The organism is Streptomyces sp. NPDC002623, assembly GCF_053592635.1.
Genome location: NZ_JBSFWB010000003.1, coordinates 1 through 111,811 on the forward strand (window position 1 = coordinate 1; position 111,811 = coordinate 111,811).

Sequence of the window (111,811 nt, forward strand, 5' to 3'; positions counted from 1 at the left end):
GTGGTGTTCTACTCCAAACCCACACAACCCCACAAACTGGGGGGGGGGCCCCCCCCCCGGCCCCCCACCACCGGCACTCTGACGGGTGATCAGCCGACCAGATTGTCGGCGAGGTCCTCGCTGAGGTTGGCCTCCGTGCCCGGGATGCCGAGGTCGGAGGCACGCTTGTCGGCCATCGCCAGCAGCCGGCGGATACGGCCGGCGACCGCGTCCTTCGTCAGCGGCGGGTCGGCGAGCGCGCCGAGCTCCTCCAGAGAGGCCTGCTTGTGATCCATGCGCAGCCGGCCGGCCGCCGCGAGGTGCTCGGGCACCTCCTCGCCGAGGATCTCCAGCGCGCGCTGGACACGGGCTCCCGCGGCGACGGCGGCGCGTGCCGAGCGGCGCAGGTTGGCGTCGTCGAAGTTGGCGAGCCGGTTCGCCGTGGCGCGCACCTCGCGGCGCATCCGGCGCTCCTCCCAGGCCAGCACCGACTCATGGGCGCCGAGGCGGGTGAGCAGCGCGCCGATCGCGTCGCCGTCGCGGACGACGACCCGGTCGACGCCGCGCACCTCTCGGGCCTTCGCGGCGATGGAGAGCCGACGGGCCGCGCCGACCAGCGCGAGCGCCGCCTCCGGACCCGGGCAGGTCACCTCCAGGGAGGAGGAGCGGCCGGGCTCGGTGAGCGAGCCGTGCGCCAGGAAAGCCCCTCGCCAGGCCGCCTCCGCGTCGCAGGTCGCGCCGGAGACCACCTGCGGGGGCAGACCCCGGATCGGGCGGCCGCGGCCGTCGACGAGTCCCGTCTGCCGGGCCAGCTGGTCACCGCCCGCGACGACCCGCACGACATAGCGCGAGCCGCGGCGCAGACCGCCCGGGGCCATCACGATCAGCTCCGAGCTGTGGCCGAAGATCTCCAGGATGTCCCGCTTGAGCCGACGGGCCGCCATCGCCGTGTCCAGCTCCGCCTCGATCACAATGCGCCCGCTCACCAGGTGGAGGCCGCCGGCGAACCGCAGAATCGCGGAGACCTCCGCCTTTCTGCAGCAGGTCCGGGTGACGGGGAGCCGGGAAATCTCATCCTTCACCGCTGCCGTCATCGCCATGGGCCGATCCTTCCATGCATCCGAAAAATACGGTCGTACGCGGCGGCCAACAACTCCGGGTCGTGCCTCGGGGTTCCGTCGGGCCGGGCCACCGGCGCCAGCTCGACCACGGCCCCGAACCGCTTGGCGGCGTCGGTCAGCGAGTCGCGGTCGGGCACGGCGGCCTCGTCGGCCAGCACCACGTCCAGGGCGAGTTTAGGGGCGTGTCGTCCCAAAACCTCCAAATGACGCTGCGGGGAGAAGCCGTCGGTTTCTCCCGGCTGCGGGGCGAGGTTCAAGGAGAGCACCAGGCGGGCCTTGGTCTCCATGAGCGCGTCGAGCAGGCCGGGCACCAGCAGGTGCGGCATGACCGAGGAGAACCAGGAGCCGGGCCCGAGCACCACCCAGTCCGCGTCCAGGACGGCGGCGACGGCCTCCGGGACGGCCGGCGGGTCGTTCGGCACCAGGTGCACGGACTGCACCTCGCCGGGCGTGAGCGCCACGGTCGCCTGTCCCCGGACGGTGTCGATGTCGTCCGGCCGCAGCGGATCGTGCCCCTTGACCAGCGCCTGGAGCTCCAGCGGCACGGCGGACATGGGCAGCACCCGGCCCTGCGCGCCGAGCAGCTTGCCGACCAGGTCCAGGGCCTGCACATGGTCGCCGAGCTGCTCCCACAGGGCGACGATCAGCAGATTGCCGACCGCGTGGCCGTTGATCTCGCCCTGCGACTGGAAACGGTGCTGGATGACGCGGGCCCAGGTCTGGCCCCAGTCGTCGTCGCCGCACAGCGCGGCCAGCGCCTTGCGCAGGTCACCGGGCGGCAGCACGCCCAGTTCGTCCCGCAGGCGGCCGCTGGAGCCGCCGTCGTCCGCCACCGTGACGACGCCCGTGAGGTCGCCGGTGATCCGGCGCAGCGCCGTGAGCGAGGCGGACAGACCCATGCCGCCGCCGAGGGCGACGACCTTGGGCTGGGTGCCGCGGCGGCGCGGTTTGCCGCCTCGGGCCTCGACCGGCCGGCCCGCGCGCCCCTCCAGGGCGACCCTGCGCAGCCGGCCGAGCCGTGGAGTACGTCCTGTCATTCCCGTCCCATGTCCCGGTGTACGACCACCGTCTCCACGCCCTCGGCCGCGAGGCGCGCGGCGAGCTTCTCCGACATGGCCACCGAGCGGTGCTTGCCGCCCGTGCAGCCGACCGCGATGGTCACATAGCGCTTGCCCTCCCGGCGGTAGCCCGCGGCGACCAGTTGGAGGAGCTCCGCGTACCGGTCGAGGAACTCCTTCGCGCCGGGCTGGTTGAGGACGTACGCCGAGACCTCCTCGTTGAGGCCGGTGTAGGGGCGCAGCTCCGGGACCCAGTGCGGGTTGGGCAGGAAGCGCATGTCGACGACCAGGTCGGCGTCGACCGGCAGGCCGTACTTGAAGCCGAAGGACATCACGGTGGCCCGCAGCTCGGGCTCCTCGTCGCCCGCGAACTGGGCGTCCATCTTGGCGCGCAGCTCGTGCACGTTGAGGCTGGAGGTGTCGATCACCAGGTCGGCGTCGCCGCGCAGCTCGCGCAGCAGCTCGCGTTCGGCGGCGATGCCGTCGACGATGCGGCCGTCGCCCTGGAGGGGGTGCGGGCGGCGCACGGACTCGAAGCGGCGCACCAGGGCGTCGTCGGAGGACTCCAGGAAGACGATCCGCCGGGTGACGCCCTTGGCCTCGAGGTCGGCGAGGGACTCACGGAGGTTGTCGAAGAAGCGCCGGCCGCGGACGTCGACGACCACCGCGATCCGCGCCACGTTGCCCTGCGAGCGGGCGCCCAGCTCCACCATGGTGGGGATCAGGGCGGGCGGGAGGTTGTCGACGACGAACCAGCCGAGGTCCTCCAGACACTTGGCTGCCGTCGAGCGACCGGCCCCGGACATGCCGGAGATGATCACCAGCTCGGGGATGGCCGCCTCGGGGATCCCGGGCGGCGTGACGTCCGTACTCACCTGTGCTCCGTCTTCGTGGCGTGCTTCTTGCCGGGGGCTGTCGGCGGCCCCGGGGTCCGGGGGCGCCTGTTCTCTCTGGTCTGTGGGGTGTGCATCGTGCTCGGTCATGTCTCCTGCCCCAGTCGTTCTTCCGGGGCGCCCGCCGTCACGGGATCTCCGGGGGAACCCGCCGTCGTATCGGGTTCCTCGTCTTCAATGATCTCTCCGGTCGCCGTGTTCACGGCGGGAGCGGGCGGCGCCGCCTGCGCGAGGGCCACGGCGATGGTCTCGGCCGTCTTGCGGCCTATGCCCGGGACCTCGCAGATCTGGTCGATCGTCGCAGCCCGCAGCCTCTTCACCGACCCGAAGTGCTTGATCAGCGCCTGTTTGCGGGTCTCGCCGAGGCCCGGCACCTCGTCCAGCGGCCCGGCGCGGAAGCGCTTGGCCCGCTTGGTGCGCTGGTAGGTGATCGCGAAGCGGTGGGCCTCGTCGCGGACGCGCTGCAGCAGGTAGAGGCCTTCGCTGCTGCGGGGCAGGACGACCGGGTCGTCGTCGCCGGGCAGCCAGACCTCCTCCAGGCGCTTGGCGAGGCCGCAGACGGCGACGTCGTCGATTCCCAGTTCGTCCAGCGCCCGCTTGGCGGCCGCGACCTGCGGCTGTCCGCCGTCGACGACGACGAGCTGGGGCGGGTAGGCGAACCGTTTGGGACGGCCGTCGTCCTCGGTGAGGGTGCCGGCGAGGACGGTTTCCATGGCGTCGGCATCGGCATCGGCGCCGACGGTGAGCGGGGCGCCGTCCGTGAGCGGGGGCTCGCCGTCGGTCCACTCCCCCGTCTTCCCCTGCTCGGCGATGTAGCGCCGGAAGCGGCGGGTGATCACCTCGTGCATGGAGCGGACGTCGTCCTGACCCTCGAAGCCCTTGATCTGGAAGCGGCGGTACTCGCTCTTGCGCTGCAGACCGTCCTCGAAGACGACCATGGAGGCCACGACGTCGTCGCCCTGGAGGTGCGAGATGTCGTAGCACTCGATCCGGAGCGGGGCGCTGTCCAGGTCGAGGGCCTCGGCGATCTCCTCCAGGGCACGCGAGCGCGTGGTCAGGTCGGAGGCCCGCTTGGTCTTGTGCAGGACGAGCGACTGCTGTGCGTTGCGCTCGACGGTCTCCATCAGGGCCCTCTTGTCGCCCCGCTGCGGGATGCGCAGCGACACGTTGGACCCGCGGCGCTCGGTGAGCCACTCCTGGACGGGCAGCGCGGGCTCGGGCAGGGCGGGGACCAGCACCTCCTTGGGGACGGAGTCGCCGCGCTCCTCGCCGTACAGCTGTTGCAGGGCGTGCTCGACGAGGGCGCCGGTCGTGACGTCCTCGACCTTGTCGGTCACCCAGCCGCGCTGGCCGCGCACGCGCCCGCCGCGGACGTGGAAGATCTGGACGGCCGCCTCCAACTCGTCCTCGGCGACCGCGATCAGGTCGGCGTCGGTCGCGTCCGCGAGCACGACCGCGTTCTTCTCCATGGCCTTCTTCAGGGCCTCGATGTCGTCGCGCAGGCGGGCGGCCCGCTCGTACTCCATCTCCTCGGCCGCCTCCATCATCTGCTTCTCCAGACGGCGGAGGTAGGCTCCGGTGCGGCCGGTCATGAAGTCGCAGAACTCGTCGGCCAGTTCGCTGTGCTCCTCGGGGGTGATCCGGCCGACGCAGGGCGCGGAGCACTTGCCGATGTAGCCGAGCAGACAGGGCCGGCCGGTGCGGGCGGCGTTCTTGAAGACGCCGGCGGAGCAGGTGCGCACGGGGAAGACGCGCAGCAGCAGGTCGACCGTGTCCCGGATCGCCCACGCGTGCGCGTACGGTCCGAAGTACCTGACGCCCTTCTTCTTGTGGCCGCGCATCACCTGCACGCGCGGGAACTCCTCGTTCATCGTGACCGCGAGGTAGGGGTAGCTCTTGTCGTCGCGGTACTTGACGTTGAACCGGGGGTCGTACTCCTTGATCCAGGAGTACTCCAGCTGCAGCGCCTCGACCTCCGTGGACACCACCGTCCACTCCACCGACGCGGCCGTGGTGACCATCGTGCGGGTGCGCGGGTGGAGGCCTGCCACATCCTGGAAGTAGTTCGCCAGGCGTTGGCGCAGGCTCTTCGCCTTTCCGACGTAGATCACCCGGCGGTGCTCGTCGCGGAAGCGGTACACCCCGGGAGAGTCCGGGATCTGTCCCGGCTTGGGGCGGTAGCTGGAGGGGTCGGCCATGTCTCACACCCTACTGGCGCGGAGTGACACTCCGACGGGGCTGTGGACAACGGCAGGGGTGTCCGGCGGGGCTGTGGACGACCGGGCACAGCAGGGACGGGCCCGGGGGCAGCGACTCGGCCACACGCACGTGCCACTCGGGCATCAGGTGTTGTCGGGACTTGGTCAACACGCTTCAATGCGGGGGAACTCGGGGCCCTGAAGGGCGCCTTACGGATGTGAAGGAGCTGCTGCGTCACGGGCAAGACCCCGACCACCCACGCGAACGGTCCGACCAGCCGTCGTGAGCATTCACAGAAAGGCCCCTGCATGCCGCACGCCACACAGCACGCGGACGCCGCCGTCGTCGTCGCCACCACCGCGGAACTGGACACGGCCCTGCGCGGCGGCCCCTTCCACGTGGCGCTGCGTGCCGCGATCGCCGCCCGTGGACTGCCGCTGCAGCGCGTCCAGCATCATCTGTCGCGCTACGGGGTCAAGGTGGGCGTGACAAGCCTGAGCTACTGGCAGCAGGGCGCCCGGCGTCCGCAGCGTCCCGAGTCGTTGCGGGCGGTGCGGGCGCTGGAGGAGATCCTGCACCTGCCGGACGAGTCCCTGATCCGGCTGCTCGCGGACTCCGACGGCGGGAACGGCGGCAACGGCGGCACGACGGCCGGGCAGTCCGCGGGCCGCTCCTACCGCTCGTTCCTGGAGGCCACCGGCGCTCTCGAACAGCTGCTCGTTGAACTGGAGTGCCCCGTCGACGGCGGACTGCACACGCTCGGCCACCATGAGCGGGTCCGCATCGGGGCACGCCGTGAACTCCTGGGGCGCGAGTCGCAGCACATCGTGCGCGCCCACCGCGACGGCGTCGACCGCTTCGTGGCCGTCCACCACGGCGACCCCGGGTGCGCACCGGAGCGGATGGCGGTGCATGCCCTGGAGAACTGCCGGGCCGGTCGCGTCCGCCGCCATCACGACACCGGCGTGCTCGTGGCCGAGTTCCTCTTCGACACCCGCCTGCGGGCCGGCGACACATTCCTCTTCCGTTACGGCGTGGAGGACGGGACCGCCGACGTGTGCCGTGAGTACGTGCGCGGCTTCGGTGCGGCGGGCGGCCAGTACGCCCTCCAGATCCGCTTCGACGAGCACGCCCTGCCCGTGCGCTGCCATCGGTTCACCCAGCACTCGGCGGCGGCCCCGCGCGGCGGCCGCCAGGAACTGCCGATCAGCGGCCGACACCGTTCGGTGCACCTCGTGGAGCCGCGGGTGCGGTCGGGCATGGTGGGCATCGGATGGGACTGGGAGTGAGTTCGGATGACCGTTCGACTGACGTAAACGCTTGCGCAAGCGTTTACGCGGGGCGCTGAATGAGATAGCTTCCCGCCGGAAGGACGGGCACGGGCCCGGACCGCGGGGCCCCGGGGAGGCGAGGCGACCAGATGCCGACCATGGCCGACGTCGCACGGCACGCGGGAGTGTCCGTGGCGACCGTCTCGCACGTGCTGAACGACACCCGCCCGGTGCTCCCCCACACCCGCCAGGCCGTCCTCGACGCCATCGACGAGCTGGGCTACACGCCCAACACCCTCGCCCGCTCCCTGGTGACCTCCCGCACCCGTTCCATCGGGCTCGCGGTGTCGGCGATCAGCAATCCCTACTTCACGGAGATCCTCCAGGGCGTCGAGGCCGGAGCCCTGGAGCAGGGGTACAGCCTCCTGATCGCCGATCCGCACGACGAGCCCGAGCACGAACGCAAGGTCGTCCAGCTCCTGCACGAGCGCCGCGTCGACGGCCTGATCGTCGCCCCGTCCGCGGACCCGCGCGGCCTCCTGTCCTACCTCGGCCGCCACGCCGTGCCGACCGTGCTCCTCGACCGGGTCGTCGAGGCGGCGGCGGACGGCGCTCCCCGCTTCGACCAGGTCTGCGCCGAGAACGCCGCACCGACGGCCCGACTGGTCGCCCACCTCGCCGAACTGGGCCACCGCCGCATCGCCCTGGTCGCCGGCCTGCCCGGCCTGAGCACCACCGGCGAACGGATCTCCGGCTACCGGCACGGCCTCGCCGCCGCCGGACTCCCCTACGACGAGCGCCTCCTGGCCCACGGCGACTCCGCGTCGGCCGGCGCCGAACGGGCCACCGCGGCCCTGCTCTCCCAGGCCGCACCGCCCACCGCCCTCGTCACCGCCAACAACGCGATGACCATCGGCGCCCTGCGTGCCCTGCGCGACCGCGGCCTCTCCGTGCCCGAGGACATCGCGCTGTGCTGTTTCGACGACTTCGCCTGGGCGGACGTGTTCTCCCCCCGGCTCACCGCGATCGCCCAGCCCAGCCGGGACCTGGGCGCCCTGGCCGTCCGGATGCTGCTCGAACGCCTCGCCGCGCCCGACCGCCCGGCCCGGACCGTACGGCTTCCCTGCACCTTCGTCCATCGCACGTCGTGCGGCTGCAAGGACGGAACGAGCACCGTTGGCCCCGACAGCCCCGACAGCCCCGACAGCCCCGAGGAAGGATCCGCCCTGTGATCGTCGTTGCCGGTGAGGCCCTGATCGACCTGGTACCGCAGGGCACGGGCGCCCTCGCGGGGCTGCAGCCGGCACTCGGCGGCGGTCCCTACAACACGGCGGTCGCGCTCGGCCGCCTCGGCTCCCCCACGGCCTTCTGCTCGCGCACCTCCCTGGATGCCTTCGGCGAAGCGCTGCTCGGCAGACTGCGGGAATCGGGCGTGGACGTGTCCGCGGTGCAGCGCGGCACGGAGCCGACCACCCTCGCGGTCGCCACGGTCGACGGGGACGGTTCGGCCGCGTACTCCTTCTACGTCGACGGCACCGCCGACCGGCTGTTCACGGCCCCGGCTGCGCTGCCCGCAGGGACGCGTGCGGTGTCCTTCGGCACCTGCTCGCTCGTCCTGGAGCCGGGCGCGAGCGCGTACGAGGAGCTGATGCGGACCTCCGCCGCGCAGGGCCTGTTCACCGCGCTCGATCCGAACATCCGGCCCGGGCTGATCCCGGACGCCGACGCGTACCGGGCCCGCTTCAAGAGCTGGCTGCCCTCGGTGTCCCTGCTCAAGCTCTCCGAGGAGGACGCCCGGTGGCTGGGCGGCACCCCGCACGAGTGGCTGTCCGCCGGGCCGACGGCGGTGGTGCTCACGCACGGCGGCGCCGGACTGAGCGTCTTCACCCGCGACGGCTCGATCCACCCCGTGCCCGGCGAGGAGGTCGAGGTGGTGGACACCATCGGCGCCGGGGACACCGTGAACGCGGCGCTGCTGCACGGTCTCGCGCTGCGCGACGCCCTGTCCCCGACCGCCGTCGAGTTCCTCGGCGCCGACGACTGGACGCGGTTGCTGCGGTTCGCCGCACGCGCGGCGGCGATCACGTGTTCCCGGGCCGGTGCGGAACCGCCGTACGCCTCCGAGGTGGGCGAGCTGTAGGAGGAACGGACGGCGCCCCGTGGGGAGTTCCCGCGGGGCGCCGTCCTTTCGCGCGTGGTGTCAGGCCTTGGTCGCCCGCGTCGACTTCGTCGTCTTCTTCGCGGGCGTGGCCTTCGTCGTCGCCCCGGCGGCCTTCTTCGTCGCCGTGTCGTTCGCGGCGGCGGACTTGGCCGTGGCGGTCTTCGCGGTCGCCGTCTTGGCGGTCGCGGTCTTCCGTGCCGTCGCCGTCCTGGCCGCGACCGTCTTCTTCGCCGCCGTCTTGCGCGGGGCCTTCACCGGGGCCGCGTCGCTGATGCGCTCGGCGCCCAGGACCTCCCGGAGGAACTTGCCGGTGTGGCTGGTCGACACCGCGGCCACCTCCTCCGGCGTGCCCTCGGCGATGACCAGGCCGCCGCCGGCGCCGCCCTCGGGGCCCATGTCCACGACCCAGTCGGCGGTCTTGATCACGTCGAGGTTGTGCTCGATGACGATGACCGTGTTGCCCTTGTCGACCAGGCCGGCGAGGACCGTCAGGAGCTTGCTGATGTCCTCGAAGTGCAGACCCGTCGTCGGCTCGTCCAGGACATAGACCGTGCGGCCGGTGGAGCGGCGCTGCAGCTCGCTGGCGAGCTTGACGCGCTGGGCCTCACCGCCGGACAGGGTGGTCGCGGACTGGCCGAGCCGGACGTAGCCGAGGCCGACGTCCTTCAGGGTGTTGAGGTGGCGGGCGATCGAGGGGACGGCCTCGAAGAACTCCGTCGCCTCCTCGATCGGCATGTTCAGGACGTCGGCGATGGACTTGCCCTTGTAGTGGACCTCCAGGGTCTCCCGGTTGTACCGGGCGCCGTGGCAGACCTCGCACGGGACATAGACGTCCGGGAGGAAGTTCATCTCGATCTTGATCGTGCCGTCGCCCGCGCAGTTCTCGCAGCGGCCGCCCTTGACGTTGAAGGAGAAGCGGCCGGGCAGATAGCCGCGGACCTTCGCCTCGGTCGTCTCCGCGAACAGCTTGCGGACGTGGTCGAAGACGCCGGTGTACGTGGCCGGGTTGGAGCGCGGGGTGCGGCCGATGGGCGACTGGTCGACGTGTACGACCTTGTCGACGAGGTCGTCGCCGTCCACACGCGTGTGCCGCCCGGGAACGTTCCGTGCGCCGTTCAGCTCGCGGGCCAGGTGCGTGTACAGGATGTCGTTGACCAGCGTCGACTTGCCGGAGCCGGACACACCGGTGACCGCGGTGAACACGCCCAGCGGGAAGGACACGTCGATGTCCTGCAGGTTGTTCTCGCGGGCGCCGTGCACGGTGAGCCTGCGGGACGGGTCCTGCGGGCGCCGGATCTCGGGCAGCGGGATCGCCTTCTTGCCGGACAGGTACTGCCCGGTCTGCGACTCGGCGTTGTCGAGCAGCTCCTTGTAGGAGCCGCTGTGCACGACCTTGCCGCCGTGCTCGCCGGCGCCGGGGCCGATGTCCACGATCCAGTCGGCGACCTTGATGGTGTCCTCGTCGTGCTCGACGACGATGAGCGTGTTGCCCATGTCCCGCAGCCGGACGAGGGTCTCGATCAGCCGGTGGTTGTCGCGCTGGTGCAGACCGATGGACGGCTCGTCGAGGACGTACAGGACGCCGACGAGACCGGAGCCGATCTGGGTGGCCAGGCGGATGCGCTGGGCCTCGCCGCCGGAGAGCGTGCCGGCCGCGCGGTTGAGCGAGAGGTAGTCCAGGCCGACGTCGACCAGGAACCGCAGCCGCTCGTTGACCTCTTTCAGGACCCGCTCGGCGATCTTCTTGTCGCGGGCGTTGAGCTTCAGCTCGCCCAGGAACTCCGCGCAGTCGCTGATGGACATGCCGGAGACCTCGGCGATGGACTTGTCCATGACCGTGACCGCGAGGACGAGCGGCTTCAGACGCGTGCCCTGACAGGTGGGGCAGGGCACCTCGCGCATATAGCCCTCGAAGCGCTCACGGCTGGCGTCGCTCTCGGACTCGCTGTGCCGGCGCTTCACGAACGGGACGGCGCCCTCGAAGGGCGTCGTGTAGACGCGCTCGCGCCCGTACCGGTTGCGGTAGCGGACCTCGATCTGCGTCTTGTGGCCGTGCAGCAGGGCCTTCCTGGCGCGCAGCGGCAGGCCCGCGAAGGGGATGTCGGTGCGGAAGCCGAGCGCTTCGGCGAGAGCGCCGATCAGCCGGCCGAAGTAGTCCTTGGTGTGACCGTGCGACCAGGGGTGGATCGCGCCCTCGTCGAGGGACTTGTCCTCGTCCGGGACGATCAGCTCGGCGTCGACCTCCATGCGCGTGCCGATGCCGGAGCACTCGGGGCAGGCGCCGAAGGGCGAGTTGAAGGAGAAGGAGCGGGGCTCCAGCTCCTCGAAGGACAGGTCGTCGTAGGCGCAGTACAGGTGCTCCGAGTACATGCGCTCGCGCTCGGGATCGTCCTCGGGAAGGTCGACGAAGTCGAGCACGACCATGCCGCCGGCCAGGCCCAGGGCGGTCTCCACCGAGTCGGTGAGACGGCGCTTGGCGGACTCCTTCACCGTGAGGCGGTCGATGACCACCTCGATGGTGTGCTTCTCCTGCTTCTTCAGCGTGGGCGGGGTGGAGAGCTGGATCGTCTCGCCGTCGACCCGCGCGCGGGAGTAGCCCTTGGTCTGGAGTTCGGCGAACAGGTCGACGAACTCTCCCTTGCGCTCGCGCACCAGCGGCGACAGCACCTGGAAGCGGCTGCCCTCCGGCAGCTCCAGCACCTTGTCGACGATGGCCTGCGGGGACTGGCGCGAGATCGGCCGGCCGCACTCGGGGCAGTGCGGCTTGCCGATGCGCGCGAAGAGCAGCCGCAGGTAGTCGTAGACCTCGGTGATGGTGCCGACCGTGGAGCGCGGGTTGCGCGAGGTCGACTTCTGGTCGATGGAGACGGCCGGGGAGAGGCCCTCGATGAAGTCGACGTCCGGCTTGTCCATCTGGCCGAGGAACTGGCGGGCGTAGGAGGAGAGGGACTCGACATAGCGCCGCTGTCCCTCGGCGAAGATGGTGTCGAAGGCCAGCGAGGACTTGCCCGACCCCGACAGGCCCGTGAAGACGATGAGCGAGTCGCGTGGCAGATCGAGCGAGACATTCTTGAGGTTGTGCTCGCGCGCGCCACGGACGATGAGACGGTCGGCCACGCCGGTCCGCACCTTTCTTGAGAGAAGTGACAGGGGCGGGGCCCCCGTCTTTTTCAGACTAGGGGGAGCCACTGACAACGCCGGTCGGGATTCACCGGTTCACAACAATCCCCGGCCTTCCAGCATGCCCGACGCCGCCACCGACCATATAGCACGTGCATTCGATTTGCGGGCCAGAGCGGCCACCTTCACCCGAAGGGGTGGCGGGACTAGGGTCAGCAGCATGATTGATCACGCTCATGACCTGGAGTCTGTACGTGCCGCGACCGAGCGACTGCTCACCGAAGTCGGGGCACTGGACAACGCGTCGGCGGCCGAGCCGTCACGCCTGCCCGGCTGGAGCCGCGGCCATGTGCTCGCCCACATCGCCCGCAACGCCGACGCCCTCGTGAACGTCCTGGAAGGGCGCCCCATGTACGCCGACGCGCACGTGCGCGACGCCGACATCGAGCGGGACGCCCCTCGCCCACTGGACGTGCAGCTCGCGGACCTGCGGGAGAGCGGGGTCCGCTTCCAGGAGGCGGGAGCGGCGCCCGCGGACTGGTCGCGCACGGTGCAACTGCGCAACGGGGTGGTCGACGCGGCGGCCCGCGTGCCCTTCCGACGGTGGGTGGAGGTCGAGCTGCACCACGTGGACCTCGGCATCGGCTACGAGCTGGAGGACCTGCCGGAGGAGTTCACCGGGCGGGAGATCGAGTTCCTCGCGGAGCGGTTCGACGGACATCCCGACGTCCCGCCGACCCGCCTGACGGACACCTCGCGCGCGTGGAGCACGGGCCGCAAGGCCGACGGTCCCGAGGTGACCGTCACCGGCGCCCCCGCCGACCTCCTGGGCTGGCTCGCGGGCCGCCGTGACGGATCCGGACTGACGGTCGACGGCGGCACGCTCCCGGCCCTTCCCCCGCTATAGGCTGCCGCCATGACGTACAGCGGAGAGGTGACGGTCGGCGGCCCTGCCGACGTGCACGAGCTCAAGGACCTCATGATCACCAAGATCGCGGTCGGCCCGATGAACAACAACGCCTATCTGCTGCGCTGTCGGGCCACGGACGAGCAGTTGCTGATCGACGCGGCCAACGACGCGGAGGCCCTGCTCGGCATGATCGGTGACGACGGCATCGCGTCCGTCGTCACCACGCATCAGCACGGCGACCACTGGCAGGCGCTCGCCGAGGTGGTGGCCGGCACGCACGCGCGTACCTACGCCGGCCGGGAGGACGCCGAGGGCATCCCCGTGCCGACCGACGTCCCGGTCGACGACGGCGACGTCATCCGGGTGGGGAACGTGAGCCTCACCGCACGCCATCTGGTCGGGCACACGCCCGGCTCGATCGCCCTGGTCTACGACGACCCGCACGGCCACCCCCACGTCTTCACCGGCGACTGCCTCTTCCCCGGGGGCGTGGGCAACACCCGCAAGGACCCGGAGGCGTTCGCCAGCCTGATCCACGACGTCGAGACGAAGATCTTCGGCGCGCTGCCGGACGAGACCTGGGTCTATCCGGGACACGGCAACGACACCACGCTGGGCGCGGAGCGGCCGCACCTTCCGGAGTGGCACGCGCGCGGGTGGTGAGCTGAGTCGTCCACGCAGGGGCGCGCGTTGCCGAACGCGCGCCCCGTGTGAATCGCGCGCACGCGCCGACCCTCTGCACGCGCTCCCCGCACACGTGGTTGCGCGGTCAACTGGTGGCAGCCCCGCGCGGGATGACGGCTCCGGCGCGGATCGGGCCGCCGGTCCACGATCCCCGCCCTCGACCGGCGGCCCAGGCGCTCAGCGGGCCGGGCGACCAGGCGACCGGGCGCAGTCCTCACAACCTGTTCACGAGACTGCAACACCCGTTCCCACTATGCGAACAACTGATGGTGTGACCTCGACAAACAGGGATTTGGCTGCCACTCTCCCGCCATGTCTCTCGCCCCTCGTGTTCTGCGCCGCGCCGTGGCCGGCGCCACCGTAGCCCTCCTCGCGACCGCCGTCGGCTGCGCTCCGCAACCGGAGGACAAGGCGGCCACCACGCCTTCCGCTTCGAGCACGGACACCTGCGCCAAGGGCAAGCTGGCCACCGAGACCTCCGGCAAGCTGACCATAGGGACCGACGAGCCCGCGTACGAGCCGTGGTTCAAGGACGACAAGCCGGCCAACGGCCAGGGCTTCGAGTCCGCGGTGGCGTACGCCGTCGCGGAGCAGCTCGGCTACGACAAGAGCGCGGTGGTCTGGCAGAGCGTGCCGTTCAACAAGGCCTTCGCGCCGGGCGAGAAGACCTTCGACTTCGACATCAACCAGGTGTCGATCAGCGACGAGCGCAAGAAGGCCGTGGACTTCTCGTCCGGCTACTACGACGTGCGTCAGGCCGTCATCGCCCTCAAGGGCACGAAGGCCGCGAGCGCGACGACCATCGCCGGCCTCAAGGGCCTCAAGCTGGGCGCCCAGGTCGGCACGACCAGCCTCGACTACATCGACGACGTGGTGAAGCCGTCTCAGCAGGCGGCCGTGTACGCCAAGAACGACCAGGCCAAGTCCGCGCTGAAGAACGGTCAGGTCGACGCCATCGTGGTCGACCTGCCGACCGCCTTCTACATCACCGCCGCCGAGGTGACCGACGCCGAGATCGTCGGCCAGTTCGAGAACCAGGGCACCGCGCCGGAGCAGTTCGGGCTCGTACTCGACAAGGGCAGCCCGCTCACGGCCTGCGTGACCGCGGCCGTGGACACGCTCCGCAAGGACGGCAGCCTGGCGAAGATCGAGCAGCAGTGGCTCGCCGACGCCGTCGACGCCCCGGTGCTCAAGTGACGGTCACCAAGGACGAGTCCGGCCGGGAGGGCGCGGACGACGAGGACGACCTGTCCGGGGGCGGTGACGGCGCCGGTGACGGGTACGCCCCGTCGCAGCGGCGGCTGGAGCGTGAACGCTACAGACGCGCGCGTGCCCGCCGCGCCACGGCGATCGCCGCGCTCTCGACCCTGGCCACGGGTGTCGCCCTCTACTTCGTCGTCGTCGGCGCGCCCGGCTGGCCGCGTACCAAGGAGACCTTCTTCAACGGGCAGTACGCGCGCGAGGCGCTGCCCAAGGTCCTCGAAGGGCTGTGGCTGAACGTCCGGCTGCTGCTGGTCTGCGGCGCCGCGGTGCTGGTGCTCGGCATGCTCATCGCCGTGGCCCGCACACTGCGCGGCCCGGTGTTCTTCCCGCTGCGGGTGCTGGCGGCGGCGTACACGGACTTCTTCCGCGGTCTGCCGCTGATCATCAACCTGATGATCGTGGTGCTGGGCGTCCCGGCGCTGAGGCTGCAGGGCGTCACCGTGGACCCCGTGCTGCTGGGCGGTACGGCGCTGACGCTGACGTACTCGGCGTACGTCGCCGAGGTGTTCCGCGCCGGCATCGAGTCCGTGCACCCCTCGCAGCGCGCCGCGGCCCGCTCGCTGGGCCTGTCCAACCGGCAGGCGCTGCGGTACGTGGTGCTCCCGCAGGCGGTGCGCCGGCAGGTGCCGCCGCTGCTGAACGACCTGGTGTCGCTGCAGAAGGACACGGGTCTCGTCTCGATCGGCGGCGCGGTCGACGCCGTGCGTGCGGCGGACATCATCGTGGGCCGGAGCCTGAACTACACGCCGTACATCGTCGCGGGGCTGCTCTTCGTGGCCCTGACCATCCCGATGACCCGCTTCACGGACTGGGTGACGGCCCGGATGGACCGTCAGCGGGCGCAAGGAGGAACGACATGAGCGACGCTCCGGTGCTGCGGATGGAGTCCGTCCGCAAGACCTTCGGCGACTCCGTCGTCCTGCGGGACGTGGACCTGGAGGTCGCCCCGCACACGGTCACCGCGCTGATCGGGGCCTCCGGCTCCGGCAAGTCCACGCTGCTGCGCTGTGCCAACCTGCTCGAGGACGTCGACGACGGCGCGATCTGGCTGGACGGCGAGGAGATCACCGACCCGCGCGTCGACCAGGACGCGGTACGGCGCCGGATCGGCGTGGTCTTCCAGGCGTACAACCTGTTCCCGCACATGACGGTGCTGGAGAACATCACGCTCGCCCCGCGCCGCGTGCACGGCGTCGCCCGCGCGCGGGCCGAGGAGTACGCCAGGGAGCTCCTGGAGCGGCTCGGGCTGGCCGGCAAGGCGGACGAGTACCCCGACCGGCTCAGCGGCGGCCAGCAGCAGCGGGTCGCGATCGTGCGCGCCCTGGCCGTGCGTCCCCGGCTGCTGCTGCTCGACGAGATCACGGCGGCGCTGGACCCGGAGCTGGTGGGCGAGGTCCTCAACGTCGTCCGCGACCTGAAGGGCGACGGCATGACCATGGTGCTGGCCACGCACGAGATGGGCTTCGCGCGCGAGGTGGCCGACCAGGTCTGCTTCCTGGACGGCGGGGTAGTGCTGGAGCGCGGCACCGCCGAGCAGGTCTTCGGCGACCCGCAGCAGGAGCGCACGCAACAGTTCCTGCGGCGGATCGTCGAAGCCGGCCGCCTCTGAGGCGCTGCGAGGCGCCTCCAGGGGCCGCGAAAAGCCGCGGTCGGCCGCGGTAAGCCGCGTAAGGGTAAGGGGCGTGCGCCTGGAGGCCGGTCGTTACGCGTCGGTCTTCCCCGTGCCCGCGAGTGCGGCGACGCGCTCCACGCCGAACACATATCCCTGCACCCCGCAGCCGGCGATGACGCCGTCGGCGCGCAGCGAGACGTAGGAGTGGTGCCGGAAGGCCTCGCGCCGGTGGATGTTGGAGATGTGGACCTCCAGCACCGGCAGGCCGTCGCAGGTATTGAGGGCGTCCAGGATCGCGACCGAGGTGTGCGAGTAGGCCCCCGGGTTGATCACGATGCCGCAGTGGTTGAGCCGCGCCTCGTGGATCCAGTCGACCAGTTCGCCCTCGTGGTTGGACTGGCGGAAGTCCACCGTGCCGCCGTGCGCGGCCGCAGCCTTGACGCACAGCGCCTCGACGTCGGCGAGCGTGTCGGAACCGTAGATCTCCGGCTGACGCTGGCCCAGGAGGTTCAGGTTGGGGCCGTTCAGGATCATGATCGGGGCGTTGGCCAGGGTGCGGGGCACGGTTCCTCCGGTCCGTTCGGGAGCGATCCGTCGGGGACCGCCGCTCAGACCGGTTTATCACGATGAAACCGCAGCGCAGCAGGCCGTACCCTCCCCGACATGACGACGCCCACGTATCCTCCCAAGCCCTCGCCCGGCGACCGCATCGCCGTCATCTCGCCCTCCGCGGGCCTGCCGCAGCTCTTCCCGCGCCCCTTCGAGCTGGGCCTGGAGCGGCTGCGTGAGGAGTTCGGCCTGAAGCCGGTCGAATACCCCACGACGCGCAGGATGGGGACGACGCCGCAGGAGCGCGCCGACGACATCCACGCCGCGTTCGCGGACCCGGACGTCAGGGCGGTCGTCGCGTCGATCGGCGGCGAGGACCAGATCACCGTGCTGCCGTTGCTGGACCGGGAGTTGCTGCGGGCGAACCCGAAGCCGTTCTTCGGGACGAGCGACAACACCAACCTGCTGGCGTTCCTGTACAACGCCGGCGTCGTCGGTTACCACGGTGGGAGCGTGATGTGCGAGTTCGGGCGGCCCGGGGCCCTGCACCCGCGGACCGCCGACTCGCTGCGCGCCGCACTGTTCACTTCGGGCCCCTACGAGCTGCGGCCCGCCGAGCGCTGGAACGACGTCGACCGGGACTGGGCCGACCCGGCGACCTTCGCGTCGGAGCCGGAGAGCCGGCCGGGCGAGGGTTGGAGCTGGGTCAACGCCGATCGCGTGGTGGAGGGCCGCAGTTGGGGCGGCAATCTGGAGATCCTGTCGTGGCTGCTGATGGCCGACCGTGAGATCGCCCGCGACCCGTCGGTGTACGACGGCGGCGTGCTGTTCCTGGAGACCTCGGAGGAGCTGCCGAGCGCCACGGAGGTCTTCCGGATCCTGCGCAACATGGGCGAGCGCGGCCTGCTGCGGCGCTTCCCGGCGCTGCTGACGGCCCGCGCCAAGACATGGTCCTTCGAGCACCCCAACAGCCCTCAGGAGGGCGCCCGTTACGCCGCCGAGCAGCGCGAGGCGGTGCAGCGCGCGCTGAAGGCGTACGCCCCGGACACCCTGGCCGTCTTCGACGTGGACTTCGGGCACACCGATCCCCAGCTCGTCATCCCCTATGGCGGCACGGTCCGCGTCGACGGTCCCGCGCGGCGCATCACCGTCGTCTACTGAGGCTCCCGGAGGCGCGCCGCGCTCCCACGCGCCCCCGTAACCCGTGGTCACCGTGGGTAGTTGACGCGGCATGCACGACGTACACACCGTGAAGACGCCCTCCATGCCACGGCTCGCGGCCGCCTCGCTCGCCGGGACCGCCATCGAGTTCTACGACTTCTTCGTCTACGGGACGGCGGCCGCGCTGGTCCTGGGTCCGTTGTTCTTCCCGACGTTCTCGCCGCTCGCGGGGACGCTGGCCGCGTTCGCGACGTTCGGCGTGGGGTTCGTGGCGCGGCCGCTGGGGTCGGTGCTGTTCGGACATGTCGGGGACCGGCACGGGCGCCGGCCGGTGCTCGTCGTCTCCCTGCTGCTGACCGGCGCCGCTACGGTCGCGGTCGGCTGCGTGCCGACCTACGACACGATCGGTGTGGCCGCTCCCCTGCTGCTGCTCGTCCTGCGTTTTCTGCAGGGGCTGGGGCTCGGCGGGGAGTGGGGCGGCGCGGTGCTGCTGACCGCCGAGCACGCGCCCGCCGAGCGGCGCGCCCTGTGGTCGAGCTTCCCGCAGGTCGGGCCCGCGGTGGGCTTCGTGCTCGCCAACGGGGTCGTGCTGGTCCTGTCGGCGACGCTGACCGAGGCGCAGTTCACACAGTGGGGGTGGCGGGTGCCCTTCTGGGCGGCCGGGGCGCTGGCGGTGCTCGGGCTGTGGCTCAGGTCGTCGTTGCCCGAGAGCCCTCGGTTCCTGGAGATCGACGACCACGCGCGCGTGCCGCTCGTCGAGGTCGTGCGCGACCACTGGCGGCTCGTCCTGCTGACCGCCGGCGCGCTGTCCGTCGGGTACGCGATCTTCTATGCCGTGACGACCTGGTCCCTGGCGTACGCGACGGAGCGGCTCGGGGTGGCCCGTACGGTCATGCTGGCCTGCATCCTGGCCGCCGTGGTGGTGAAGGGGGCGCTGACGCCCGTGATGGCGCTGCTCGGCGACCGCTACGGCCGACGGCCGCTGTGCCTCGCCGGATGCGCGGCTGCCGCGCTGTGGATGTTCCCGATGGTCGCACTGCTCGCGACCGGCGAGCCGCTGCCGATATTCCTCGGCATCCTGGGGGCGCTGATCGCCTTCGTCACGATGTTCTCGGTGATCGCGGCGTATCTGCCGGAGCTGTACGCGCCGCGCGTGCGCTGCACCGGTGCGGCGGTCGGCTACAACCTCGGCGGCGTCCTCGGAGGCGCGCTCACGCCGATCGTGGCGACGGCCCTCGCGGAGCACTCGGGGCGGGTTCCGTGGGGCGTGGGCGCGTATCTGACGGGGGTCGCGCTGCTCAGCCTGGGCTGTTTCGCACTGCTGCCGGAGACCCGGCCGGTGCCGGAGCAGACGGCGGAGCCGGCGGCGGGGCCGGTGGCGGCGGCCGAGGCGGCCGGGACGGCCGGGGCGGCCTCCGGGGAGTGCGCGTAAACGCTTAGGTAAACGCTTGCGCAAACGTCTACGCAAACGCCTGCGTAAGCGTTTACGCAAGCGACTGCGCAAGCGTTTACGCGCCGCTACGGGTTGATCGCCAGTTCCAGGTACGCGGCGAACAGCACGAGATGGACGCCGCCCTGCAACGGCGTGGCCCGGCCCGGGACCACCGTCAGCGAGCTGACCACGATGGTCAGCGCGAGCAGCACCAGGTGGGTGGAGCCGAGGCCGAGGACGAGCGGCCCCGAGAGCCAGACGGAGGCCAGGGCGACCGCGGGGATCGTCAGACCGATGCTGGCCATCGCGGAGCCGAGCGCGAGGTTGAGGCTGGTCTGCACCCGGTCGCGGCGGGCGGAGCGCAGCGCGGCGATGGTCTCGGGGAGCAGCACCAGCAGCGCGATGATCACTCCGACGACCGCTTGGTGGAGACCGGCGGCCTCGACTGCGGACTCGATGGTGGGCGAGACGCCCTTGGCGAGGCCGACGACGCCGATCAGGGCCAGGCCGAGCAGCCCGAGGCTGATCAGGGCGGTCCGGGAGCTCGGGACGCCGGCGTGGTCGTCCACGCTGATGACGTCGCCCTGCCGGGTGACGGGCAGGAAGTAGTCGCGGTGCCGGACGGTCTGCGTCGCCACGAACAGGCCGTACAGGATCAGCGAGGACAGTGCGGCGAAGGTGAGCTGGACGCTGGAGAACTCCGGGCCCGGTTTGCTGGTGGTGAACGTCGGCAGGACCAGGCTGAGCGTGGCCAGGGTCGCGACGGTCGCCAGGGCGGCGCCGGTGCCCTCCGGGTTGAAGATCGCCGTGCCGTGGCGCAGGGAGGCGACCAGGAGGCACAGGCCGACGATGCCGTTGCAGGTGATCATCACGGCCGCGAAGACCGTGTCCCTGGCCAGCGTCGAGCTCTTGTCGCCGCCGTCCGCCATCAGCGTGACGATCAGGGCGACCTCGATGATCGTCACGGCGACCGCGAGGACGAGGGAGCCGAAGGGTTCACCGACCCGGTGGGCGACGACCTCCGCGTGGTGCACGGCCGCCAGTACGGCTCCGGCGAGGACCAGGGTGACCAGTGCGACGACCGCGCCGGCCAGGTCGCGTCCCCAGGTCAGCGCCAGCAGGACGACCGCGAGCGCCGGCACGAGGGACGTCCACCGGGTCGTGACCGGCCTGAGCCGAGCGATCATGCAGCGATCGTCGCAGAGCCGTACGGGCTTCGCATTCCGGCCCGTACGGCCCCTGCGGCTTCTACAACCCCTGCGGCGACCGACGTTGCTTGAACTCGGCCGACCCGAACTTGACTGTCACCTGAACTCGGCCGTCACCTGAACTCGGTCGTCACCTGAATTCGGTGGTGTCCTCGACGTCGCAGTCGGTGAAGGACGGGGGCCTGGTGCACAGTGCGGCCATCCGCTCCGCGAACTTGCCCGTCTCCGGGTCTTCGCTGTTGCGCATGGCCTCGTCGTAGGAGTCGAACTCGATCACCACGAGGTAGCGGTCGGGACGGTTCCTGTCCTTGAGGACGAGGCGGCGGGTCGGGCCGTCGGCCCGTTCGGTGAGGCGTTGCTCCCCTTCCTCGGCCAGGGCTCGCATCTCGTCGATGCTGTCGGTCTCGAACTCGACGATCTGCACGAACCGCTGCGATGTACTCATGGTGCCTCCACCCGTATCCGGCGTCTTCGCACGAAAACGCCCAGCTCCCAACGAAGCACCGGGAGCGGTGCTCGGCAATGCGCCGCGCACCGCTCCCGGGGGTGGTTGTTCCTACGTCGTCCGTGGTCAGGCTTCGATGCTGTCCTTCGGAGCGCCTTCGCCCGCCGTCTGCGCCGCCTCGGCCGCCGCCTGCTTCTTCGAGGCTCGCAGGCTGGTGAGCGTGGTGATGATCAGGACGGAGCAGATGACGCCGAGCGAGACCGGGATGCTGATCTCGGGCACGTGCACCCCAGACTCGTGCAGGGCGTGCAGCACCAGCTTCACGCCGATGAAGCCCAGGATGACCGAGAGGCCGTAACTGAGGTGGACCAGCTTCCTCAGCAGGCCGCCGATGAGGAAGTACAGCTGCCTGAGGCCCATCAGGGCGAAGGCGTTGGCCGTGAAGACGATGTACGGGTCCTGCGTCAGGCCGAAGATCGCCGGGATGGAGTCTAGGGCGAAGAGCACGTCGGTGGAGCCGATCGCGAGCATGACGACCAGCATCGGGGTCATGACCCGCTTGCCGTTCTGCTGGATCCACAGCTTCGTGCCGTGGTAGCGGTCGGCGACGCCGAAGCGCTTCTCCACGGACTTGAGCAGCTTGTTCTCCTCGAACTCCTCTTCCTCCTCGCCGGAGCGGGCCTCCTGGATGAGCTTCCAGGCGGTCCAGATCAGGAAGGCGCCGAAGAGGTAGAACACCCATGCGAAGCTGGCGAGGATCGCGGCGCCTGCGGCGATGAAGATCGCCCGCAGGACCAGGGCTATGAGGACGCCGACGAGCAGGACCCGCTGCTGGTACTGCGACGGGACCGCGAACTTCGCCATGATCAGGACGAAGACGAAGAGGTTGTCGACGCTGAGCGACTTCTCGGTGATGAAGCCCGCGAAGAACTCGCCGGCGGGCTCACCGCCGCCGAAGATCAGCAGACCGAGTCCGAAGAGCCCGGCCAGGGCGATCCAGACGACCGTCCAGATCCCGGCTTCCTTGATGGACACGTCGTGCGGCTTGCGGCCGATGAAGAAATCGACCGCGATGAGGGCGGCAAGGCCCGCGATGGTCAGGACCCATAGGGCCAGGGAAACATCCACTGCGCCTCCGGCAGTACGTAACGGCAGGTAATCAGCGTCGTCGCGCTGCCGGAGGTCTCTTCCACCCGATCCATCAGGAACGGGCCGACGCCCCGGGATCGACTCTGATCCGTATTGACGGGTACGCCGCAGCAGGGAGTACTCCCCTCCGTGAGGAAAACAGTACCCCAACCACCAAGAAAAGGTAAAGCGATTGGCAAAAGAAAGACCAAGTTCCCTGGTCAGGGTCCTTTACGTGTTCTTGGGGCGAGCCATCGCCAGCTGGGCGAGGACCTGCTGGAGCACCCGGCTGCCGGGCGGCACCAGGGCCGGTTCGTACGTCCACGCGTGTCCCACCCACGGGTCCGCGAGGTGATCGTCCGGTACCGGCGTCAGCCGTAGCAACCCGCGCCACAGCGGGTCCAGCAACGGACCGTAACCGTCGGCGTCCTCCCGGTCGGCCACCATCATCAGGTGCACGCCGACCGCCGGGCCCTCGTCCGCCAGATAACGCAGCTGGGTCACGGCACGGTCGTCGAAGCCGTGCGGGAAGTCGTTGACGACCAGGAGCTGCTGGGACGTGTCGAACCCGGGAGGGAGCGAGTCGGCCGCGCCGCCGCGCACCGCCATCTGCACGAGGTCGACGCGCTCGGTGAGCCGGCCGAGGACCGTGGCGACGCCTGCCGCGCCGACCGCGGGCGGACCCGCGAGCACCCCGCTCTGCACCAGCGGTGCGAGTTCCCGGGCGCCCGAACCGGCCGGATCGATGACATGCACGGTGAACTCGCCGGCCGGATGCACGGCCAGCAGCCGGGCCGTGTGCGCCACCGCCGACTCCATGGCGAGGCGGCGCAGTTCGTGGGAGTCGGCGAACGATCCGTCGGACGACGACATGCGCCCGCTGTCGATCCACAGGCCGCGCTCCAGCGGGAGCCGGACCAGCATCGGGACGCGCAGCGGCTCGCTCTCGGGCAGGTGAAGATCACCCAGGCGCAGGGCCATGGGCATCTCCATGGGGACGCGGTAGGCGTGCCAGACGGGGCTGTCCCAGCGCGCGAACGCCGCGGGCAGTGCCGGTTCGACGACCTCGGCCTCGGCGGCGAGCTGGGCGAGATCCCGGTCCAGCGCCTCCCGGGCCTGGTCGACGAGCTGGCCGTACTTCGCCTGCGCGGCCTCGCGGGCGGCGTCGCCCTGGCCGCCGATCCTGCTGCGCGGGTCGGACAGGACCTGGTCGAGCTCCTTCTCCATCCGCGTGTCCGCGAAGTCGACCGCGCTGCGGAAAGCGGCGGCGGCACGCGCCAGGTCCTCGAACATGCCCCAGGCCTGGTTGTAGAGCCGCTCCTCCATGGACCAGCCGGTCGCGTCGCCCGCCACGGGCCGGGCGGGCTGCCCGGGCTGTGCCGGGGGCGCGGTGGGCGGCGGGGGCGGAGCCGCGTTCCGCCGACGGGGGTGGCTGTAGTCGATCGGAGCGCCCGTGGAGGGGGCCGGCGTCGGCTGGGTGGCGGCCGGGTCCGCCGGGCCGCCCGGCGCGGAGCCCGGCGGATAGCCCGCCCCCGAGGGTCCCTGCGGGTTCTGGGCGGCCCCGTACGGACCGGTGCCGCTCTGGGCGCCTTGAGCGCCCTGTGCCCCGTACGGCGAGCCGCTCTGGTCCGGGCCGAGCGCGGACGCGGCCGCCTGCCGGGAGCGGTCGGCGTCGGCCGTACGCGGTGGCGGGGCCGGCACCGAGCGGGCCAGGCCCTGGGCCACGGCATCGTTGATGCCGGCCGCGAGCTGGTGCGCCTGCGACAGGCCCTGGTCGGCGAGGAGTTCGGCGAGACCGCCCGCGTAGCCCTGACCGACGGCGCGCACCTTCCAGGCGCCCTGGCGCCGGTACAGCTCCAGCGCGACGACCGCCGACTCCGCCTCCAGGCCGGTGATGGTGTAGGTGGCGATCTCGGTGCCGTCGAGGCCGGTGACCGCGACGAACGGGGAGGCGAGGGAGCCGAAACTGGCCGGCCCCCCGACCCCCGTGGGCAGCGCGAGCAGGATGTTGACCCGGTGCACGGCCGCCGGCATGGCGTCCAGATCCACCGCGAGCCGGTGGTCGGCGGCCGCCTGCCGGGAGACCTCCAGCCCGGGCAGTGCGGGCACGCCCGGGTGCACCACCCACTCGACGCCGTGGATCTTGCCGGTCTCGTCGCCGAGTGTGGCCACCGCCGCGACGGGCTTGCCGGCCGAGACCCGGATCTCGAGCCGGACCTGGGAGAGCGGGTGGTTCTGCCCCCGCGCCAGCTCGGCCGTCATCGCCTGTCGTCCCCCTGCGTCGCGTGTGTCGGTGTCGTCGTGTGCCGCTCGTGCGCCTTAAAGCGCCGGCAGGATCGCGGGCATCAGGTCCTGGAAGGTGCGGCCGTTGGCCGGGGTGCCGAGGGCCGTCATGTTCCAGCCGCCGCCCACCCGGTGCACCTTCGCCATGATCTGGGCCGTGTAGGCGCCGCCGCCCGCGAGCGTGTAGCGCGCGAGCTCCTGGCCGTTGGTCTCGTCGACCAGACGGCAGAAGGCGTTCTGCACCTCCTGGAACGTCTGACCGGTGAAGGAGTTCACGGTGAAGATGATCTGGTCGATGTGGACCGGAACGCGCGAGAGGTCGACGAGGATCGCCTCGTCGTCGCCGCCCTGGCCGACACCGCCGACGAGGTTGTCACCGGTGTGACGGACCGAGCCGTCGTCGCTCACCAGGTGACGGAAGAAGACGACGTCGACCGGCTGCTTGTCCGCGAACAGAACGGCGGAGGCGTCGAGGTCGATCTCCCGGGTCCGCGAGCCGAACAGGCCGCGCCGCGGGGCCGCCTGCCAGCCGAGACCCATGCGCACCGCAGTCAGGCTGCCCCCGTCGTTCTTCTGCAGACTGATGGCCTGACCCTTGGTCATGTTGACGGTCACGCGCTGATTCCCCTCTCGAACTGTCCCCTGTTGCCGCGGCGCCCGCGGTTGACGGAAACCCTACGCAAAAGCACTGACAGTGCCGTACCCAGGCCCGCACTTTGTGTCGGTCTTGCAACACAGCGAGTGCGTGGCCGGGGCACAGCAACCGCACGAGCCCGTCAGGCCAGACCCGCCTCTCTCATCTGGCGCAGTTCCTTCTTCATTTCGGAGACCTCGTCGCGGATCCGGGCGGCGACCTCGAACTGGAGGTCCGCGGCGGCGGCCCGCATGCGCTCGGTCATCTCCTCGATCTGCTCGGCGAGTTCGGCCGCGGGGCGGTCCGTCGGCACCGTCGCCTTGCCCTTGGCCGCCTTGGACTTGGCGCCCTTGGCCGCCTTGGACTTGGCGCCCTTGGCCGCCTTGTCGCCGAGGGAGGGCACCGGGGCCTTGGTGCCCCGTCCGTCCTTCTTCGCGCGGTAGCCGGAGCCGAGCAGCTGCTCCGTGTCGACCTCCTCGCGGGAGATCTGCGCGACGATGTCGTTGATCTTCTTGCGGAGCGGCTGCGGGTCGATGCCGTTCGCCGTGTTGTAGGCGACCTGCCGCTCCCGGCGGCGGTTGGTCTCCTCGATGGCCCGCTCCATGCCCGGGGTGATCTTGTCGGCGTACATGTGGACCTGGCCGGAGACGTTGCGCGCCGCGCGGCCGATGGTCTGGATCAGCGAGGTGCCGGAGCGCAGGAAGCCCTCCTTGTCGGCGTCGAGGATCGCCACCAGGGACACCTCGGGCAGGTCGAGGCCCTCCCGGAGCAGGTTGATGCCGACCAGCACGTCGAACTCGCCGGCCCGCAGCTCGCGCAGCAGCTCGATACGGCGCAGCGTGTCGACGTCACTGTGCAGGTAGCGCACCTGGATGCCGAGTTCGAGGAAGTAGTCCGTGAGGTCCTCGGCCATCTTCTTGGTGAGCGTGGTGACCAGGACCCGCTCGTCCTTCTCGACGCGCTCCCGGATCTCGTGCACCAGGTCGTCGATCTGGCCCTCGGTGGGCTTGACGACGACCTCCGGGTCGATGAGGCCGGTGGGGCGGATGATCTGCTCGACGACGCCGTCCCCGCGGGAGAGCTCGTACTTGCCGGGGGTCGCCGACAGATAGACGGTCTGCCCGATGCGCTCCTGGAACTCCTCCCACTTCAGAGGGCGGTTGTCGAGGGCGGAGGGGAGCCGGAAGCCGTGGTCGACGAGGGTGCGCTTGCGGGACGCGTCTCCCTCGTACATGGCGCCGATCTGCGGGACGGTGACATGGGACTCGTCGATGACGAGCAGGAAGTCGTCCGGGAAGTAGTCCAGCAGGGTGTTCGGCGGGGAGCCGGGCAGGCGGCCGTCGAAGTGCATCGAGTAGTTCTCCACGCCGGAGCAGGAGCCGATCTGGCGGAGCATCTCGAGGTCGTAGGTGGTGCGCATCCGCAGGCGCTGGGCCTCCAGGAGCTTGCCCTGCTTCTCCAGTTCGGCGAGGCGCTCACCGAGCTCCTTCTCGATGTCGTTGGCGGCCCGTTCGAGGCGCTGGGGTCCCGCGACGTAGTGGGTGGCCGGGAAGACATACAGGTGTTCGTCGTCGCTGATGATCTCGCCGGTGAGCGGGTGCAGGGTGGACAGGGCCTCGATCTCGTCGCCGAACATCTCGATGCGGACGGCGAGTTCCTCGTAGACCGGGAAGATCTCGATGGTGTCGCCGCGCACCCGGAAGGTGCCGCGGGTGAACGCCAGGTCGTTGCGTGTGTACTGGATGTCTACGAAGCGGCGCAGCAGTTGGTCCCGGTCGAGTTCGTCACCGACCTTGAGGGGGACCATCCGGTCCACGTACTCCTGCGGGGTGCCGAGGCCGTAGATGCAGGAGACGGAGGCGACCACCACGACGTCCCGCCGGGTGAGCAGCGAGTTGGTCGCGGAGTGGCGCAGGCGCTCGACCTCCTCGTTGATCGAGGAGTCCTTCTCGATGTAGGTGTCCGACTGCGGGACGTACGCCTCGGGCTGGTAGTAGTCGTAGTACGAGACGAAGTATTCGACCGCGTTGTTCGGCAGCAGTTCGCGGAACTCGTTCGCCAGCTGGGCGGCCAGGGTCTTGTTCGGGGCCATCACCAGGGTGGGGCGCTGGAGCTTCTCGATCATCCACGCGGTGGTCGCGGACTTTCCGGTGCCGGTCGCGCCGAGCAGGACGACGTCCTTCTCACCTGCCTCGACGCGCTTGGCCAGCTCGGCGATGGCCGCCGGCTGGTCACCGCTGGGCTGGTAGGAGCTGACGACCTCGAAGGGCGCCACCGTGCGTTCGATCTGGGAAACGGGCCGCATGACATCCACCGTACGGCCCCCCACTGACAACGGGCTCCGATCAGGCCTTCCAGTGCCCCGCCCCAAAGCTTCGCGGGGCCCGGCCCGAGGTTCAGCGGGGCAGGCCGGGCGGTTCCGCAGGACCCGGCCCCGGCGGCTCCGCAGAGTCCGGCCCGGGGTTCCGCAGGCCCCCGCCCGGCGGCTTGGCGGGTGCCGATCAGGGGGTCCGGGGACCGGCCCACTGCGTTGGAGGGGCCGGTCCAGCCGCTTCACGGCGTCCGGACCCGCAGGTCCGCGACGTCCGATCCGACGGCCTCGCGGGTGTCGAACTGGGGTCCACGGCGTCCGGCCCGGGACTTCCAGGCCTGCCCGGCGGTCCCCCGGCGGTGGCGTGGCTGCCTGTCAGGGGGGCCGGGGGACGGCCCCGCGGCTCCTCGTAAGCAGGCTCGCGGAGCTGGCGGGGTCAGCGGTTCTGGGGGGTTCGGGAGTCGCGGTGTGTCACCTTGCGGCGGTTGTGGAGCTGGGAGCGGCGTGACGGGTGCGCGGCCGGCGGGTGCGCCGGGACGCCGGGCTTGTGCTCGGCGGGGGTCCAGTCGGGCTTGCCCATGACCATCAGCGGGTCGAACACCACGACGAAGCCCGCGAGGCAGAGGAAGGCGAGGGGGCCGATCAGCATCGGCGCGAGGAGCGCGGCGGGCGAGTCGCCCGCGGTCGGGACCTTGGCCGTGTGCAGATGGACCCTGAGGGCGGCCATGCCGGTGTAGTGCATGCCGGTGACGGCCAGCCCCATGACCAGGCTGGCGCCGACGCTCCACAGGAAGCCCCTGACCTGCCCCGCGGACCACAGGGCGGCGGTGGCTGCGGCCATGGCTATGGCGACGGAGGCGGCGACGGTGAGCGTGTTGTATTCGAGCTTGCCGTCGAATCGCATTCCGGCCATGCCGAGATAGTGCATCGACGCGATGCCCAGGCCGGTGATGGTGCCTCCGGTGAAGAGCGCGGATCCGGTCGCGCCCTTGTAGCCGACGATGAAGATCCCGATGCCCACCATCAGGATGGCGACACCCAGGCTCGCGAAGGTCAGGGGTTTGTCGTAGTGGATCGGCGCGCCTTCGACCGTGAAGCCGATCATCGCCACGAAGTGCATGGTCCAGATGCCGGAGCCGATGGCCGCCGAGCCGAGGGCGAGCCACCCGGGGCGCCAGGTCTGGGCGACGAGCAGGGCTCTGGTGGTGCAGCGCAGACCAAGAGCACCGCCGAGGCAGGCCATGAGGTAGGCCACCAGCGGTGTGACGAGTCCGTAGCTGAAACCGTCGACCGTGCCTTGCATGCGCGGTTGCCCTTCGCCCTGTTGCTCGATTTTCCTGAAACGCCCCTCCCAGGACCGCTGAGCGCGGTCAAGGCTGAGAGAGAGTATGACTCCCACCGGAATGGTCGAACGATTTTCCGGCAAAGAAACACGCCCTTACCCCACATGTGCGGCACCGGTGAGCGGCGTCGGGCGTCTCCCTCCATTCTGTGGCCATCCTGCACTTCGCCGTCGTCGACCCTCTGCTGTCACAGTTGAGCTGTACGTGATCGCCCGACGCGAGGAGTACGCATGCACGCACGCGTAGCTGTCGCCATGGCCACCGCCGTCCTCGGCACCGTCGCCCTCCTGCTCCCCGTCCCCGACGCGCGGGCGGGCATCGCCCTGCGGCCCTCGGTGATCGCCCACCGGGGCGCTTCCGCCCTGGCTCCCGAGAACACACTGGAGGCCGTCGACGAGGCCGCCGCGCTGGGCATCCGGTGGGTGGAGAACGACGTCCAGCGCACCAAGGACGGCGAGCTCGTGGTGATCCACGACGACAGTCTCCGCCGGACGACCGACGCCGAGGAGGTGTTTCCCGGCCGCGCTCCCTGGAAGGTGAGGGACTTCACTGCGGCCGAGATCGCACGGCTCGACGCGGGCAGCTGGTTCGGTGCCGCGTACGCGGGCGCGCGCGTGCCGACGCTGCAGGAGTACGTCGACCGGGTCGGGCGCAACCACCAGAAGCTGCTCCTGGAGATCAAGAACCCCGAGCTGTATCCGGGGATCGAGCAGCAGACCCTGAAGCTTCTGAGCAACGAGGGCTGGCTCGACGGGCGGCACCTCGCCGACCGGCTGATCGTGCAGAGCTTCAGCGCCGACTGTCTGCGGATCGTGCACGAGTCGAAGCCGGGGGTGCGGACCGGTCTGCTCGGTGTGCCGGCCGTCGCGGACCTGCACCGGTACACGGACTTCGCCGACATGATCAATCCGTCGTACACCTCCTTGTCCGAGGAGTACGTATCGGCCGTGCACGCGCTGACCGGACCGCACGGCGCGCCGATGGAGGTCTTCGTCTGGACCGTCGACGACGCCGTGACCGCACGGACCGTCGCCGGGTACGGCGTCGACGGCATCATCACCGACAAGCCCGAGGTGGTGCGGCGAGCCCTGTACTGGTACTGACGTCCGAGGGCGTGGCGGCGGCCCCGGGGCGTTGTCAGTGGCAGGTCGTACGGTGGGCGCATGGACAGCCATGGGCAGTACGAGCAGCAGGTCGTGTGGACCGTCGTCGGCACCGACATCGGTCCGCTGCTGCTGGCGGCGACCCACGAGGGTCTGCTCAACGTCGTGTTCCACGCCGACGACACCGTGCGTGACCAGACGCTCGGCCGGCTCGCGAGCCGACTGGGCACGGAGCCCGTCGAAGCGCCCGACTCCCCTCTGCTGGCCGAGGCGATACAGCAGGTCAAGGCCTACTTCGCGGGTGAGCGACGCGACTTCGAGCTACCGCTGGACTGGTCCCTGATCTCGGGATTCAACCGGCAGGTGCTGCGCGAGCTCGCGTCCGGAGTCCCGTACGGGGCGGTCGTCGGCTACGGCGATCTGGCCAGGCGGGTGGGGCAGCCGGGGGCGGCGCAGGCGGTGGGCGTGGCCATGGGCTCCAACCCCCTGCCGGTCGTCGTGCCCTGCCACCGGGTGGTCGAGAGCGACGGCGGCCTCGGCGGGTTCGGCGGCGGTCTGGAGACCAAGCGCAAGCTGCTGGCGCTCGAAGGGGTTCTGCCCGAACCGCTGTTCTGATTTCCGGACGACGGTCCTGATCCGCCTCCGCAGGGGGTCTGGGCGGCGCGGACCGCAGGGGGGAGACTGCGCCGATGACCACATTCTCCGCGCGCCGGTTCGGCCGCGCAGCGGTCAGGCACGAGCCGTGACCGGCGTCGGGCGCGCCGCCGTGGGGCCCGTCGACGCCGATCGTCTGCCCGCCCTGCGGCGGCGTACGACGGCGGTGCTGGTCGCGAGTCAGATCCTCGGCGGGCTCGGCGTCGCCACCGGCATCGCGCTGGCCACCGTGCTGGCCCGGCAGATCAGCGGCACCGACGCGCTGTCCGGGCTCGCGCCCACCGCGACCGTCACCGGCACGGCCGTGCTGTCGATGCCGATGGCCGCGCTGATGACCGCGCGCGGGCGGCGGCCGGGGCTGGTGCTCGCCTACCTGGTGGGCGCCCTCGGCGCCGGTGTCGTCGTGGTGGCGGCGCGGGTCGGCAGCTTTCCGCTGCTGCTGTGCGGCCTGGCCGCCTTCGGCGCGGCCTCCTCGGCGAACCTGCAGGCCCGGTTCGCCGCCGCAGACCTGGCCGAGCCGCACCACCGTGCCCGGGCCATCTCGAACGTGGTGTGGGCGACGACCCTGGGCGCGGTCCTGGGCCCGAACATCGCCGCGCCCGCCGGCCGGAGCGTCACCGGGCTCGGGATACCCGCCACGGCGGGCCCCTTCCTGTGGGCGGCCGGGATCTTCGTCATAGCGGCGGTCGTGGTGGGCGTGCTGCTGCGCCCCGACCCGCTGCTGACGGCCCGCGCGCTCGCGCCGGAGGAGGAGCGGACCCCGGAAGCCCGTTCCCTGCGCGCCGGGCTGACGGCCGTCGCCGCCTCTCCCCGCGCGCGGCTGGCACTCGTGACGGTGACCGTGTCGCACACGGCGATGGTCTCGGTCATGTCGATGACCCCGGTCGACCTCGCCCACCATGGCGCGGGCATCGATCTGATCGGGCTGGTCATCAGTGGGCACATCGCGGGCATGTACGCGTTCGCGCCGCTGATGGGCCGGCTGGCGGACCGGGTGGGGCGGCTCTCGGTGGCGGGGCTCGCGGCGGGGCTGCTGGCCGTTGCGCTGTTCCTGGCGGGGACCGCCGGCGACAGCCACGGGCAGATCGCGGCCGCGCTGTTCGTGCTCGGCCTGGGCTGGTCGGCAGGGCTGGTGTCCGGTTCCGCGCTGCTCACGGACGCGGTGCCGCAGTCCGCGCGGGCTGCCGCCCAGGGGCTCTCGGACCTCGCCATGAACACCTCGGCGGGCGTCGGCGGAGCGATCGCCGGGCTCGTGGTCGCGCAGGCGAGCTACGCGTGGCTCAACCTGGCCACGGCGGGTCTGCTCGTCCCGCTCGCCGCCCTGGTGCTGCTCACCCGCAGCAGGAGCCGCCGGAGCGGAAAGGGGAGCGGGGAAGGGAGCGGGACCGCTGCTGCCGACAGCCCGACCGGCGTGCGTCAGTCGTAGTGGCGTGCCTCGACGACGTTGCCGTCCGGGTCGCGGAAGTAGAAGCTGCGCTCGGCCTCGCCGCGGGCGCCGAAGGAGCCGTGCGAGACGTCCGAGACGGGGACCGCGCGCTCCTCGAGGCGGGTGCGGAGGGCGTCGAAGTCGCCTTGTGGGAGGGCGAGGCAGACGTGGTTCACGGGGTGTCCGGAGCTGTCGGCGGCACCGGGGAGCATCTTCATGCGCTCCGCCATCGACAACGGCATGAGGTCGAGCAGGGCCTCCTCGTTGACGCGTACGGAGGGAAAGGGTTCTTCGCCGGCGGTGAACTCCGGGAGTCTCACCGGCTCCAGGCCGACGGCCTTCTCGTAGAAGTCGACGGCGGCGATCGGGTCGCGCACCCAGAGGACGACGTGGTCGAGTCGTGTCGTGCCGGGTGCCGTGTTGTCGGTCATGCCACCCAGGCTGGTGGCGTCCCCCACAGGTCGCAAGGGTTTGACCGGGTGCGTCGGCTGCCAGAGATGAGAGGAGACCGACGGACAGGAGGCGGGCGCGTGGTGCTGGTGGTGTCGGAAGAGGTGCGGGACGCGGTTGACGCGCGTCGACCCGTGGTGGCCCTGGAGTCCACGATCATCTCGCACGGGCTGCCCCGCCCGCGCAACCTGCAGGTGGCACTGGAGCTGGAGGCGGTCGTACGTGCGCAGGGCGCCGTGCCGGCGACGATCGCCGTGCTGGACGGACGGCCCCATGTGGGCCTGGACAAGCAGCAGCTGGAGCGGGTCGCCAACGAGGACGGGTTCCGCAAGCTGGGCCATCGCGATCTGCCGCTCGCGGTGGCCTCGGGGGCGAGCGGGGCGACCACGGTGTCGGCGACGGCGCTGCTGGCGGCGCTGGCGGGGGTACGGGTGTTCGCGACGGGCGGGCTCGGCGGGGTGCACCGGGAGTGGACGCTCACCCAGGACGAGTCGGCCGACCTGGGGCTGCTGGCGAGCACCCGGATCACGGTGGTGTGCGCGGGGGTCAAGTCGATCCTGGACGTGCCGGCGACCCTGCAGCGGCTGGAGACGCTGGGAGTCGCGGTCGCCGGCTACGGCACCGACCGCTTCCCCGGGTTCTATCTGTCCGACTCGGGGCATCCCGTGGACTGGACGCTGCACACCCCGCAGCAGGTGGCCGATGTGATGCGGGCCCAGGACGCGCTCGGGGCGCCCGGGTCGGCGCTGATCGTCGCCAACCCGGTTCCCGAGGAGGAGCAGCTGGATCCCGAGCTGCACACGCGTGTGCTCGCCGATGCGCTGCACGCGTGCGAGGAGGCCGGGGTCAGCGGCCAGGGCGTCACGCCGTTCCTGCTCGACTATCTGGTCCGGCACACCGACGGCGCGTCCCTGAGCGCCAATCTGGCGGCGGTGCGCGGCAACGTACGGCTGGCGGCAGGGATCGCGACGGCGTGGGCCCAGGCATGACCGGGCGGCCCGACGGCACCGGGCGATCCGACGACCGGGGCGCGCAGGGCGGCGGGGGCGCGCCGGGCGGCGGGGCGCTGCTGGTCGTCGGGGACGTCGTGACGGACGTCATCGCCCGGTATCGGGGCCCGCTGGCCTCCGGGACGGACACGGCCTCGGTGATCCGAACCCTGCCGGGCGGCGCGGGCGCCAACGTGGCCTGCTGGGCGGCTCACTGGGGGTGTACGGACGTGCGGCTGCTCGGCCGGGTGGGCGCGGACTCCGCGGCCTGGCACGAACGGGAGCTGACCGCCTGCGGGGTGCGGCCCCGTCTCGTCGTCGACCCGGAGGCGGCGACCGGGACGGTGATCTGTCTGGTCGACACGGATGCCGCGGCCGAGCGGACGTTCCTCACGGACAGCGGCGCGGCCCTGCGGCTCGAACCCGACGACTGGTCGGACGCCCTCCTGGACGGGGTCGGCCGACTGCATCTGTCGGGCTACCTGCTGTTCTCGGAGTCCGGGCGGGCGCTCGTACGCAGGGCATCGGCGTCGGCACGCGCGCACGGTGTGCCGGTGAGTCTGGATCCGGCGTCGGCGGGCTTTCTGGTGGAACTGGGCGTCGAGCGTTTCCTGACCCTGGTGGAGGGGGTGGACGTGCTGCTGCCGAGCCGCGACGAGGCCGCTCTGCTCACCGGGCTGCTCGACGGGGCGGATGCGGCGGCCGACTTGAGCCGGCATGTTCCGCTGGTGGTGTCCAAGCAGGGGGCGGACGGCGCTCTGGTGGCCCGGAACGGCACCGTGCTCGCCCATGTACCCGCGGCTCCGGCGGCTCCCCGGGACACCACGGGCGCCGGCGACGCTTTCACGGGAGCGTTCCTCGCCGCGCTGCTCACGGGCGCCGATGTCCGGGACGCGGCGGTGCAGGGGTGTCGGGCGGGGGCTCGGGCGGTGGAGCAGGTGGGCGGCAGACCGGCCACGGCGGGCGACGGCGACACGGCGTCGACGACTCACCCTGTCCACGTCGGCTGAGGGCGCCGAGCCGACCCCCTTCTGCCTCTTCTACCCCTTTCGCCCCCATGCCGAGATCATCGGCGCCGTCGCCAGGTCCATGCTGCCGGAGGCGACGTTCGCGAGGTGGCGGTCGATGTCCTCGTCGGTCGCGTGGCCTGCCCTGACGAGTTCGTCGCGGATCTGGCGGACCGTCGCGGACTCCAGCGCGGCGCAGGCGGGCGAGGTGATGGGGAAGTAGGCATCGGCCTCGACCCGGCGCAGCCCGGCCTCACGGAGCAGCCGCGGGAGCTTGCGGCCGTAGGAGAGGTCGGCGCCCCGGCCGGCGAGGAGCTTGCGGAAGCCGTGGCGCAGACGGTTCGCCAGCTGCTGTTCGGGGCCGTGCTCGTCGGGGCAGAGCAGGGGCTGCAGGGCGGGGTCGGCGTCCTCGACGAGGAGCCGTCCGCCGGGGCGCAGGGCCTTGACCATCGACGTCAACGCCCGCTCCCGGTCCGGCACATGGACCAGGAGGAGTCGGGTGTGGATCAGATCGAAGCCCTCCATCGGCGGCTCGTCCGTGCCGAGGTCGTGGACGCGTACGTCGACCGGCGGGCGGGCGACCGACGTCAGCCGGGAGGTGTCGATGTCGGTCGCGAGGACCTTGCCCGTCGGGCCGACCTTCTTCGCCAGCCAGGACACCACGGAGGTGCCGCCGGCACCGGCCTCCCAGCAGCGCCATCCGGGTCCGATCCCGAGCCCTTCGAGGTGGCGGAACGTCGTGGGGTCGAAGAGAGCGGCGAAGGCGTCGAAGCGTTCCCCCGCCTCCGGCTGCCGGTTGTCGAGCAGGTACCCGTCGGATCGCGTCATACGGCGATCATCCCAGCAGTCCCGCTTGCCGGACGTGGTCGACGCGGCCGGGATCAGTGCCCGCAAGGGCGTGCGGCCGGTCTCGTGAGCAGTCCGAAGTTCCCGTCGTCCACAGGCGGGAACAAAACGGAACCTCCCGTTTCCACAGGCTTACCCAGGGCATACGCGGGCCTGGCAGACTGGCGCGCCAGGGCGCAAATATGCGGCGCGAGGAGATCCACACAAGGAGACCCAGATGACCATGGCAGGGAATCTGCGGAAGGTCACCGGCCTGGGAAGGGGCGGCGGCCTGCGCAGGGTGGCTCGGTTGTCCCGGCGGCTGCCGCGGGTCGACCTGAGTCACCACTCACGATCCCCGCTGGGGTCCTCGGTGGTGAACTGCGTGACGTACCAGGGCGGCGTCCGGGCACTGCGCGGCGGGGATCTGGTCGACACCGTGGAACGGGTGCGCAAGAACGGCCACGGTTTTGTGTGGCTCGGTCTGCACGAGCCGACGAACGACGAGTTCGCGGGCATCGCCGAGCTCTTCGAGCTGCATCCGCTGGCGGTGGAGGACGCCGTCGAGGCCCATCAGCGGCCGAAGGTCGAGCGGTACGGCGAGACCTTGTTCGCGGTGTTCAAGACGGTCTGCTACGTCGAGCACGAGGAGCTCACGGCGACGAGCGAGGTGGTCAACACCGGCGAGATCATGGTGTTCGTCGGCCGGGACTTCGTGATCACGGTGCGCCACGGACGGCACGGCTCGCTCGGCCCGTTGCGCGAGGAGCTGGAGTCCGACACGGCTCAGCTGGCCAAAGGCCCGTCGGCGGTGCTGCACGCGATAGCGGACCACGTGGTGGACGACTACCTCAACGTCATCGACTCGGTGCAGGCGGACATCGACCAGGTCGAGACGGACGTGTTCGCGGCGGACGGCGCACGTGCGGACCCCGGGCGCATCTACCAGCTCAAGCGTGAACTCCTGGAGCTGAAGCGGGCGGTGGTGCCGCTCGGCCGTCCGCTGCTGGACCTCGCGGACCGGCCGACCCGGGTGGTCGATCCAGAGATACAGGCGTACTTCCGGGACGTCTCCGACCACCTGTTGCGGGCCACGGAGCAGATCGCCGCCTTCGACGAACTGCTCAACTCGATCCTGCAGGCGCATCTGGCGCAGGTCACGGTCGCGCAGAACGAGGACATGCGGAAGATCACGGCCTGGGCCGCGGTGATCGCCGTGCCGACGATGGTGTGCGGGGTGTACGGCATGAACTTCGACCACATGCCGGAACTGCACTGGAGGTTCGGCTACCCCCTGGTGATCGGCGTGATAGGCGTCGCCTGCTCGGTCCTGTACCGCGGCTTCCGGCGCAACGGCTGGCTCTGAGCGACCACGCCCGTGACGGCGGCCGGTGACGGTGGTCAGTCACAGCGGTCGGGTGACGGTGATCAGTCGCGGCGGTCCGTGACGGTGGTCAGTGGCGGGCGGGGCCGGTCCTGGCGTAGACGTTCCCGGCCCAGGTGGCGATCTGGTCCTCGGGCAGGTGCCGGGCAAGATCGGCCTCGCTGATCATGCCCACGAGGCGCTTGTTCTCGATGACGGGCAGCCGTCGGATCTGGTGGTCCTGCATCTCCTGGAGCACCTCGCCGACGTCGGCGCCCGCGTCGATCCAGCGTGGTGTGCCCTGGGCCATCTCGCCGGCGGTGACCTTTGCGGGGTCGTGGCCCATGGCCACACAGCCGACGACGATGTCCCGGTCGGTGAGGATGCCGCAGAGCCGCTCGTCCTGGTCGCTGATGGGCAGTGCCCCGACGTTCAAGTCGCGCATCAGCTGGGCGGCGCGGTCGAGGGTCTCGTGGGCGGGGATCCACTGGGCGCCCCGGTGCATGATGTCTGCGGCGGTGGTCATGAAGTGCCTCCCGGTGCCGGACAGCCGGCGCGGCGCGGGCGGGCGCCGCTAGTCCCGGCGCCCTACATTCTCGCCGCGCGGCCAGGCGCCCGCACCCGGAAGGCGACGCCGGTGCCGGAACGGCGCGCGGAGGCTCTCAGACGGAGAAGCCCACGATCTTGTGCGGGACGATCCGGACGATCACGCGGACCTCGTCTTCCTTCTCCGCGGGCGGGTCGATGCCGAGGTATTCGTGCGACAGCTCGTGCGGGAGCCGTTTGTCCGGGTCCGGGAGGATCTCGGCGAGGCCGCGGATCTCGACCGAGGTGTACGGGTCGGCAAGATCGAAGACCGAGAGGCTGACGCGGGCGTCACGACGGAGGTTGCGCACCTTCTGACGGCGGTCGGTGGAGGAGAAGAGGACGGTGTCGCCCTCGCGCTTGATCCAGACCACAGAGTTCTGCGGGGCTCCGTCGGGGCCGAGGGTGGCGACGCCGGCGAAGTTCTTGCCGTCGAGAAGAGCACGGACGGAGTCGGGGAAGGAGATCGAGATCGACATGCCCACCAGACTACTTACATGCACATGCACTTAAAAGCGGGTTGCCCCGGCTGAAATCAGCCACTCCAGGCCGGGCGGCGAGGGTCGTCCGCGCGGACGACGACATCGGCCGTGACGGCCGGATCGGTCTCCTGGGCGTAGCGCTCGAAGGCGGGCAGCGTCCAGTGGTCGGCTTCGGGGGTGCGCCGGCGCAGGGCGGCCGGGGAGAGGAGGACGTGGACGGTGAAGTCGAACGGGAACCAGTGCCGCAGGAGCAGCGGTCCGTGCAGCAACAGGAAGCCGCCGGGCGGGAGTTGGACATAGGGGCTGCGGGTGGCGCGGTCGGTGACGGGGTCCAGGAGGTCGGGCAGTATCCGTCCGCCGCCGTCCGGTTCGAGGGGGTTGAACACCTCGCGCCACAGGGCGCCGATGTCGAACCAGCCGTCGTAGTAGGCCTCCACGTCGTGACGGCCGTACTCCAGGCGGAGGGAGGCGGGCCGGAGGAAGCCGTGCGTGTCCACGACACGCGAGGGCCGTCCGCGGGTGCGCAGCGCCTCGGCGACGCGCTCGGCGAGGTCTCCGGGACGGGCCGCCGGGGCGCCGTCGAAGGCGACACGCGGCCAGGGGCTGCCGTCGTCCGGTTTCAGGTCGAGCAGCCGCTGGGCGAGAAGGTCGCCGAGCCGTTCCCAGGTGATCGCTTCGAGTCGCACAACGTTCATCATGCGCCAGGGGGCGAACAGAGAGGAGGACACCGGACGATGACCAGGTGCCGCCGTGCCCACCAGGGGGAATGAAGCCCGTATGGCAACCGAAGCCCTCCCCACTCCTCCTGCTCCACCGCCCCGTTACGGGCTTCTCGTCGTCCAGCCGCTTCGGCGGACGCACTGCGTCGGATGTCGTCGCGGGCCGCTGTCGATGCTGATCCTGGAGGACGCCCAGCCGCGCTGCCTCGACTGCGCCGATCTGGGGCACCTGGTGTTCCTGCCGCGCGGTGACACGGCGCTGACCCGCAGATCGCGGGAGGAGAGCGGGCTGTCGGCGGTGGTCGTCCGGTTCAACCGGCGCAAGGGCCGTTACGAGCGGCAGGGCGTCCTCGTCGAGGAGGCGGGGCTCCGACGGGCCGAGGAGCGGTGTCTGGCGGACGCCGAGGCACGACGGCGGCGCCGGGTGCGGGACGCCGGGCGTCGGGCGGCCCAGGACCTGCGGTTCGCGGAGGCGTTCGCCGCGGAGATCCTGCGGCTGTTTCCGCGCTGCCCGGAAGACCGGGCGCACGGGATCGCCGCGCACGCCTCGCTCCGGGGCAGTGGCCGGGTCGGGCGCAGCGCCGCCGGGCGGGCGCTGGCCGAGGGACCGGTCGTCTCCGCGGTCGTGGCGTCCGTACGGCATCTGGACACGCCGTACGACCGGCTGCTGATGAGCGGCGTGCCACGGCACGAGGCGCGCCGCCGGATCGCGGCGGACGTGGAGGCACGGCTACGGATGTGGCGGGACGGGTCCGCCGCACGGCAATGGTGACGTCCGCGCATGTCGACGCGCGTTTCGGACATGGTCACCGATCATGAAAGGGATTTCACTTGAGGTGACGGACGGTACCGGGCAGGATCTCCGCTCGACGGGTGGGAGTTGACGTTGTCATGATCGAAGGACCGTATCTGGTGCTCGCCGTCCTGGGCGCCGTGGTGACCGCTGTGATGGCCGGGGTGTTCTGCGCCTTCTCGGTCCTGGTGATGCGGGGGCTCGCCGCGCTGCCGCCGACGCAGGGCGTCGCGGCGATGAACGCGATCAACTCCTCGGCGATGACGCCGGCGTTCATGGTTCTGTTCCTCGGCTCGGCGGCGGTGTGCACGGTGATCGCCGTGGTGACGTTCGTGCTGTGGCCGGACCACGGAACGGTCCACCTGCTGCTGGGCAGCGGACTGTATCTGTGCGGGTCGTTCGGCGTGACCGTGATGGCCAACGTGCCGCGCAACGACGCGCTGATGAAGCTGGAGCCGGGCACGCCGGAGGCCGTCACGTACTGGCCGACCTATGTGCGCGAGTGGACGAGATGGAACCATGTGCGCGCGGTCGCCTGCACAGCCTCGGCGGTCGTGTACATGCTGGCGATGGTCTGACGCCGCTTCGACTCTGCGGGGGTGGCCGACGGGACGTATCGTGGCCGAAAGAGTGCCGCCCGATGACGCTCGGCCTGCTGTACGCGTAGGCGAGGAACACGCCCATGGCCGATCCCAAGGGATTCATGACCACACCCCGCCAGGACTGGCCCCGCCGGCCGGTCGAGGAGCGGGTCCGGGACTGGGACGAGGTGTACGTCCCGGGGGCGCTGCTGCCCCTGATCAGCAGACAGGCCGACCGGTGCATGGACTGCGGCGTACCGTTCTGCCACGAGGCCTGTCCGCTCGGCAATCTGATCCCGGAGTGGAACGACCTGGTGTCGCGGGAGGACTGGCGGGCGGCGAGCGACCGGCTGCACGCGACGAACAACTTCCCCGAGTTCACCGGCCGGTTGTGTCCGGCGCCCTGCGAGGCCGGGTGTGTCCTCGCCATCAACCAGCCCGCCGTCACCATCAAGAACGTCGAGGTAGCCATAGCCGACCGGGCCTGGGCCGACGGTCTCACGCCGCCGCGGCCGCCGGACCGGTTGTCCGGGAAGACGGTGGCGGTGATCGGTTCCGGGCCCACCGGGCTGGCCGCGGCACAGCAGCTGACCCGGGCCGGGCACACGGTCGCCGTCTACGAGAAGGACGACCGGGTCGGCGGGCTGATGCGGTACGGGATCCCCGAGTTCAAGATGGAGAAGCGCCACCTGGAACGCCGGATCGAGCAGATGCGGGCGGAGGGCACGCGGTTCCGTACGTCGACGACCATCGGGCGGGACGTGATGGCCGCGGATCTACGGACGCGCTACGACGCCGTCGTGATCGCCACCGGGGCGACCGAGTGGCGGGAACTGCACGTTCCGGGGCGGGAGTTGACCGGTATCCAGCAGGCGATGGAGTATCTTCCGCTGGCCAACCGGGTGTGCGAGGGGGACCTGGCGAAGTCCCCGATGTCCGCTGCCGGAAAGCACGTCGTGATCGTCGGCGGCGGCGACACGGGGGCCGACTGTCTGGGCACGGCGGTGCGCGAGGGCGCCGCGTCCGTGACCCAGTTGGACATCTACGCGCAGCCCGGCGTGGAGCGCGACGAGGACAGCGATCCCTGGCCGACCTATCCGAAGATCTACCGGCTCTCGGCGGCGCACGAGGAGGCGCGCGATCTTCAGTCCGCGCCGGCGGCGGACGCGGACGCACGTCTCTTCGCCGCGTCCACGCTCCGCTTCACCGGCGACGACACCGGGCACGTACGGGCGCTGCACCTCGTCGAGGTCGACGCACGACGGCGGCCGGTGGTGGGCACCGCACGGGCGCTCCCCGCCGACCTCGTGCTGCTCGCCCTCGGCTTCACCGGGCCGGACCGGGAGGACGGGCTCGTCGAGCAGCTCGGGCTGACGCTGGAGCCGCGCGGCACGATCGCGCGGGACGCCGACTTCGCGACGAACGTCCCCGGCGTCTTCGCCGCGGGGGACGCGGCGCGCGGGCAGTCGCTGATCGTGTGGGCCATCGCGGAGGGGCGGGCGGTGGCGGCGGCAGTCGACCGTCGCCTGACGGGAGGTTCACGGCTGCCGACGCCCATCGGCCCGTACGACCGGCCGATGGGCGTCTAGGACCTGCACCCGCACCGGCACCGGCACCGGCACCAGGACGCGCAGGGGCGGACGGCTCACGGGCTGACGCCTCAGCGGCGCTCGTCCGTCCCGGCCGTCTTCGCCGTCGCCAGGGCCACCCGGTTCCAGATGTTGATCGTGCAGATCAGGGCCAGCAGCTGGGCCAGTTCCTGTTCGTCGAACCGGGCTGCGGCCTCGGCGTAGACGTCGTCCGGGACGCCTCCGTCGGCCACCAGTGTGACCGCCTCCGTCAGAGCCAGGGCCGCCTGTTCCCGCTCGGTGAAGAAGTGGCGGGCCTCGCGCCAGACGGCGACCATGTGCAGCCGGTCCTCGCTCTCGCCGGCCTTGCGGGCGTCGTTCGTGTGCATGTGCAGGCAGTACGCGCAGTGGTTGAGGTGGGAGGCACGGATCTGGATCAGTTCGACGAGGGCCGGGTCGAGGCCCTGGCGGGCGGCGGCGTCGAAGCCGATCAGGGCGCGGAACGCCTTGGGGGCGGCCTTCCCGAAGTCGAGGCGCGGCATCCGGGTGCTCGTGGTGTCGGCGGCGGCGTTGATGTGCGTGTTCGTCGTCATGTCCACCAACCTACGGGCCGGAAAGACCCGCTGTAGGGTGCATTTTCATGGTGGATTCGTGGGTCAATTCTGCAGAGCGGATCGGTGCCGACCTGCACCTGGAGCTGGCCGGGCCGGGAGGGCGTCGAGCCGCGCTCATCGGGGCGTTGCGCGAGGCCGTGCGCAGTGGACGGCTGGCGCCGGGGACCCGGCTGCCGCCGTACCGTTCGCTCGCCGCCGACCTGGGCGTCGCCCGCAACACGGTGGCCGACGCATACTCCGAGCTCGTCGCGGAGGGCTGGCTGACCGCCCGCCAGGGCTCGGGCACCCGGGTCGCCGACCGCGCCGAGCCGCTGCGCCGCGCCGAGCGGACGCCCGGAAAAACGCCGCTACGCGCGCGTGGCCCCCGGCACGACCTTCGGCAGGGCACCCCGGACGCGTCGGCGTTCCCCCGCGCGGCCTGGCTGGCCTCCTACCGGCGGGCGTTGCAGCAGGCGCCCAACGAGGTGTTCGGGCCCGGCGATCCCGCCGGGCGCCGGGAGCTGCGCGAGGCCCTGACCGAGTACCTGGCACGCGCGCGTGGCGTGCGCACCGAGCCGGAGCGGATCGTGGTCTGCTCCGGTTTCGCGCACGGGCTGCGCCTGCTGTTCGGCCCGGCCGGCGGCGGGGTGCTGCGCGGTCCGCTGGCGGTGGAGGCGTACGGGCTGGACTTCCACCGGGAGCTGCTGACGGCGGCGGGAGTGCGGACGGTCCCGCTGCCCCTGGACGCGGACGGGGCCCGCGTGGAGCGGTTGGTGCGCGAGCGGGCGGTGCTGCTGACGCCCGCGCACCAGTTCCCGACCGGCGGGCCGCTGCACGCGAGCCGCCGGGCCGCCGTGATCGACTGGGCACGCGCGCGTGGCGGTGTGATCGTCGAGGACGACTACGACGGGGAGTTCCGCTACGACCGCAAGCCCGTCGGCGCGCTTCAGGGGCTCGACCCCGAGCGGGTGATCTACATCGGCTCGGTCAGCAAGAGCCTGTCGCCCGCGCTGCGACTGGGGTGGATGGTGCTGCCCGAGCGGTACGTGCACGGCGTCCTCGCGGCCAAGGGCGAGCGGGAGGCCTGGGCGAGCGTCCTGGACCAGCTGAGCCTGGCCGACCTCATCGGGTCCGGGGCGTACGACCGTCATGTACGGCGGATGCGGCAGCGCTACCGCGGTCGCCGGGACCGGCTGGTCGAGGCGCTCGCCGCGCAGGCTCCGCACGTCGAGGTCACCGGGGTCGCGGCAGGGCTCCACGCGGTGCTGCGGCTGCCGCCGGGCACGGAGCGGGCCGCGCTCAAGGCGGCCGCCTGGCAGGGCGTCGCCCTGGACGGCCTGGCCGCCTTCCGACACCCGGCAACGGACATGGCGACGGACCTGGCAACGGACCTGGCGATGGAGGACGGACTCGTCGTCGGTTACGCGACGCCGCCGGAGCACGCGTACGCGGCGGCCCTGGACGCGCTGTGCCAGGTGCTGCCGCCGCCGGACACCCGGCGGGGTCCTGCCTCCGGATGAGGCTCCCCGGGCCGTCGGCGGCGAAGCCGACTCCCGCACGACCCCCGCACAGACCGCGCACGACCCGCGCACGACCTCCGCACAGACCGCGCGCGGCCCGTGCCGAGCGAGGCCGGGCAGCCGCCGCTCGCGGGCTGCCGTGAGGCGTCCGGTGGACGCCCCACGGCGCATGCGGTCCTGGATGCAGCCGGAGCCGGAAGCCGAGAGCCGAGAGCCGAGAGCCGGACTCAGGGCTTGCGGGCCACCGCCCCATAGCCCGGGATGACCCCGTCGTCCTGCCCCGGCACCGGTTCGCCGAGTTCGGGGTGCCACTCGGGCACCACCGCGACACCGGGTTCGACCAGGTCGAGTCCGGCGAAGAAGCGGGCGAACTCCTCGCGGGAGCGCAGGGCGAGGGTGACGCCCGCCGCCTTGAGCTTCTCCGTGGCCGCCGCGGACTCCTCCGGGGAGAAGTCCGCGGTGGCGTGGGTCATCATCAGGTAGCTGCCGGAGGGGAGTTCGGCGAGCAGCCGGCTCACCAGCTCGTGCGCGCCGTCCTCGTCGGACACGAAGTGCAGCAGCGCGACCAGCGACAGGGCCACCGGCCGACTGAGGTCCAGGGTCTTCCTGGCCCCCTCGACGATGGCGGCCGGGTCGCGGACGTCCGCCTGCAGGTACTCCGTGACCCCCTCGGACGTGCTGCGCAGCAGGGCGGCCGCGTGGGCCAGGACGATCGGATCGTTGTCGCAGTAGACCACCCGGGCGTCGGGCGCGATCTGCTGGGCGACCTGGTGCAGGTTGGGCTCGGTCGGGATGCCCGTGCCGATGTCCAGGAACTGCCGGACGCCGTTCTCGGCCAGCCAGCGGGTGGAGCGGTGCATGAAGGCACGGTTGACTCGTGCCATCACCGGCACTCGCGGGTCGAGGGCGAGCATCTGCCGGCCCATCGCTTCGTCGACGGGATAGTTGTCCTTGCCTCCGAGATACCAGTCGTACATACGTGCGGGATGGGGCTTGCTGGTGTCGATCTCGACGGCGTCGGCGGGGTCCTGCCCGGTCATGAGGCACTCCGTAAACATGTGACGCGATTAATGATCAAGTCAGTACCAGAACAACGTCAGTACCAAAAAACAAAAGACAGATCCGGTCAGGACAGCAGGAAGTCGGCCTCCCCCGCCTTGGCTCCCTGGATGAAGGCAGTCATCTCGTCGGTGGTGTAGATCAGCGCCGGTCCGTCCGGGTCGGTGGACTGCCGGACGGCGATCCGGCCGTCGGCGAGCTTCATCGCTTCCAGGCAGTTGCCTCCGTTGCCGCCGCTCCACGGCTTGTGCCAGCCCTCGCTGCCCAGTTCCCGGGCCGGCATGCCGTTGTAGATCCGCTGAGCTCGGATCCGCGGCCTGGACTGGGTCTTGATGTGATTCATTCACAACTCCTTGCGGAGACCCCGGAGGATCTCCTTCGTGCGATGTGCTGTAGCGGCCTGCGCCGCCATGCGGTCCATGACCTCGAGGTGGGTCGCCACCTCGGTGCGGGCGTCGAGGTACACGGCGCCGGTCAGGTACTCGCTGTAGACCATGTCCGGAAGCTCCGGCATGGCGAATCGGAACAGCACGAAGGGCCCGTACGTGCCCGGATGCGGCCCGTTCTCGAACGGGGCGATCTGCAGCGTCACATTGGGCAGCTTCGCGGCCTCGAGCAGTTTGTCGATCTGCGCTCGCATCACCTCCGGGCCGCCCACCGGGCGGCGCAGCACCGTCTCGTCCATGACGACCCACAACCGGGGCGCATCGTGACGAGTGAGCAGATCCTGGCGTTGTATGCGCAGGTCGACGAGGCGCTCGATGTCCTCCGGCCGGGTCTGGCCGATGGCGCCGGACTTCAGGACCCCGCGCGCGTAGTCCACGGTCTGGAGCAGCCCGGGGACGAAGTGCGGCTCGTACTGGCGGATCAGGGCGGCGGCGCCCTCGAGGCTGACGTGCATGGAGAACCAGCCGGGCAGCACGTCGTGGAACCGCTGCCACCAGCCCGGCTTGTTGGCCTCCTCGGCCAGCTGGACGAAGCCCTCGGCCTCGTCGTCGGTGATCCCGTAGGCCTTCAACAGCAGCTGGAGGTACGGGATCTTGAGACTGACCTCGGCCATCTCCATACGGCGGACGGTGGCGGGTGCGACGCGCAGGATGCGGGCGGCTTCCTCGCGTTTGAGCCCGGCGCGTTCCCGCAGGTCCAGCAGGCGCCGACCGAGGACGACCTGTCCGACCGTCGGCGCGGACCGCGGTTCGCTCACGCTCCACCTCCACGAAGAGCCCGGCCGACCGCGCGGGGGCTTACGCGGGCCCCGACCCGGCCGGTCACGAAAAGAATCCCGACAGCCCTACGGCGCCGCTCGAAGACCGATTCGAAGATCTGTACGGATGCGTACGGATCTTCGGTGATCCCAATTGGCGCCGTCCTGCGTGCTGTTGCGAGCAGTGTGCCACGGCCCCCCACCGCGTCACACAGCACTCTGCATTTTTCAGAGTGACACTTGCCAAGTGTTCACGGCGGGGCGATAGTGGCAAGCGTGATTCCGTCCGCGCCCTTAGGAACAGACGCCGCCGCAGGCCGCCCCCAGGGTCTCGGTGCCAGCGCGGGAGCAGGCCCCGACCAGGCCGCTGCCGAGCGCCGGTTCCGATTCGAACTGGCCGCCCATCCGGGTTCCCCCGCCCAGGCCAGACGCCTGACGAGGGCCCGGCTGATCGGCTGGTCGGTCTGCGAGGACACCTGCGACACCGCCGTCCTGGTCGTATCCGAGCTGGTCACCAACGCGATCGTGCACACCGCGAGCGACGTCGTCGTCTGCGAGCTGCACGACGGCGGCGACCTGGTCCGCATAGCCGTGCGTGACGAGGGTTGCGCGCCGGGTGAGCCGCACCCCTCCCCGCAGCGTCCCGAGGAGGAGCACGGGAGGGGACTGCTCCTCGTCGAGGCCCTCTGTCAGTCCTGGGGCGCCCAGGAGCACGGGCCCGGCCTGCTGGTCTGGGCCGACCTGCCCCGCCAGGCCGCCGCCGCCCCGCCCGCCCCCGTCGAGCCGCACCACGCCGACCTCGGCGAGTTCCTCGACGCGCTCGACGACTCCGACGACGACCGCGCCGGACCGCACCTCGACCCCGTCGCGCCCCGCGACGACCTCGGCTGGGGCGCCCCGCCGAAGCCGGGACCGTCCGACGGCCCGGGCGACGAGGACGAGCACGCCGAGCAGCGCCACCGCGGACCGGCCGTGCCCCGGCCGCACCCCGCCCCCGGATCCATATCCAAGTCCAAGTCCACGTCCATACCGGGCGGCCTGTCCCCCCGGGTGGCGCCCCAGTGGCACCGGGCTCCCGACCACGACGGACCCGACTGGCACCACGGGCCCGACGGGCGCGAGGGCCGCCCCGGATGGACGCCCGGACACTCCGCCGCCCCCCTGCCGTTCGAGCACGGTCGCGAGCGGGGACGCATATGAGCGCCAGGCCCGGTCCCGCACCGGTGCTGACCCTCGACACGCTCGTCCGCCTGCGGCGCGGGCCGGGCGGCGACCCCGCCCCCGGGCCACTGCGCCGACTGGCCGTGCCCGACGGCATGACGGCCCCGCTGGGCTGTGACGCCGTCTCCGCCCCCGCCCACCTCGGCCCGCTGCTGATGCCGCGGCTGCCGCGCATGGGCTGCGTCTACGCCGACCAGGCGCACTGGTGGTGGCTGGTGCCGTCCGACTCCGACTACGCGCTGGAGTGGCCCGCCCCCGCGCGCTACGCCACGGGCGCGATCCTCCCGGACTCCCCGCACGTCCCCGGCCTGATCCACCGACCGGACGGCACGCTTCCGTACACCCCGCCGATCCCCCTCTACCTGGCGCTGTGCCGTCTCACGGGCACGACGCCCACCTGGTCACGGCCGATCAGCGCCTGATCCCGCCCGCCCTGCGCGAGGCGGCCGCGGCGCCGTCCCCGGCGCACGCCCGCGTGCCCCGGCTCTCCCTTCCTGCGCCCTGCCCGCACGCGTCTCGTCCCGCGATAGTGGCCGTCGTCCACGATGGCGACCGGGAGGCTGACGGTGGGGCAGGCACGGCAGACGGACAGCGCGGACAAGGCAGCCAAGACAGGCAAGGCAGGCAAGCCGGGGAACGCACGGAAACCACAAGGTCCCGACGAACGTGACGTGTCCGAGTCGGAACGGCTGCTCTTCGGCGGCCCGCTCCGCTACGACATGGGCTGGAACCAGCACCGGGACGCCTTCCTGGAGCTGAACTTCCGCGCCATGGTGACCCGGCTGCCGTCCCTGCTCGCCGCCAGCCTCCGCCTCGCCCGGCAGGCCGACCCGAGAGCCGCTCGCGTCGTGCTGTCCGCCGAGATCGCCCGGGGCGTGGCCCAGGCGATCGCGCTGCTCGCGATGAACACCGTGCTGGGCCGGCTGATCGACGACGGTCCGATCGAGGACCGGCTGCGCGGCGCCGCCCCCGCGCTGGCCGTGATGGGCGCCGTCCTGCTGATCGGGGCGCTGCTGCGGGCCGCGTCGACGTACGCCACCGGGCGGCTCGAGCCCAAGGTGGAGCGGGTGGCCACCGAGTTGTACCTGGAGCGGGCGGCCGCGGTCGAGCTCGCCGCGATCGAGGACCACGCCTTCCACAAGCTGCTGGACACCGCGCAGTACGGCGCGTCGTCCGCCCGCCGGATGATCAGCTACGGCGCACGCGTGGTGAACGCGGTGATCTCGCTGGCCGCGGCGGCCGGCGTGCTGACCGTCCTGCATCCGCTCCTGCTGCCGCTGCTGGTGACGATGACCCTGCCGTCCGCCTGGAGCGCCCTGACGAACGCGCGGCGCCGCTACGAGTCCTTCCACACCTGGGTGCAGCACGCGCGCGCGGGACACCTGATCGCCAGTCTCCTCACCGAGCCGGAGGCGGCGCCCGAGATCCGCGTCCACGGGGTCGGCCCCTTCCTGTTGCGGCACTTCCGCGCGATGTCGGAGACGGCGGAGGCGGAACAGGCCCGGCTGGCCCGGCTGGCGGCCCGCACCGGTCTGTTCGCGGCGACCTGGACTGGCCTGGCGACGCTGGCGACGTACACCACGCTCGGCGGGCTGCTGCTCAGCGGGACGATGGCGCTGGCGGTGGCGGGCACGGCCGTCATCGCGATCCGCAGCGGCTCCGCGAGCCTGAACACCCTGGTCCTGGAGGTCAACCAGCTGCACGAGGAAGCCCTGTTCGTGGGCGACCTGCAACGGCTGTACGTCGAGGCGGCCGAACGGGCGATCCCGGTGGGCGGTGCGGCGCTTCCGGAGGATCCGCGCGAGATCCGCTTCGAGAACGTCACGTTCGGCTATCCGGGCGAGTCGACGCGGCCGGCCCTCGACGACGTCACGCTCTCCCTCCCGCTCGGCCGGATCATCGCGCTCGTCGGCGAGAACGGGTCCGGCAAGACGACCCTGGTGAAGCTGCTGGCCGGGCTGTACAAGCCGGACCGGGGGCGGATCCTGTGGGACGACGTGGACGCGGCGGACGCGGACCGGCGCCAACTGGCCGAGCGCGTCGCGATGGTGGCACAGGACTTCAAGCGGTGGCCGTTCACGGCCCGGGTCAACATCGCCATCGGCCGGTCCGCCGCGCCGCTCACCGAGGAACGGCTGGCCGCGTCGATCGCCGAGGCGGGCGCCGAGGAGGTGGTCGCGGACCTGCCGCGCGGTCTGGACACCCTGCTCGCCCGGCACTTCAGCGGCGGTCACGAGCTGTCCGGCGGCCAGTGGCAGCGCCTCGGCATCGCACGGGCGGCCTACCGGCGCGGGCGGATCCTGATCGTGGACGAGCCGACGGCGGCGCTGGACGCCCGGGCCGAGCTGGAGGTCTTCGAGAAGATCCGCGCGCTGGCGGACAGCGGCCAGACGGTGGTTCTGATCACCCATCGGCTGGCGTCGGTCCGGCACGCTGACCTGGTGCACGTCCTGGACCAGGGCCGGCTGGTGGAGTCCGGGACTCCGGACGAGCTGTTGGCAGGCGGCGGCGTCTACGCCGAGCTGTACGCGCTGCAGGCCGAGCAGTTCACCGCGCAGCCGCCGGTGCCGGTGCCGGTGTCCGTGCCCGCCCCGTCACAGGCGGGCTGACGATCCACCGCACGGCTTCACCGCATGGCGTCGCCGCGCGGCTTCACCTCGTGGCGTCGCCGCCCCGGACGACCACCAGGAACGTGTCCGTGGCCAGGTCCATGACGACCTCGGCGGGCAGCCCCTCCATGCGCCGCGCGTGGGCGAATTCCTCCGCGGGCCACGAACCACGCGGCCCGCCGGCGGGAAAGCGCTGGAGCACGGTTCGCCCGTTCACCATCTCGCACCTCCGATAAGCGTCGTACTTGTAGGAGTTAACGCTCCTCGGAGGCCGTACGCCTCGCCCAGTTGCGGGACTGAGACGTAGTTGACACGGGTTCAACGCAGAGTGTGAGAATCCGGTCACCTTACGAACATCTCGGGCACCCTCTGTGTCAGAACTCGTACTCGTCGTGATACCGCACGCGTGCACTGCCTGCGGGCGCCCCGAGGCTCGACGCCCGCCCCTTGGGCTCCTCCCACTCCTCCTGCCGCCCCAGGGCCGTCAGATCCAGCAGGCTGGTGGCCGAGCCCAGCCCGTCGAGGCCGCGCTCGTACGTCGAATAGGTGTGGAAGACCCGGTCGCCCTGCCGCAGGAAGCAGCTGAGCCCGGGCCGCTCGACGAGTTCCCCGCCGTCGTCCCCCAGAGTGACCTCGAAGTCGCGATTGAAGGCGCTGCCGTTGGACGAGTACCAGGGCAGCGTCCAGCCCATCCGCGCCTTGAACGGCAGGATCCTCGGATACGGCGCCCGCGACACGGCGGCGAACGTGGTGCCGCGTGCCTTCAGGTGCGCGAGGTGGCCGATCTGGTCCAGGAACGCCGAGCAGCCGCGGCAGCCCGCCTCCCACTCGGGCGCGAACATGAAGTGGTGGACGACGAGTTGCGCGCGCCCTTCGAAGAGGTCCAGCAGGGTCGCCTTGCCGTCGCCGCCCTCGAAGACGTACTCCGTGTCGACCGCGACCATGGGCAGCCCGCGCCGCTGTGCGTTCAGCGCGTCACGCGCGCGTGTCACAACCTTCTCCTTGACCAGCAGTTCCTCGCGCGCCGCGCGCCACTGCGCGCGCGAGACGATCTCCGGAAGCTCCGGCTGCGCCATGGCTGCCCCTCCTGTGCAACGGTCCGTTCGAGGGGGTGACCGGCGGGTTCGGCGGAACTCATCGCTGCGGCCGCACGTTTTTCACGTGCGGAACCTGGTCTGCGGGTCGGGCCAGGACCTGTCCGGTCGATCAAGTCGCAGGAAAGCGACGTTGCTTGTATGACACCGGCGAGTGGGGGCTGGTGCGGGCAGCTGCAAGGCGGAGGAGGGCGTCGACGCGGAGCGTCGGCAACCGACGACAACGCGGCAGATGCGCGTGCCAGCCCCCGCGTCTGCGGCATGATCGGCCGGACAGGTCCTAGGTGTCGTACTCCTGGATGCGGCGGCCGTGGCTGCGGTCGAGGAGCGCGGGCATCCGCCGGCCGAGCTCCGCCACGACCTCCGGCACGTCGATCGTCAGCAGTTCACGGTCGCGCATCAGGATCCGTCCGTCCACGATCGTGGTGCGCACATCGGAGGAGCGGGCGCTGTGCACCAGGGTCGCGGCGAGGTCGTGGACGGGCTGGGTGTGCGGTCCGGTGAGGTCCACGAGGACGATGTCGGCGCGTCGCCCGGGGGCGATGGAGCCCACCTGGCCGGCGAGTCCGACGGCCTGTGCGCTCTGGAGCGTGGCGTGGTGCAGGGCCTGCCGGGAGGTCAGCCAGCGCGGGTCGCCGGTGGTCGACTTCTGGATCAGGGCGGTGAGCGCCATGGCCTCCCACACGTCGAGGGAGTTGTTGGAGGCGGCCCCGTCGGTGGCGAGTCCGACGGGCACGCCGATCTCGCGCAGGGCTCGGACGGGGGTGGTGGTGGGCCAGCCGAACTTGAGGTAGCCGCGGGGCGCGCTCGCCACGGCCGTACGGCCACGCGCGCGTGCGAGGACGGGCAGGTCGCGCTCCAGGATGCCGGTGCCGTGCGCGATGAGGACGTCCGTGTCGAGGACGCCGGTGCGCTCCAGCACCTCGATGGGGGTGACGCCGTGCCGGGCGAGGCTGGTGTCGGCCTGGTCGCGGTTCTCGGACGCGTGCAGGTGGACGGGCAGGCCGTGTGCGCGGGCGAGTTCGGCGGTGGCGGCGAGGTCGGCGTCGGTCACGGTGTAGGGGGCGTGCGGGGCGAGGGCGGTGGTGATGCGGCCGCCGGCGCCGCCGCGGTGCCGCAGCGCGAACTCCAGCGACTCCTCGCGGCCCCGGTCGCCCTGGGAGGAGAAGTAGGCCTGCCCCAGGTGCGCGCGCATCCCGCACTCGGCGACGACCGCGGCGACCGCGGCCATGGCGAAGTAGTGGTCGGCGAAGCAGGTGACGCCGCCGCGGATCATCTCCGCGCACGCCAGTCGCGCGCCCGACTCGACGTCCTGCTCGGTGAGGTTGGCCTCCACGGGCCAGACGACGTCGTTGAACCACTCCTCGGTGGGCAGGTCCTCGGCGAGACCGCGCAGGGCCACCATCGGGGCGTGCGTATGGCAGTTGACCAGGCCGGGCATCGCGACCTGCCCGCGCGCGTCGATGCGCTCGCCGGCGGCGAGCCCGGCCGCCTCGGCGGTGCTCGTGACGTCGTCCACGACCCCGTCGCGGACGACGATCGCGGCGTCCTCCCGGAACACGACGCGTTCGTCGCTGTCGTGGGTGAGGACGGTGCAGCCGGTGATGACGAGGTCCGCGCCACGGGCCGGCCCCGGGGCGGGCGTCGGAGAAGGCGTCATTGCGTCAACGTACGGCGGAGTCATGCCCCGGCGTGAGCCGTGGCCCGCATCTCGTCGCGAACTCAGCGAACTCAGCGAACTGATCGACCACATACTGACCAGCCACGGAGGCGGGGCTGCGGCTTCCGTCAGTGGGCGCGGGCCCGGCGACCCGCAGGACCGAACCGGTGTCGGAGCACGCGCCGGTGCGGGTGCGGATCGGTCAACGGGCCTGTCGGGCGGCGTGGGCGTGGACGGCTACCGACAGGGTCGGCAGTGCCGCCGGCAGTCCCACCCGATCCCGCCCCGCGGCGAGTTCGTCGAGGAGTTCGGCGAGCCGCTCCCGGTGCCGGGAGGTGAGCCGGCCCGTGTCGTCGAGGTGGACGGCGCAGGCGGTGGTCGTGTCCACGAGCCGTTCCAGGACGGCGGCGACCTCGTCCGTGCCCTCCGAGTGCCGGGCGAGGGCGGGCAGTTCGTGGGCGGCGAGGGCGCTGGCGGCACGGGCCTCGGCGAGCGTGCGGTAGGCCTCGCGGCGCAGGGTCCAGCGGGCGGCGCGGTCGTCGGGGCCGTCGAGGACATGGGTGAGGTAGGCGTGCGCGGCGCCCTCGGCGGCGGCGAGCCGGGCGCGGACATGTCCGCCCCGCTCCCCCGGCATCGGCAGATGTCCGACGATCAGCACGATCGCGCAGGCCAGCAGGGTCTCCACGATCCGGCTGACGGAGGCCTGGGGCTCGCCGCCGACCATCACCAGGGACAGCACGAGCACGGTGACGACGGCGGTCTGGGCGGCGAAGTGCCGGGTGGAGACCGGTATCAGCGCACCGCAGAGGGCGACCAGCGCCACGAGCCCCTCCGGCCGGGGCAGCACGGCGGCGAAGCCGGCGAAGAGCAGCGCCCCGAGCACGGTCCCCGCGGCCCGGCACAGCACCCGGGACACCAGCGGCCCCAGGTCGGGCTTGACCAGGAACACGGCGGTGGCGGGCAGCCAGTACCAGTGCGTGTGCTGCCCGTACCAGTGGGAGTGGTGCAGGGCCTGGGCGACGGCGACGGCGGCGCCGAAGGAGAGCGCGACCCGGAGCCCGTACTCGCGCCCGCCCGCCCCGAACGCGGTGCGCAGCAGATCGCGGGCGCTGCGCCGACGGGTGTGCAGGTCGCCCCCGCCGCCCTGGTCGAAGGCGTCGGCCGCGTGCAGCAGGGCGTCGTCCAGGGCGCGCAGTGCGGGAGCGGACCGGGAGGGGGCGGGCAGCGGCCCGGTGTGCGTGTTCTCGCGGACGGCGGCGGCGAGCCGGCGGGGCCCGGCGCAGGCCCGCTCGGCGACGGGCTCCCCGACCCAGGCGAGTGCGGTCGCGGCCTCCGCGAGGGGCAGCGCGGCGGCGTACTGGGCGTGCAGCCGCCGTTCGGCCGAGGAGCTGGCGTGGCGTCGCAGCCGGGGCCCGGCGAGGGCGTCCTGGGCGTGGTCGAGGGCGGCGGTGAGCGCGGCGCGGCGGGCCGTGGCGGCCTCGGTTCCGGAGGCGTCGAGCAGCTCCGCGACCGCGTCGTACACGCGGGCCACCGCGTCTCGTTCCCCGTCGAACCGGAAGTCACCGGTCATCGCGCCGGGCGTGGGCAGCACGAGCCGCAGCGCGACCAGCCACCCGGCCCCGGCGAGGAAGGCGAGGGCGCGGGCCCAGCTCGACTCCGGCACCGGCATCCCGGCCCCGATCGCCGCGCCGACCAGCAACTGCGTGCCCGCGCCGGAGGCCACCGGCCCTAGGGCGCTCATCCCGCCGGCGAGGAGCCCGAGGCCGGTGAGGACGGCCGTCAGCGCGACGGCCCCGACCTGGTCCCCGGCGTACGTCCCGACGAGCAGTCCGCCCGCTCCCGCGAGCGCGGGCGCGCCGAGCCGCCGGACGGAGGCCCGTCGGCTGCCGGGCCGGTCGTTGATCCCGGCGAGCATGGCGGCGATGGCCGCGACGACCCCGAGGCCGGTGCGGTCGACGAGGACGGCGGCCAGCAGGAGGGGTCCGGCCGCCAACGCCCCGCGGGTGACCGCGCTCCAGGGGACGGGCCCGCGCTGGGCGCGCAGGGCGTGGGCGAGCCAGGGCGGCAGGGTGGTGAATGCGCGAGCGGGAATGTGCGGGCGCGGGGACACGAAGCTCCTGTCGTGACGAGGGCGGGGTGTGCCTTCGGGCGACGACGGCCGGGGCGGTCAGCGATGAGCTGCGGTGTCCACCGTAGGGGTCGATCCTGGAGAGATGGGGGCGCTTGCGTTTCGGCGAGGTGACGCTTCGCCCGAAACCCGCGTTCTTTATGAACGCAATTCCGTTCGCGGTGCGCTTCGCACCGGTTCGCGCCACTGTTCCCGATGCCGCTCGCGGCACTGTTCCCGATGCCGCTCGTGGCAAGGGCTCCGGAGAACATGGTCGTCCGCCTACCCGCGGGCCGCCCGTACCCGCTCGGCGAAGAACGCCTCGGCCTGGGCGACGGTCGCTGCCAGTGCGGCCCCGGCTCCGTCGGGATCGGCGCTCCCCACGAGCGCGACGAACTCGTCCACATCCCGTAGTCCGGCCCGCTCCAGCAGCCGTTTCTCGTTCGTCACCCACTCCCCGCGGGCCGCCAGCACCGCGTGCCCCACCTGTGTCGCCGCCACGGCGAGCGCGCCGGCGACCTCGGTGCGCCGGCCGGCCGGCGCATGGTTGGCCCCGGCGTAGGCGAGCGTGGCGCGGGCCGTTCCGTGCCAGCGTTCGCACGCGGCTCGGCGCAGCTTCGCGGGGTACGCCGCGGGCCGCGGCAACTCACCGCTCAGCACCTGGTTGACGGCCAGCTCGGCGACCACCAGATAGCTCGGGATCCCCGCGAGATGGAACATCAACGGCTCCACCCGGAACCGCCCTTCCTCCGCCTCCGCCGCCTCGTGCTCGACGACGTCGAGATCCCGGTAGTGCACGTCGACCCGCCGCTCGTCGATCGTCAGCCACGCGCCCCCGTTGAAGACGCCGCCGCCCCACCCGCCGACCTCCGACACCTCCCCCTCCCAGCCGAGGGCGCGCAGGTCGCCGGGGTCGAAGGACCCCCGGTAGTAGACGGCCAGGTCCCAGTCGCTGTCGGGACGGTGAGTGCCCTGCGCGCGGGAACCGCCGAGCGCGACGGCACGCACGGCGGGGAGGGCGGCGAGGCGGGCGGTGACATCGCCGAGGAAGGCGTCGTCGGTGCGGGAGGGGGAAGGGGAGGAGGGCATCAGATTTCCGTACTCCGGTTCAGAAGTCCCACAGGTTCCCGTGGCGGTGGCGGGTCGGCGGGTGGTCCAGTTCCTCGGCCACGGAGAGGAGCGCGCCGGGCGGGGCCGCGCGAAGGCGGTTGCGGGCGGTCGAACGGAACACCGACAGTGCGGCGCGCGCCCGGGACTCGTACGGGCCGTCGACCTTCTCGTTCAGGCTCCGGGGGTAGGTGTGGGCGCGAAAGGTGTGCACCAGCGGGTCCGGGACCGGGCGACGCCGCTCACGACGTGCACGGGTCAGTTCCTGTGCGCTGTATCGAAGGTCGCCGAGACGGTGACCGACGATCGTGCCGGCGAGTGTGTACGGCCGGTGAGCAGGGTGGAGGCGGTGTCGTGGGCGGACGTGATGGACGGTTCGGGACATGGCAGACCTCCGGGGGCCCACCGGGACTTCCGGCGTGGCCCCTAAGAAGTCCGCCGCCGTGAAACGACCGAGGTGCTTGCTCCTGCTCCGCATGGAAGAAAGCGTGGTCAACGGGGGCGGGCGTTGTCCAACGGTTTCCGGCGCGAGGCGATTGTCAGTGGTGCGCGCTTCAATGGGAGGTGTCGTCACAGAGCGTCACGACCGGAGTGCGTCGGGGGGAGCAGATCTTGGACAGGTACGTGGAGGACGGACGGCGGTATGTGTCGCTGGCGGGGCTGCGGATGCGGGGCTGGACCGGCGCGCTGGTGCACCGGCTGCTGGGGCCGCCGGACCGGCTCAGCATCGATCCACGCGCGCGGGCCGCACCCCAGCTGCGCCTCTATCGCGTCGAGCGGGTCGAAGCGGCCGAGCGCAGCGAGGAATTCCTGAAGGAATGCGCCCCGCGGGCGCCTGTCCCACGGGCACCGGCCCCACGGGTCCACGGCCGCGGAGAGTCCCCTTGATCATCCTTGGTCGCCCGTGATCGCCCGTGATCGCAGTGGTTCAACCGATCGAGCGACCCCGCGCGCCACTACGCCCGCCAGATCCTCCGCTTCGGCACCGGCTTCGCAAAGCTGCCCACCCGGCTCGTCCTCAACCCCAGCCCCACGAGCGCCTCCGCCAGCTTCACCGCGGCCGCCACCCCGTCCACCACCGGAAGGCCCAGCTTGTCCCCCACCATGCGCTGCAGTCCCGTCATCCCGGCGCATCCCAGCACCAGCACCTCGGCCCCCGCCTTCCGGGCCCGTTCGGCGGCCGCCAGGAAGGCCGTCTCCGTGCGGTCGGCGTCGGCCAGGTCGAGAACGCCCAGCCCGGTGCCCACGACGGCTGCGCAGTTGCGGCCCACTCCGGCCAGCTCCAGGCTGTCCTCGATCTGGCCGCAGGAGCGCTCCAGCGTGGTCACGACCCCGTACCGGCGCCCCAGCAGACAGGCCAGATGCGCCGCGGCCTCGGTGATGTCGACGACGGGCACGTCCACCAGCTCGCGTACGCCCTCGCGTCCGTGCTCGCCGAAGCCGGCCATGACGACGGCGTCGTAGGCCGGTCCGTCGTAGGTCCGCAGCGCGTCCATGACGGCCGCCGCGGAGAGGTAGCTGTCGAGCCAGCCCTCCGCGGACTCGGGCCCCCACCCGGGGGTCAGCCCGCTCACGGCGGTGCCCGGGCCTGCCGCGGCCCGGGCACCTCGCACGATCTCCTCGGTCATCTCCCGCGTGGTGTTGCAGTTGGTGACGACGATCCGCACGTTCCGCTCACTGCGCACGCTGCTCAGACCTCCGCGGGCTTCTCGACGGCGGCCACGGACCCTGCCGTCCGCTCGCTGCGGCACAGCAGCAGATAGAGGCCGGCGCCGAGGGCCGTCCCGATGAACCAGGAGTAGGGAGCCACATCGCTGAACGTCTTCACCAGCGCGAGCACCGCCGCGACCGCGGCCGAGGGGAGGAACGCCCACAGAGCCTTGGGGTTGACGCCCTTGCGGTAGTAGTAGCGGGAGCCGGGGGTGGCGTCGAACAGCTCGTTCACATCGACGCGGCCGCGCTTGACCCAGTAGTAGTCGACCATGATCACGCCGAACAGCGGTCCGAGGAAGGCGCCGAGTCCGCCGAGGAAGTAGTTGACGACTGTCGGGTTGGAGAACAGGTTCCACGGGGTGACCACCAGGGCCGCGACCGTGCTGATCATGCCGCCCACCCTGAAGGTGATCTTCTGCGGCCAGACGTTGGCGAGGTCGTACGCCGGGGACACGAAGTTGGCGACGATGTTGACGCCCATGGTGGCCACGGCGAAGGTCAGCGCGCCCAGGACCAGCACCCAGGTGTTGCCGACCTTGGCGACCAGCTCCGCCGGGTCGGTGATGGCCTCGCCGAACACCTCCAGCGAGCCGGCGGTGACGATCACGGAAACGACCACGAACGCCGTCGAGTTGAGCGGCAGGCCCCAGAAGTTTCCGCGGCGGACCGTCCGGTAGTCGGGGGCGAAGCGGGAGAAGTCGCAGAAGTTCAGCATCAGCGTGCCGTACGTGGCGAGGATCAGGCCGATCGCGCCGAACCACTGCCGCCACTGCTCGCCCACGGAGACGGGGTGCGGGGTGCTGGTGAGCGAGATGGTCCAGCCGGCCTTGGCCAGGACCCAGATCGCCAGCGCGATCATCACGAGCCAGATCGCCGGGCCGCAGAAGTCCTGGAACTTGCGCACCGACTCCATGCCCTGGCTGATGATCAGCGCCTGGATCAGCCACAGGGACACGAAGGAGAGCCAGCCGAGCGCGTCGAGGCCCAGGAAGGAGCTGTGCGTCCAGGACTCCAGGCCCGGCCAGGCCGCCAGCAGCATCACGTTGACGGCGACGGAGGCGAGGTAGGTCTGGATGCCGTACCACATGATGGCGATCACGGCGCGGATGAGAGCCGGGATGTTGGCGCCCCAGACGCCGAAGCTGATGCGGCTGACCACCGGGAAGGGCACGCCGTGCCGCTGGCCGATCTTCCCCATCCAGTTCATGCCGATGTAGATGAGCACGAAGCCGACGAGAAGGGAGGTGAAGACCTGCCAGACGTTCATGCCGAGGACGAGCAGGCCGGCGGCGAAGGTGTAGTTGCCGAGGTTGTGGACGTCCGACATCCACAGGGCGAAGAGGTCGAAGACCTTCCAGGTGCGCTTGTCGGCGGGCGCGAGGTCTTCGTTGGTGAGCCGGGGGTCGGGGACGAACGCTGGGGCGTCGGTGGCTTCGGCGCTGTCGGCGAGGGACACGGGGCCTCCTTGGGCAAGGGGACGGAGGAGGACTACTGGCCGGGTCTTTTGGTATACCAAACTGCCGACATAGTCCCGCCGTCAAGCATTCCGACCGATGTCCGTCCCGTTACGGCTCCGTAAAAGCCCCTCCGCATCGGCGAAGATGGGCCCATGACGAAGATCGAACCGCTCGGAGCGGTGCGCGAGCGGGTCCTCGGAACCCTGCGGCAGGAGATCATCGCCGGTCGGCTCCGCCCCGGGGACCGGCTCGTCGAGCGCGAGCTGGCCGACCGGTTCGGCGTCTCCCGGGTCCCCGTCCGGGAAGCCATCCGGGCACTGGTCGCCGAGGGCTTCGTCCACTTCGAGACCCCACGCCGCACCGTCGTCCGGCCCCTGAGCCCCACGGACGTCAAGGAACTCTTCGAACTGCGCGAGGCGTTGGAGGTGTACGCGGCGGGACTGGCCGCCACCCGGGCGACCCCTGAAACCCTCGCCGAGCTGCGCGAACTACTGGCGAGCGCGGCGAGCGCCACCGAGGCCGGGGACGCGGAGGCGATCACCGACATCAACACCCGCTTCCATGACCGCCTCCTCGCCCTGGCCGGGAACGCCCTGCTCATCTCGGTCATGGAGCCGGTCGCCGGCCGCCTGCAATGGCTCACCCGGCGCAACGAGGAATGGCCCCAACTCCTGACCGAACACCAGGAGCTCTACGACGCCATCGCCTCCGGCGACCCCGACCGCGCCCGCGCCCACGCCCTGCAGCACGTACAGGCCAACTACCGCTCCACGGTCCGGCACCTCTTCGGAGACCTCTCCGAAGCACCGTCCGCCTAGGACCTGTCCGCGCCTACTCCGCCACCGGCACCGCTCTCACCCAGATCCGGTCCTCTGTCAGGTACCGGTCCACGCGCAGGTCCGCTTCCGCCAGGGCCTCCTCGAACTGTTCCTTGGTCAGGGGGCGGGTCCGGAAGGTCTGGGTCCATACCGCGTCCGCGAACTCGTACTCCGCGCGCACGGAGTGGACGCCGTCCTCGATCGGCCCGGCCGAGCTGATGCGTAAGGTGAAGCCGCTCGGGTCGACGCGCTCACGCGGCAGCGCGGTGTGGTAGTCCTCTCCCTCCCGTTGGATCAGCACGCATCCGCCTTTCGCGAGATGCCGGGCGCAGGCGCGCAGCATCCGTCGCCGTACCTCCACGTCGCCGTTGTGCACGAGGAACGACGCGAGCATGACCACGTCGAACGTCTCTTCCAGGTCGAGATCCTCGACCGGGCTGCATATCGTGCGCGCCCCGCGGACCCGCTCCAGCATCTCCGCGGACTCGTCCACCGCCGTGACCGTGAACCCGCGCTCCAGCAGGGCGTGGGTCACTCGCCCGGCGCCGCTGCCCAGCTCCAGGATGTGCGCGCCTGCGGGCACCGCCGCGGAGATGACGTCCGGCTCGTTCCCCACGGGCAGGCGCGAGTAGAACTCGACCGCGCAGCCGTCCGGCGTGATCGCGCCGGGACCGGTTCCTTCGTATCCCTCTCGCATTTTTCGCTTCATGCCATTCCAACGGCCAGGCTTTGCGGGGTCGTTCCCACCGCTCGCCAGTTCACTCGTTCGAGGGAACGCACTCTGTTCGAGCTCCGTAGGAGGTGAGAACTCCGGGCGTCTCTGGAGAACGGCCGGGGCGGAGAGTACGTTGCAGAGTAGGAGCCGTGATCGGGATGCGTACGGGCAGTGAGCCGACGACAGCGCGCAGTGCGCTGCGGATGCGTCTGTGGCTGACCCTGTGGGGACTGGCCTGGGCGATCTTCGGGACGGCGGCGTTCGCGCTCGCGGGACGCCCGGGCTGGGCGGCGGCGTGCGGAATGCTGTGGGTGGTGGTCACCGTCGATCTGACGCTGGTCCTGCGGCACATCCGGCAGGGCCCCCACTATCAGCCGGGCCGCGACATCCCGCCGTACCGGCCGCCGGAGCACCGTCACCCCTGACCGTCGGGGTCGGGCTCAGGTCTCGAAGCGGGCGGCCTTCAGGTACTGCGGTTTCGGGTCCAGTGCCGCGGCCAGCCGGAAGTGGCGCTTGGCCTGGTCGCCGCGGCCCTGCCGCTCGTAGGTGCGGGCGAGCGCGAAGTGCGCGAACGCGTTGTCCGGCTCCCGCTCCAGGACGATGGTGAACTCCAGCTCGGCGGGCCGCAGTTGAGCGGCGGCGAAGAAGGCACGCGCGCGCAGCAGCCGGGCGGCGGTGTTCTCGGGGTGTGCGGCGATGACTCGGTCGAGCAACTTCACCGCGCCCCGCGGGTCCCGTGCGGCGAGCAGATGCTCGGCGGCACGGAAGTCGATGACGTGCGTCTCCGGAGTACGTCCGGTCGAACCTGCGGTATCGGGCACGGAAAAATCCTTCCCTGGCTCGGTGGATTCAACGCGCGGAGCGAGCACCGCTATTCCGGACCGGCCCTGGCGCGGCTCCGGACCGGCCCTAGCGCGGCGCGTGCGCTCTGCGCGCGAGGTCGGACCACACGTCCTTCACGCGCCGCTCCAGTTCGGGCAGCGGTACGTCGTTGTCGATCACGATGTCGGCGATCTCCCGGCGCTTCTCGCGCGTCGCCTGGGCGGCCATGCGCGCGCGTGCGTCGTCTTCCGTCATGCCGCGCAGCCGGACGAGCCGGTCGAGCTGGGTCTTGGTGTCGACGTCCACGACGATCACGAGGTCGTACAGGGCGGCGAGGCCGTTCTCGGTGAGGAGGGGGACGTCGTGCACGACGACGGAGTCCTCGGGGGCGGCCGTCTCCAGCTCGTGGGAGCGGGCGCCGACGAGGGGGTGGACGATCGAGTTGAGGAGCGCCAGCTTCTCGGGGTCGGCGAAGACGATCGAGCCGAGCCGGGGGCGGTCGAGGCTGCCGTCCGGGGCGAGTACGTCCTCGCCGAAGTTCTCGACGACGGCCGTGAGACCCGGGGTCCCCGGCGCGACGACCTCGCGGGCGATCCGGTCCGCGTCGATCAGTACGGCTCCGCACCGGACGAGCAGCCGTGACACCTCGCTCTTGCCGGCGCCGATCCCGCCGGTCAGGCCCACCTTCAGCATGACGGGAAGCTTAGGGCCTGCCGGTGACATTGGAACCGGCAGGACCCGCAGGATCCGTAGGAGCCGCAGGACCCGGTGCGGCCCGCCGCCCTTTCCGCGCCGCCCCCTGGGCCACCCGTTCCGGGGTGGTCAGCCCTCGCCTTCTCGCTCTGCGAGGAAGCGTTCGAACTCCAGCCCGATCTCGTCCGCCGACGGGATGTCGACCGGTTCGGCGAGCATGTTGCCGCGGGTCTCGGCCCCGGCGGCGGCGTCGTACTGGTGTTCAAGGCCCTGGACGAGGGAGGTGAGCTCTTCGTCGCCCTCCTGGATCTGGCGGTCGATCTCGGTCTGGGTGCGGTGCGCGTCCGTGCGCAGGGCGTGCGCGATGCTCGGCAGGACCAGGCCGGTGGCCCCCGTGACCGCTTCCAGGACGGTCAGGGCCGCGTCCGGGTACGTAGAGCGCGCGATGTAGTGCGGGACGTGCGCGGCGACGCCCAGGACGTCGTGGCCGGCCTCCATGAGGCGGTACTCGACGAGCGCCTCGGCGCTGCCGGGGACCTGGGCCTCGTCGAAGGGGCTGCGGTGGCCGGGCACGAGGTCCGTGCGGTTGCCGTGCGGGGTGAGGCCGACGGGCCGCGTGTGGGGGACGCCCATGGGGATGCCGTGGAAGGTGACCGACAGGCGGACGCCGAGCCGCTCCACGATCTGCTTCACGGCGACGGCGAAGCGCTCCCACTCGACGTCCGGCTCGGGGCCGGAGAGCAGCAGGAAGGGCGCGCCGGTGGTGTCCTGCACGAGCCGCACCTCGATGGCCGGCTCTTCGTACTCGGTCCACCGGTCACGCTTGAAGGTCAGCAGCGGGCGGCGGGCGCGGTAGTCCACGAGCCGGTCGTGGTCGAAGCGGGCGACGAGTTGGTTGGGCAGCGAGTCGAGCAGCCGGTCGACGATCTGGTCGCCGGTCTCGCCCGCGTCGATGTATCCGTCGAAGTGGTAGAGCATGACAAGGCCGGCCGACTCCTGTGCCAGCGCCATGTCGACGACTGCCAGGCCTTTCGGCTCCCATGCGTACAAATCCTGCGGATCAAGCACTTGGACCGCTCCTCCTCGTGTTCCTACTGCACAACGCGCGTGGAGGCGTGGGCATTCCCGTCCGACGTCCTTGATCAGCCGAGTCTCAGCGCCTTCTCATGACGCGCCGGCCGAGCCCAACTCCCTTGAGGGGTGCGGGGAACTGCGCGCGACCGGCCCTCGCCGGCCCCCCACCGGCCCGCGGCCGACGGGACCAGCGACAGGACCAGCGACGGGGCCGGCCGACGGCAACGCTGAAGGCCCGCACCTCGAAAGGTGCGGGCCTTCAGTCAGCTGCTGGAGATCAGCGGCTTGCGATCATGCGATCAGCTCTGGCCGCCGGCCAGCTTCTCGCGGAGCGCTGCGAGCGCCTCGTCCGAGGCCAGCGCGCCGGAGGTGTCGGCACCCTCGGAGGAGTACGAACCGCCGCCGCCACCGGCAGCAGCCGGAGCAGCAGCCTCGCCGCCCTCGGCCGCAGCGGCCTCGTCGGCCTCGCGGGACTTGATGACCTGAGCCTGGTGCTGCTCGAAGCGCGTCTGCGCCTCGGCGTACTGGTGCTCCCAGGCCTCGCGCTGGGTCTCGTAGCCCTCGAGCCAGTCGTTGGTCTCGGGGTCGAAGCCCTCGGGGTAGATGTAGTTCCCCTGGTCGTCGTACGACGCGGCCATGCCGTACAGGGTCGGGTCGAACTCGACCGAGGCCGGGTCGGCACCGAAGGACTCGTTGGCCTGCTTCAGCGAGAGGCTGATGCGACGGCGCTCGAGGTCGATGTCGATGACCTTGACGAAGATCTCGTCGTTGACCTGGACGACCTGCTCCGGGATCTCCACGTGGCGCTCGGCCAGCTCGGAGATGTGGACCAGACCCTCGATGCCCTCGTCCACGCGGACGAACGCACCGAACGGAACCAGCTTCGTGACCTTGCCGGGCACGACCTGGCCGATCTGGTGGGTGCGGGCGAACTGCTGCCACGGGTCTTCCTGCGTCGCCTTCAGCGACAGGGAGACACGCTCGCGGTCCATGTCGACGTCGAGAACCTCGACGGTGACTTCCTGGCCGACCTCGACAACCTCGGACGGGTGGTCGATGTGCTTCCAGGAGAGCTCGGAGACGTGGACCAGACCGTCGACGCCACCGAGGTCCACGAACGCACCGAAGTTGACGATCGAGGAGACGACGCCGGAGCGGACCTGGCCCTTCTGCAGGGTCGTGAGGAAGGTCTGGCGGACCTCGCTCTGGGTCTGCTCCAGCCAGGCACGGCGGGACAGGACCACGTTGTTGCGGTTCTTGTCCAGCTCGATGATCTTCGCCTCGAGCTCCTTGCCCACGTAGGGCTGGAGGTCGCGGACGCGGCGCATCTCGACGAGGGAAGCCGGCAGGAAGCCACGGAGGCCGATGTCGAGGATGAGTCCACCCTTGACGACCTCGATGACGGTACCGGTGACGATGCCGTCCTCTTCCTTGATCTTCTCGATGGTGCCCCAGGCGCGCTCGTACTGGGCGCGCTTCTTCGAGAGGATCAGGCGGCCTTCCTTGTCCTCCTTCTGGAGAACAAGGGCTTCGATCTCGTCGCCGACCTTGACGACCTCGTTCGGGTCGACGTCGTGCTTGATCGAGAGCTCGCGGCTCGGGATGACACCTTCGGTCTTGTAACCGATGTCGAGGAGAACCTCGTCCCGGTCAACCTTGACGATGACGCCGTCGACGATGTCACCATCGTTGAAGTACTTGATCGTCTCGTCGATAGCGGCGAGGAATGCTTCCTCGTTACCGATGTCGTTGACCGCAACCTGCGGGGTGGTGGCGGTGGTCTCGGTGCTGCTCGTCATGTGGGAAAGGGCTCCGGTACGGACATTGAAGTCGTAGGTACTGCTACGCCGGGAGCCCGTGTCGCTCTGAAGAAGCCGGACAGCCAAGGAAGCGCCACACCAGTGAACTGGTGGTGACGCCTCGACAACCGAGGGGACATGCAACAGATGCGAGCGCAGCCTGCTAGGTCTGAGGTGCGCAGGCCCGCAGCGCAACTTGTAGCATACGGGGGCAGCCGGACAGGGTCAATGCACGAAGGCGCACACCCGGGGCGGATCGCCGCAAACCCGGCACAAAACCTTTCTCCTGAGGCCACGCAGGCCGCAGGAAGCCCCTTCGGTGACACCTGAGCGGCACCGTCGGGCGGGTTGCACGGAAGAGTACGACGAGGGAGCCGATCATCCAAGAGCCCAGATCGTCCGAGCCGGCCTTCGAGCCGGAAGCCACCCGACGTGATGCCGACGTCGCAGAGAGTTCCCGGGCCAACCGGGGCTGGTGGGACCGCAACGCGGACGAATACCAGATCGAGCACGGCACTTTCCTCGGCGACGACCGCTTCGTGTGGGGTCCCGAGGGCCTGGACGAGGTGGAGGCCGAGCTGCTCGGCCCGCCGGAGGAACTGAAGGGGAAGTCGGTCCTGGAGATCGGCGCCGGCGCGGCCCAGTGCGCGCGCTGGCTGGCCGCGCAGGGCGCCCGGCCGGTCGCCCTGGACCTCTCCCACCGCCAGCTCCAGCACGCGCTGCGCATCGGCGGGGCGTTCCCCCTGGTGTGCGCCGACGCGGGCGCGCTGCCCTTCGCGGACGCGTCCTTCGACCTGGCCTGCTCGGCGTACGGGGCGCTGCCCTTCGTCGCCGATCCGGTGCTGGTCCTGAAGGAGGTGCGGCGGGTGCTGCGGCCGGGCGGCCGTTTCGTGTTCTCCGCGACCCATCCGATCCGCTGGGCGTTCCCGGACGAGCCGGGGCCCGAGGGCCTGTCGGTGTCCTCTTCCTACTTCGACCGCACTCCTTATGTCGAGCAGGACGACCAGGGCCGCGCGGTGTACGTGGAGCATCACCGCACGCTCGGCGACCGGGTCCGCGACATCGTGGCGGGCGGCTTCCGGCTGGTGGACCTGGTCGAGCCGGAGTGGCCGGCCTGGAACTCGTCGGAGTGGGGCGGCTGGTCCCCGCTGCGCGGCAACCTGATCCCGGGGACGGCCGTCTTCGTCTGCGAGCGCGACTAGCACCGGGCGGCTCCGGGAGCCGTACGACACTGGGGGCGTGATTCTCCGTGACGACGCCCTGGACGCCCTGCCCGTGCGCGCTGTGCTGCCCGCCCTGACCGAGGCTCTGGAGGGGCACGGGACGGCCGTCCTCGCCGCGCCGCCCGGCACCGGCAAGACGACGTTGGTGCCGCTGGCGCTGGCCGGGCTGCTGGGCGAGGGGTCCGCGCGGCGGGTGGTGGTGGCCGAGCCGCGGCGGATCGCGGCGCGGGCGGCCGCCCGGCGGATGGCGTGGCTGCTGGGCGAGCGGCCCGGGGAGAGCGTCGGTTTCACCGTGCGCGGGGAGCGGGTCGTCGGACGGCACACGCGTGTGGAGGTCGTCACGACCGGTGTGCTGTTGCAGCGGCTGCAGCGCGATCAGGAGCTGACGGGCGTCGACGTGGTGATGCTGGACGAGTGCCACGAGCGGCATCTGGACGCGGACACGTCGGCCGCGTTCCTGTGGGACGTGCGCGAGACGCTGCGGCCGGAGCTGTGGCTGGTGGCCGCTTCGGCGACGACCGACACGGCCGGGTGGGCGCGGCTGCTGGGCGGGGCGCCGGTGGTGGAGGCCCGGGCGGCCGCTTTCGACGTCGAGGTGGTGCATGCGCCGCCGGCGCGTCCGGTGCGGCCGCCGCACGGGATGCGGGTGGATCCCGCGCTGTTGACGCATGTGGCGTCGGTGGTGCGGCGGGCGCTGGCCGAGCGGTCGGGGGACGTGCTGTGCTTCCTGCCGGGCGTCGGGGAGATCGCGCGGGTCGCGGGTCAGCTCGGTGTGCCGGCCGGGGTGGACGTGCTTCAGGTGCACGGGCGGGCGCCGGCGGCCGTGCAGGATGCGGTGCTGGCGCCCGGTGCGCGGCGCCGGGTGGTGCTGGCCACTTCGGTGGCGGAGTCCTCGCTGACGGTTCCCGGGGTGCGGGTGGTCGTCGACTCGGGGCTGGCACGGGAGCCGCGGGTGGACCACGCGCGCGGGCTGAGCGCGCTCACGACGGTTCGGGCGTCGCAGGCGGCGGGACGGCAGCGGGCGGGGCGGGCCGGGCGGGAGGCGCCGGGTGCGGTGTACCGGTGCTGGGCGGAGGCCGAGGGGGCCCGCCTGCCGCCGTTCCCGTCCCCTGAGATCAAAGTGGCCGATCTGACGGCGTTCGCCCTCCAGGCGGCCTGCTGGGGCGATCCGGAGGCGTCCGGGCTGGCGTTGCTGGATCCGCCGCCGGGCGGGGCGATGGCGGCGGCGCGGTCGGTGCTGACGGCGATCGGCGCGGTGGACTCCGTCGGCAGGGCCACGCCCCGGGGGTTGCAGCTGGCCGGGCTCGGACTGCACCCCCGGCTGGGGCGGGCGTTGTTGGACGGGGCCGCTGTCGTCGGGGTGGAGCGGGCGGCGGAGGTCATCGCGCTGCTGAGCGAGGAGGCTCCTCGGGAGTACGGGGACGATCTCGCGGCTGCCCTGCGAAGTGCGCGGCGTGGGGGTGACGCCTACTCCGGGCGGTGGCGTGCGGAGGTCCGGCGACTACGGGCCGTCGTCGGCACGGACGGTTCCCGCCCGCCTGTCCGTGGCTCCCTTCCGGGGGAAGGGAGCGTCGAGGGCTCGACGGGCCTCGTCGCCGCCCTCGCTTTTCCCGAACGTCTCGCCAAGGCCGACGGCGGTTCGTACCTCATGGTCTCCGGTACCCGGGCCGAGGTCCGCGAGGGCACCGATCTGCGCGGCGCCTCCTGGCTCGCCGTCGCCGTCGCCGACCGGCCTGTCGGCAAGGGGCACGCGCGCGTGCAGCTCGCGGCGGTCGTGGACGAGGGGGCGGCCCGGCTCGCGGCCGGTGTCCTGCTCGACGAGCGGGACGAGGTCCGCTGGGCCGACGGGGACGTCGTGGCGCGGCGGGTGGAGCGGCTCGGGGCGGTGGAGCTGACGGTGCGTCCGCTGCGGAACGCCGACGCGGCGCTCGTGCGCGGTGCGCTGCTCGACGGGCTGGAGAAGGAGGGGCTGCGGCTGCTGCGGTGGTCGCCCGAGGCGGGCGTGCTGCGGCAGCGGCTCGCGTTTCTGCGGCGCCGTCTCGGGGAGCCGTGGCCCGATGTCTCGGACGCGTCGCTGCACGCGCGTGTGGAGGAATGGCTGGAACCCGAGCTGAGCCGGGCCCGGCGGCGCAGCGATCTGGGGCGGATCGATGCCGAAAAGGCGCTCGGCAGGCTGCTGCCGTGGGCCTCCGGCGAGGCGGCCCGGCTGGACGAGCTGGCGCCCGAGCGGATCGCCGTTCCCAGCGGCTCCAGAATCCGGATCGACTATGCCGACCCCGATCGGCCGGTGCTGGCGGTGAAGCTGCAGGAGATGTTCGGGCTGGCCGAGACTCCCCGGGTCGCGGGTGTGCCGGTGACGGTGCATCTCCTGTCCCCCGCCGGGCGGCCCGCGGCGGTCACCGCCGATCTGGCCTCGTTCTGGAAGGACGGTTACAAGGGGGTGCGGGCGGAGTTGCGCGGCCGGTATCCGAAGCATCCCTGGCCCGAGGATCCGGCCGGCGCCGAGCCGACGCGGTTCACCAATGCGCGGCTCAGGCGGTGACGGGCTGCGGTGCGGCGGGTCGGGCGGGCGTCGGCTGCCGTGGGCGGCGGGCGCGCGCCTCCAGGTAGAGGGAGAGGAACAGGAGCAGGACGCCCAGTGTCAGGAAGCCCCAGGGCAGGTAGGACGTCAGCAGCAGGACCAGGTTGCGGTTGGACTTGACCACGGACACGGTGTGTTCGATGTAGTCCTCACGCATCTTGACGTGGCCGGCGAACGCGGTGACCTTCTCGCGGCCTGCGAGCAGGGTGCCGCCGCGCAGTTCCTCCTGGTGGATCTCCTCGCCGTTGACGGGCGCTCCGGTGACGGGTTCGACCCAGAACTTGCGGACCGTGGTGTACCAGCGGGTGGTGCCGGTCTTGGCGATGTCCTCGGGGGTGATGCCCGCGACGGGCAAGGTCTTGGGCATCGAGACCTTGGTCCAGGGGACGGTCTGCTCGAAGTAGTAGACCTCCAGGCCGCGGAAGGTCTGGGTGCCCTTGTAGTGGATGGGGGCCGTGGTGCGGGTCTGGGCGTCGAAGTACTGGTAGTCCCGCTTCTCCGTCAGGAACGGCCACTTGAACTCGATGCCTTCGCGGCGGACCGGGTCGCCGTCGACGGACTCGCCGGTGGCGTGCACGGGTTCCTGTGTGTGGGCGTCGAAGATGTAGCGCTCGGGGACCCTGGAGACCATCTTGCCGTCGGGTCCCTGGATGTAGGACAGGCCGTCCCAGACGACGACGTCCCGGCCTGCCGTCTTCTCTATCTTCTCGGAGGCCTCCACGTTGCCCTTGAGGGTCTGCACGATGGTGACCTTGGGGACCGTGCGGGCGACCAGGCCGTCGTAGTCGAGGAGGGTGGCGTTCTTGGCCTCGAGGACCATCGTCTGGTACTCGTTCGCCGGGATCTTGGCCAGGCGCGGGAAGGCGTACCAGCGCAGCAGTGGGGACAGCGCCGCGAAGAACACGGCGAGGGCGAGCAGGATCAGGGCGGCCTTGCGGCGCATCTCGGCCTCCTTCGCGAGCGGACCGGGCGGGCGGTGGGCGGTCGGCCGTCCTACGGGTGGGCGGGGACCGTCGTGAGCATGGGTTTCGGGGAGGTCTTGGCGGTCGGCGTGCCCAGTGCGGTGAGGGTGAGGACCAGGGCGAACGCGACGGCGAGGCCGGTCGCGGCGGCGATCAGGGCACGCATGCGGGCCTCCCGACGGAACTGACAGGTCGTCAGGTCCGGCACGGTAGCAACGCGCGCGTGAGATGAGAACAGGTCGTGCACGACGACGGCGGCGCCCCTCTCCGAAGAGGGGCGCCGCCGTCGTCGTGATACGGGAGCGGTTACGAAGCCGGGGCCGTCGACTCCGACTCGGTGGGCGTGGCGCTCGGCGTGTCGCTCGGCGTGGAGGTCGGGGCGGCCGTGACGGTCAGTTCGACCGTGAGGGTCGCTCCGCCGGTGGTGGTGATGCGCAGCACGTACGTGCCGGCGGTGTCGCCCGCGTACAGCTGGGGCAGCTGCAGCAGGCCGTTCGCGTCCGTCTGCAGGTTCAGCGTGCGCACGGCGTTGCCGGTGGCGGCGTCCTTGAAGTAGGGGCCGCTGTCGCCGGTCGACTCGAGCAGGGTGGCGGTGGCCGCGACCTTGCCCGCCGCGGCGCCCTGGTACGTGGCCTTCACCCCGACCTGGTCGGCGAACTCGCCGCCGGCGGTGCAGGTCAGCGCGGTGCCGCCGGTGGCGACGAGGGCGTCGGCGGCGCGGGCGGTGACCGTGGCCTTGTAGTCGACGGCGGAGAGCGTGCGGCCGACGAGCGTGGCGCGGACGATGAAGTCACCGGTGTTCTCGCCCGCCTTGAGCGCGGGTGCGAGGGCGACGCCCTTGCTGTCGGTGACGATCGTGGCGACGCTCTCGCCGCCGGCGAAGACGGCGTCCGTGTCGCCGACGATGGTGAAGCGGATCCTGACCTTGGCGACGGTCTTGCCGGCCGTCGTCTCCGCGCGGGCGGCGATCTGCTCGGCGAACGTGTCGCCCGCCATGGCGGTGAGGCTCGCCGCGCCCGCGGCCTCCAGATGGTCGACCGTGTCGGTCGGCGTGGGCGTCGGGGTCGGGGTGCCGGGGGGCGTGGAGGGCTTGCTGGGCACGCTCGGAGTCGCCGGCGTGGTCGGGGTGCCGGGCGTCGACGGGGTGGACGGCGAGGTGGGCGTGGAGCCGGTGTCGTCGTCGCTGCGGTTGCCCGGCACGGTGCCGGTGCCGTCGGGGATCGCGTGCGTGCCCTTGCGGTAGTACTCCAGCCACGACAGGACGGTGTTGAGGTAGTCCGTCGAGTTGTTGTAGCTGAGGATCGCGCTGCGCATCCCGGACGTGGTGGCCATGTCCCAGTCGTAGCGGCACAGGTAGTGGCCGGCGGCGAGCGCGGCGTCGTAGATGTTGTTGGGGTCCTTCTTGCCGTCGCCGTTGCCGTCACGGCCCGCCCACGCCCAGGTGGAGGGGATGAACTGCATGGGGCCCACGGCGCGGTCGTAGGCGCTGTCGCCGTCGTACGCGCCGTTGTCGGTGTCGCTGATGTTGGCGAAGCCGTTGCCGTTGAGGACCGGGCCGAGGATCGGCGTGATCGTGGTGCCGTCGGCGGTCACGTTGCCGCCGCCCGCCTGGCCCGACTCGACCTTGCCGATGGCGGCGAGGAGTTGCCAGGGCAGGTTGCAGCCCGCCTTGGACTGCGCGAGCGCCGCCTCGGCCTTCTTGTAGGCGTCCAGGACGGTGGCGGGGATGCCCGCCTCGCTGCTGCCGACGGCGGTGGCCGGGGTGGTGGTGGCGGAGCTCTCGCTCGGCGCCGGGGCGGGGGTGTTCAGCGGCGGCAGGTCCGTGTAGTACGGCGAGTTGCCGGTGGCGCTGCCGCTCGTGCCGGGGTCCACGGAATCCGCGGACGGGACATCGGCGGCCGTCCGCCTGCCCTGGCTGTCGGCCGTGACGTCCGGTGCCTGGGACGCGGCCAGAGCCGCTACCACCAATGCAGCCACGGTCGTGTTGACCGCCCCTTTGCGCAGTCTCGTGCCGAAATGCGCCGACATGAAGTGAACCCTCCCGTGGGACGCCGAACGCCCGTCTACGTCTGCACCCTGTTGTTGCCGTTGCCACGCTGGTGCGGCTGCTGCTCTTGTGACGATCAACCCACCCCGGAGGTTGCACCGTGGGCGGTTTGCACTGTTCTGTTGTGGTGTTCGACGTGCCCCACAGACACGGCGACCCAGGCGACCCTACGACAACTTCTTTTGCACCGGCACCCGTTCGAGCGCCGTTTTCACCGACTGGTCACGCGCCGTTGGCCGGGAACCGACGCCCGCATACTGGACGTCTTCGATCACCGGGCCGCCCGGCCCGCCAACGTCCGCCTCCGGGAGCCCCGTTGCCGTTCACCCTGAGTCACGCCGCGGCCGTGCTGCCCGCGCTCCGCGTCGACGGCACCGGCCGCGGACGGCTGGTGCCTTCCGCGCTCCTGGCGGGCTCCTTCGCCCCCGACATGACCTACTACGCGGCGAGCTTCCTGTCCGGGGCGATGGAGTTCGGGGACGTCACCCACTCCTTCCCCGGCGTGTTCACGGTCGACGTGCTGGTCGCCTGGGCGCTGGTGGGGCTCTGGCTGCTGGTGCGCGAACCGCTGACCGCCCTGCTGCCACGGGGCCGGCAGGGCCGGACGGCGGCCCTGACCCGCTGCGGAACGCCACGCGCGCGTGTACGGCCGTCCACAGTCCTGTGGTGGTACGTCTCGGCGGTTCTCGGCGCCCTGACCCATGTGGTGTGGGACGCCTTCACGCACCTCGACCGCTGGGGCATGCGGCTGTTCCCGGTCCTCGGCGAGCAGATCGCCGGCTCACCGCTGTACTGGTACCTGCAGTACGGGGGTTCGGCCGTGGCCGCCGTCGTGATCGCCGTGTTCGTGACGTACGCGCTGCGCCGGACGCCCGCCGCCGAGCCGGTGGGCGTCCCGCTGCTGTCGGTGCGGGACCGCTGGTGGGCCGGCGCCCTGATCGGCGGCTGCGCGCTGGTCGCGGCGGTGCGGCGGGCGACGCGGTGGTGGGACTACTGGGGCTCGCGCGGGGCGAAGCCGTGGGAGTTCATCCCGACGCTGTGCTTCGGGGCGGGCGCCGGGCTGGTGCTGGGGGTGCTGCTGTACGCCGTCGGCGTGCGGCTGTGGCGCCCCGCCGCCCGGGACGGCTCGACGGGGCAGCCGGAGCGGGTCAGCGCGCAGCGGAGCCGCCCGGGCGTTCGGTGAGGGGCGTCACGGTCGCGACGAAGACGGGGATACGGCGGACCCTGCGAGCCGTACGGGGTCTGCGGAGCCGGCCCAGGACGCCGACGGCGAGCGTCAGGAAGCCGCGCGCCGCCTCCGCCCACCGACGCCAACTGTCGCCCCGGGGCAGCAGCCGGGTGAGGGCGGCCGGGCAGCGGAGCCGCGCGGCGACCGCGCGCCAGACCGTGCCGGGGGTCTTCGGGACGCGGGGCGCGGCGGCGCCGGGCGCGAGGGCGGGGCGCGGTCGCCGCCGACGTGCCGCGCCGGGGTCGACCTGTGTGTCCGCGGTGGCCGTGGCGTGCACGCGTGCGTGGGCCTTCCGGCGGTGAAGCATGCGTATACCCATGGCGGCATCCTGGCTGGCCGCGGTGGGGAGAGGCTTGTTCTCGGGGGCCACGCGGGTGAGGGCCCTTCGGGGGATGACCAGGGGTGACGACGCGTCCCGCGGGGCGCAGGCTCCTTGCCGCGGGACGCGAAGGGGGCCCTGTCGCCGCCGACAGGGCCCCGAAGGGGCGCGGGGAACTGCGCGACCAGCCACGACGGCGCCGCAGCGGAACGGCGGCACAGCGCCGCACCCCCAGCGGAGCGCCTAGTGGGCCGCCGACTCCCAGTCGGGGCCCGCGCCCACCGACACGTCCAGCGGGGCCCTGAGGTGGACGGCTGCGGGCATCTCGCGACGCAGCAGTTCCTCGGTCGCCGCGCGCTCGCCGGGGGCGATCTCCAGGACGACTTCGTCGTGGACCTGGAGGAGCATGCGGGACTTGAGGTCCGCCGCGCGCAGGGCCGCGTCGACCTTGAGCATGGCGATCTTGACGATGTCCGCCGCCGTGCCCTGGATCGGCGCGTTCAGGGCCATCCGCTCGGCCGCCTCGCGGCGCTGACGGTTGTCGCTGTTGAGGTCGGGCAGGTAGCGGCGGCGGCCGAACAGCGTCGCCGTGTAGCCGGTCGCGCGGGCCTCGTCGACCGCCCGGCGCAGATAGTCGCGTACACCGCCGAAGCGTTCGAAGTAGGCGTCCATCAGGGCGCGGGCCTCGCCCGCGTCGATGTTGAGCTGCTGGGACAGGCCGAACGCGGACAGGCCGTAGGCCAGACCGTAGGACATCGCCTTGATCTTGCGGCGCATCTCCGCGTCCACCGCGGCGGGCTCGACGCCGAACACCTGGGAGGCGGCCGTGGTGTGCAGGTCCTCGCCGGAGGTGAACGCCTCGATGAGGCCCTCGTCCTCCGACAGGTGGGCCATCACCCGCAGTTCGATCTGGCTGTAGTCGGCCGTCATCAGCGACTCGAAGCCCTCGCCGACGACGAAGCCGCGGCGGATCGCCCGGCCCTCGTCCGTGCGGACGGGGATGTTCTGCAGGTTCGGGTCCGTCGACGACAGCCGGCCGGTCGCGGCGACCGTCTGGTTGAACGTGGTGTGGATACGGCCGTCGGAGGCGATCGTCTTGATCAGGCCCTCGACGGTGACACGCAGCTTCGCCTGCTCCCGGTGGCGCAGCATGATCACCGGCAGCTCGTTGTCCGTCTGCCCGGCGAGCCAGGCCAGGGCGTCGGCGTCGGTGGTGTAGCCGGTCTTGGTCTTCTTGGTCTTGGGCAGGCCCAGTTCGCCGAAGAGGACCTCCTGGAGCTGCTTGGGCGAACCCAGGTTGAACTCGTGCCCGGCCGCCGCGTGCGCCTCCTTCACGGCCTGCTGGACGGCGCCCGCGAACATCTGCTCCATGGCCTCCAGATGGGCGCGGTCGGCCGCGATGCCGTGCCGCTCCAGACGGGCCAGGAGGGCGGAGGTGGGCAGCTCCATGTCACGCAGCAGGTCGGTCGCGCCGACCTCCTCCAGACGGCCGCGGAAGGCCTCGCCGAGGTCGACGATCGTGCGGGCCTGCACCATCAGGGCCTCGGCCTCGGCGCCGTCGTCCGCGCCGAAGGCGAGCTGGCCGTCGGCCGCGGCGGCGGGCGCCAGCTCGCGGCCCAGGTACTCCAGGGACAACGCGTCCAGGTCGAAGGAGCGGCGGCCCGGCTTGACCAGGTAGGCGGCGAGCGCGGTGTCCATGAAGACGCCGGCGACGGACCAGCCGTGCTCGGCGAAGACGCGCATGGCGCCCTTGGCGTTGTGCAGGACCTTGGGGCGGTCCTCGGCGGCGAGCCAGGCCGCCCACGCGGTCTCGTCGCTCTCGTCCAGCTCCGTCGGGTCGAACCAGGCGGCCGCTCCCGCGGCGGCGGCGAGCGCGACCTCGGCGACCGAGCCGGCGCCCAGCGCCCAGGTGTCGACGGTGGCGACGCCGAGGGTCTCGGCGCCGTGCTCCGCGAGCCAGCCGGCCAGCTCGCCCGTGCCCAGCACCGTGCCGTCCACCTCCACCCCGCCGGTGGCCACCGGGGTCGTCTCGGCCTCCTCGCCGCCCGGGTCGACGGCGAGCAGCCGCTCGCGCAGGGAGGGGTTCCTGATCTCCAGGGTGTCCAGGACCATCGCGACGGCCGTGCGGTCGTAAGGGGCGCGCTCCAGGTCGGTGACCGCCTTGGGCAGCTCGACGTCCTTGACCATCTCGGTGAGACGGCGGTTGAGCTTGACGGCGTCCAGGTGGTCGCGCAGGTTCTGCCCGGCCTTGCCCTTGACCTCCTCGACGCGCTCGACCAGTTCCGCGAACGAACCGAACTGGTTGATCCACTTCGCGGCCGTCTTCTCGCCGACGCCGGGGATGCCCGGGAGGTTGTCGGACGGGTCGCCGCGCAGCGCCGCGAAGTCGGGGTACTGGGCGGGCGTCAACCCGTACTTCTCGACGACCTTCTCCGGGGTGAACCGGGTCAGCTCGGAGACGCCCTTCGTCGGATACAGCACCGTGGTGTGCTCCGACACCAGCTGGAAGGAGTCCCGGTCGCCCGTGACGATCAGCACCTCGAAGCCCTCGGCCTCGGCCTGGGTGGCGAGCGTGGCGATGACGTCGTCGGCCTCGAAGCCGTCCACCGCGAACCGCGAGACGTGCATCGCGTCGAGCAGCTCGCCGATCAGCTCGACCTGCCCCTTGAACTCGTCCGGCGTCTTGGAACGGTTCGCCTTGTACTCGGTGAACTCCTCGGAGCGCCAGGTCTTGCGGGAGACGTCGAAGGCGACCGCGAAGTGCGTGGGCGACTCGTCGCGCAACGTGTTGGCCAGCATCGAGGCGAAACCGTAGATCGCGTTCGTCGGCTGGCCCGTCGCGGTGGTGAAGTTCTCCGCGGGCAGCGCGAAGAACGCGCGGTACGCCAGCGAGTGCCCGTCCATGAGCATCAGGCGCGGGCGGCTTGCGCCGGAGGGGGTGTCGGTCTTCTTCGCTGCTGTCTCTGCCACGCCCCCGATCCTGCCACGCCCCACTGACACTCGGCCCCGGCCACCGCGACCCACCCCGCTCTCCGCCCCGCTCTCCGCCCCGCCTCCCCGCACGCGCGGGACCGGCCCGCGCAAGCAATGTGCACGACGGTGAGCAAACCCACAGGAGATCGTTGTCGGCACCACGTGCGAGGATCGGACAGGTACCGCATTCACCGCGGGACGGCACTCACGGCAGGTCGAAGGAGAGCGTGCGATGGCTACGAAGCCGCCCAAAGCCGATCCGGTCCAGGACGCACCGCAGATCGCCGAGCCCAAGCACGCGGCGGCCGGCCTGCCGGCCGTCGGGCACTCCCTGCGGATCGCCCAGCAGCAGATGGGCGTGAAGCGCACCGCGCTGACGCTGCTGCGCGTGAACCAGAAGAACGGCTTCGACTGCCCCGGCTGCGCCTGGCCCGAGCCCGACCACCGGCACGCCGCGGAGTTCTGCGAGAACGGCGCGAAGGCCGTCGCCGAGGAGGCGACGCTGCGCCGGGTCACCCCCGAGTTCTTCGCCGCGCACCCCGTCGCCGACCTCGCCGGCCGCAGCGGCTACTGGCTGGGCCAGCAGGGCCGGCTCACCCACCCCATGTACCTCCCCGAGGGCGCGGAGCGCTACGAGCCGGTCACCTGGGAGCGCGCCTTCGACATCATCGCCGAGGAGAGCGCCGCCCTCGCCTCCCCCGACGAGGCCGTCTTCTACACCTCGGGCCGCACCAGCAACGAGGCCGCGTTCCTCTACCAGCTCTTCGCCCGCGAGCTCGGCACGAACAACCTGCCGGACTGCTCCAACATGTGCCACGAGTCCTCCGGCTCGGCCCTGTCGGAGACCATCGGCATCGGCAAGGGCAGCGTCCTGCTCGAGGACCTCTACCAGGCCGACCTGATCATCGTCGCCGGACAGAACCCGGGCACCAACCACCCGCGCATGCTCTCCGCGCTGGAGAAGGCCAAGGCGGGCGGCGCGAAGATCATCAGCGTCAACCCGCTGCCCGAGGCCGGCCTGGAGAAGTTCAAGAACCCGCAGACCCCGCAGGGCATGTTCAAGGGCGCCTCCCTCACCGACCTCTTCCTACAGATCCGCATCGGCGGCGACCAGGCCCTCTTCCGCCTCCTCAACAAGCTCGTCCTCGAGACCGAGGGCGCGCTCGACGAGGCGTTCATCGGCGAACACACCCACGGCTTCGAGGAGTTCGCCGAGACGGCCCGCGCCGCCGACTGGGAGGAGACGCTCACCGCGACCGGCCTCACGCGCGCGGAGATCGAGGAAACCCTGCGCATGGTGCTCGCCTCCGAGCGCACCATCGTCTGCTGGGCCATGGGCCTCACCCAGCACAAGCACTCCGTGCCGACCATCCGAGAGGTCGTCAACTTCCTTCTCCTGCGCGGCAACATCGGCCGCCCGGGCGCCGGCGTCTGCCCGGTGCGCGGCCACTCGAACGTGCAGGGCGACCGCACCATGGGCATCTTCGAACGGCCCGCCCCGGCCTTCCTGGACGCCCTGGAGAAGGAGTTCGGCTTCGCGCCCCCGCGCGAGCACGGCTTCGACGTCGTGCGCGCCATCCGCGCACTGCGCGACGGCGAGGCGAAACTCTTCTTCGCCATGGGCGGCAACTTCGTGGCCGCCTCCCCCGACACCGACGTCACCGAAGCGGCCATGCGCCGCGCCCGGCTGACCGTGCACGTGTCGACGAAGCTCAACCGCAGCCATGTCGTCACGGGCGCGCGTGCCCTGATCCTGCCCACCCTCGGACGCACCGAGCGCGACCTCCAGGGCGGCGGCGAGCAGTTCGTGACCGTCGAGGACTCCATGGGCATGGTGCACGCCTCCCGCGGCCGGCTCGCGCCCGCGAGCGCCCACCTGCTGTCCGAGCCGGCCATCGTCTGCCGCCTCGCGCGGCGCGTGCTCGGCGAGGACAGCAAGGTGCCGTGGGAGGAGTTCGAGAAGGACTACGCGACCATCCGGGACCGCATCGCGCGGGTGATCCCCGGCTTCGAGGACTTCAACGCGCGCGTGGCCGAACCGGGCGGCTTCACCCTCCCGCACGGCCCTCGCGACGAGCGCCGTTTCCCCACCGCCACCGGCAAGGCCAACTTCACCGCCGCCCCGGTCGAGTACCCGGAGCTGCCCGAGGGCCGCCTGCTGCTGCAGACGCTGCGCTCGCACGACCAGTACAACACCACGATCTACGGCCTGGACGACCGCTACCGCGGCATCAAGAACGGCCGCCGGGTCGTCCTGGTCAACGCCGAGGACGCACGCGCGTTCGGGCTCGCGGAGGGCTCCTACGTGGACCTGGTGAGCGAGTGGAGGGACGGCGTGGAGCGGCGCGCGCCCGGCTTCCGCGTCGTGCTCTACCCGACCACCCGGGGCTGCGCGGCCGCCTACTACCCGGAGACGAACGTGCTGGTCCCGCTGGACGCCACCGCGGACACCAGCAACACCCCGGCCAGCAAGTCCGTCGTTGTCCGTCTGGAACAATCGTCCACCGACTGAGCGTTTGCTCAGTGACGCTGGACTGGATCGACGAACGGAGCCGGGCCCCATGGGCGAGCAGCAGCACGTGAAGTTCCCGCAGGAAGTCATCGACGAGTACGCCGCGCTCGGCGTCGACATCCTCGCCCTGTTCTCCGCCGGACACCTCGGCAACCGCATGGGCGTGCAGATCGTCGAGGCCGCCGCGGACCGCGTCGTCGGCCGTATGCCGGTCGAGGGCAACACCCAGCCCTACGGACTGCTGCACGGCGGCGCCTCCGCCGTCCTCGCCGAGACCCTCGGCTCGGTCGGCGCCATGCTGCACGGCGGCAGCTCCAAGATCGCCGTCGGCGTCGACCTGAACTGCACCCACCACCGCGGGGTCCGCTCCGGCCTCGTCACCGGCGTGGCCACCCCCGTGCACCAGGGGCGCTCCACGGCGACGTACGAGATCGTCATCAGCGACGAGAAGGGGCGGCGCGTGTGCACCGCGCGGCTGACCTGTCTGCTGCGGGACGTACGGGCCGGCGACGGGGCGAACATCCCCGCGGCCGGCTGACGCCCCGGCGCCCCGACAGGCCACCCGCGCGCGGCCGTTGCTTCACGGCGGCACGGCGGCCTAGCGTCGGAGCATGACCACGGGACGGGCCCCAAGGGCGGGAGCGGCTGCACGGCTGCTCGGACCGGCACTGCTGGCGGGGGCGTTGGCGACCGCGACCGGCTGCGGCGGCGCGTCCGGCGACGGCAACACCGCCCGCACGCCCTCCTCGCCCCGGTCCCCGTCCCCGTCCTCTTCCAGCGCCTCGCCCGAGGAGTTGTGCACGCGCATCGTCGCCCACTGGTCACGCGAGGTCCTGGACGGCACCACGTACGGGGACTACCAGTCGATGGGGCTGTCCAACGGGCAGTTCGACATCCTGCGGACCGTCGTGGACGCCGCAAGGGCCGCCGAGAAGACCCAAGGAGCCGACGCCGCGGACGAGTTGATCGACCGCGAGGCACGCGAGGGCTGCGTCGACCGGTACCGCTCCGGCGGCCCCGACGAAGGCCCCTGGCAGTGAGCGGCGTCGGCCCCGTGGAGCCCGGCGAGGGCACCCGCGCGTGGGACACCCCGCAGCCGCCCGACCCGCACCACGACCCCGACTCCCCCGCCGCGCAGCCCCCAACTCCCTTCAGCCGCGCCCTCGCTCGCCTCAGCCGCTTCCACAGTGCCCACCGCCGGGCCGTGCCCGCCGCCCTCGCCGCCACGCTGCTCCTCGCCGGCGGCGGCTACCTGTACGCGACCCGGCCGCACGACGCCGAACCGGCCGCCCCCGCACCGCCGTTCCCGTCCCAGACCGTGGACGTCAGCTACCTCGGCGAGACCGCCGTACCGCCCGGCACCCGGCCGCGCACCTTCGCCTTCGAAGTGCTGCTCTCCGTGGACTCGGGCCCGCCGGTCACCCTGACCCGGCTGGCCCAGCCGTACGCCGGGCTCACCCTGACCTCCGCCCCGGCGGCGCCGTTCACGACCGAGCAGGGCGCAGCACGCAAGATCGTCGTCACCATGCATGTGACGGAATGCGGGAAAGCGCCGAGGAACGTCGGACTGCCTTTTCTGGACGTAACTCTACGTAATGCGCGCGCAATACAGGACCACAGTTTCATCCTGGGCCCGCGCTATGCGCACGACCTCTCCGAAGCCCTACAGGTCGCCTGCGGCAACGAATCCGCGTAATCACCAAAATGCCTGAGACACCTGAACCCGCCCGGGTTCATCCTGCACTTTCTCAACATGCGGACAGGGCGAATCGGCCTGAATTCAGCCGTTCCACCCACCACGTACCGCTCTGCATTACCTCGTGTCATAACAAGAGAGTCACAGCATGGGTCAGACCCTCCTCCCCGTAACCCCCACCCGCTTAGAGTCACGCCCAGTCACCGCGCGGCTGGAATACCCCTTCGGCCAGACGCTCGACTCGGCCTCTTCCAGGGGGGAGGGCCGCCCATGGAAAGGACTGGAACGTGCGTCAACGTTCGCTCATCGCCATCACCGCCGCGCTGTCCGCCGGAGCTCTCACCCTGACCGCCTGCGGTTCGCGCGACAGTGACGACAAGGGCACCGACAGCGGTGGCACCACCGTCACCATCGGCGTCGACGCCCCGCTCACCGGCGACCTGTCCGCGCTGGGCCTCGGCATCAAGAACTCCGTCGACCTCGCCGTCAAGACGGCCAACAAGCAGAAGTACGTCGACGGGGTCACCTTCAAGATCGTCGCCAAGGACGACCAGGCGCAGCCCTCCGCGGGCCAGCAGAACGCCACCGCCCTCGTCGCCGACAAGAGCGTCCTCGGCGTCGTCGGCCCGCTGAACTCCTCCGTCGCCGAGTCGATGCAGAAGGTCTTCGACGACGCCAAGCTGGTCGAGATCTCCCCGGCCAACACCAACCCGGCGCTCACCCAGGGCACCGACTGGGCGACCACCAAGAAGCGCCCCTACACCTCGTACTTCCGCACCGCGACCACGGACGCCATCCAGGGCCCGTTCGCCGCGCAGTACGTCTTCAACGACGCGAAGAAGAAGAAGGTCTTCGTCATCGACGACAAGAAGACCTACGGCGCCGGCCTCGCCGCCACCTTCACCGCGGAGTTCAAGAAGCTCGGCGGCACCATCGCCGGCACCCAGCACATCAACCCGGACAGCAAGGACTTCTCCGCGGTCGCCACCCAGGTCAAGAACTCCGGCGCCGACGTCGTCTACTACGGCGGCGAGTACCCGCAGGCCGGCCCGCTCAGCAAGCAGATCAAGGCCGCCGGCGCCAAGATCCCCGTGGTCGGCGGTGACGGCATCTACAGCGCCGACTTCATCAAGCTCGCCGGCGCCACCGCCACCGGCGACCTCGCCACCTCCGTCGGCGCGCCCGTCGAGGAACTGGCCTCCGCCAAGGAGTTCGTGGCCAACTACAAGACCGAGGGCTACAAGGAGGCCTACGAGGCCTACGGCGGCTACTCCTACGACTCCGCCTGGGCGATCATCGAGGCCGTCAAGAAGGTCGTCGACGACAACAGCGGCAAGCTCCCCGACGACGCCCGCGCCAAGGTCACCGCAGCCGTCCAGAACGTCTCCTTCGACGGCGTGACCGGCAAGGTCTCCTTCGACGAATACGGCGACGCCACCAACAAGCAGCTCACCGTCTACGCCGTCGAGAACGGTGCCTGGAAGGCCGTCAAGTCCGGCACCTACACCGGCTGACCCACCACCCGCACCACAGCTGAGCCGCGCGGGGCGCTGTTCCACAAGCGCCCCGCGCGGACTCACATCCGGCCCCCCGTCGAAACATCCGAACCGTCTCGGAGGACATGCGGTGAACGAACTGCCGCAGCAGCTGGTCAACGGCCTGCTACTGGGATCCATGTACGGGCTTGTCGCCATCGGCTACACAATGGTCTATGGCATCGTCCAGCTCATCAACTTCGCCCACGGCGAGATCTTCATGACCGGAGCGTTCGGCGCTCTCACGGTCTATGCCTACATACTCCCCGACGGCACATCCATGGCCATCGCCCTGCCACTGATGCTCGTCGGAGCAGTGATGGTCTCCGTGACCGTCGCCGTGGGAGCGGAACGGTTCGCCTACCGTCCCCTCCGCAACGCACCCCGCCTCGCCCCGCTCATCACCGCCATCGGCCTCTCCCTCGCCCTCCAGCAAGCCGTCTGGGCCTGGTACCCCGAAGCCAAGTCCGCCCGCGTCTTCCCCCAGATCGACGGCGGCCCCTTCGAGATCGGCAACGTCACCATCCAGACCGGCGACATCTTCCTGCTCGTCGCCGCCCCCATCAGCATGGCCATCCTCGGCTACTTCGTCATGAAGACCCGCACCGGCCGCGGCATGCAGGCCACCGCCCAGGACCCCGACACCGCCAAGCTCATGGGCGTCAACACCGACCGCATCATCGTGGTCGCCTTCGCCCTCGGCGCCACCTTCGCCGCCATCGGAGGCGTCGCCTACGGCCTCAAGTACGGCCAGATCTCCTTCACCATGGGCTTCCTCCTCGGCCTCAAGGCCTTCACCGCAGCCGTCCTCGGCGGCATCGGCAACATCTACGGAGCCATGATCGGCGGCCTCGTCCTCGGCATCGCCGAAACCCTCGCCACCGCCTACATCGCCGACATCCCCGGCATGAGCCAATTCGGCAGCAACGCCTGGGCCGACGTCTGGGCCTTCGTACTCCTCATCCTCGTGCTCCTCCTGCGGCCCCAGGGCCTGCTCGGCGAGCGCGTCGCGGACAGGGCGTGACACCGATGACGACACAGACCACCACCGCCGAAGCGCTCGGCAAGACCGCTTCCGCCCCGGCCGGCCTCCTCGGCATCCCGGCACCCATCGCCCGCGCCCTCGCCACCGGCGGCGGCATCCTCACCATCATCTCCACCTTCCTCGCCTGGACCTGGACCAGCGCCTTCCCCGGCGACCTCACCGTCTACGGCTACCCCGGCGGCCTCCAGGTCCTCGCCCTCATCGGCGGCGCCCTCACCACCCTCTTCGCCCTCGCCTCCTACGGCATCAAGGGCCTCGGCTGGCTCATCCCCGCCGGCGCCGACGGCGCCATCAAGTTCGCCGCCCTCGCCACCTTCGCCACCAGCTGGTACACGGTCATCGCGATCAGCGCCGACCTCGGCGGCGTCGTCAACCTCGAAATCGGCGGCTACCTCGTCGCCATAGGCAGCCTCGCCGCCTTCCTCGGCGCCCTCGCCCTGCCCTTCGAGCACCCCGAAGCCGACCCGATCGACCCCGACGACACCCCCTGGGAACACCGCAGGCACCAGGCCGCCCACCAGTGGGACACCGTCAAGGCCGCCTTCGCCTCCGGCACCCCCAAGCCCGTCGGCAAGCTCCCCTCCTACGCCGAGATCCTGATCATCGTCGCCGTACTCGCCCTCGGCCTCACCGTCTTCACCTACGGCATCGGCACCGAGTACGACGAACTCTTCGTCGGCTTCCTCATCACCGCCGGATTCGGCTTCGCCGCCCTCAGCAAGTCCGGCCTCGTCGCCCAGGCAAGCCAGATCACCGCCCGGCACCAGAACATCACCACCTGCGGAGCCTTCGTCGCCGCAGCACTCTTCCCCTTCACCCAGACCGACGACCAGTACGCGACCGTAGGCGTCTACATCCTCATCTTCGCCACCGTCGCCCTCGGCCTCAACATCGTCGTCGGCCTCGCCGGACTCCTCGACCTCGGCTACGTCGCCTTCCTCGGCGTCGGCGCCTACGCCGCCTCACTCGTCTCCGGCTCCCCCAGCTCCCCCTTCGGCGTGCACTTCCCGTTCTGGGCCGCCGCCCTCGTCGGCACCGCCGCCTCACTCGTCTTCGGCGTCCTCATCGGCGCCCCGACCCTGCGACTGCGCGGCGACTACCTCGCCATCGTCACCCTCGGCTTCGGAGAGATCTTCCGCATCACCGCCAACAACCTCGACGGCACCTCCGGCCCCGACATCACCAACGGCTCCAACGGCATCTCCTCCATCCCGAACCTCAACATCCTCGGGTTCGACTTCGGAGCCGTCCACGACATCGCCGGATTCAGCATCGGCCGCTTCGCCAACTACTTCTTCCTGATGCTGATCATCACCGCCATCGTCGTGACCGTCTTCCGACGCAGCGGCGACTCCCGCATCGGCCGCGCCTGGGTCGCCATCCGCGAAGACGAGACCGCCGCCCTCGCCATGGGCATCAACGGCTTCCGCGTCAAACTCATCGCCTTCGCCGTCGGCGCCTCCCTCGCCGGACTCGCCGGCACCGTACAAGCCCACGTCACCTACACCGTGACCCCCGAGCAGTACGTCTTCGCCGGCCCCATCCCGCCCAACTCCGCCTTCCTGCTCGCCGCAGTCGTCCTCGGCGGCATGGGCACCATCGGCGGCCCCCTCATCGGCGCCTCCCTGCTCTTCCTCATCCCCAACAAGCTCCAGTTCCTCGGCGACTACCAGCTCTTCGCCTTCGGCCTCGCACTCATCCTGCTGATGCGCTTCCGCCCGGAAGGCATGATCCCCAACCGGCGCCGCCAGCTCGAGTTCCACGAAGACGCGGAAGCGCCCACCGTCCTCACGAAGGCAGGGGCCTGACCACCATGACCACCGACACCACCACCAAGGACGCCCCTGTCGCCCCGGTCGGCGAAACGGTCCTCGACGCCCGCGGCGTCACCATGCGATTCGGCGGCCTCACCGCCGTCCGCAACGTCGACCTCACCGTCAACAGCGGCGAGATCGTCGGCCTCATCGGCCCCAACGGCGCCGGCAAGACCACCTTCTTCAACTGCCTCACCGGCCTCTACATCCCCACCGAGGGAGAGGTCCGCTTCAAAGGCAACGTCCTGCCGCCCAAATCCTTCAAGGTCACCGCAGCCGGCATCGCCCGCACCTTCCAGAACATCCGCCTCTTCGCCAACATGACGGTCCTGGAAAACGTCCTCGTCGGCCGCCACACCCGCACCAAAGAAGGCTTCTGGTCGGCCATCCTCCGCCTCCCCGGCTTCCACAAAGCCGAAGCCGCCTCCCGCGAACGCGCCATGGAACTCCTCGCGTTCGTCGGACTGGAGAAAAAAGCCGACCACCTCGCCCGCAACCTCCCCTACGGCGAACAGCGCAAGCTCGAGATCGCCCGCGCACTGGCGAGCGAGCCCGGCCTGCTCCTGCTCGACGAGCCGACGGCCGGCATGAACCCCCAGGAAACCCGCGCCACCGAAGAACTCGTCTTCGCCATCCGCGACCAAGGCATCGCCGTCCTCGTCATCGAGCACGACATGCGCTTCATCTTCAACCTCTGCGACCGCGTCGCCGTCCTCGTCCAAGGCGAAAAACTCGTCGAAGGCGACAGCGCCACCGTCCAGGGCGACGAACGCGTCGTCGCCGCATACCTCGGCGAACCCTTCGAAAACGCCCCCGGCGAAGAAGAAATAGCCGAAGTCGAGGCCGCCGAAGCACACGCCGAAAGCGCCGCCACCCCGACGGACGCCGCGCCCGGCAAGGAGAACGACCGATGACCGCACTGCTCGAAGTCGAAGACCTCCGAGTCGCCTACGGCAAGATCGAAGCCGTCAAGGGCATCTCGTTCAAGGTCGAGGCCGGCGAAGTCGTCACCCTCATCGGCACCAACGGCGCCGGCAAGACCACCACCCTGCGCACCCTCTCCGGACTCCTCAAGCCCGTCGGCGGCCAGATCAAATTCAACGGCAAATCGCTGAAGAAGATCCCCGCCCACAACATCGTCTCGCTGGGACTCGCCCACTCCCCCGAGGGCCGGCACATCTTCCCCCGCATGACGATCGAGGACAACCTCCGCCTCGGCGCCTTCCTCCGCAGCGACAAGGCAGGCATCGAGAAGGACATCCAGCGCGCCTACGACCTCTTCCCCATCCTGGGAGAGCGCCGCAAGCAGGCCGCCGGCACCCTCTCCGGCGGCGAACAGCAAATGCTCGCCATGGGCCGCGCCCTCATGTCCCAGCCCAAACTGCTCATGCTGGACGAGCCCTCCATGGGCCTCTCCCCCATCATGATGCAGAAGATCATGGCGACCATCGCCGAGCTCAAGTCCCAGGGCATGACCATCCTGCTCATCGAGCAGAACGCCCAGGCCGCCCTGTCGCTCGCCGACCACGGCCACGTCATGGAGGTCGGCAACATCGTCCTCTCCGGCACCGGCCAGGACCTCCTCCACGACGAGTCCGTCCGCAAGGCCTACCTCGGCGAGGACTGAGCCCTCCCCTCCCATACGACGAGGCCCGCACCCCTTCTCCGGGCGCGGGCCTCGTCGTGTGTCCGTCCGGGCTCAGCCCTTGGACGACTTCTTCTCGTCGGCGTCCTGAATGACCGCCTCCGCGACCTGCTGCATCGACATGCGGCGGTCCATGGAGGTCTTCTGGATCCACCGGAAGGCCGCAGGCTCAGTCAGCCCGTACTCCGTCTGAAGGATCGACTTCGCCCGGTCCACCAGCTTGCGGGTCTCCAGCCGCAGCGTCAGGTCCGCGACCTCGTTCTCCAACTCCCGCAGCTCCGTGAACCGCGAGACGGCCATCTCGATCGCCGGGACGACGTCACTCTTGCTGAACGGCTTCACCAGGTACGCCATCGCACCGGCGTCACGCGCCCGCTCGACGAGGTCGCGCTGCGAGAACGCGGTCAGCATGAGGACGGGCGCGATGCGCTCCTCGGCGATCTTCTCGGCGGCCGAGATGCCGTCGAGCTTCGGCATCTTCACATCGAGGATGACGAGGTCGGGCTTGTGCTCACGGGCGAGCTCGACGGCCTGCTCACCGTCACCGGCCTCGCCGACGACGCTGTAGCCCTCTTCCTCCAGCATCTCTTTGAGGTCGAGGCGGATCAGGGCCTCGTCCTCGGCGATGACGACACGGGTCGTCAGCGGAGGCACGTGCGACTTGTCGTCGTCGGGCGCGTCTACGGGCTGGGGCGACTCGGGGGCGGTCACGTGGGCTCCTCGTTCAGGGCACAGGGGTACTGCTGACAAGAGCCTACCTAGCTGCGGTAAGGTGGGTGCGCGGAGGGTCAAGGGAAACCTTTGATTCATCGAGCCCCGGTAGCCCAATTGGCAGCAGGCAATGGATTCAAAACCCATACAGTGTCGGTTCGAGTCCGACCCGGGGCACTTTTCCTTCGATTCCAAGGTTGGCATTAGAAAGCGGATGTTCCCGTTCTCGTGAACATCCGCTTTTTGCTGCGTGTCGGCGCGATCACGCTCACAGAGTGGGCACATGTACGACGTCAGCACACGCAAGCGAGCAATCGCGCTGGTTTCACAGGGCCGCAGCCTGAACTCCGTGAGCCGCGAGACAGGCATCTCACGCGCCGCAATTCGCTCCTGGCAGGACCGACTTGAACCGCTGCCCCGAATGGCGGCCCCGCTTCCTGACCCTCCGAGCGACCGAGTCGCGTACTCGTACCTGCTCGGCCTCTATCTGGGTGACGGATGCATCAGCGCCCACCCGCGCGGCACCGGCCACTACCTCCGCATCGCGTGTGCGGATGCCTGGCCGGGGCTCATCGACGCCTGTGAAGCCGCCCTCCGCGCCATCAGCCCCACACACACCGTGCACCGTGTCCAGGCAGTGGGCTGCGTATCAGTAGTGGGCTACTACGCGCATTGGCCCCACCTGTTCCCACAGCACGGCCCCGGCAAGAAGCACGACCGGCGGATCGCCCTGGAACCCTGGCAGCAGGCCATCGTCCACGAACATCCCTGGGAGTTCATCCGGGGTCTCATCCACTCCGACGGCTGTCGCATCACCAACTGGACCGAGAGGACGGTCGGCGGTGTAACCAAGCGCTACGAATACCCGCGCTACTTCTTCAGCAACCTGTCGGGCGACATCATCGGTCTCTTCACCGACACGCTGGACCACGTGGGCGTCGAATGGAAAATGGCGAACCCCAGGAACGTCTCGATCGCCAAGAGAGCCGCCGTAGCTCTCATGGACACCCACGTAGGCCCCAAGCACTGACCCCGACAGTCCCCTACTTGGGGCTGTCGTCCTCTCCGATGTGGTGGACGCGGACCAGGTTCGTCGAGCCCGTCACGCCGGGAGGCGAACCGGCCGTGATCACGACCACGTCGCCCTTCTGGCAGCGCCCGTACCGCAACAGCAGTTCGTCCACCTGGTCGACCATCGCGTCCGTCGAGTCCACCTGCGGGCCGAGGAACGTCTCCACGCCCCACGTCAGGTTCAGCTGGGAGCGCGTCGCCGGTTCGGGCGTGAAGGCGAGGAGGGGGATCGGGGAGCGGTAGCGGGAGAGGCGGCGGACCGTGTCGCCGCTCTGGGTGAAGGCGACCAGGAACTTCGCGCCGAGGAAGTCGCCGATCTCCGCCGCCGCCCGGGCGACCGCGCCGGCCTGGGTGCGCGGCTTGTTGCTGTCGGTCAGGGGCGGGAGGCCCTTCGCGAGGATGTCCTCTTCCGCCGCCTCGACGATTTTCGCCATCGTGCGGACCGTCTGGATCGCGTATTTGCCGACGCTGGTCTCGCCGGAGAGCATCACCGCGTCGGTGCCGTCGATGACCGCGTTGGCCACGTCGGAGGCTTCCGCGCGGGTGGGGCGGGAGTTCTCGATCATGGAGTCGAGCATCTGGGTGGCGACGATGACGGGCTTGGCGTTGCGCTTCGCCAGTTTGATGGCCCTCTTCTGGACGATCGGGACCTGTTCCAGCGGCATCTCGACGCCGAGGTCTCCGCGGGCGACCATGATGCCGTCGAAGGCGGCGACGATGTCGTCGATGTTCTCGACGGCCTGGGGTTTCTCAACCTTGGCGATGACGGGGAGTCGGCGGCCTTCTTCGTCCATGATGCGGTGGACGTCGAGGATGTCGCGGCCGCTGCGGACGAAGGAGAGGGCGATGACGTCGAAGCCGGTGCGGAGCGCCCAGCGGAGGTCGTCCTCGTCCTTTTTGGAGAGGGCGGGGACGGAGACGGCGACGCCGGGGAGGTTGAGGCCTTTGTGGTCGGAGACCAGGCCTCCCTCGATCACTCGGGTGTGTACGTGTGGGCCGTCGACGGTCGTGACTTCGAGGCAGACCTTGCCGTCGTCGACGAGGATGCGTTCGCCCGGGGTGACGTCGTCGGCGAGGCCGGCGTAGGTGGTGCCGCAGCGGTCTCGGTCGCCTTGGGTGCCTTCTTGGACGCTGATGGTGAAGGTGTCGCCGCGTTCAAGGAGTACGGGGCCTTCGGTGAAGTGGCCGAGGCGGATCTTCGGGCCTTGAAGGTCGGCGAGGAGGCCGACGCTGTGGCCGGTTTCGTCGGAGGCCTTGCGGACGCGGTGGTAGCGCTCCTCGTGTTCGGCGTGGCTGCCGTGGCTGAGGTTGAAGCGGGCGACGTCCATTCCGGCGTCGACCAGGGCTTTGATCTGGTCGTATGTGTCGGTGGCGGGGCCCAGGGTGCAGACGATTTTCGCTCGGCGCATGTTTCGAGCTTATTGCTTACCGATGGGTAGGGAATTCGTGGCACATGGCTGCTCAACAACCTTTGCGTGAAGGGTTGTTGACAACTAATAAATTGTGCGGGCTGCCGCTCGAATGAGCATCGGCTTTTGCGGACTACTTTTACAGGGTCGGTGGATTCATGGTGAACCGGGCGTTCACCTCTGCGCTGACGTGGATGCGCTGGGGTTCGAGGTCGAGGGGTTCGGGGGCTGCCGATTCCGCTTCGGCGCCAGCCATGGAGAAGCGGACGGCGCGGCGGCCAAAGGCCGAGCGGGGGCCCGTGGTGCCGGTGCCGGTGTCGGCGAGTTCGAGGAGGGCTGCGACGGTGGTGCCGAGGGCTTCGGCGTATTCGTTGGCGCGTTGTACGGCTTCGCGTACGGCTTGTTGGCGGGCTTGGCGGTGGACGGGTGAGGTGGGGCGGAGTTCCCAGGAGGGGCCGTCGAATCTGGTGAGGTCGAGGTCGGCGAGGCGGGTGGTGAGTTCGCCGAGGGCGGTGAAGTCGTTGAGTTCGGCGGTGAGGTGGATGGTGCCGTGGTGGGTGCGGATGCGTTCGCCTCGTCCGCGCTGGGTGAGTTCGGGGGTGAGGGTGACGGCGCCGGTGGAGAGGTTCTCGATGGCGTCGCCGTAGGACTTGATGAGGTCGAGGGCGGCGGTGTTGCGGCGGGTGAGGTCGTCGAGGGTGGTGCGGCGGTCGCGGCCGCGGGCGGTGACGGTGATGCCGATGCGGGCGATCTCGGGGTCGACTTCGAGTTCGGCCTCGCCGCGGACTGTGAGGAGGGGGGCGTCGGGGGTGCCGTGTGGGGGATCCTGCGGTGAGGTCATACGTCCCAGCTTGTCATGGCTTTCCCTGGTGTCCGGCGGGAGTTGACCGTTCTGGTCATCAGATCGAAACCTCCTGGACCTGTTGCCGTCGGTCATGCGCGGGTCAGAATCTACGCGCGTCGTTGACCATTCCCCGAGGAGCATGAGACATGCCGTTGAATCGCCGGAAGTTCCTGAAGAAGTCCGCTGTGACCGGGGCGGGGGTGGCGATCGCGGGTGCTGCCGTGGCGCCGGCGCAGGCCGCCGAGGCGAAGAGGCCGGGTAAGCCGGTCAAGCAGCCGAAGCGGTATGCGCTGACGGTGCTGGGGACGACGGACCTGCATGGTCATGTGTTCAACTGGGACTACTTCAAGGACGCGGAGTACAAGGACGCGGCCGGTAACGCTCAGGGTCTGGCGCGTATCTCGACGCTGGTGAACCAGATCCGTGCGGAGAAGGGGCGCGAGAACACGCTGCTGCTGGACGCGGGCGACACGATCCAGGGCACTCCGCTGACGTACTACTACGCGAAGGTGGACCCGATCACCGCCAAGGGTGGTCCGGTGCATCCGATGGCGCAGGCGATGAACGCGATCGGGTACGACGCGGCGGCGCTGGGCAATCACGAGTTCAACTACGGCATCGAGACGCTGCGGAAGTTCGAGTCGCAGCTGCGGTTCCCGCTGCTGGGTGCGAACGCGGTGGACGCGAAGACGCTGAAGCCGGCCTTCCCGCCGTACGTCATGAAGACGTTCTGTGTGAAGGGCGCGCCGCCGGTGAAGGTGGCGGTGCTGGGGCTGACGAACCCGGGTATCGCGATCTGGGACAAGGCGTATGTGCAGGGCAAGCTGGCGTTCCCGGGGCTCGAGGAGCAGGCGGCGAAGTGGGTGCCGAAGCTGAAGTCGCTGGGTGCGGATGTGGTGATCGTGTCGGCGCACTCGGGTTCGTCGGGTACGTCGTCGTACGGTGATCAGCTGCCGTATGTGGAGAATTCGGCGGCGTTGGTGGCGCAGCAGGTGCCGGACATCGATGCGATTCTGGTGGGTCACGCGCATGTGGAGATTCCGGAGCTGAAGGTCGTCAACGCGAAGTCGGGGAAGACGGTCGTGCTGTCGGAGCCGCTGGCGTACGCGGAGCGGCTGTCGGTCTTCGATATCGCGCTGGTGTTCGAGAAGGGGCGGTGGGCGGTCGAGTCCGTCGCTTCGAAGGTGCTGAACTCGAACACGGTCGCCGACGACCCGAAGATCACGAAGCTGCTGGGTGACGAGCACGCGAAGGTCGTGGCGTACGTCAACCAGGTGGTCGGTTCGGCGACGGAGACGTTGACGACGGTGGAGGCGCGGTACAAGGACGCGCCGATCATCGATCTGATCACGAAGGTGCAGGAGGACGTCGTCAGGGCGGCTCTGGCCGGTACGTCGTATGCGTCGCTGCCGGTGATCGCGCAGGCTTCGCCGTTCTCGCGGACGTCGGAGATTCCGGCGGGCGAGGTGACGATCCGGGATCTGTCGAGCCTGTATGTGTACGACAACACGCTGGTGGCGAAGTTGCTGACGGGTGCGCAGGTGCGGGCGTACCTGGAGTACTCGGCGCAGTACTTCGTGCAGACGGCGGCGGATGCGGTGGTCGACACGGAGAAGCTGACGAATGCGGCGGGGCGTCCGGACTACAACTACGACTATGTGTCGGGTCTGGTGTACGAGATCGACATCGCGCAGGCGGCGGGTTCGCGGATCAGGAATCTGACGTACAACGGCGCTGCTCTGGACGATGCTCAGCAGTTCGTGTTCGCGGTGAACAACTATCGGGCGAACGGCGGTGGCGCGTTCCCGTATGTGGCGGCGGCGCAGGAGCTGTGGGCGGAGTCGACGGAGATCCGTACGCGGATTTCGGAGTGGGTGACGGCGAAGGGTGTGCTGGACCCGAAGGACTTCGCGTCGGTGGACTGGAAGTTGACGCGTGCCGGTACGCCGGTGTTCTAGGGGCTGGTCCTGGTAGGAGTTGTTGGTGTGCGGCGCCGGCTTTCGAGTCGGCGCCGTTGCCGTTGCTAGCGTCGGTCGACGAGGGGGGTGAGGGTGGGTGGGGCTTGTCGGGCGTGGGGGACTCGGGGTTGTTGTTCGAGTCCGAAGGTGGTGAAGGCGGTTCGGGTGGGGAGGGGGTAGGTCTCCTTGTCGGTGAGGGTGTTGAGGATGGTGGCGCTGCGCCAGGCGGCGAGGCCGAGGTCGGGAGCTCCTACGCCGTGGGTGTGGCGTTCGGCGTTCTGGACGTAGATGTTGCAGCCGGTGGCGGTGACGGAGGGGTCGAGGACGAGGCGGAAGTGTTGGTCGATGCGGGGGCGTTCGCTGTTGTCGCGGCGGATGTAGGGGTCGAGGCCGGCGAGGATGCGGTCGAGGGGGCGTTCGCGGTGGCCGGTGGCGAGGACGACGGCGTCGGTGGTGAGGCGGGTGCGGGTGTTCTGCTGGATGTGTTCGAGGTGGAGTTCGATTTTGGTGGTGGCGATGCGGCCTGCGGTGCGGACGCGGACGCCGGGGGTGAGGACGGTGTCGGGCCAGCTGCCGCCCAGGGTGCGGCGGTAGAGCTCGTCGTGGATGGCGGCGAGGGTGTCGGCGTCGATGCCTTTGTGGAGTTGCCATTGGGTGGTGACGAGGCGGTCGCGGACGCCTTCGGGGAGGGAGTGGAAGTAGCGGGTGTAGTCGGGGGTGAAGTGTTCGAGGCCGAGTTTGGAGTACTCCATGGGGGCGAACGCGTCGGTGCGGCCGATCCAGTGGAGTTGTTCGCGGCCGGTGGGGCGGTTGCGGAGGAGGTCGAGGAAGACTTCGGCGCCGGACTGTCCTGAGCCGACGACGGTGATGTGGCCGGCGGTGAGGAGGGTGTCGCGGTGGGCGAGGTAGTCGGTGGCGTGGACGACGGGGACGCCGGGGGCGTCGACGAGGGGGCGTAGGGGGTCGGGGACGTAGGGCTCGGTGCCGATGCCGAGGACGATGTTTCTGGTGTAGGTGCGGCCGAGGGCTTCGGCTTCGCCGTCGGTGTCGAGGTGGGTGAAGTCGACTTCGAAGACGTCGCGTTCGGGGTTCCAGCGGGCGGCGTCCACTTGGTGGCGGAAGTGGAGTCCGGGGAGGTTGTCGGCGACCCAGCGGCAGTAGGTGTCGTATTCGGCGCGTTGGATGTGGAAGCGCTCGGCGAAGTAGAAGGGGTAGAGGCGTTGGTGGGTCTTGAGGTAGTTGAGGAAGGTCCAGGGGCTGGTGGGGTCGGCGAGGGTGACGAGGTCGGCGAGGAAGGGGACCTGGATGCGGGCGCCGTCGATGAGGAGGCCGGGGTGCCAGTCGAAGCGGGGGCGTTGTTCGTAGAAGACGGCGTCGAGTTCGGCGAGGGGGTGGGCGAGGGCGGCGAGGGAGAGGTTGCAGGGGCCGATGCCGATGCCGACGAGGTCGCGGGGGGTGTCGGTGTCGTGGGGGGTGGTGGGGTCGGGGTGTGGGGGCGTGTTCATGCGGGGGTGTGTCCTTCCACCAGTCGTAGGAGGGCGGTGAGGTCTTCGGTGCGGGTGTGGGGGTTGAGGAGGGTGGTCTTGAGCCAGAGTCGGCCGTCGAGGCGGGCGCGGCCGAGGACGGCGTGGCCGTCGGTGAGGAGGCGGCGGCGTATGTCGGCGACGGTGTCGTCGGTGGCGGCTGCGGGGCGGAAGAGGACGGTGCTGATGGTGGGTGGGGAGTGGAGGAGCAGGTGGGGGTGTGCGGTGATGAGGGCGGCGAACTCCTGGGCTTTTTCGCAGACTTGGTCGATGAGGGCGGCGAGTCCGGTGCGGCCGAGTGTTTTGAGGGTGACGGCGATCTTGAGGGCGTCGGGGCGGCGGGTGGTGCGCAGGGAGCGGCCGAGGAGGTCGGGGAGGCCGGCGTCGGTGTCGTCGTCGGCGTTGAGGTAGTCGGCGTGGTGGTGGAGGGCGGCCAGGTCGTGGGGGTCGCGTACGGCGAGGAGTCCGGCGGCGATGGGCTGCCAGCCGAGTTTGTGCAGGTCGAGGGTGACGGTGTGGGCGGTGTGGAGGCCGGTGAGTCTGTCGCGGTGGCGGTCGCTGAAGAGCAGGCCGCCTCCGTAGGCGGCGTCGATGTGGAGGCGGGCGCCGCGGTCTCGGCAGAGGGCGGCGATCTCGGGGAGGGGGTCGATGAGTCCGGCGTCGGTGGTGCCGGCGGTGGCGGCGACGAGTGTGGGTCCGTCGGGGAGGGCGGTGGCGAGGGCGGTGGGGTCGAGGCGGCCGGTGGGGGCGGGGACGACGATGGGTTCGGGCAGTCCGAGGAGCCAGGCGGCGCGGGTGAGGGAGTGGTGTGCGTTGGTTCCGCAGACGAGCCGCACGGTGGGGCCGTGGGCTTCCCGGGCGAGGAGGAGTGCGAGTTGGTTGGCTTCGGTGCCGCCCGTTGTGACGAGGGCGTCGTGGAGGCCGGCGAGTCGAGCGAGTGTGCGGGTGACCAGGGTCTCCAGTTCCGAGGCGGCGGGGGCCTGGTCCCAGGAGTCGAGGGAGGGGTTGAGGGTGGAGGCGGCGAGGTCGGCTGCGGTGGCGACGGCGAGGGGTGGGCAGTGGAGGTGGGCGGCGCAGAGGGGGTGGGCGGGGTCGGCGGAGCCTTCGGCGAGGGCGCGGACGACGGTGGCCAGGGCGTTCGGGTCGCCGTGTTCGGGGAGGAGGTCGCCGGTGGCTTGTCGTAGGCGTGCGGCGACGGCTTGGGGGCCGCCGGCGGGGAGTGGCCCGCCGCGGGCGGTGCGGCCGGCGTCGAGTGCGTGGAGGACGGTGTCGAGCAACGGCCTCAGGGCGTCGGTGCCTTCGGTGCCTGAGGCGAGCGGTGGGGTGCTCATGGGCGGCTCCGGGCGGGCGCGGGGCGGAGGGGGTTTCCAGCTTGTACGCCGTTGTGGAGACACGCCCGAAAACAGCAGCGATCGGTACCCGAAAGGGGGTACCGATCGCTGGTGGTGCGGGGGTTACGCCTGGTGTGCGGGGTCGTGCGCGGTCTCGTGTGCGGGGCCGTGTGCGGAGCGGACGTTCAACACCCGTGTCAGGTCGTCGAGTTGGTCGACGAGTTTGCGGCGCAGGGCCGGGATGGGTTCGGCGTCGGCGAGGCATTCGCGGCCGAGGCGGAGGGTGTCGGGCTCGACGGCGTGGGCGGGGAAGGCCCAGCGTCCTGCGGCGTCGGCGATGGCGGGGCCGCGGCGGGCGGCGACGGCGACGGCGTCCTTGTAGAAGCGTGGGACGTATGCGCGTACGAGGTCGGCCTGTTCGGGTTGCCAGAAGCCTTGGGCGGTGGCGGTGAAGAGGTAGTTGGAGAGGTCGTCGCGGTCGAACATGGCGGCCCAGGCGGTGTGTTTGGCGTCCGGGTCGGGGAGGGCGGCGCGGCAGCGGGCGGCGCCTTCGCGGCCGGTGGCGGAGGGGTCGCGGGCGAGTTCGGCGGCGATGGCGGTTTCGTCGGTGGCGCCGAGGACGGCGAGTCGGGCGAGGACGCGCCAGCGCAGGTCGGGGTCGAGTTCGGGTCCGCCGGGGACGGTGCCGTCGGCGAGCCAGGCGGCGATGGTCTCGGGGTGGGCGGCGACGTGGATGAAGTGGCGTACGGCGATGAGGCGCAGGCCGGGGTGGTCGCCGTCCTCGGTGCGGCGGATGAGGTCGCGGCACAGGGCGGTGAGGGTGGCGAGGGCGGCGGGGCGCTGTTCGGGGGTGAGGTAGCGGTCGGCGACCTGGCCGGAGGCGAAGCCGAGGACGCCTTGGACGAGGGCGAGGTCGGTTTCCTGCGGGAGGTGGGCGCGGGCGGCTTCGAGGTAGGCGGTGGGGGCGAGTTCGCCGTCGCGGACGGCGTCGCGCAGGGCGTTCCAGACGACGGCGCGGGTGAGCGGGTCGGGGAGGCCGGAGAGGTTGGTGCGGATGGTCTCGAAGGATTCGGGGTCGAAGCGGATCTTGGTGTAGGTGAGGTCCTGGTCGTTGAGGAGGAGCAGGGCGGGGCGTTTGCCGATGGGCTGGGGTGCGCTGTGCGGGATGTCGATCTCGAGGCGTCGGCGCAGGGTGAGGTGGCGGGCCTCGTCGGCGAGGTCGAGGTCGTAGAGGCCGACGGCGATGCGGTGGGGGCGGCTGCCGTGGTGTCGGACGGTGAGGGTGCGGTCGCCGTTGGAGCCGCTGACGGTGGGGGTGAGGGTGTCGACGCCGGTGGTGCGCAGCCAGGCGTCGGCCCAGGCGTGGACGTCGCGGTCGGTGTGGGCGGCGAGGGAGTCGATGAAGTCGGCGAGGGTGGCGTTGGCGAACTTGTGGCGGGCGAAGTGGGTGTTGATGCCGGCGAGGAAGTCGTCCTGGCCGAGCCAGGTCACCAGTTGTCGCAGTGCGGAGGCGCCTTTGGCGTAGGAGATGCCGTCGAAGTTGAGGAGGGCGGCGGCGGTGTCGTCGACGTTCTCGGGGGCGACGGGGTGGGTGGAGGGGCGTTGGTCGGCGTCGTAGCCCCAGGCTTTGCGGACGACTCCGAAGTCGGTCCAGGTGTCGGCGAAGCGAGTGGCTTCGGTGAGGGTCTGGTAGCCCATGTATTCGGCGAAGGACTCGTTGAGCCAGATGTCGTCCCACCATTGGAGGGTGACGAGGTCGCCGAACCACATGTGGGCCATTTCGTGGGCGATGACCATGGCGCGGGTCTGGCGTTCGGTGTCGGTGACGGCGGAGCGGTAGACGAACTCGTCGCGGAAGGTGACGAGGCCGGGGTTCTCCATGGCGCCGGCGTTGAACTCGGGGACGAAGGCCTGGTCGTAGGAGTCGAAGGGGTAGGGCTCGTCGAACTTCTCGTGGTAGCGGTCGTAGCACTGCCGGGTGATCTCGAGGAGTTCGTCGGCGTCGGCGTCGAGGTGGGGGGCGAGGGAGCGGCGGCAGTGGATGCCGAAGGGGAGTCCGCGGTGTTCGGTGCGTACGGAGTGCCAGGGGCCGGCGGCGACGGCGACGAGGTAGGTGGAGATGCGGGGGGTGGGGGCGGCCTGCCAGCGGCCTTCGCCGAGGTGTTCGGTGGTGCCGTTGGCGAGGACGGTCCAGGTTTCGGGGGCCTTGACGGTGACCTCGAAGACGGCTTTGAGGTCAGGCTGGTCGAAGGCGGCGAAGACGCGCTGGACGTCGTCCATGAAGAGCTGGGTGTAGAGGTAGGTCTCGTCGTCGGTGGGGTCCGTGAAGCGGTGCATGCCCTCGCCGGTGCGGGAGTAGCGCATGTCGGCCCGGACGCGCAGTTCGTGGTCGCCGGCGGTGAGGTTGTTCAGGGGGAGCCGGTTGTCGTCCAGGGTCTGCGGGTCGAGGGGCACTCCGTCGAGGGTGACGGAGTGCAGTTCGGCGGGCCTGACCTCGACGAAGGTGTCTCCGTCCGTGCGCGCGGCGAACCGGATGACGGTGAGGGACTCGAAGGTCTCGCCGCTGGTCGTCACATCGAGCTCGATGGTGTAGCGGTGAACGTCGAGGAGCTTGGCACGGCTCTGCGCTTCGTCGCGCGTCAGTACGGACATGAACGACATGCTGCCTGATACCGCAGCTGGGGCACAGGGGCGGATCGGTACGCGCGCTATGTCCGTTCCCGCGCCGGAGCGCCGCTGTCGGTCGTCTGGTGGGGCGGGGGTGGGCTCGCAGGTCAGCCGGTTGTGGGGGCGGAGCCGTTGACGGTGTCCTCGGCGATGCGCTCGTGGTGGCGGATGACCTCGGCGATGATGAAGTTGAGGAACTTCTCGGCGAAGGCGGGGTCGAGCTTGGCGTTCTCGGCGAGGGTGCGCAGCCGGGCGATCTGACGGGCTTCGCGGGCCTGGTCGGCGGGCGGCAGCTGGTGGCGGGCCTTGAGGTGGCCGACCTGCTGGGTGGCCTTGAAGCGTTCGGCGAGCATGTGGACGACGGCTGCGTCGATGTTGTCGATGCTGTCGCGCAGTCGGGCGAGCTCCTCGCGGACGGCGGGGTCGACGTCTGCGGGTCCGGGGGTGTTACTGGTGGTCATGGGCGTTCAGCCTAGTGCGCCGGGTCCTCGTACAGTGGAACCGGGTGTACTGGGTGCACGGCGTCTTGGGGGTGCGGACGTGGCGAACGGCGGTCCGGTCGAGCACGGGTACCCGCATCTGGAGACGGTGCGGGCTGCTGTCACGGCGTTGTACAAGCGGTTGTCGTACGACACGATCCACCAGTTCGGGGCCAGTGTGGCGCCGGCGGATGTGGCGTTCTGCGATACCGACGATCTGCATCTGGGGGCGCAGCGGGTGGCGCGTGAGCTGGTGCGTCACTATCGGTTGCCGGATGCGCGGATGATCGTGGCGTTCCGGGAGATGGAGCATGCGGCGAATGTGGAGCTGACGGCGGGGCCGGAGTACTTCGTGGAGCTGAACGATCGTTTCCGTAGCCATCGGCGGGACATCGGGGCGGCGCTGGCGCACGAGATCATGCATGTGTATCTGCATCGGGTGGGGCTGTCGTTCCCGGGCACGCGGGACAACGAGATCCTGACGGACACGGCGACGGCGTATCTGGGGGCGGGCTGGCTGCTGTTGGACGCGTATCGGGAGGATGCGGCGTCGTCGCAGAAGCTGGGGTATCTGACGCCGGAGGAGTTCGGGTACGTGCTGGCGAAGCGGGCGCTGGTCTTCGGGGAGGATCCGTCGGTGTGGTTCACCAGTGCGCAGGCGTTCACGGCGTATGTGAAGGGGATGGCGCGGGCTCGGGAGGACGAGGAGCAGCCTCCGCTGACGGGGGCGGGGTGGGCGGGGCGGCGGCGGTATGCGCGTGATCGGCACCGCGCGCAGGATCACCGTCCGGTGGCGGCCGTCGGGGAACCGCTGTACGCGTTCGCGCCCGGCCCGGGGGGCCCGCTGCGGGTGACGTTCCCCTGTCCCACCTGCCATCAGCGGATCAGGGTGCCGGTCAAGGGGCGGGTGCGGGCGCGATGCGGGTTGTGCCGGACGGTGCTGGAGTGCGATACGTGAGCGCTGCGTTGCGGGCGGGTGCGGGTGCGTCGTGGCTGGTCGCGCCCGCGCGGCGGAGCCGCAGATGTCAGCGCCCCGCGCCCCTGGGTCGGTGTGCCTAGGCTCCGTAGACCTGTCCCGGAGGCTCCGCTTCGCCCAAGAGTTTCAGTGCGGCTTCCCCAGCCTCCGCCGCGCTCCATCGGGCCCCTCTGTCCAGGGTGGGTCCCTTGCGCCAGCCCTCCATGACGGTGATCCGTCCGGCCTCCGCCTCGAAGACTCGGCCGGTGACGCCCTCGCTCGCCGCTGAGCCGAGCCAGACGACCAGGGGGGAGACGTTCTCGGGGGCCATGGCGTCGAAGCCGGTCTCGGGGGCTGTCATGGTCGCGGCGAAGGTCTGTTCCGTCATGCGGGTGCGGGCGGCGGGGGCGATCGCGTTGACCTGGACTCCGTAGCGGGCGAGTTCCGCGGCGGCGACGAGGGTGAGGCCGACGATCCCGGCCTTGGCGGCGCTGTAGTTGCCCTGGCCGACCGAGCCGAGGAGTCCCGCGCCGCTGCTGGTGTTGACGATGCGGGCGACGGGCGTGCGGCCTGCCTTGGCTTCGGCGCGCCAGTGGGCGGCGGTGTGTTTGAGGGTGAGGAAGTGGCCCTTGAGGTGGACGCGTACGACGGCGTCCCAGTCGTCCTCGGCGAGGTTGACGAGCATGCGGTCGCGCAGGAAGCCGGCGTTGTTGACGAGGGTGTCGAGCCGCCCGTACGTCTCCAGGGCGGTCGTGACGAGGGATGCGGCGCCCTCGGGGGTGGCGATGTCGCCGCCGTGGGCGACCGCCTCGCCGCCGGCCGCGCGGATCTCGGCCGCGACCTGCGCGGCGGGGCTGTCGGGGCCGGGTGTGCCGTCGAGGCCGACGCCGAGGTCGTTGACGACGAGCCGCGCGCCCTGCGCCGCGAACGCGAGGGCGTGCGCGCGTCCGAGGCCGCGGCCCGCGCCGGTGACGACGACGACCCGGCCTGTGCAGATTCCGCTCACTTCACTCCTCCTTGTCGCCGACGTTCTTCTTGTCGCCGACGTTCTTCTTGTTGGCGGCGTCCTTCTTGTTGGCGGTCGCGGCGTCGAGGAACGCGGGCCGTTCCCCTCCGCCGTGCACGAGCAGGCTCGCCCCGCTGATGTACGCGGCCGCGTCGGAGGCGAGGAAGACGGCTGCCGCGCCCACGTCGGCGGGCTGGGCGAGCCGGCCGAGCGGGACGGTCCGTGAGACGGCCTCGACGCCCTCGGCGCCGCCGTAGTGGAGATGGGCCAGTTCGGTGTGGACCATGCCGACGACGAGCGTGTTGACGCGCACCTCGGGCGCCCACTCGACGGCCATGGAGCGGGCGAGGTTCTCCAGACCGGCCTTGGCGGCTCCGTAGGCCGCCGATCCGGGCGACGGGCGGCTGCCACTGACGCTGCCGATCATCACGACGGAGCCCGCGGCCCGTCTGAGGTGCTCGTGGGCGGCGAGGGAGACGGTCAGCGGGGCGAGCAGGTTGAGCTCGATCACGCGCGCGTGGCGCTCGGCATCGGCCTGGACGAGCGGCCGGTAGGGCGCGCCGCCCGCGTTGTTGACCAGGACGTCGAGCCGGGGCAGTCCGGCGAAGAAGTCCCGTACGGCGTCGGCGTCCCGCACGTCGAGACCCACGAACTCGGTCCTGGGCAGCGGGACTTCGGGTGGTCGGCGGGCGACGACGACCACCTCGGCGCCGGCGCGCGCGAAGGAGCGCGCGATGCCGGCGCCCACTCCGCGGGTGCCGCCGGTGACGACGGCGACCTTCCCGTCCAGCTCCATTCGCTGCTACCTTTCACCTAACAAACGTTTGGTGGAAAGGTAGCTGATGCTTCCATGACTGTCTCCACCTCGTCCCCCGAAAAGGGGATTTCGGTACTGACCGTTGACTTCCCGCCCGTCAACGCGCTGCCGGTGAGCGGCTGGTTCGCGCTGGCCGACGCCGTGCGCGCGGCCGGCCGCGATCCGGGGACCCGGTGCGTGGTGCTGGCCGCCGAGGGGCGGGGGTTCAACGCGGGCGTGGACATCAAGGAGATACAGGCGCAGGGCGCGGGCGCGCTCATCGGCGCGAACCGCGGCTGCTTCGAGGCCTTCGCGGCGGTGTACGAGTGCGAGGTCCCCGTGGTGGCGGCGGTGCGGGGCTTCTGTCTGGGCGGCGGCATCGGGCTGGTGGGCAACGCGGACGTGATCGTGGCGAGCGAGGACGCCGTGTTCGGGCTTCCCGAGCTGGACCGCGGTGCGCTCGGCGCGGCCACCCACCTGTCCCGCCTGGTCCCCCAGCATCTGCTGCGCGCCCTGTACTACACCTCGCGCACGGTCACCGCGGCCGAGCTGCATACGCACGGCTCGGTGTGGCGGGTGGTGCCCCCGGCCGAACTGCGCGCGGCCGCACTGGAGTTGGCGGGTGAGATCGCCGCGAAGGACGGTGAGCTGCTGCGGCTGGCCAAGGCGGCCCTCAACGGCATCGACCCGGTCGACGTGCGCCGCAGCTACCGCTTCGAGCAGGGCTTCACCTACGAGGCGAGCGTCGGCGGGGTCGCCGACCGGGTCCGGGACACCTTCGGCAAGGAGAAGGAGGGGCGTGGGCGTGAGTGACAAGACGATGACCGCCGAGGAGGTCGTCTCCCGGCTGGAGAGCGGCATGACCCTCGGCATCGGCGGCTGGGGCTCGCGCCGTAAGCCGATGGCCCTGGTGCGGGCGCTGCTCCGCTCGGAGGTCACCGACCTGACGGTGGTGTCGTACGGCGGCCCGGACGTCGGCATGCTGGCGGCGGCCGGCCGGATCCGCAAGCTGGTCGCCGCGTTCGTCACCCTCGACTCGATCCCCCTGGAACCGCACTACCGCGCGGCCCGTGAGCGCGGTGCGTTCGAGCTGATGGAGATCGACGAGGCGATGTTCATGTGGGGGCTGCGGGCGGCCGCGAACCGGCTGCCGTTCCTGCCGGTGCGGGCGGGCCTCGGCTCGGACGTGATGCGGGTCAACCCCGGTCTGCGGACGGTGACTTCGCCGTACGACGACCAGGAGACGTTCGTCGCGATGCCCGCCCTGCGCCTCGACGCTGCCCTGGTGCACGTCAACCGGGCCGACCGGCTGGGCAACGGGCAGTACCTGGGCCCGGACCCGTACTTCGACGACCTGTTCTGCGAGGCGGCGGACACGGCGTACGCGTCGTGCGAACGGCTCGTCGACACGGCCGAGTTCGCGAAGGCGGCGGCTCCGCAGTCGCTGCTGCTCAAGCGGCATGTGGTGACGGGTGTCGTCGAAGCCCCGAACGGCGCGCACTTCACGTCCTGCGCCCCCGACTACGGCCGGGACGAGGCGTTCCAGAAGCGGTACGCGACCACGCCCTGGCCGCAGTTCGCGGCCCGGTATCTCGCGGACGGCGAACAGGGGTACCGGTCGGCGGTCGAGGAGGACTCATGACGCAGCCCACGAGCGATGCGGTGAGCGAGGCCACGCGCGCGGAGTACTGCGTGATCGCCTGCGCCGAGGCCTGGCGCGGCGCGGGTGAGATCGTGGCCAGCCCGATGGGCCTGATCCCGTCCGTGGGAGCACGCCTCGCGCGGCTCACGTTCGCGCCGGACCTGCTGCTCACCGACGGCGAGGCGCTGATCGTCCGTCCGGACGGCACGCCCGAGGGCTGGCTGCCCTACCGGCAGCACCTGGCGCTGGTCACGAGCGGGCGGCGGCACGTGATGATGGGCGCGAGCCAGATCGACCGGTACGGCAACCAGAACATCTCCTGCATCGGCGACTGGGCGCGGCCGACGCGGCAGCTGCTCGGGGTGCGCGGAGCGCCGGTCAACACCCTGAACAACCCGACGAGTTACTGGATACCGCGGCACTCCCGGCGGGTGTTCGTCGAGAAGGTCGACATGGTGTGCGGGGTGGGCTACGACCATGCGGCCGGCGCCCGCTTCCACCGCATCCCGCGGGTCGTGTCCGACCTGGGCGTCTTCGACTTCGCCACGCCCGACCGGTCGATGCGGCTTGCCTCGTTGCATCCGGGCGTCACCCTGGAGGAGGTCAGGGAGGCGACCGGCTTCGAGCTGACCGTCCCGGACGACGTGCCGCCGACCCGTGCGCCCACCGCCGAGGAGCTGCGGCTGATCCGCGAGGTCCTCGACCCCGCCGGGGCCCGGTCCCGGGAGGTCGCACTCTGATGGACACGGCCCTGACCAGACTCGTGGGGGTCCGTCATCCGATCGTGCAGACCGGGATGGGCTGGGTGGCGGGCCCGCGCCTGGTGTCGGCGACGGCGAACGCGGGGGCGCTGGGCATCCTGGCCTCGGCGACGATGACCCTCGACCAGCTGCGGTCGGCGGTGCGCGAGGTGAGGTCCCGGACGGGCGCGCCGTTCGGGGTCAATCTGCGAGCCGACGCGGCGGACGCCGGCGACCGGGTGCGGATCATCCTCGACGAGGGGGTGCGCGTCGCGTCCTTCGCCCTCGCGCCCTCCCCGGAGCTGATCGCCGAGCTCAAGGAGGCGGGGGTCGTCGTCATCCCCTCCATCGGGGCCCGCCGGCATGCCGAGAAGGTCGCCGCGTGGGGTGCGGACGCGGTGATCGTGCAGGGCGGCGAGGGCGGCGGCCACACCGGGGAGGTGGCGACGACGGTGCTGCTGCCGCAGGTGGTGGACGCCGTGGACATCCCGGTCGTCGCGGCGGGCGGCTTCTTCGACGGACGGGGGCTGGTGGCGGCGCTGGCGTACGGGGCGGCGGGCGTCGCGATGGGCACGCGGTTCCTGCTGACGTCCGACTCGACGGTGCCGGACGCGGTGAAGGCCCGCTATCTGGCGGCGACGGTCCGGGACGTCACGGTCACCCGGGCGGTGGACGGCCTGCCGCACCGCATGCTGCGCACGGAGCTGGTGGCCGACCTGGAGGCCGCCGGCCGCACCAGAACCCTGCTACGGGCCCTGCGTCACGCGGCCGGCTTCCGCAGGCTGTCCGGCCTCGGCTGGCCGCAGCTGGTCCGTGAGGGCCTGGCGCTGCGCCACGGCAAGGAGCTGTCCTGGAGCCAGGTCCTGCTCGCCGCCAACACCCCGATGCTGCTGAGATCGGCGATGGTGGACGGCCGCACGGACCTCGGAGTCATGGCCTCCGGGCAGGTCGCCGGGGTGCTCGACGACCTGCCGTCGTGCGCGGAACTGGTGGAGCGGATCATGAAGGAGGCGGAACAGGTCAAAGACCGGCTCACAGCCACACGATGACCGTCACACCCGGTGTCACAGCCGCTCGATGATCGTCACGTTCGCCTGGCCGCCGCCCTCGCACATGGTCTGGAGGCCGTAGCGGCCTCCTGTCCGCTCCAGTTCGTGCAGCAGGGTCGTCATCAGCTTCACGCCCGTCGCGCCCAGCGGGTGTCCCAGGGCGATCGCGCCGCCGTTGACGTTGACCTTCTCCGGGTCGGCCCCCGTCTCCCTCAGCCACGCCAGGACGACGGGCGCGAAGGCCTCGTTGATCTCGACGAGGTCGATGTCGTCCATGGACAGCCCGGTCTTCTTCAGGGCGTGCGCGGTGGCCGGGATCGGGGCCGTCAGCATGCGGATGGGGTCCTCGCCGCGTACGGAGAGGTGGTGCACGCGCGCGCGTGGCGTCAGTCCGTGCTCGCGCACCGCCCGCTCGGAGGCGAGCAGCATCGCGGCCGCCCCGTCGGAGACCTGCGAGGAGCAGGCGGCGGTGACGGTCCCGCCGTCGATGACGGGTTTCAGCGCGGCCATCTTCTCCAGGGTGGTGTCCCGGCGCGGCCCCTCGTCGGCGGTCACCGGCCCGTGGGCGACGGTCTCGCGCGCGAACCGGCCCTCGTCGATCGCTCGCACCGCCCGCCGGTGCGAGCGCAGGGCGAACTCCTCCTGGTCCTGCCGGGTGACGCCCCACTTGGCGGCGATCATCTCGGCCCCCGCGAACTGGTTGACGGGCCGGTTCCCGTACCGCGCGCGCCAGCCCTCGCTGCCGGCGAAGGGCCCCTGGGTGAAGCCGAGCGGCTCGGCGGCCTGGCGGGTGGCGTAGGCGATGGGGATCTGCGACATGTTCTGCACGCCGCCCGCGACCACCAGGTCCTGGGTCCCGGACAGCACGCCCTGGGCGGCGAAGTGCACGGCCTGCTGCGAGGAGCCGCACTGCCGGTCCACGGTCACGCCGGGCACCTCCTCGGGCAGCCCGGCGGCCAGCCAGCAGGTGCGGGCGATGTCGCCGGCCTGTGGCCCGACCGCATCCAGGCAGCCGAAGACGACGTCCTCGACGGCCGCCGGGTCGATCCCCGAGCGCGCGACCAGCGCCTTGAGGACATGCGCCCCGAGATCGGCCGGGTGCACCCCGGACAGACCTCCCCCGCGCCGCCCCACGGGCGTGCGGACCGCTTCGACGATGTAGGCCTCGGCCATGGCGACTCCCCAACGAGTACCGGTGAACAGTGGGTTATGTGCGTACGGCGATCCCGTCCAGCACCATCGACAGGTACTGCCGGGCGATCTCCTCCGGGCTGTGCTGTCCGCCGGGCCGGTACCAGGAGGCGGCGACCCACACCGTGTCGCGGACGAACCGGTAGGTGAGGCGGACGTCGAGGTCGGCCCGGAAGACCTGCTCCTCGACCCCGCGCTCCAGCGTGGACAGCCACGCCTTCTCGAACCTTCGCTGCGAGTCGGCGAGGAACGCGAACCGTTCCTGCGCGACCAGCTGCTTGCTCTCCTTCTGGTAGATCGCGACGGCGGCGCGGTGCCGGTCGATCTCCCGGAAGGACTCGGTGACCAGCGCTTCCAGCGTCTCGCGGGGGCCGCTCCCGGCGTCCAGGACGGTGTCGTAGCCGTCCCAGAGTTCGTCGAGGAAGGTGCGCAGGATCTCCTCCAGCATCGATTCCTTGGAGTCGAAGTGGTAGTAGAGGCTGCCCGCGAGCATGCCCGCGTGGTCGGCGATCTTGCGCACGGTGGTGGCGTTGTAGCCCTGCTCGGCGAATACCTCGGCGGCGGTGTTCAACAGCTCGCCGCGTCGGGCCGGCGCGGCGGTCACCTGGGGCTTCTTCTTGGTCGGCACGCGTCCATTGTCGTCTGTCGCCCTACGCGTGCTGGCTGCTGACGGAGACGACCTCGCCGGTCATGTACGAGGAGTAGCCCGACGCCAGGAACACGATCACGTTGGCCACCTCCCAGGGCTCGGCGTACCTGCCGAAGGCCTCGCGCTCGGTCAGCTCCGCCAGCAGTTCGGGGGTGGTGACCTTGACCAGGTGCGGGTGCATGGCGAGGCTCGGCGAGACGGCGTTGACCCGTACCCCGTACTCGGCCGCCTCCACGGCCGCGCACCGGGTCAGCGCCATCACGCCCGCCTTCGCGGCGGCGTAGTGCGCCTGTCCGGTCTGGGCGCGCCAGCCGACGACGGAGGCGTTGTTGACGATGACGCCTCCCCCGCCGGTCTCCCGCATCAGCCGCAGGGCGGCTCTGGTGCAGCGGAAGGTTCCGTTCAGGGTGACGTCCAGGACGCGCGACCACTGCTCGTCGCTCATGTCCACGAGCGGTGAAGTCCCGCCGAGGCCCGCGTTGTTGACGACGATGTCCAGCCGCCCGTGCGAGGCGACGGCCGTGTCGAACAGCGCCCGCACCTGGTTCTCGTCGGTGACGTCACAGGGCAGCGCCGCGACGGCCGCCGCGCCGAACTCCTCGGCGAGTTCGGCCTCGTGGGCCTTGAGCCGCCGGGTGTGGGCGTCGCTGATCAGCACGCGCGCGCCCTCCTCGAGGAAGCGGCGCGCGGTCGCTCCGCCGATGCCCGCGCCGGCCGCCGCGGTGACGACGGCGGTGCGGCCCTTCAGCAGCCCGTGTCCGGGCACGTAGGCCGGACTCTGCGGACTGCCCGGACTCTCGACGCCTGTCATGGCTCCACGCTAACCTACCAAACACTTGTTAGGGAAGAAGCGGCAGCAGACGAGCAGCGGCAACAGACCGGGAGGGACGGATCGTATGGATCTCGCCGTCACGCAGGAGGACGACGCCTTCCGCGCCGAGGCCCGCGCCTGGCTCGCCGCCCAGGTGCCGCGCACTCCCCTGCCGTCCCTGGAGACGGCGGAGGGCTTCGCCGCGCACCGCGCATGGGAGGCCGAACTGGCCGCGGACCGCTGGTCGGCGGTGAACTGGCCGGCGGAGTACGGCGGCCGGGACTCGGGGCTGGTCCGGTGGCTGCTCTTCGAGGAGGAGTACTGGGCGGCGGGCGCGCCCGGACGCGTGAACCAGAACGGGATCAGTCTCCTCGCGCCCACCCTCCTCGACCACGGCACGCGGGAGCAGTGCGCGCGCGTGCTGCCGCCGATGGCGACCGGCGAGGTGGTCTGGGCGCAGGCCTGGTCGGAGCCGGAGGCGGGATCCGACCTGGCCGCACTCAGATCGCGAGCCGTACGCGCGGACGGCGGCTGGCTGCTGACCGGCCAGAAGACCTGGTCCTCCCGCGCGGCCTTCGCCGACCGCGCCTTCGGCCTGTTCCGCAGCGATCCGCAGGCCCCGAGGCCCCATCAGGGGCTGACCTACGTCATGTTCGACCTGCGCGCCCCGGGCGTCACGGTCCGCCCGATCGGCCGGCTGGACGGGAAGCCGGCGTTCGCCGAGCTGTTCCTGGACGGGGTGTTCGTGCCGGACGAGGACGTGATCGGGGAGCCCGGCGCGGGCTGGCGGATCGCGATGTCCACGGCGGCCGACGAACGCGGCCTCACCCTGCGCTCCCCCGGCCGCTTCCTCGCCGCCGCCGACCGGCTGCACGCCCTCTGGCAGGCGCAGGGCAGTCCCGCCGCGGCGGCGGACCGGGTCGCCGACGCGCTCATCGGCGCGCGCGCCTACCAGCTGTTCACGCACGCGGCGGCGTCCCGCTTCCTGGCGGGGATACGGCTCGGCCCGGAGTCGAGCCTGAACAAGGTCTTCTGGTCGGAGTTCGACATCGCGCTGCACGAGACGGCACTCGATCTCCTCGGCGAGGAGGGGGAGCCGGGCGACACCGGCTGGGCGCAGGGTTACGTGTTCGCCCTCGCCGGGCCGATCTACGCGGGGACGAACGAGATCCAGCGCGACATCGTCGCCGAGCGCCTGCTCGGCCTGCCGAAGGGACGCCGCTGATGCGTTTTCTCCTCGACACCGAGCAACGGGCGTTCGCGGACTCCCTGAACGCCCTGCTGACGGCCGCCGACACGCCGGGGGTGGTCCGGGAGTGGAGCCGGGGCGGGCATGCGCGCGGGCGTGCTCTGTGGTCCCGGGTCGCCGAGGCCGGGGTGTTCGCGCTGGCGGTGCCGGAGGCGTACGAGGGTCTCGGGCCGCGGCCGGTGGAACTCGCCGTGGCCTTCGTCGAGCTGGGGCGGCACGCGGTGCCGGGGCCGCTGGCGGAGACGGTGACGGCGGCGGCCCTGATCCGGGAGCCGGGCCCGGCGAAACGGCTGCTGCCCGCGCTGGCCTCGGGCGAGTCGATGGCGACGGTGGCGTACGCGGGGTCGTACGCGCCGGACGGCGACGCGGCGGACGTACGGCTGTCGCTGGCCCCCGACGGTCTGCGCCTGGCCCCCGGCCACGACGCCGTACGGCCTTCCCTGGACCCGGCGCGGCGGCTCACCCGCCTCACGCCGGGCGGGGAGCTCCTCGCCGTCGACCCGCCCGTGTCGCAGGCTCTGCTCTGGGCTCGGCTGGCGACCGCCGCGCAGGCCCTCGGCGTCGGACTGGCGCTGCTCGACCGGACGGTGGCGTATGTCGGGCAGCGCACCCAGTTCGGGGTGCCCGTCGGCTCGTTCCAGGCCGTGAAGCACCGGCTGGCCGATGCGAAGATCGCGTTGGAGTTCGCCCGGCCGCTGGTCCTGGGGGCCGCCGTGACGATGACCCCGGCGGATGTGGCGGCGGCGAAGGCGAGCGCCTGCGAGGCGGCGTACCGGGCCGCCCGGGCCGCGCTCCAGCTGCACGGCGCGATCGGCTACACGGCGGAGTACGACCTGTCGCTGTGGCTGACCAAGGCCCGCGCCCTGCGCACGGCGTGGGGCACACCGGCCCAGTGCAGAGCCGACGTGCTCGCCGCTCGCCCATGACGGCCAGCCGGCAAGCCCGTCAGCCCGTCAGGCGGTCAGCGGTGCGGTCAGGCGGTCACCTTGGCGATGAAGGCGGCGAGGTTGGCCACGGTCCGCGCGATCTTCTCCTCCAGCGTGATCGTCTCGTGCAGCCGCGCGCCGATGCCCGCGTCCCGCCTGCCCCGCACGTACAGCGAGCAGGCGAGGTCGCTGCAGATGTAGGCCCCCACCGAGTTGCCCTGCTGGCCGGCCCGCCCGGCCTTCGGCGCGACCAGCAGCGAGACGCCGCCGGAGTGGGTGGTCAGGCACATCGTGCACATGCTGCGCCGGGACTGCCCGACCGCGCCCGGCGAGGCCCGTAGGGCGAGCGCTTTCAGGTCGCCGTCCAGTTCGGCGACGAGGTAGGCGCGGTCGGGGGCCTGGGGGTCGCGCCAGCCGAGGTAGTCCAGGTCCTCCCAGGGGCTCTCGGCCAGGTCGCGCGGCACGGAGAGGCGCTTGGCCTCGCCCTTCGTGCAGTTCACGAACGCGGCGCGGATCTCTTGCTCGGTCAGCGGCTTCATATGGTCGAGGCTAATTTGCCTAAAGCTTTTAGGCAAACGCATAATAGCTTCAGGCTGATGAAGGCTGCCGAAGGGTGAGGAAGGGACGACGACCATGGGGCGCGTAGGGCTGAGCACGGAACGCCTGGTCCGGGCGGGAGCGGAGCTGGCCGACGAGGTCGGCTTCGACGAGGTGACCGTCTCGGCGCTCGCCCGGCGGTTCGACGTCAAGGTCGCCAGCCTGTACTCGCACGTGAAGAACTCCGACGACCTCAGGACCCGGATCGCCCTGCTCGCCCTGGAGGAGCTCGCCGACCGGGCCTCCGACGCACTGGCGGGGCGGGCCGGCAAGGACGCCCTGACCGCGCTGGCGAACGTCTACCGCGACTACGCCCACGAGCACCCCGGCCGCTACGCCGCCGCGCAGCTCAGACTCGACCCGGAGACGGCCGCCGCGAGCGCGGGCGGGCGGCACGCGCAGATGACCCGGGCGATCCTGCGCGGCTACGACCTCACGGAACCGGACCGCACGCACGCGGTCCGCCTGCTCGGGAGCGTCTTCCACGGGTACGTCGGCCTGGAGCTGGGCGGCGGCTTCAGCCACAGCGCCCCCGACACGGACGAGACCTGGACCCGGGTCCTGGACGCCCTGGACGCCCTGCTGCGCAACTGGCCCGCGGCATGAGCCGCGTGAGCGGTGTGAGCGGTGTGAGCGGTGCGGGCCGCGCGGCCGAGCCCGAGTGGATCACGACGCCCGTCACCGCCGATCTGCTGCGCGGCGCGCTCGACGTGGAGCGCACCGAGCACGGCGTGCTGCCGCACCGGCTGCCCGCACGCGCGCGTGCCCAGTGCGCGGACCCGCAGCTCGCGATGGCCGAGTCCCAGCCGTCGGGGGTGCGGCTGGTCTTCCGTAGCGCCGCCACCGCCGTCGAGCTGACGGCCCTGCCCACCCGGCGGATCTACGCGGGCGCGCCGCCCAGGCCGGACGGCGTGTACGAGCTGCTCGTCGACGGACGCCCGGCCGGGCAGGCGAGCGTGACGGGCGGCGGCCGCACGGTGACCGTCGACATGACCGCCGGCACGAGCGAGTTCCGGGCCGGAGAGCCCGGCACGGTCCGCTTCGCCGAACTGCCCGAGGGCGTCAAGGACATCGAGATCTGGCTGCCGCACAACGAGACCACCGAACTCCTCGCCCTGCGCACCGACGCCCCCGTCGAACCCGCCCCGCCCAGCGACCGCCCGGTCTGGCTGCATCACGGCAGCTCGATCAGCCACGGCTCGGACGCCGTGCTCCCCACGGCCATCTGGCCCGCGCTCGCCGCGTCCCTCGGCGGCGTGGAGCTGATCAACCTGGGCCTGGGCGGCAGCGCCCTGCTCGACCCGTTCACCGCGCGCACGCTGCGGGACACCCCGGCCGATCTGATCAGCGTCAAGCTCGGCATCAACCTCGTCAACACCGATCTGATGCGGCTGCGCGCGTTCGGGCCGGCCGTCCACGGCTTCCTCGACACCGTCCGCGAGGGCCATCCGACCGCGCCCCTGCTGGTCGTCTCGCCGATCCTGTGCCCGATGCACGAGGAGACGCCCGGCCCGACCGCCCTCGACTTCAGCGCCGTCGCCGAAGGCCGGCTGTGGTTCCAGCCCATGGGCGACCGGGCCGAGGTCGCGCACGGGAAGCTGACCCTGCGCGTCATCCGCGCCGAACTGGCCCGGATCGTGGACCGGCGCGCGGCCGACGACCCGAACCTGCACTACGTCGACGGCCGCGAGCTCTACGGCGAGTCCGACGCCGCCGAGCTCCCGCTCCCCGACGGCCTCCACCCGGACGCGGCCGCCCACCGGCGGATCGGCGAGCGCTTCGCGGAGCGGGTCCTCAGTGCCCATGTCCTCCGGAGTGCCCCGAACCGCCGGTGAGTTCGCGGTACTCCTCCGGCGTCGGCTTGGGGATGTGCGTGTCCTGCCCGAACATGGCCCGCGCCAGCCGCGCCCGCACCCGCTGGGCGGCGGTGACCGGCCGTCGCACGCCGTTGTGGTCGACGAGCGGCCCGATGGCGTACGGCTGCTCCTGCTCGTGCTGGGTGAGGGTGAACAGCTGGGCCTGGTCCAGGGGCTCGTGGACCTCGACGTACTC

Annotated in this window: 102 protein-coding genes, 1 tRNA gene and 1 pseudogene (1 of these 104 cut by a window edge); 50 read left to right on the top strand and 54 right to left on the bottom strand. The window is 71.1% G+C overall.

The window, feature by feature from the left end:
- Positions 1-89: 89 nt before the first annotated feature.
- From whiA to uvrC, 4 genes are read right to left on the bottom strand one after another with little or no spacing between them, the layout of a single operon-like run.
- On the bottom strand, positions 90-1,079 hold the full coding sequence (gene whiA / locus ACWD4O_RS05705; protein WP_351920778.1) for a DNA-binding protein WhiA: 990 nt from the start codon (positions 1,077-1,079) through the stop codon (positions 90-92).
- The gene (locus ACWD4O_RS05710; protein ID WP_451277774.1) at positions 1,070-2,137 is read right to left on the bottom strand and encodes a gluconeogenesis factor YvcK family protein; all 1,068 of its coding nucleotides are present in this window, start codon (positions 2,135-2,137) and stop codon (positions 1,070-1,072) included. Before ACWD4O_RS05710 ends, whiA begins: the two co-directional genes overlap by 10 nt.
- A complete protein-coding gene (gene rapZ / locus ACWD4O_RS05715; RefSeq protein ID WP_451277776.1) occupies positions 2,134-3,141 on the bottom strand; it encodes an RNase adapter RapZ in 1,008 nt (335 codons plus the stop codon). Before rapZ ends, ACWD4O_RS05710 begins: the two co-directional genes overlap by 4 nt.
- Complete coding sequence (uvrC, locus tag ACWD4O_RS05720; protein ID WP_451277778.1) at positions 3,138-5,249, bottom strand: excinuclease ABC subunit UvrC; 2,112 nt, start codon at positions 5,247-5,249, stop codon at positions 3,138-3,140. Before uvrC ends, rapZ begins: the two co-directional genes overlap by 4 nt.
- 309 nt (positions 5,250-5,558) lie before the next feature.
- Here uvrC and ACWD4O_RS05725 point away from each other — a divergent pair, with 309 nt between their 5' ends.
- The 3 genes from ACWD4O_RS05725 (at position 5,559) to ACWD4O_RS05735 (ending at position 8,661) form a co-directional block, all read left to right on the top strand.
- Positions 5,559-6,539: a hypothetical protein gene (locus ACWD4O_RS05725; protein ID WP_450952954.1), complete on the top strand. Its 981-nt coding sequence runs from the start codon at positions 5,559-5,561 to the stop codon at positions 6,537-6,539.
- Positions 6,540-6,670: 131 nt separating this feature from the next.
- Positions 6,671-7,753, top strand: a complete 1,083-nt coding sequence (locus ACWD4O_RS05730; RefSeq protein ID WP_451277780.1) for a LacI family DNA-binding transcriptional regulator — start codon at positions 6,671-6,673, stop codon at positions 7,751-7,753.
- Entirely contained in the window at positions 7,750-8,661 is a 912-nt protein-coding gene (locus ACWD4O_RS05735; RefSeq protein ID WP_451277782.1) for a carbohydrate kinase family protein, read from the top strand. Before ACWD4O_RS05730 ends, ACWD4O_RS05735 begins: the two co-directional genes overlap by 4 nt.
- A gap of 60 nt (positions 8,662-8,721) precedes the next feature.
- Here ACWD4O_RS05735 and uvrA read toward each other — a convergent pair whose 3' ends face one another.
- Positions 8,722-11,799 carry an excinuclease ABC subunit UvrA gene (gene uvrA, locus ACWD4O_RS05740; protein WP_451277784.1) on the bottom strand — a complete coding sequence of 1,026 codons (3,078 nt, stop codon included), beginning with the start codon at positions 11,797-11,799 and terminating at the stop codon, positions 8,722-8,724.
- A gap of 223 nt (positions 11,800-12,022) precedes the next feature.
- Between uvrA and ACWD4O_RS05745 the strand changes: the two genes are divergently transcribed.
- From ACWD4O_RS05745 to ACWD4O_RS05765, 5 genes are all read left to right on the top strand, one after another.
- Positions 12,023-12,709, top strand: coding sequence for a maleylpyruvate isomerase family mycothiol-dependent enzyme (locus ACWD4O_RS05745; RefSeq protein WP_451277786.1), 687 nt, complete (start codon positions 12,023-12,025; stop codon positions 12,707-12,709).
- 9 nt (positions 12,710-12,718) lie between these two features.
- Positions 12,719-13,375: an MBL fold metallo-hydrolase gene (locus ACWD4O_RS05750; RefSeq protein WP_451277788.1), complete on the top strand. Its 657-nt coding sequence runs from the start codon at positions 12,719-12,721 to the stop codon at positions 13,373-13,375.
- A 333-nt stretch (positions 13,376-13,708) separates the two neighbouring features.
- Positions 13,709-14,593, top strand: coding sequence for an ABC transporter substrate-binding protein (locus ACWD4O_RS05755; RefSeq protein ID WP_451277790.1), 885 nt, complete (start codon positions 13,709-13,711; stop codon positions 14,591-14,593).
- On the top strand, positions 14,590-15,519 hold the full coding sequence (locus ACWD4O_RS05760; RefSeq protein ID WP_451277792.1) for an amino acid ABC transporter permease: 930 nt from the start codon (positions 14,590-14,592) through the stop codon (positions 15,517-15,519). Before ACWD4O_RS05755 ends, ACWD4O_RS05760 begins: the two co-directional genes overlap by 4 nt.
- Positions 15,516-16,268 (top strand): amino acid ABC transporter ATP-binding protein, encoded by a 753-nt coding sequence (locus ACWD4O_RS05765; RefSeq protein ID WP_451277794.1) that lies wholly within the window; start codon positions 15,516-15,518, stop codon positions 16,266-16,268. The genes ACWD4O_RS05760 and ACWD4O_RS05765 overlap by 4 nt, the downstream gene beginning before the upstream one ends.
- 93 nt (positions 16,269-16,361) lie before the next feature.
- Here the strand turns inward: ACWD4O_RS05765 and aroQ are convergent, their stop codons facing one another.
- A complete protein-coding gene (gene aroQ / locus ACWD4O_RS05770; RefSeq protein WP_450951665.1) occupies positions 16,362-16,835 on the bottom strand; it encodes a type II 3-dehydroquinate dehydratase in 474 nt (157 codons plus the stop codon).
- A 99-nt stretch (positions 16,836-16,934) separates the two neighbouring features.
- On the opposite strand from aroQ, the gene ACWD4O_RS05775 reads away from it, so the two are divergent.
- Together ACWD4O_RS05775 and ACWD4O_RS05780 are read left to right on the top strand one after the other, a co-directional pair.
- Positions 16,935-17,981, top strand: coding sequence for a S66 family peptidase (locus ACWD4O_RS05775; RefSeq protein WP_451277797.1), 1,047 nt, complete (start codon positions 16,935-16,937; stop codon positions 17,979-17,981).
- Positions 17,982-18,051: 70 nt separating this feature from the next.
- The gene (locus tag ACWD4O_RS05780; RefSeq protein ID WP_451277799.1) at positions 18,052-19,413 is read left to right on the top strand and encodes an MFS transporter; all 1,362 of its coding nucleotides are present in this window, start codon (positions 18,052-18,054) and stop codon (positions 19,411-19,413) included.
- Between the two features lie 86 nt (positions 19,414-19,499).
- Here the strand turns inward: ACWD4O_RS05780 and ACWD4O_RS05785 are convergent, their stop codons facing one another.
- The 7 genes from ACWD4O_RS05785 to ACWD4O_RS05815 form a co-directional block, all read right to left on the bottom strand.
- Positions 19,500-20,600 (bottom strand): calcium:proton antiporter, encoded by a 1,101-nt coding sequence (locus tag ACWD4O_RS05785; RefSeq protein WP_450951667.1) that lies wholly within the window; start codon positions 20,598-20,600, stop codon positions 19,500-19,502.
- A 151-nt stretch (positions 20,601-20,751) separates the two neighbouring features.
- Positions 20,752-21,066, bottom strand: coding sequence for a hypothetical protein (locus ACWD4O_RS05790; RefSeq protein WP_450951668.1), 315 nt, complete (start codon positions 21,064-21,066; stop codon positions 20,752-20,754).
- 126 nt (positions 21,067-21,192) lie between these two features.
- A complete protein-coding gene (locus tag ACWD4O_RS05795; RefSeq protein WP_451277802.1) occupies positions 21,193-22,194 on the bottom strand; it encodes a TerC/Alx family metal homeostasis membrane protein in 1,002 nt (333 codons plus the stop codon).
- A 231-nt stretch (positions 22,195-22,425) separates the two neighbouring features.
- Positions 22,426-24,456: a TerD family protein gene (locus tag ACWD4O_RS05800; protein ID WP_451277804.1), complete on the bottom strand. Its 2,031-nt coding sequence runs from the start codon at positions 24,454-24,456 to the stop codon at positions 22,426-22,428.
- 57 nt (positions 24,457-24,513) lie between these two features.
- Positions 24,514-25,092, bottom strand: coding sequence for a TerD family protein (locus ACWD4O_RS05805; RefSeq protein WP_358806774.1), 579 nt, complete (start codon positions 25,090-25,092; stop codon positions 24,514-24,516).
- A gap of 161 nt (positions 25,093-25,253) precedes the next feature.
- Positions 25,254-27,416 (bottom strand): excinuclease ABC subunit UvrB, encoded by a 2,163-nt coding sequence (gene uvrB, locus ACWD4O_RS05810; protein WP_451277806.1) that lies wholly within the window; start codon positions 27,414-27,416, stop codon positions 25,254-25,256.
- Positions 27,417-27,858: 442 nt separating this feature from the next.
- Positions 27,859-28,725: an MHYT domain-containing protein gene (locus tag ACWD4O_RS05815; RefSeq protein ID WP_451277808.1), complete on the bottom strand. Its 867-nt coding sequence runs from the start codon at positions 28,723-28,725 to the stop codon at positions 27,859-27,861.
- Positions 28,726-28,995: 270 nt separating this feature from the next.
- Between ACWD4O_RS05815 and ACWD4O_RS05820 the strand changes: the two genes are divergently transcribed.
- From ACWD4O_RS05820 to ACWD4O_RS05830, 3 genes are all read left to right on the top strand, one after another.
- Complete coding sequence (locus ACWD4O_RS05820) at positions 28,996-29,868, top strand: glycerophosphodiester phosphodiesterase (protein ID WP_451277810.1); 873 nt, start codon at positions 28,996-28,998, stop codon at positions 29,866-29,868.
- A gap of 60 nt (positions 29,869-29,928) precedes the next feature.
- Positions 29,929-30,483, top strand: a complete 555-nt coding sequence (locus ACWD4O_RS05825; RefSeq protein WP_451277812.1) for a methylated-DNA--[protein]-cysteine S-methyltransferase — start codon at positions 29,929-29,931, stop codon at positions 30,481-30,483.
- A gap of 127 nt (positions 30,484-30,610) precedes the next feature.
- Complete coding sequence (locus tag ACWD4O_RS05830) at positions 30,611-31,948, top strand: MFS transporter (protein ID WP_451277814.1); 1,338 nt, start codon at positions 30,611-30,613, stop codon at positions 31,946-31,948.
- Here the strand turns inward: ACWD4O_RS05830 and ACWD4O_RS05835 are convergent.
- Complete coding sequence (locus tag ACWD4O_RS05835) at positions 31,939-32,379, bottom strand: VOC family protein (protein ID WP_451277816.1); 441 nt, start codon at positions 32,377-32,379, stop codon at positions 31,939-31,941. The genes ACWD4O_RS05830 and ACWD4O_RS05835 overlap by 10 nt on opposite strands.
- Positions 32,380-32,481: 102 nt before the next feature.
- Here ACWD4O_RS05835 and ACWD4O_RS05840 point away from each other — a divergent pair, with 102 nt between their 5' ends.
- Together ACWD4O_RS05840 and ACWD4O_RS05845 are read left to right on the top strand one after the other, a co-directional pair.
- Positions 32,482-33,387, top strand: coding sequence for a pseudouridine-5'-phosphate glycosidase (locus ACWD4O_RS05840; RefSeq protein ID WP_451278501.1), 906 nt, complete (start codon positions 32,482-32,484; stop codon positions 33,385-33,387).
- Entirely contained in the window at positions 33,384-34,397 is a 1,014-nt protein-coding gene (locus ACWD4O_RS05845; RefSeq protein WP_451277818.1) for a carbohydrate kinase family protein, read from the top strand. The genes ACWD4O_RS05840 and ACWD4O_RS05845 overlap by 4 nt, the downstream gene beginning before the upstream one ends.
- Before the next feature lie 30 nt (positions 34,398-34,427).
- On the opposite strand, the gene ACWD4O_RS05850 is transcribed toward ACWD4O_RS05845, so the two are convergent.
- Entirely contained in the window at positions 34,428-35,222 is a 795-nt protein-coding gene (locus ACWD4O_RS05850) for a methyltransferase (protein ID WP_451277819.1), read from the bottom strand.
- A gap of 235 nt (positions 35,223-35,457) precedes the next feature.
- Between ACWD4O_RS05850 and ACWD4O_RS05855 the strand changes: the two genes are divergently transcribed.
- Complete coding sequence (locus tag ACWD4O_RS05855) at positions 35,458-36,585, top strand: magnesium and cobalt transport protein CorA (RefSeq protein WP_451277821.1); 1,128 nt, start codon at positions 35,458-35,460, stop codon at positions 36,583-36,585.
- 88 nt (positions 36,586-36,673) lie between these two features.
- Here the strand turns inward: ACWD4O_RS05855 and ACWD4O_RS05860 are convergent, their stop codons facing one another.
- From ACWD4O_RS05860 to ACWD4O_RS05870, 3 genes are all read right to left on the bottom strand, one after another.
- On the bottom strand, positions 36,674-37,108 hold the full coding sequence (locus ACWD4O_RS05860) for a CBS domain-containing protein (protein WP_451277823.1): 435 nt from the start codon (positions 37,106-37,108) through the stop codon (positions 36,674-36,676).
- A 136-nt stretch (positions 37,109-37,244) separates the two neighbouring features.
- Positions 37,245-37,646 (bottom strand): PPOX class F420-dependent oxidoreductase, encoded by a 402-nt coding sequence (locus ACWD4O_RS05865; RefSeq protein WP_451277825.1) that lies wholly within the window; start codon positions 37,644-37,646, stop codon positions 37,245-37,247.
- 56 nt (positions 37,647-37,702) lie between these two features.
- Positions 37,703-38,344: a uridine kinase gene (locus tag ACWD4O_RS05870; protein ID WP_451278503.1), complete on the bottom strand. Its 642-nt coding sequence runs from the start codon at positions 38,342-38,344 to the stop codon at positions 37,703-37,705.
- Between the two features lie 82 nt (positions 38,345-38,426).
- On the opposite strand from ACWD4O_RS05870, the gene ACWD4O_RS05875 reads away from it, so the two are divergent.
- The 3 genes from ACWD4O_RS05875 to ACWD4O_RS05885 all read left to right on the top strand — a co-directional run bounded on the left by ACWD4O_RS05875 (position 38,427) and on the right by ACWD4O_RS05885 (position 41,331).
- Complete coding sequence (locus ACWD4O_RS05875; protein WP_451277827.1) at positions 38,427-39,140, top strand: DUF2293 domain-containing protein; 714 nt, start codon at positions 38,427-38,429, stop codon at positions 39,138-39,140.
- Between the two features lie 119 nt (positions 39,141-39,259).
- Positions 39,260-39,739, top strand: coding sequence for an anthrone oxygenase family protein (locus tag ACWD4O_RS05880; RefSeq protein WP_451277829.1), 480 nt, complete (start codon positions 39,260-39,262; stop codon positions 39,737-39,739).
- Between the two features lie 104 nt (positions 39,740-39,843).
- Positions 39,844-41,331, top strand: a complete 1,488-nt coding sequence (locus tag ACWD4O_RS05885; RefSeq protein WP_451277831.1) for a glutamate synthase subunit beta — start codon at positions 39,844-39,846, stop codon at positions 41,329-41,331.
- 71 nt (positions 41,332-41,402) lie between these two features.
- Here ACWD4O_RS05885 and ACWD4O_RS05890 read toward each other — a convergent pair whose 3' ends face one another.
- Entirely contained in the window at positions 41,403-41,903 is a 501-nt protein-coding gene (locus tag ACWD4O_RS05890) for a carboxymuconolactone decarboxylase family protein (RefSeq protein ID WP_451277833.1), read from the bottom strand.
- Positions 41,904-41,950: 47 nt separating this feature from the next.
- Between ACWD4O_RS05890 and pdxR the strand changes: the two genes are divergently transcribed.
- Positions 41,951-43,423, top strand: a complete 1,473-nt coding sequence (gene pdxR, locus ACWD4O_RS05895) for a MocR-like pyridoxine biosynthesis transcription factor PdxR (RefSeq protein WP_451277835.1) — start codon at positions 41,951-41,953, stop codon at positions 43,421-43,423.
- 227 nt (positions 43,424-43,650) lie between these two features.
- Here pdxR and ACWD4O_RS05900 read toward each other — a convergent pair whose 3' ends face one another.
- The 3 genes from ACWD4O_RS05900 to ACWD4O_RS05910 form a co-directional block, all read right to left on the bottom strand.
- Complete coding sequence (locus ACWD4O_RS05900; RefSeq protein WP_451277837.1) at positions 43,651-44,463, bottom strand: SAM-dependent methyltransferase; 813 nt, start codon at positions 44,461-44,463, stop codon at positions 43,651-43,653.
- A gap of 86 nt (positions 44,464-44,549) precedes the next feature.
- The gene (locus ACWD4O_RS05905; RefSeq protein WP_358806792.1) at positions 44,550-44,825 is read right to left on the bottom strand and encodes a DUF397 domain-containing protein; all 276 of its coding nucleotides are present in this window, start codon (positions 44,823-44,825) and stop codon (positions 44,550-44,552) included.
- Complete coding sequence (locus ACWD4O_RS05910) at positions 44,826-45,686, bottom strand: helix-turn-helix domain-containing protein (RefSeq protein WP_351915814.1); 861 nt, start codon at positions 45,684-45,686, stop codon at positions 44,826-44,828.
- Positions 45,687-45,953: 267 nt separating this feature from the next.
- On the opposite strand from ACWD4O_RS05910, the pseudogene ACWD4O_RS05915 reads away from it, so the two are divergent.
- From ACWD4O_RS05915 to ACWD4O_RS05925, 3 genes and pseudogenes are all read left to right on the top strand, one after another.
- A pseudogene (locus ACWD4O_RS05915) lies at positions 45,954-46,649 on the top strand (ATP-binding protein); the annotation flags it as partial.
- A 233-nt stretch (positions 46,650-46,882) separates the two neighbouring features.
- The gene (locus tag ACWD4O_RS05920) at positions 46,883-47,329 is read left to right on the top strand and encodes a hypothetical protein (RefSeq protein ID WP_450951687.1); all 447 of its coding nucleotides are present in this window, start codon (positions 46,883-46,885) and stop codon (positions 47,327-47,329) included.
- A gap of 297 nt (positions 47,330-47,626) precedes the next feature.
- Positions 47,627-49,516, top strand: a complete 1,890-nt coding sequence (locus ACWD4O_RS05925; RefSeq protein WP_451278505.1) for an ABC transporter ATP-binding protein — start codon at positions 47,627-47,629, stop codon at positions 49,514-49,516.
- Positions 49,517-49,559: 43 nt separating this feature from the next.
- Here the strand turns inward: ACWD4O_RS05925 and ACWD4O_RS05930 are convergent, their stop codons facing one another.
- The 6 genes from ACWD4O_RS05930 to ACWD4O_RS05955 form a co-directional block, all read right to left on the bottom strand.
- Positions 49,560-49,736, bottom strand: a complete 177-nt coding sequence (locus ACWD4O_RS05930) for a hypothetical protein (protein ID WP_451049923.1) — start codon at positions 49,734-49,736, stop codon at positions 49,560-49,562.
- Positions 49,737-49,890: 154 nt separating this feature from the next.
- Positions 49,891-50,592 (bottom strand): DUF899 domain-containing protein, encoded by a 702-nt coding sequence (locus ACWD4O_RS05935; protein ID WP_451277840.1) that lies wholly within the window; start codon positions 50,590-50,592, stop codon positions 49,891-49,893.
- 298 nt (positions 50,593-50,890) lie between these two features.
- Positions 50,891-52,270, bottom strand: coding sequence for an amidohydrolase (locus tag ACWD4O_RS05940; protein ID WP_451277842.1), 1,380 nt, complete (start codon positions 52,268-52,270; stop codon positions 50,891-50,893).
- 202 nt (positions 52,271-52,472) lie between these two features.
- A complete protein-coding gene (locus ACWD4O_RS05945) occupies positions 52,473-54,380 on the bottom strand; it encodes an FUSC family protein (protein WP_451277844.1) in 1,908 nt (635 codons plus the stop codon).
- Positions 54,381-54,659: 279 nt separating this feature from the next.
- Positions 54,660-55,466 (bottom strand): nucleotidyltransferase domain-containing protein, encoded by an 807-nt coding sequence (locus ACWD4O_RS05950; protein WP_451277846.1) that lies wholly within the window; start codon positions 55,464-55,466, stop codon positions 54,660-54,662.
- A gap of 19 nt (positions 55,467-55,485) precedes the next feature.
- Positions 55,486-55,869, bottom strand: a complete 384-nt coding sequence (locus tag ACWD4O_RS05955; RefSeq protein ID WP_451277848.1) for a hypothetical protein — start codon at positions 55,867-55,869, stop codon at positions 55,486-55,488.
- Positions 55,870-56,096: 227 nt separating this feature from the next.
- Here ACWD4O_RS05955 and ACWD4O_RS05960 point away from each other — a divergent pair, with 227 nt between their 5' ends.
- The gene (locus tag ACWD4O_RS05960; RefSeq protein ID WP_451277850.1) at positions 56,097-56,372 is read left to right on the top strand and encodes a hypothetical protein; all 276 of its coding nucleotides are present in this window, start codon (positions 56,097-56,099) and stop codon (positions 56,370-56,372) included.
- A gap of 68 nt (positions 56,373-56,440) precedes the next feature.
- Here ACWD4O_RS05960 and ACWD4O_RS05965 read toward each other — a convergent pair whose 3' ends face one another.
- Complete coding sequence (locus tag ACWD4O_RS05965) at positions 56,441-57,151, bottom strand: aspartate/glutamate racemase family protein (protein WP_451278507.1); 711 nt, start codon at positions 57,149-57,151, stop codon at positions 56,441-56,443.
- Between the two features lie 23 nt (positions 57,152-57,174).
- Positions 57,175-58,653, bottom strand: a complete 1,479-nt coding sequence (locus tag ACWD4O_RS05970; RefSeq protein WP_451277852.1) for an NCS1 family nucleobase:cation symporter-1 — start codon at positions 58,651-58,653, stop codon at positions 57,175-57,177.
- Positions 58,654-58,806: 153 nt separating this feature from the next.
- Between ACWD4O_RS05970 and ACWD4O_RS05975 the strand changes: the two genes are divergently transcribed.
- Positions 58,807-59,472, top strand: a complete 666-nt coding sequence (locus ACWD4O_RS05975) for a GntR family transcriptional regulator (RefSeq protein WP_451277854.1) — start codon at positions 58,807-58,809, stop codon at positions 59,470-59,472.
- A gap of 13 nt (positions 59,473-59,485) precedes the next feature.
- Here ACWD4O_RS05975 and ACWD4O_RS05980 read toward each other — a convergent pair whose 3' ends face one another.
- Positions 59,486-60,169, bottom strand: coding sequence for a class I SAM-dependent methyltransferase (locus ACWD4O_RS05980; protein ID WP_451277856.1), 684 nt, complete (start codon positions 60,167-60,169; stop codon positions 59,486-59,488).
- Between the two features lie 176 nt (positions 60,170-60,345).
- On the opposite strand from ACWD4O_RS05980, the gene ACWD4O_RS05985 reads away from it, so the two are divergent.
- Positions 60,346-60,612 (top strand): DUF6343 family protein, encoded by a 267-nt coding sequence (locus ACWD4O_RS05985; RefSeq protein ID WP_351915838.1) that lies wholly within the window; start codon positions 60,346-60,348, stop codon positions 60,610-60,612.
- 15 nt (positions 60,613-60,627) lie between these two features.
- Here ACWD4O_RS05985 and ACWD4O_RS05990 read toward each other — a convergent pair whose 3' ends face one another.
- The 4 genes from ACWD4O_RS05990 to rpsA form a co-directional block, all read right to left on the bottom strand.
- Positions 60,628-61,008, bottom strand: coding sequence for a tetratricopeptide repeat protein (locus ACWD4O_RS05990; protein WP_450951698.1), 381 nt, complete (start codon positions 61,006-61,008; stop codon positions 60,628-60,630).
- Positions 61,009-61,096: 88 nt separating this feature from the next.
- On the bottom strand, positions 61,097-61,702 hold the full coding sequence (gene coaE, locus ACWD4O_RS05995; RefSeq protein ID WP_451277858.1) for a dephospho-CoA kinase: 606 nt from the start codon (positions 61,700-61,702) through the stop codon (positions 61,097-61,099).
- 129 nt (positions 61,703-61,831) lie between these two features.
- Positions 61,832-62,770, bottom strand: a complete 939-nt coding sequence (locus ACWD4O_RS06000) for a PAC2 family protein (protein ID WP_451277860.1) — start codon at positions 62,768-62,770, stop codon at positions 61,832-61,834.
- Positions 62,771-63,075: 305 nt separating this feature from the next.
- Positions 63,076-64,575 (bottom strand): 30S ribosomal protein S1, encoded by a 1,500-nt coding sequence (gene rpsA, locus ACWD4O_RS06005; protein WP_351915846.1) that lies wholly within the window; start codon positions 64,573-64,575, stop codon positions 63,076-63,078.
- A 377-nt stretch (positions 64,576-64,952) separates the two neighbouring features.
- Between rpsA and ACWD4O_RS06010 the strand changes: the two genes are divergently transcribed.
- Together ACWD4O_RS06010 and hrpB are read left to right on the top strand one after the other, a co-directional pair.
- On the top strand, positions 64,953-65,777 hold the full coding sequence (locus ACWD4O_RS06010) for a class I SAM-dependent methyltransferase (protein WP_451278509.1): 825 nt from the start codon (positions 64,953-64,955) through the stop codon (positions 65,775-65,777).
- A 40-nt stretch (positions 65,778-65,817) separates the two neighbouring features.
- Entirely contained in the window at positions 65,818-68,340 is a 2,523-nt protein-coding gene (gene hrpB, locus ACWD4O_RS06015) for an ATP-dependent helicase HrpB (protein ID WP_451278511.1), read from the top strand.
- Here the strand turns inward: hrpB and ACWD4O_RS06020 are convergent.
- From ACWD4O_RS06020 to ACWD4O_RS06030, 3 genes are all read right to left on the bottom strand, one after another.
- Positions 68,330-69,322 carry a DUF3068 domain-containing protein gene (locus ACWD4O_RS06020; RefSeq protein ID WP_451277863.1) on the bottom strand — a complete coding sequence of 331 codons (993 nt, stop codon included), beginning with the start codon at positions 69,320-69,322 and terminating at the stop codon, positions 68,330-68,332. The genes hrpB and ACWD4O_RS06020 overlap by 11 nt on opposite strands.
- Positions 69,323-69,372: 50 nt before the next feature.
- Entirely contained in the window at positions 69,373-69,507 is a 135-nt protein-coding gene (locus ACWD4O_RS06025) for an SPW_0924 family protein (protein WP_363173992.1), read from the bottom strand.
- A gap of 140 nt (positions 69,508-69,647) precedes the next feature.
- Entirely contained in the window at positions 69,648-71,369 is a 1,722-nt protein-coding gene (locus ACWD4O_RS06030; RefSeq protein WP_451277865.1) for a lytic transglycosylase domain-containing protein, read from the bottom strand.
- A 335-nt stretch (positions 71,370-71,704) separates the two neighbouring features.
- On the opposite strand from ACWD4O_RS06030, the gene ACWD4O_RS06035 reads away from it, so the two are divergent.
- A complete protein-coding gene (locus ACWD4O_RS06035; RefSeq protein WP_451277867.1) occupies positions 71,705-72,571 on the top strand; it encodes a DUF4184 family protein in 867 nt (288 codons plus the stop codon).
- On the opposite strand, the gene ACWD4O_RS06040 is transcribed toward ACWD4O_RS06035, so the two are convergent.
- Both ACWD4O_RS06040 and polA read right to left on the bottom strand, forming a co-directional pair.
- Positions 72,537-72,935 (bottom strand): hypothetical protein, encoded by a 399-nt coding sequence (locus ACWD4O_RS06040; protein WP_451277869.1) that lies wholly within the window; start codon positions 72,933-72,935, stop codon positions 72,537-72,539. The genes ACWD4O_RS06035 and ACWD4O_RS06040 overlap by 35 nt on opposite strands.
- A 243-nt stretch (positions 72,936-73,178) precedes the next feature.
- Positions 73,179-75,905 carry a DNA polymerase I gene (gene polA, locus ACWD4O_RS06045; protein ID WP_451277871.1) on the bottom strand — a complete coding sequence of 909 codons (2,727 nt, stop codon included), beginning with the start codon at positions 75,903-75,905 and terminating at the stop codon, positions 73,179-73,181.
- A 235-nt stretch (positions 75,906-76,140) separates the two neighbouring features.
- Between polA and ACWD4O_RS06050 the strand changes: the two genes are divergently transcribed.
- The 9 genes from ACWD4O_RS06050 (at position 76,141) to ACWD4O_RS06090 (ending at position 86,137) form a co-directional block, all read left to right on the top strand.
- Positions 76,141-78,420 (top strand): FdhF/YdeP family oxidoreductase, encoded by a 2,280-nt coding sequence (locus ACWD4O_RS06050; RefSeq protein WP_451277873.1) that lies wholly within the window; start codon positions 76,141-76,143, stop codon positions 78,418-78,420.
- A 49-nt stretch (positions 78,421-78,469) separates the two neighbouring features.
- Positions 78,470-78,958: a PaaI family thioesterase gene (locus ACWD4O_RS06055; protein WP_451277875.1), complete on the top strand. Its 489-nt coding sequence runs from the start codon at positions 78,470-78,472 to the stop codon at positions 78,956-78,958.
- A gap of 73 nt (positions 78,959-79,031) precedes the next feature.
- Entirely contained in the window at positions 79,032-79,460 is a 429-nt protein-coding gene (locus ACWD4O_RS06060; RefSeq protein WP_451277877.1) for a hypothetical protein, read from the top strand.
- Positions 79,457-80,116: a Tat pathway signal sequence domain protein gene (locus ACWD4O_RS06065; protein ID WP_451277879.1), complete on the top strand. Its 660-nt coding sequence runs from the start codon at positions 79,457-79,459 to the stop codon at positions 80,114-80,116. The genes ACWD4O_RS06060 and ACWD4O_RS06065 overlap by 4 nt, the downstream gene beginning before the upstream one ends.
- A gap of 287 nt (positions 80,117-80,403) precedes the next feature.
- Positions 80,404-81,630 (top strand): branched-chain amino acid ABC transporter substrate-binding protein, encoded by a 1,227-nt coding sequence (locus tag ACWD4O_RS06070; protein ID WP_450946619.1) that lies wholly within the window; start codon positions 80,404-80,406, stop codon positions 81,628-81,630.
- Between the two features lie 112 nt (positions 81,631-81,742).
- On the top strand, positions 81,743-82,675 hold the full coding sequence (locus tag ACWD4O_RS06075) for a branched-chain amino acid ABC transporter permease (protein ID WP_450946620.1): 933 nt from the start codon (positions 81,743-81,745) through the stop codon (positions 82,673-82,675).
- Positions 82,676-82,680: 5 nt separating this feature from the next.
- Positions 82,681-84,504, top strand: a complete 1,824-nt coding sequence (locus ACWD4O_RS06080) for a branched-chain amino acid ABC transporter permease (RefSeq protein ID WP_451277882.1) — start codon at positions 82,681-82,683, stop codon at positions 84,502-84,504.
- A 5-nt stretch (positions 84,505-84,509) separates the two neighbouring features.
- Complete coding sequence (locus tag ACWD4O_RS06085; RefSeq protein ID WP_351910912.1) at positions 84,510-85,424, top strand: ABC transporter ATP-binding protein; 915 nt, start codon at positions 84,510-84,512, stop codon at positions 85,422-85,424.
- Positions 85,421-86,137 carry an ABC transporter ATP-binding protein gene (locus ACWD4O_RS06090; RefSeq protein WP_451277884.1) on the top strand — a complete coding sequence of 239 codons (717 nt, stop codon included), beginning with the start codon at positions 85,421-85,423 and terminating at the stop codon, positions 86,135-86,137. Before ACWD4O_RS06085 ends, ACWD4O_RS06090 begins: the two co-directional genes overlap by 4 nt.
- 72 nt (positions 86,138-86,209) lie before the next feature.
- Here ACWD4O_RS06090 and ACWD4O_RS06095 read toward each other — a convergent pair whose 3' ends face one another.
- Entirely contained in the window at positions 86,210-86,866 is a 657-nt protein-coding gene (locus tag ACWD4O_RS06095; protein ID WP_351910914.1) for an ANTAR domain-containing response regulator, read from the bottom strand.
- A gap of 102 nt (positions 86,867-86,968) precedes the next feature.
- On the opposite strand from ACWD4O_RS06095, the gene ACWD4O_RS06100 reads away from it, so the two are divergent.
- Positions 86,969-87,043: transfer RNA gene (locus ACWD4O_RS06100), tRNA-Leu, on the top strand.
- A gap of 106 nt (positions 87,044-87,149) precedes the next feature.
- Complete coding sequence (locus ACWD4O_RS06105) at positions 87,150-87,896, top strand: hypothetical protein (RefSeq protein WP_451277887.1); 747 nt, start codon at positions 87,150-87,152, stop codon at positions 87,894-87,896.
- Positions 87,897-87,909: 13 nt separating this feature from the next.
- Here ACWD4O_RS06105 and pyk read toward each other — a convergent pair whose 3' ends face one another.
- A complete protein-coding gene (gene pyk / locus ACWD4O_RS06110; protein WP_351910916.1) occupies positions 87,910-89,346 on the bottom strand; it encodes a pyruvate kinase in 1,437 nt (478 codons plus the stop codon).
- 139 nt (positions 89,347-89,485) lie between these two features.
- Positions 89,486-90,187 carry an SIMPL domain-containing protein gene (locus ACWD4O_RS06115; protein ID WP_451277889.1) on the bottom strand — a complete coding sequence of 234 codons (702 nt, stop codon included), beginning with the start codon at positions 90,185-90,187 and terminating at the stop codon, positions 89,486-89,488.
- 149 nt (positions 90,188-90,336) lie between these two features.
- On the opposite strand from ACWD4O_RS06115, the gene ACWD4O_RS06120 reads away from it, so the two are divergent.
- Positions 90,337-92,148 (top strand): bifunctional metallophosphatase/5'-nucleotidase, encoded by a 1,812-nt coding sequence (locus ACWD4O_RS06120; RefSeq protein WP_451277891.1) that lies wholly within the window; start codon positions 90,337-90,339, stop codon positions 92,146-92,148.
- Between the two features lie 65 nt (positions 92,149-92,213).
- Here ACWD4O_RS06120 and ACWD4O_RS06125 read toward each other — a convergent pair whose 3' ends face one another.
- The 4 genes from ACWD4O_RS06125 to ACWD4O_RS06140 all read right to left on the bottom strand — a co-directional run bounded on the left by ACWD4O_RS06125 (position 92,214) and on the right by ACWD4O_RS06140 (position 98,130).
- Positions 92,214-93,653 (bottom strand): lysine N(6)-hydroxylase/L-ornithine N(5)-oxygenase family protein, encoded by a 1,440-nt coding sequence (locus tag ACWD4O_RS06125; RefSeq protein ID WP_451277893.1) that lies wholly within the window; start codon positions 93,651-93,653, stop codon positions 92,214-92,216.
- Positions 93,650-95,002, bottom strand: coding sequence for a pyridoxal phosphate-dependent decarboxylase family protein (locus tag ACWD4O_RS06130; protein ID WP_451277895.1), 1,353 nt, complete (start codon positions 95,000-95,002; stop codon positions 93,650-93,652). Before ACWD4O_RS06130 ends, ACWD4O_RS06125 begins: the two co-directional genes overlap by 4 nt.
- 123 nt (positions 95,003-95,125) lie before the next feature.
- Positions 95,126-97,654 carry an aminopeptidase N gene (gene pepN, locus ACWD4O_RS06135; protein ID WP_451277897.1) on the bottom strand — a complete coding sequence of 843 codons (2,529 nt, stop codon included), beginning with the start codon at positions 97,652-97,654 and terminating at the stop codon, positions 95,126-95,128.
- Positions 97,655-97,776: 122 nt separating this feature from the next.
- Positions 97,777-98,130: a chorismate mutase gene (locus ACWD4O_RS06140; protein ID WP_451277898.1), complete on the bottom strand. Its 354-nt coding sequence runs from the start codon at positions 98,128-98,130 to the stop codon at positions 97,777-97,779.
- 79 nt (positions 98,131-98,209) lie between these two features.
- Here ACWD4O_RS06140 and ACWD4O_RS06145 point away from each other — a divergent pair, with 79 nt between their 5' ends.
- Positions 98,210-99,106, top strand: coding sequence for a hypothetical protein (locus ACWD4O_RS06145; RefSeq protein WP_451277900.1), 897 nt, complete (start codon positions 98,210-98,212; stop codon positions 99,104-99,106).
- Between the two features lie 97 nt (positions 99,107-99,203).
- Here ACWD4O_RS06145 and ACWD4O_RS06150 read toward each other — a convergent pair whose 3' ends face one another.
- Both ACWD4O_RS06150 and ACWD4O_RS06155 read right to left on the bottom strand, forming a co-directional pair.
- Positions 99,204-100,109, bottom strand: a complete 906-nt coding sequence (locus tag ACWD4O_RS06150) for an SDR family oxidoreductase (RefSeq protein WP_451277902.1) — start codon at positions 100,107-100,109, stop codon at positions 99,204-99,206.
- Position 100,110: 1 nt separating this feature from the next.
- Positions 100,111-100,905 (bottom strand): SDR family oxidoreductase, encoded by a 795-nt coding sequence (locus tag ACWD4O_RS06155; RefSeq protein ID WP_451277904.1) that lies wholly within the window; start codon positions 100,903-100,905, stop codon positions 100,111-100,113.
- A gap of 54 nt (positions 100,906-100,959) precedes the next feature.
- Here ACWD4O_RS06155 and ACWD4O_RS06160 point away from each other — a divergent pair, with 54 nt between their 5' ends.
- From ACWD4O_RS06160 to ACWD4O_RS06175, 4 genes are read left to right on the top strand one after another with little or no spacing between them, the layout of a single operon-like run.
- Complete coding sequence (locus ACWD4O_RS06160) at positions 100,960-101,718, top strand: enoyl-CoA hydratase family protein (RefSeq protein WP_351910926.1); 759 nt, start codon at positions 100,960-100,962, stop codon at positions 101,716-101,718.
- The gene (locus tag ACWD4O_RS06165; protein ID WP_451277906.1) at positions 101,711-102,547 is read left to right on the top strand and encodes a CoA transferase subunit A; all 837 of its coding nucleotides are present in this window, start codon (positions 101,711-101,713) and stop codon (positions 102,545-102,547) included. Before ACWD4O_RS06160 ends, ACWD4O_RS06165 begins: the two co-directional genes overlap by 8 nt.
- Positions 102,544-103,287: a CoA-transferase subunit beta gene (locus ACWD4O_RS06170; protein ID WP_451277908.1), complete on the top strand. Its 744-nt coding sequence runs from the start codon at positions 102,544-102,546 to the stop codon at positions 103,285-103,287. The genes ACWD4O_RS06165 and ACWD4O_RS06170 overlap by 4 nt, the downstream gene beginning before the upstream one ends.
- Positions 103,287-104,336: an NAD(P)H-dependent flavin oxidoreductase gene (locus tag ACWD4O_RS06175; RefSeq protein WP_451277910.1), complete on the top strand. Its 1,050-nt coding sequence runs from the start codon at positions 103,287-103,289 to the stop codon at positions 104,334-104,336. Before ACWD4O_RS06170 ends, ACWD4O_RS06175 begins: the two co-directional genes overlap by 1 nt.
- A 15-nt stretch (positions 104,337-104,351) precedes the next feature.
- On the opposite strand, the gene ACWD4O_RS06180 is transcribed toward ACWD4O_RS06175, so the two are convergent.
- Genes ACWD4O_RS06180 through ACWD4O_RS06190 form a run of 3 tightly spaced genes read right to left on the bottom strand, consistent with a single transcriptional unit; the run spans position 104,352 to position 106,987 of the window.
- The gene (locus ACWD4O_RS06180) at positions 104,352-105,509 is read right to left on the bottom strand and encodes an acetyl-CoA C-acetyltransferase (RefSeq protein WP_451277912.1); all 1,158 of its coding nucleotides are present in this window, start codon (positions 105,507-105,509) and stop codon (positions 104,352-104,354) included.
- Between the two features lie 34 nt (positions 105,510-105,543).
- The gene (locus ACWD4O_RS06185; RefSeq protein WP_351910931.1) at positions 105,544-106,155 is read right to left on the bottom strand and encodes a TetR/AcrR family transcriptional regulator; all 612 of its coding nucleotides are present in this window, start codon (positions 106,153-106,155) and stop codon (positions 105,544-105,546) included.
- A 22-nt stretch (positions 106,156-106,177) separates the two neighbouring features.
- A complete protein-coding gene (locus ACWD4O_RS06190; protein WP_451277914.1) occupies positions 106,178-106,987 on the bottom strand; it encodes an SDR family oxidoreductase in 810 nt (269 codons plus the stop codon).
- 85 nt (positions 106,988-107,072) lie between these two features.
- On the opposite strand from ACWD4O_RS06190, the gene ACWD4O_RS06195 reads away from it, so the two are divergent.
- Complete coding sequence (locus ACWD4O_RS06195; RefSeq protein WP_451277916.1) at positions 107,073-108,212, top strand: acyl-CoA dehydrogenase family protein; 1,140 nt, start codon at positions 107,073-107,075, stop codon at positions 108,210-108,212.
- Positions 108,212-109,162: an acyl-CoA dehydrogenase family protein gene (locus ACWD4O_RS06200; RefSeq protein WP_451277918.1), complete on the top strand. Its 951-nt coding sequence runs from the start codon at positions 108,212-108,214 to the stop codon at positions 109,160-109,162. Before ACWD4O_RS06195 ends, ACWD4O_RS06200 begins: the two co-directional genes overlap by 1 nt.
- 47 nt (positions 109,163-109,209) lie before the next feature.
- Here ACWD4O_RS06200 and ACWD4O_RS06205 read toward each other — a convergent pair whose 3' ends face one another.
- Entirely contained in the window at positions 109,210-109,701 is a 492-nt protein-coding gene (locus tag ACWD4O_RS06205; RefSeq protein ID WP_351910935.1) for an FBP domain-containing protein, read from the bottom strand.
- Positions 109,702-109,795: 94 nt separating this feature from the next.
- Here ACWD4O_RS06205 and ACWD4O_RS06210 point away from each other — a divergent pair, with 94 nt between their 5' ends.
- A complete protein-coding gene (locus ACWD4O_RS06210; RefSeq protein ID WP_451277920.1) occupies positions 109,796-110,365 on the top strand; it encodes a TetR/AcrR family transcriptional regulator in 570 nt (189 codons plus the stop codon).
- Positions 110,366-110,370: 5 nt separating this feature from the next.
- Positions 110,371-111,594: a GDSL-type esterase/lipase family protein gene (locus tag ACWD4O_RS06215; RefSeq protein WP_451277922.1), complete on the top strand. Its 1,224-nt coding sequence runs from the start codon at positions 110,371-110,373 to the stop codon at positions 111,592-111,594.
- On the opposite strand, the gene qcrB is transcribed toward ACWD4O_RS06215, so the two are convergent.
- Positions 111,554-111,811 carry the 3' portion of a cytochrome bc1 complex cytochrome b subunit gene (qcrB, locus tag ACWD4O_RS06220; protein ID WP_451277924.1) on the bottom strand. 1,419 nt of this gene lie beyond the right edge of the window, so 258 of the gene's 1,677 nt are visible here — the last part of the coding sequence; its start codon lies beyond the right edge, outside the window; it ends in the stop codon at positions 111,554-111,556. The two genes, ACWD4O_RS06215 and qcrB, sit on opposite strands and share 41 nt — an antisense overlap.

What these genes read in the sequence shown, in the direction of transcription:
- uvrC (WP_451277778.1), bottom strand. Translation starts at nt 5,249, where the DNA reads ATGGCCGACCCCTCCAGCTACCGCCCCAAGCCGGGACAGATCCCGGAC.
- ACWD4O_RS05925 (WP_451278505.1), top strand. Translation starts at nt 47,627, where the DNA reads ATGGGCTGGAACCAGCACCGGGACGCCTTCCTGGAGCTGAACTTCCGC.
- ACWD4O_RS06115 (WP_451277889.1), bottom strand. Translation starts at nt 90,187, where the DNA reads ATGACCTCACCGCAGGATCCCCCACACGGCACCCCCGACGCCCCCCTC.
- ACWD4O_RS05860 (WP_451277823.1), bottom strand. Translation starts at nt 37,108, where the DNA reads ATGACCACCGCCGCAGACATCATGCACCGGGGCGCCCAGTGGATCCCC.
- ACWD4O_RS06175 (WP_451277910.1), top strand. Translation starts at nt 103,287, where the DNA reads ATGGACACGGCCCTGACCAGACTCGTGGGGGTCCGTCATCCGATCGTG.
- ACWD4O_RS05930 (WP_451049923.1), bottom strand. Translation starts at nt 49,736, where the DNA reads ATGGTGAACGGGCGAACCGTGCTCCAGCGCTTTCCCGCCGGCGGGCCG.
- ACWD4O_RS05920 (WP_450951687.1), top strand. Translation starts at nt 46,883, where the DNA reads ATGAGCGCCAGGCCCGGTCCCGCACCGGTGCTGACCCTCGACACGCTC.
- ACWD4O_RS05845 (WP_451277818.1), top strand. Translation starts at nt 33,384, where the DNA reads ATGACCGGGCGGCCCGACGGCACCGGGCGATCCGACGACCGGGGCGCG.
- ACWD4O_RS05855 (WP_451277821.1), top strand. Translation starts at nt 35,458, where the DNA reads ATGACCATGGCAGGGAATCTGCGGAAGGTCACCGGCCTGGGAAGGGGC.
- ACWD4O_RS05870 (WP_451278503.1), bottom strand. Translation starts at nt 38,344, where the DNA reads ATGAACGTTGTGCGACTCGAAGCGATCACCTGGGAACGGCTCGGCGAC.
- ACWD4O_RS05900 (WP_451277837.1), bottom strand. Translation starts at nt 44,463, where the DNA reads ATGACCGGGCAGGACCCCGCCGACGCCGTCGAGATCGACACCAGCAAG.
- ACWD4O_RS05775 (WP_451277797.1), top strand. Translation starts at nt 16,935, where the DNA reads ATGACGACGCCCACGTATCCTCCCAAGCCCTCGCCCGGCGACCGCATC.
- ACWD4O_RS05815 (WP_451277808.1), bottom strand. Translation starts at nt 28,725, where the DNA reads ATGCAAGGCACGGTCGACGGTTTCAGCTACGGACTCGTCACACCGCTG.
- ACWD4O_RS05835 (WP_451277816.1), bottom strand. Translation starts at nt 32,379, where the DNA reads ATGACCGACAACACGGCACCCGGCACGACACGACTCGACCACGTCGTC.
- ACWD4O_RS05755 (WP_451277790.1), top strand. Translation starts at nt 13,709, where the DNA reads ATGTCTCTCGCCCCTCGTGTTCTGCGCCGCGCCGTGGCCGGCGCCACC.
- ACWD4O_RS05890 (WP_451277833.1), bottom strand. Translation starts at nt 41,903, where the DNA reads ATGACGACGAACACGCACATCAACGCCGCCGCCGACACCACGAGCACC.
- ACWD4O_RS06155 (WP_451277904.1), bottom strand. Translation starts at nt 100,905, where the DNA reads ATGGAGCTGGACGGGAAGGTCGCCGTCGTCACCGGCGGCACCCGCGGA.
- ACWD4O_RS06060 (WP_451277877.1), top strand. Translation starts at nt 79,032, where the DNA reads ATGACCACGGGACGGGCCCCAAGGGCGGGAGCGGCTGCACGGCTGCTC.
- ACWD4O_RS06050 (WP_451277873.1), top strand. Translation starts at nt 76,141, where the DNA reads ATGGCTACGAAGCCGCCCAAAGCCGATCCGGTCCAGGACGCACCGCAG.
- coaE (WP_451277858.1), bottom strand. Translation starts at nt 61,702, where the DNA reads ATGCTGAAGGTGGGCCTGACCGGCGGGATCGGCGCCGGCAAGAGCGAG.
- pepN (WP_451277897.1), bottom strand. Translation starts at nt 97,654, where the DNA reads ATGTCCGTACTGACGCGCGACGAAGCGCAGAGCCGTGCCAAGCTCCTC.
- ACWD4O_RS05955 (WP_451277848.1), bottom strand. Translation starts at nt 55,869, where the DNA reads ATGTCCCGAACCGTCCATCACGTCCGCCCACGACACCGCCTCCACCCT.
- ACWD4O_RS05730 (WP_451277780.1), top strand. Translation starts at nt 6,671, where the DNA reads ATGCCGACCATGGCCGACGTCGCACGGCACGCGGGAGTGTCCGTGGCG.
- ACWD4O_RS06120 (WP_451277891.1), top strand. Translation starts at nt 90,337, where the DNA reads ATGCCGTTGAATCGCCGGAAGTTCCTGAAGAAGTCCGCTGTGACCGGG.
- ACWD4O_RS06140 (WP_451277898.1), bottom strand. Translation starts at nt 98,130, where the DNA reads ATGACCACCAGTAACACCCCCGGACCCGCAGACGTCGACCCCGCCGTC.
- uvrB (WP_451277806.1), bottom strand. Translation starts at nt 27,416, where the DNA reads ATGCGGCCCGTTTCCCAGATCGAACGCACGGTGGCGCCCTTCGAGGTC.
- ACWD4O_RS05850 (WP_451277819.1), bottom strand. Translation starts at nt 35,222, where the DNA reads ATGACGCGATCCGACGGGTACCTGCTCGACAACCGGCAGCCGGAGGCG.
- ACWD4O_RS06200 (WP_451277918.1), top strand. Translation starts at nt 108,212, where the DNA reads ATGCGTTTTCTCCTCGACACCGAGCAACGGGCGTTCGCGGACTCCCTG.
- ACWD4O_RS05800 (WP_451277804.1), bottom strand. Translation starts at nt 24,456, where the DNA reads ATGACGGCCGAGCTGGCGCGGGGGCAGAACCACCCGCTCTCCCAGGTC.
- ACWD4O_RS06190 (WP_451277914.1), bottom strand. Translation starts at nt 106,987, where the DNA reads ATGACAGGCGTCGAGAGTCCGGGCAGTCCGCAGAGTCCGGCCTACGTG.
- ACWD4O_RS06090 (WP_451277884.1), top strand. Translation starts at nt 85,421, where the DNA reads ATGACCGCACTGCTCGAAGTCGAAGACCTCCGAGTCGCCTACGGCAAG.
- ACWD4O_RS05865 (WP_451277825.1), bottom strand. Translation starts at nt 37,646, where the DNA reads ATGTCGATCTCGATCTCCTTCCCCGACTCCGTCCGTGCTCTTCTCGAC.
- ACWD4O_RS05825 (WP_451277812.1), top strand. Translation starts at nt 29,929, where the DNA reads ATGGACAGCCATGGGCAGTACGAGCAGCAGGTCGTGTGGACCGTCGTC.
- ACWD4O_RS06210 (WP_451277920.1), top strand. Translation starts at nt 109,796, where the DNA reads ATGGGGCGCGTAGGGCTGAGCACGGAACGCCTGGTCCGGGCGGGAGCG.
- ACWD4O_RS05820 (WP_451277810.1), top strand. Translation starts at nt 28,996, where the DNA reads ATGCACGCACGCGTAGCTGTCGCCATGGCCACCGCCGTCCTCGGCACC.
- whiA (WP_351920778.1), bottom strand. Translation starts at nt 1,079, where the DNA reads ATGGCGATGACGGCAGCGGTGAAGGATGAGATTTCCCGGCTCCCCGTC.
- ACWD4O_RS05905 (WP_358806792.1), bottom strand. Translation starts at nt 44,825, where the DNA reads ATGAATCACATCAAGACCCAGTCCAGGCCGCGGATCCGAGCTCAGCGG.
- ACWD4O_RS05980 (WP_451277856.1), bottom strand. Translation starts at nt 60,169, where the DNA reads ATGCGAGAGGGATACGAAGGAACCGGTCCCGGCGCGATCACGCCGGAC.
- ACWD4O_RS06040 (WP_451277869.1), bottom strand. Translation starts at nt 72,935, where the DNA reads ATGGGTATACGCATGCTTCACCGCCGGAAGGCCCACGCACGCGTGCAC.
- ACWD4O_RS05780 (WP_451277799.1), top strand. Translation starts at nt 18,052, where the DNA reads ATGCACGACGTACACACCGTGAAGACGCCCTCCATGCCACGGCTCGCG.
- rapZ (WP_451277776.1), bottom strand. Translation starts at nt 3,141, where the DNA reads ATGACCGAGCACGATGCACACCCCACAGACCAGAGAGAACAGGCGCCC.
- ACWD4O_RS06195 (WP_451277916.1), top strand. Translation starts at nt 107,073, where the DNA reads ATGGATCTCGCCGTCACGCAGGAGGACGACGCCTTCCGCGCCGAGGCC.
- ACWD4O_RS05940 (WP_451277842.1), bottom strand. Translation starts at nt 52,270, where the DNA reads ATGACGCCTTCTCCGACGCCCGCCCCGGGGCCGGCCCGTGGCGCGGAC.
- ACWD4O_RS06030 (WP_451277865.1), bottom strand. Translation starts at nt 71,369, where the DNA reads ATGTCGGCGCATTTCGGCACGAGACTGCGCAAAGGGGCGGTCAACACG.
- ACWD4O_RS06080 (WP_451277882.1), top strand. Translation starts at nt 82,681, where the DNA reads ATGACGACACAGACCACCACCGCCGAAGCGCTCGGCAAGACCGCTTCC.
- ACWD4O_RS06205 (WP_351910935.1), bottom strand. Translation starts at nt 109,701, where the DNA reads ATGAAGCCGCTGACCGAGCAAGAGATCCGCGCCGCGTTCGTGAACTGC.
- ACWD4O_RS05790 (WP_450951668.1), bottom strand. Translation starts at nt 21,066, where the DNA reads ATGAGTACATCGCAGCGGTTCGTGCAGATCGTCGAGTTCGAGACCGAC.
- ACWD4O_RS05975 (WP_451277854.1), top strand. Translation starts at nt 58,807, where the DNA reads ATGACGAAGATCGAACCGCTCGGAGCGGTGCGCGAGCGGGTCCTCGGA.
- ACWD4O_RS06180 (WP_451277912.1), bottom strand. Translation starts at nt 105,509, where the DNA reads ATGGCCGAGGCCTACATCGTCGAAGCGGTCCGCACGCCCGTGGGGCGG.
- ACWD4O_RS06025 (WP_363173992.1), bottom strand. Translation starts at nt 69,507, where the DNA reads ATGCGTGCCCTGATCGCCGCCGCGACCGGCCTCGCCGTCGCGTTCGCC.
- pdxR (WP_451277835.1), top strand. Translation starts at nt 41,951, where the DNA reads ATGGTGGATTCGTGGGTCAATTCTGCAGAGCGGATCGGTGCCGACCTG.
- ACWD4O_RS05785 (WP_450951667.1), bottom strand. Translation starts at nt 20,600, where the DNA reads ATGATCGCTCGGCTCAGGCCGGTCACGACCCGGTGGACGTCCCTCGTG.
- ACWD4O_RS06125 (WP_451277893.1), bottom strand. Translation starts at nt 93,653, where the DNA reads ATGAACACGCCCCCACACCCCGACCCCACCACCCCCCACGACACCGAC.
- ACWD4O_RS06130 (WP_451277895.1), bottom strand. Translation starts at nt 95,002, where the DNA reads ATGAGCACCCCACCGCTCGCCTCAGGCACCGAAGGCACCGACGCCCTG.
- ACWD4O_RS05745 (WP_451277786.1), top strand. Translation starts at nt 12,023, where the DNA reads ATGATTGATCACGCTCATGACCTGGAGTCTGTACGTGCCGCGACCGAG.
- ACWD4O_RS06020 (WP_451277863.1), bottom strand. Translation starts at nt 69,322, where the DNA reads ATGCGCCGCAAGGCCGCCCTGATCCTGCTCGCCCTCGCCGTGTTCTTC.
- ACWD4O_RS05710 (WP_451277774.1), bottom strand. Translation starts at nt 2,137, where the DNA reads ATGACAGGACGTACTCCACGGCTCGGCCGGCTGCGCAGGGTCGCCCTG.
- pyk (WP_351910916.1), bottom strand. Translation starts at nt 89,346, where the DNA reads ATGCGCCGAGCGAAAATCGTCTGCACCCTGGGCCCCGCCACCGACACA.
- ACWD4O_RS05985 (WP_351915838.1), top strand. Translation starts at nt 60,346, where the DNA reads ATGCGTACGGGCAGTGAGCCGACGACAGCGCGCAGTGCGCTGCGGATG.
- ACWD4O_RS06170 (WP_451277908.1), top strand. Translation starts at nt 102,544, where the DNA reads ATGACGCAGCCCACGAGCGATGCGGTGAGCGAGGCCACGCGCGCGGAG.
- ACWD4O_RS06105 (WP_451277887.1), top strand. Translation starts at nt 87,150, where the DNA reads ATGTACGACGTCAGCACACGCAAGCGAGCAATCGCGCTGGTTTCACAG.
- ACWD4O_RS05885 (WP_451277831.1), top strand. Translation starts at nt 39,844, where the DNA reads ATGGCCGATCCCAAGGGATTCATGACCACACCCCGCCAGGACTGGCCC.
- ACWD4O_RS05935 (WP_451277840.1), bottom strand. Translation starts at nt 50,592, where the DNA reads ATGGCGCAGCCGGAGCTTCCGGAGATCGTCTCGCGCGCGCAGTGGCGC.
- ACWD4O_RS06085 (WP_351910912.1), top strand. Translation starts at nt 84,510, where the DNA reads ATGACCACCGACACCACCACCAAGGACGCCCCTGTCGCCCCGGTCGGC.
- ACWD4O_RS05750 (WP_451277788.1), top strand. Translation starts at nt 12,719, where the DNA reads ATGACGTACAGCGGAGAGGTGACGGTCGGCGGCCCTGCCGACGTGCAC.
- ACWD4O_RS06160 (WP_351910926.1), top strand. Translation starts at nt 100,960, where the DNA reads ATGACTGTCTCCACCTCGTCCCCCGAAAAGGGGATTTCGGTACTGACC.
- ACWD4O_RS05880 (WP_451277829.1), top strand. Translation starts at nt 39,260, where the DNA reads ATGATCGAAGGACCGTATCTGGTGCTCGCCGTCCTGGGCGCCGTGGTG.
- ACWD4O_RS05875 (WP_451277827.1), top strand. Translation starts at nt 38,427, where the DNA reads ATGGCAACCGAAGCCCTCCCCACTCCTCCTGCTCCACCGCCCCGTTAC.
- ACWD4O_RS06055 (WP_451277875.1), top strand. Translation starts at nt 78,470, where the DNA reads ATGGGCGAGCAGCAGCACGTGAAGTTCCCGCAGGAAGTCATCGACGAG.
- rpsA (WP_351915846.1), bottom strand. Translation starts at nt 64,575, where the DNA reads ATGACGAGCAGCACCGAGACCACCGCCACCACCCCGCAGGTTGCGGTC.
- ACWD4O_RS05725 (WP_450952954.1), top strand. Translation starts at nt 5,559, where the DNA reads ATGCCGCACGCCACACAGCACGCGGACGCCGCCGTCGTCGTCGCCACC.
- ACWD4O_RS05765 (WP_451277794.1), top strand. Translation starts at nt 15,516, where the DNA reads ATGAGCGACGCTCCGGTGCTGCGGATGGAGTCCGTCCGCAAGACCTTC.
- ACWD4O_RS05950 (WP_451277846.1), bottom strand. Translation starts at nt 55,466, where the DNA reads ATGCCCTCCTCCCCTTCCCCCTCCCGCACCGACGACGCCTTCCTCGGC.